Source organism: Kitasatospora sp. NPDC001175, from assembly GCF_053598215.1.
The window spans coordinates 111,483-192,832 of the sequence record NZ_JBSFJU010000007.1 but is presented as its reverse complement, the minus strand read 5'-3'; the positions used below and the strand labels follow the sequence as shown (position 1 = coordinate 192,832).

General features: G+C 72.2%; 79 protein-coding genes and 2 pseudogenes (1 of these 81 only partly in view). 27 read left to right on the top strand and 54 right to left on the bottom strand.

Going from position 1 to position 81,350, the window contains the following annotated elements; genetic code table 11:
- Positions 1-745: pseudogene (locus ACWDAK_RS08210) on the top strand (hypothetical protein); the annotation flags it as partial.
- A gap of 448 nt (positions 746-1,193) precedes the next feature.
- On the opposite strand, the gene ACWDAK_RS08205 reads toward ACWDAK_RS08210, so the two are convergent.
- On the bottom strand, positions 1,194-1,433 hold the full coding sequence (locus tag ACWDAK_RS08205; protein ID WP_427396088.1) for a hypothetical protein: 240 nt from the start codon (positions 1,431-1,433) through the stop codon (positions 1,194-1,196).
- On the opposite strand from ACWDAK_RS08205, the gene ACWDAK_RS08200 reads away from it, so the two are divergent.
- A complete protein-coding gene (locus tag ACWDAK_RS08200) occupies positions 1,351-1,872 on the top strand; it encodes a DUF4232 domain-containing protein (protein ID WP_427396087.1) in 522 nt (173 codons plus the stop codon). The genes ACWDAK_RS08205 and ACWDAK_RS08200 overlap by 83 nt on opposite strands.
- Before the next feature lie 89 nt (positions 1,873-1,961).
- Here the strand turns inward: ACWDAK_RS08200 and ACWDAK_RS08195 are convergent.
- From ACWDAK_RS08195 to ACWDAK_RS08180, 4 genes and pseudogenes are all read right to left on the bottom strand, one after another.
- Positions 1,962-2,327: pseudogene (locus tag ACWDAK_RS08195) on the bottom strand (GNAT family N-acetyltransferase); the annotation flags it as partial.
- Between the two features lie 71 nt (positions 2,328-2,398).
- On the bottom strand, positions 2,399-4,717 hold the full coding sequence (locus ACWDAK_RS08190; RefSeq protein WP_427396083.1) for a heavy metal translocating P-type ATPase: 2,319 nt from the start codon (positions 4,715-4,717) through the stop codon (positions 2,399-2,401).
- A gap of 71 nt (positions 4,718-4,788) precedes the next feature.
- Positions 4,789-5,748, bottom strand: coding sequence for a hypothetical protein (locus tag ACWDAK_RS08185; protein WP_427396082.1), 960 nt, complete (start codon positions 5,746-5,748; stop codon positions 4,789-4,791).
- 51 nt (positions 5,749-5,799) lie between these two features.
- Positions 5,800-6,081, bottom strand: a complete 282-nt coding sequence (locus ACWDAK_RS08180) for a metal-sensitive transcriptional regulator (protein WP_425557632.1) — start codon at positions 6,079-6,081, stop codon at positions 5,800-5,802.
- Between the two features lie 194 nt (positions 6,082-6,275).
- Here ACWDAK_RS08180 and ACWDAK_RS08175 point away from each other — a divergent pair, with 194 nt between their 5' ends.
- Both ACWDAK_RS08175 and ACWDAK_RS08170 read left to right on the top strand, forming a co-directional pair.
- The gene (locus ACWDAK_RS08175; protein ID WP_427396081.1) at positions 6,276-6,449 is read left to right on the top strand and encodes a hypothetical protein; all 174 of its coding nucleotides are present in this window, start codon (positions 6,276-6,278) and stop codon (positions 6,447-6,449) included.
- 530 nt (positions 6,450-6,979) lie between these two features.
- Positions 6,980-8,632, top strand: a complete 1,653-nt coding sequence (locus ACWDAK_RS08170) for an APC family permease (protein WP_344637104.1) — start codon at positions 6,980-6,982, stop codon at positions 8,630-8,632.
- Between the two features lie 183 nt (positions 8,633-8,815).
- Here ACWDAK_RS08170 and ACWDAK_RS08165 read toward each other — a convergent pair whose 3' ends face one another.
- Complete coding sequence (locus ACWDAK_RS08165; protein ID WP_344637103.1) at positions 8,816-9,769, bottom strand: TetR/AcrR family transcriptional regulator; 954 nt, start codon at positions 9,767-9,769, stop codon at positions 8,816-8,818.
- A gap of 94 nt (positions 9,770-9,863) precedes the next feature.
- Here ACWDAK_RS08165 and ACWDAK_RS08160 point away from each other — a divergent pair, with 94 nt between their 5' ends.
- Positions 9,864-11,699 (top strand): right-handed parallel beta-helix repeat-containing protein, encoded by a 1,836-nt coding sequence (locus tag ACWDAK_RS08160; protein WP_427393212.1) that lies wholly within the window; start codon positions 9,864-9,866, stop codon positions 11,697-11,699.
- Between the two features lie 61 nt (positions 11,700-11,760).
- On the opposite strand, the gene ACWDAK_RS08155 is transcribed toward ACWDAK_RS08160, so the two are convergent.
- The 5 genes from ACWDAK_RS08155 to ACWDAK_RS08135 all read right to left on the bottom strand — a co-directional run bounded on the left by ACWDAK_RS08155 (position 11,761) and on the right by ACWDAK_RS08135 (position 17,039).
- Positions 11,761-13,107, bottom strand: coding sequence for a lytic transglycosylase domain-containing protein (locus ACWDAK_RS08155; protein WP_427393213.1), 1,347 nt, complete (start codon positions 13,105-13,107; stop codon positions 11,761-11,763).
- A 137-nt stretch (positions 13,108-13,244) separates the two neighbouring features.
- Positions 13,245-14,345 (bottom strand): C40 family peptidase, encoded by a 1,101-nt coding sequence (locus ACWDAK_RS08150; RefSeq protein WP_344637100.1) that lies wholly within the window; start codon positions 14,343-14,345, stop codon positions 13,245-13,247.
- Between the two features lie 123 nt (positions 14,346-14,468).
- Positions 14,469-15,629 (bottom strand): permease, encoded by a 1,161-nt coding sequence (locus tag ACWDAK_RS08145; RefSeq protein WP_344637124.1) that lies wholly within the window; start codon positions 15,627-15,629, stop codon positions 14,469-14,471.
- A gap of 124 nt (positions 15,630-15,753) precedes the next feature.
- A complete protein-coding gene (locus ACWDAK_RS08140) occupies positions 15,754-16,470 on the bottom strand; it encodes a DUF305 domain-containing protein (RefSeq protein ID WP_427393214.1) in 717 nt (238 codons plus the stop codon).
- Positions 16,471-16,544: 74 nt separating this feature from the next.
- Positions 16,545-17,039 carry a DUF6153 family protein gene (locus tag ACWDAK_RS08135; RefSeq protein WP_344637098.1) on the bottom strand — a complete coding sequence of 165 codons (495 nt, stop codon included), beginning with the start codon at positions 17,037-17,039 and terminating at the stop codon, positions 16,545-16,547.
- A gap of 212 nt (positions 17,040-17,251) precedes the next feature.
- Here ACWDAK_RS08135 and ACWDAK_RS08130 point away from each other — a divergent pair, with 212 nt between their 5' ends.
- Positions 17,252-17,455: a hypothetical protein gene (locus tag ACWDAK_RS08130; protein WP_344637097.1), complete on the top strand. Its 204-nt coding sequence runs from the start codon at positions 17,252-17,254 to the stop codon at positions 17,453-17,455.
- 89 nt (positions 17,456-17,544) lie between these two features.
- Here the strand turns inward: ACWDAK_RS08130 and ACWDAK_RS08125 are convergent, their stop codons facing one another.
- Positions 17,545-18,039, bottom strand: a complete 495-nt coding sequence (locus tag ACWDAK_RS08125) for a MarR family winged helix-turn-helix transcriptional regulator (RefSeq protein ID WP_344637096.1) — start codon at positions 18,037-18,039, stop codon at positions 17,545-17,547.
- Between the two features lie 143 nt (positions 18,040-18,182).
- Between ACWDAK_RS08125 and ACWDAK_RS08120 the strand changes: the two genes are divergently transcribed.
- The 4 genes from ACWDAK_RS08120 (at position 18,183) to ACWDAK_RS08105 (ending at position 23,653) form a co-directional block, all read left to right on the top strand.
- Positions 18,183-18,593 carry an organic hydroperoxide resistance protein gene (locus ACWDAK_RS08120; protein ID WP_344637095.1) on the top strand — a complete coding sequence of 137 codons (411 nt, stop codon included), beginning with the start codon at positions 18,183-18,185 and terminating at the stop codon, positions 18,591-18,593.
- A 296-nt stretch (positions 18,594-18,889) separates the two neighbouring features.
- Positions 18,890-20,308, top strand: coding sequence for an aldehyde dehydrogenase family protein (locus tag ACWDAK_RS08115; protein ID WP_344637094.1), 1,419 nt, complete (start codon positions 18,890-18,892; stop codon positions 20,306-20,308).
- A 68-nt stretch (positions 20,309-20,376) separates the two neighbouring features.
- Positions 20,377-21,459: a Zn-dependent alcohol dehydrogenase gene (locus ACWDAK_RS08110; RefSeq protein WP_344637093.1), complete on the top strand. Its 1,083-nt coding sequence runs from the start codon at positions 20,377-20,379 to the stop codon at positions 21,457-21,459.
- A gap of 346 nt (positions 21,460-21,805) precedes the next feature.
- A complete protein-coding gene (locus ACWDAK_RS08105) occupies positions 21,806-23,653 on the top strand; it encodes a cholesterol oxidase substrate-binding domain-containing protein (protein ID WP_427393215.1) in 1,848 nt (615 codons plus the stop codon).
- Here the strand turns inward: ACWDAK_RS08105 and ACWDAK_RS08100 are convergent.
- The 3 genes from ACWDAK_RS08100 to ACWDAK_RS08090 form a co-directional block, all read right to left on the bottom strand.
- Positions 23,646-24,065 carry an MFS transporter gene (locus tag ACWDAK_RS08100; protein WP_427393216.1) on the bottom strand — a complete coding sequence of 140 codons (420 nt, stop codon included), beginning with the start codon at positions 24,063-24,065 and terminating at the stop codon, positions 23,646-23,648. The two genes, ACWDAK_RS08105 and ACWDAK_RS08100, sit on opposite strands and share 8 nt — an antisense overlap.
- Before the next feature lie 144 nt (positions 24,066-24,209).
- On the bottom strand, positions 24,210-24,665 hold the full coding sequence (locus tag ACWDAK_RS08095) for an MFS transporter (protein WP_427393217.1): 456 nt from the start codon (positions 24,663-24,665) through the stop codon (positions 24,210-24,212).
- Positions 24,666-24,909: 244 nt separating this feature from the next.
- Positions 24,910-25,572 (bottom strand): sigma-70 family RNA polymerase sigma factor, encoded by a 663-nt coding sequence (locus ACWDAK_RS08090; RefSeq protein WP_344637090.1) that lies wholly within the window; start codon positions 25,570-25,572, stop codon positions 24,910-24,912.
- Between the two features lie 100 nt (positions 25,573-25,672).
- Between ACWDAK_RS08090 and ACWDAK_RS08085 the strand changes: the two genes are divergently transcribed.
- Positions 25,673-25,930, top strand: coding sequence for a zf-HC2 domain-containing protein (locus tag ACWDAK_RS08085; RefSeq protein ID WP_427393218.1), 258 nt, complete (start codon positions 25,673-25,675; stop codon positions 25,928-25,930).
- 346 nt (positions 25,931-26,276) lie between these two features.
- Here the strand turns inward: ACWDAK_RS08085 and ACWDAK_RS08080 are convergent, their stop codons facing one another.
- The 4 genes from ACWDAK_RS08080 to ACWDAK_RS08065 all read right to left on the bottom strand — a co-directional run bounded on the left by ACWDAK_RS08080 (position 26,277) and on the right by ACWDAK_RS08065 (position 29,310).
- Positions 26,277-27,080 carry a hypothetical protein gene (locus ACWDAK_RS08080; protein WP_344637088.1) on the bottom strand — a complete coding sequence of 268 codons (804 nt, stop codon included), beginning with the start codon at positions 27,078-27,080 and terminating at the stop codon, positions 26,277-26,279.
- Positions 27,081-27,327: 247 nt separating this feature from the next.
- On the bottom strand, positions 27,328-27,723 hold the full coding sequence (locus ACWDAK_RS08075) for a hypothetical protein (RefSeq protein WP_344637087.1): 396 nt from the start codon (positions 27,721-27,723) through the stop codon (positions 27,328-27,330).
- Between the two features lie 62 nt (positions 27,724-27,785).
- Positions 27,786-28,283 (bottom strand): anti-sigma factor antagonist, encoded by a 498-nt coding sequence (locus ACWDAK_RS08070; protein ID WP_344637086.1) that lies wholly within the window; start codon positions 28,281-28,283, stop codon positions 27,786-27,788.
- A gap of 517 nt (positions 28,284-28,800) precedes the next feature.
- On the bottom strand, positions 28,801-29,310 hold the full coding sequence (locus ACWDAK_RS08065; RefSeq protein ID WP_427393269.1) for a GbsR/MarR family transcriptional regulator: 510 nt from the start codon (positions 29,308-29,310) through the stop codon (positions 28,801-28,803).
- Positions 29,311-29,453: 143 nt separating this feature from the next.
- On the opposite strand from ACWDAK_RS08065, the gene ACWDAK_RS08060 reads away from it, so the two are divergent.
- The 3 genes from ACWDAK_RS08060 (at position 29,454) to ACWDAK_RS08050 (ending at position 32,778) form a co-directional block, all read left to right on the top strand.
- Positions 29,454-30,377, top strand: a complete 924-nt coding sequence (locus ACWDAK_RS08060; RefSeq protein WP_344637085.1) for an ABC transporter ATP-binding protein — start codon at positions 29,454-29,456, stop codon at positions 30,375-30,377.
- Positions 30,374-31,966, top strand: a complete 1,593-nt coding sequence (locus ACWDAK_RS08055) for an ABC transporter permease (RefSeq protein WP_427393219.1) — start codon at positions 30,374-30,376, stop codon at positions 31,964-31,966. Before ACWDAK_RS08060 ends, ACWDAK_RS08055 begins: the two co-directional genes overlap by 4 nt.
- 101 nt (positions 31,967-32,067) lie before the next feature.
- Positions 32,068-32,778, top strand: coding sequence for a transglycosylase SLT domain-containing protein (locus tag ACWDAK_RS08050; RefSeq protein WP_344637083.1), 711 nt, complete (start codon positions 32,068-32,070; stop codon positions 32,776-32,778).
- A gap of 110 nt (positions 32,779-32,888) precedes the next feature.
- On the opposite strand, the gene ACWDAK_RS08045 is transcribed toward ACWDAK_RS08050, so the two are convergent.
- From ACWDAK_RS08045 to ACWDAK_RS08025, 5 genes are all read right to left on the bottom strand, one after another.
- A complete protein-coding gene (locus ACWDAK_RS08045) occupies positions 32,889-33,788 on the bottom strand; it encodes a zinc-binding dehydrogenase (RefSeq protein ID WP_427393220.1) in 900 nt (299 codons plus the stop codon).
- A gap of 207 nt (positions 33,789-33,995) precedes the next feature.
- Entirely contained in the window at positions 33,996-34,316 is a 321-nt protein-coding gene (locus tag ACWDAK_RS08040; protein WP_427393221.1) for a hypothetical protein, read from the bottom strand.
- A gap of 321 nt (positions 34,317-34,637) precedes the next feature.
- Positions 34,638-35,720 (bottom strand): sugar ABC transporter substrate-binding protein, encoded by a 1,083-nt coding sequence (locus ACWDAK_RS08035; protein ID WP_427393222.1) that lies wholly within the window; start codon positions 35,718-35,720, stop codon positions 34,638-34,640.
- A 207-nt stretch (positions 35,721-35,927) separates the two neighbouring features.
- Positions 35,928-36,341: a cupin domain-containing protein gene (locus tag ACWDAK_RS08030; RefSeq protein ID WP_344637079.1), complete on the bottom strand. Its 414-nt coding sequence runs from the start codon at positions 36,339-36,341 to the stop codon at positions 35,928-35,930.
- A 121-nt stretch (positions 36,342-36,462) separates the two neighbouring features.
- Positions 36,463-37,428, bottom strand: a complete 966-nt coding sequence (locus ACWDAK_RS08025) for an EamA family transporter (protein WP_344637078.1) — start codon at positions 37,426-37,428, stop codon at positions 36,463-36,465.
- A gap of 258 nt (positions 37,429-37,686) precedes the next feature.
- On the opposite strand from ACWDAK_RS08025, the gene ACWDAK_RS08020 reads away from it, so the two are divergent.
- Together ACWDAK_RS08020 and ACWDAK_RS08015 are read left to right on the top strand one after the other, a co-directional pair.
- On the top strand, positions 37,687-39,177 hold the full coding sequence (locus ACWDAK_RS08020; protein ID WP_427393223.1) for a lipase maturation factor family protein: 1,491 nt from the start codon (positions 37,687-37,689) through the stop codon (positions 39,175-39,177).
- 248 nt (positions 39,178-39,425) lie between these two features.
- Entirely contained in the window at positions 39,426-41,324 is a 1,899-nt protein-coding gene (locus ACWDAK_RS08015; RefSeq protein ID WP_427393224.1) for a hypothetical protein, read from the top strand.
- Positions 41,325-41,395: 71 nt separating this feature from the next.
- Here ACWDAK_RS08015 and ACWDAK_RS08010 read toward each other — a convergent pair whose 3' ends face one another.
- The 4 genes from ACWDAK_RS08010 to ACWDAK_RS07995 form a co-directional block, all read right to left on the bottom strand.
- Positions 41,396-41,950, bottom strand: coding sequence for an AAA family ATPase (locus tag ACWDAK_RS08010; protein ID WP_427393225.1), 555 nt, complete (start codon positions 41,948-41,950; stop codon positions 41,396-41,398).
- A 61-nt stretch (positions 41,951-42,011) separates the two neighbouring features.
- On the bottom strand, positions 42,012-43,940 hold the full coding sequence (locus ACWDAK_RS08005) for a putative Ig domain-containing protein (RefSeq protein WP_427393270.1): 1,929 nt from the start codon (positions 43,938-43,940) through the stop codon (positions 42,012-42,014).
- Positions 43,941-44,412: 472 nt separating this feature from the next.
- Positions 44,413-44,847 (bottom strand): nucleoside deaminase, encoded by a 435-nt coding sequence (locus tag ACWDAK_RS08000; protein WP_344637121.1) that lies wholly within the window; start codon positions 44,845-44,847, stop codon positions 44,413-44,415.
- 346 nt (positions 44,848-45,193) lie between these two features.
- Complete coding sequence (locus tag ACWDAK_RS07995; RefSeq protein WP_427393226.1) at positions 45,194-45,910, bottom strand: maleylpyruvate isomerase family mycothiol-dependent enzyme; 717 nt, start codon at positions 45,908-45,910, stop codon at positions 45,194-45,196.
- 126 nt (positions 45,911-46,036) lie between these two features.
- On the opposite strand from ACWDAK_RS07995, the gene ACWDAK_RS07990 reads away from it, so the two are divergent.
- Positions 46,037-46,903: a cytochrome P450 gene (locus ACWDAK_RS07990; RefSeq protein WP_427393227.1), complete on the top strand. Its 867-nt coding sequence runs from the start codon at positions 46,037-46,039 to the stop codon at positions 46,901-46,903.
- 160 nt (positions 46,904-47,063) lie between these two features.
- Here the strand turns inward: ACWDAK_RS07990 and ACWDAK_RS07985 are convergent, their stop codons facing one another.
- Positions 47,064-47,321: a Prokaryotic metallothionein gene (locus ACWDAK_RS07985; protein ID WP_344637072.1), complete on the bottom strand. Its 258-nt coding sequence runs from the start codon at positions 47,319-47,321 to the stop codon at positions 47,064-47,066.
- A gap of 168 nt (positions 47,322-47,489) precedes the next feature.
- Between ACWDAK_RS07985 and ACWDAK_RS07980 the strand changes: the two genes are divergently transcribed.
- Positions 47,490-47,795, top strand: a complete 306-nt coding sequence (locus tag ACWDAK_RS07980) for an antibiotic biosynthesis monooxygenase family protein (RefSeq protein WP_344637071.1) — start codon at positions 47,490-47,492, stop codon at positions 47,793-47,795.
- 133 nt (positions 47,796-47,928) lie between these two features.
- Positions 47,929-49,755 (top strand): NAD-binding protein, encoded by a 1,827-nt coding sequence (locus ACWDAK_RS07975; protein ID WP_344637070.1) that lies wholly within the window; start codon positions 47,929-47,931, stop codon positions 49,753-49,755.
- Between the two features lie 119 nt (positions 49,756-49,874).
- Here the strand turns inward: ACWDAK_RS07975 and ACWDAK_RS07970 are convergent, their stop codons facing one another.
- The 7 genes from ACWDAK_RS07970 to hppD form a co-directional block, all read right to left on the bottom strand.
- Positions 49,875-50,651, bottom strand: a complete 777-nt coding sequence (locus tag ACWDAK_RS07970) for an enoyl-CoA hydratase (protein WP_344637069.1) — start codon at positions 50,649-50,651, stop codon at positions 49,875-49,877.
- A 100-nt stretch (positions 50,652-50,751) separates the two neighbouring features.
- On the bottom strand, positions 50,752-51,807 hold the full coding sequence (locus ACWDAK_RS07965; RefSeq protein WP_427393228.1) for an enoyl-CoA hydratase/isomerase family protein: 1,056 nt from the start codon (positions 51,805-51,807) through the stop codon (positions 50,752-50,754).
- Between the two features lie 204 nt (positions 51,808-52,011).
- Positions 52,012-52,866 carry a polysaccharide deacetylase family protein gene (locus ACWDAK_RS07960; protein WP_344637067.1) on the bottom strand — a complete coding sequence of 285 codons (855 nt, stop codon included), beginning with the start codon at positions 52,864-52,866 and terminating at the stop codon, positions 52,012-52,014.
- A gap of 164 nt (positions 52,867-53,030) precedes the next feature.
- The gene (gene fahA / locus ACWDAK_RS07955; protein WP_344637066.1) at positions 53,031-54,245 is read right to left on the bottom strand and encodes a fumarylacetoacetase; all 1,215 of its coding nucleotides are present in this window, start codon (positions 54,243-54,245) and stop codon (positions 53,031-53,033) included.
- Positions 54,242-55,060 (bottom strand): hypothetical protein, encoded by an 819-nt coding sequence (locus ACWDAK_RS07950; RefSeq protein ID WP_344637065.1) that lies wholly within the window; start codon positions 55,058-55,060, stop codon positions 54,242-54,244. Before ACWDAK_RS07950 ends, fahA begins: the two co-directional genes overlap by 4 nt.
- Positions 55,057-56,259, bottom strand: a complete 1,203-nt coding sequence (locus ACWDAK_RS07945) for a homogentisate 1,2-dioxygenase (RefSeq protein WP_344637064.1) — start codon at positions 56,257-56,259, stop codon at positions 55,057-55,059. Before ACWDAK_RS07945 ends, ACWDAK_RS07950 begins: the two co-directional genes overlap by 4 nt.
- Before the next feature lie 27 nt (positions 56,260-56,286).
- Positions 56,287-57,423 (bottom strand): 4-hydroxyphenylpyruvate dioxygenase, encoded by a 1,137-nt coding sequence (gene hppD, locus ACWDAK_RS07940; RefSeq protein WP_427393271.1) that lies wholly within the window; start codon positions 57,421-57,423, stop codon positions 56,287-56,289.
- A 582-nt stretch (positions 57,424-58,005) separates the two neighbouring features.
- Between hppD and ACWDAK_RS07935 the strand changes: the two genes are divergently transcribed.
- Positions 58,006-58,452: a DoxX family protein gene (locus ACWDAK_RS07935; RefSeq protein WP_427393229.1), complete on the top strand. Its 447-nt coding sequence runs from the start codon at positions 58,006-58,008 to the stop codon at positions 58,450-58,452.
- An 88-nt stretch (positions 58,453-58,540) separates the two neighbouring features.
- On the opposite strand, the gene ACWDAK_RS07930 is transcribed toward ACWDAK_RS07935, so the two are convergent.
- Complete coding sequence (locus tag ACWDAK_RS07930) at positions 58,541-60,241, bottom strand: acyl-CoA dehydrogenase (RefSeq protein WP_344637061.1); 1,701 nt, start codon at positions 60,239-60,241, stop codon at positions 58,541-58,543.
- 26 nt (positions 60,242-60,267) lie between these two features.
- Positions 60,268-60,819 (bottom strand): PadR family transcriptional regulator, encoded by a 552-nt coding sequence (locus ACWDAK_RS07925; protein ID WP_344637060.1) that lies wholly within the window; start codon positions 60,817-60,819, stop codon positions 60,268-60,270.
- A gap of 279 nt (positions 60,820-61,098) precedes the next feature.
- Here ACWDAK_RS07925 and ACWDAK_RS07920 point away from each other — a divergent pair, with 279 nt between their 5' ends.
- Entirely contained in the window at positions 61,099-61,590 is a 492-nt protein-coding gene (locus ACWDAK_RS07920; protein WP_344637059.1) for an SPW repeat protein, read from the top strand.
- 85 nt (positions 61,591-61,675) lie between these two features.
- Here the strand turns inward: ACWDAK_RS07920 and ACWDAK_RS07915 are convergent, their stop codons facing one another.
- Together ACWDAK_RS07915 and ACWDAK_RS07910 are read right to left on the bottom strand one after the other, a co-directional pair.
- The gene (locus ACWDAK_RS07915) at positions 61,676-63,070 is read right to left on the bottom strand and encodes a class II fumarate hydratase (protein WP_344637058.1); all 1,395 of its coding nucleotides are present in this window, start codon (positions 63,068-63,070) and stop codon (positions 61,676-61,678) included.
- A 118-nt stretch (positions 63,071-63,188) separates the two neighbouring features.
- Positions 63,189-64,016, bottom strand: a complete 828-nt coding sequence (locus tag ACWDAK_RS07910; RefSeq protein ID WP_344637057.1) for a helix-turn-helix transcriptional regulator — start codon at positions 64,014-64,016, stop codon at positions 63,189-63,191.
- 60 nt (positions 64,017-64,076) lie between these two features.
- Here ACWDAK_RS07910 and ACWDAK_RS07905 point away from each other — a divergent pair, with 60 nt between their 5' ends.
- Positions 64,077-65,063, top strand: a complete 987-nt coding sequence (locus ACWDAK_RS07905) for an aldo/keto reductase (protein ID WP_344637056.1) — start codon at positions 64,077-64,079, stop codon at positions 65,061-65,063.
- A 94-nt stretch (positions 65,064-65,157) separates the two neighbouring features.
- Entirely contained in the window at positions 65,158-65,481 is a 324-nt protein-coding gene (locus ACWDAK_RS07900; RefSeq protein ID WP_344637055.1) for a hypothetical protein, read from the top strand.
- A 49-nt stretch (positions 65,482-65,530) separates the two neighbouring features.
- On the opposite strand, the gene ACWDAK_RS07895 is transcribed toward ACWDAK_RS07900, so the two are convergent.
- Complete coding sequence (locus tag ACWDAK_RS07895; RefSeq protein ID WP_344637054.1) at positions 65,531-66,535, bottom strand: chitinase; 1,005 nt, start codon at positions 66,533-66,535, stop codon at positions 65,531-65,533.
- 232 nt (positions 66,536-66,767) lie between these two features.
- Between ACWDAK_RS07895 and ACWDAK_RS07890 the strand changes: the two genes are divergently transcribed.
- Both ACWDAK_RS07890 and ACWDAK_RS07885 read left to right on the top strand, forming a co-directional pair.
- Positions 66,768-67,949 carry an acyl-CoA dehydrogenase family protein gene (locus tag ACWDAK_RS07890; RefSeq protein ID WP_344637053.1) on the top strand — a complete coding sequence of 394 codons (1,182 nt, stop codon included), beginning with the start codon at positions 66,768-66,770 and terminating at the stop codon, positions 67,947-67,949.
- Positions 67,950-68,060: 111 nt separating this feature from the next.
- The gene (locus ACWDAK_RS07885) at positions 68,061-68,420 is read left to right on the top strand and encodes a hypothetical protein (protein WP_344637052.1); all 360 of its coding nucleotides are present in this window, start codon (positions 68,061-68,063) and stop codon (positions 68,418-68,420) included.
- A 144-nt stretch (positions 68,421-68,564) separates the two neighbouring features.
- Here the strand turns inward: ACWDAK_RS07885 and ACWDAK_RS07880 are convergent, their stop codons facing one another.
- The gene (locus ACWDAK_RS07880; RefSeq protein ID WP_427393230.1) at positions 68,565-68,831 is read right to left on the bottom strand and encodes a hypothetical protein; all 267 of its coding nucleotides are present in this window, start codon (positions 68,829-68,831) and stop codon (positions 68,565-68,567) included.
- Positions 68,832-69,721: 890 nt separating this feature from the next.
- On the opposite strand from ACWDAK_RS07880, the gene ACWDAK_RS07875 reads away from it, so the two are divergent.
- Positions 69,722-70,180: a hypothetical protein gene (locus ACWDAK_RS07875; RefSeq protein WP_344637050.1), complete on the top strand. Its 459-nt coding sequence runs from the start codon at positions 69,722-69,724 to the stop codon at positions 70,178-70,180.
- Positions 70,181-70,283: 103 nt separating this feature from the next.
- A complete protein-coding gene (locus ACWDAK_RS07870; RefSeq protein WP_427393231.1) occupies positions 70,284-71,573 on the top strand; it encodes a multidrug effflux MFS transporter in 1,290 nt (429 codons plus the stop codon).
- Positions 71,574-71,575: 2 nt separating this feature from the next.
- On the opposite strand, the gene ACWDAK_RS07865 is transcribed toward ACWDAK_RS07870, so the two are convergent.
- The 12 genes from ACWDAK_RS07865 to ACWDAK_RS07810 all read right to left on the bottom strand — a co-directional run.
- Positions 71,576-71,734 (bottom strand): hypothetical protein, encoded by a 159-nt coding sequence (locus ACWDAK_RS07865; protein ID WP_344637048.1) that lies wholly within the window; start codon positions 71,732-71,734, stop codon positions 71,576-71,578.
- A gap of 152 nt (positions 71,735-71,886) precedes the next feature.
- The gene (locus ACWDAK_RS07860; RefSeq protein ID WP_427393232.1) at positions 71,887-73,650 is read right to left on the bottom strand and encodes a glycosyl hydrolase family 18 protein; all 1,764 of its coding nucleotides are present in this window, start codon (positions 73,648-73,650) and stop codon (positions 71,887-71,889) included.
- 276 nt (positions 73,651-73,926) lie between these two features.
- Positions 73,927-74,844, bottom strand: coding sequence for an ABC transporter substrate-binding protein (locus ACWDAK_RS07855; protein ID WP_344637046.1), 918 nt, complete (start codon positions 74,842-74,844; stop codon positions 73,927-73,929).
- 76 nt (positions 74,845-74,920) lie between these two features.
- Positions 74,921-75,619, bottom strand: coding sequence for an ABC transporter permease (locus ACWDAK_RS07850; RefSeq protein ID WP_344637045.1), 699 nt, complete (start codon positions 75,617-75,619; stop codon positions 74,921-74,923).
- Positions 75,616-76,281, bottom strand: coding sequence for an ABC transporter permease (locus ACWDAK_RS07845; RefSeq protein ID WP_344637044.1), 666 nt, complete (start codon positions 76,279-76,281; stop codon positions 75,616-75,618). Before ACWDAK_RS07845 ends, ACWDAK_RS07850 begins: the two co-directional genes overlap by 4 nt.
- On the bottom strand, positions 76,271-77,359 hold the full coding sequence (locus tag ACWDAK_RS07840) for an ABC transporter ATP-binding protein (RefSeq protein WP_344637043.1): 1,089 nt from the start codon (positions 77,357-77,359) through the stop codon (positions 76,271-76,273). Before ACWDAK_RS07840 ends, ACWDAK_RS07845 begins: the two co-directional genes overlap by 11 nt.
- Positions 77,360-77,503: 144 nt before the next feature.
- Entirely contained in the window at positions 77,504-77,944 is a 441-nt protein-coding gene (locus ACWDAK_RS07835) for a rhodanese-like domain-containing protein (protein WP_344637042.1), read from the bottom strand.
- A complete protein-coding gene (locus ACWDAK_RS07830; RefSeq protein WP_344637041.1) occupies positions 77,938-78,480 on the bottom strand; it encodes a cysteine dioxygenase in 543 nt (180 codons plus the stop codon). The genes ACWDAK_RS07835 and ACWDAK_RS07830 overlap by 7 nt, the downstream gene beginning before the upstream one ends.
- 459 nt (positions 78,481-78,939) lie before the next feature.
- Positions 78,940-79,182 (bottom strand): hypothetical protein, encoded by a 243-nt coding sequence (locus ACWDAK_RS07825; RefSeq protein WP_427393234.1) that lies wholly within the window; start codon positions 79,180-79,182, stop codon positions 78,940-78,942.
- Positions 79,179-79,577, bottom strand: a complete 399-nt coding sequence (locus ACWDAK_RS07820; RefSeq protein WP_344637039.1) for a hypothetical protein — start codon at positions 79,575-79,577, stop codon at positions 79,179-79,181. Before ACWDAK_RS07820 ends, ACWDAK_RS07825 begins: the two co-directional genes overlap by 4 nt.
- A 188-nt stretch (positions 79,578-79,765) precedes the next feature.
- Positions 79,766-81,238 carry a sensor histidine kinase gene (locus ACWDAK_RS07815; protein ID WP_427393235.1) on the bottom strand — a complete coding sequence of 491 codons (1,473 nt, stop codon included), beginning with the start codon at positions 81,236-81,238 and terminating at the stop codon, positions 79,766-79,768.
- A protein-coding gene (locus tag ACWDAK_RS07810; RefSeq protein WP_344637037.1) for a response regulator transcription factor crosses the window boundary here: on the bottom strand, positions 81,235-81,350 show its 3' portion. The gene runs 691 nt beyond the window's last position; 116 of the gene's 807 nt are visible here — the last part of the coding sequence; the start codon falls outside the window, past its right edge; the stop codon is at positions 81,235-81,237. Before ACWDAK_RS07810 ends, ACWDAK_RS07815 begins: the two co-directional genes overlap by 4 nt.

The following is an 81,350-nucleotide window of genomic DNA, read 5'->3' as shown; positions in this document are numbered from 1 at the left end:
TGGCAATGGTGGGGAGCGCGACGAGGACCATGGCAATGGTGGGGAGCGCGACGAGGACCATGGCAATGGTGGGGAGCGCGACGAGGACCATGGCAATGGTGGGGAGCGCCACGAGGACCATGGCAAGGGTGGGGAGCGCAGCAAGGGTCGCGAGCGCGGCAAGGAGCACGGCAAGGCGCACGGCAAGGGTCGCGAGCACGGCAAGGACCAAGGGCAGGACCAGCAGCAGCAACAACAGCAGCAGCAGGACCAGTCGACGAACGCTGACCAGACGTCCGACCAGACGGCCAACCCCATCCAGGACGGCACCGGCAGTGCCACCTCGAACCCCACCCAGGACGGCACCGGCAGTGCCACCTCGAACCCCACCCAGGACGGCACCGGCAGTGCCACCTCCAGCCCCACCCAGGCCAACAACCCCATTCAGACGTCCAGTCAGACCCAGGGCAACCAGACCATCAAGGTCTCGATCACGAACGACAACACGGTCAAGCAGGAACAGGAGCAGGAGGGCGCCAAGGCCCTGGTCGTGGAGCACGGCAAGGAGGGCCACAAGCCCAGCCGGGGCGGCCACCACCACGAGGAAGGTGAGGAGGGCCACCACCACGAGGGGGGCAAGGAGCACCACCACCACGGTGAGCTGGCCCACTCGGGTTCGGTGCAGACCCCGATGATGCTGCTCTCCGCGCTGCTCGCGACGGTCGGCGCGATGCTGCTGGTACTTCGCCGGGCCACCCGGGACTGACCGGGGCTGTCCCCGGGGAGGCGGGGCCGGACCGGAACGGAGCGAGTGGAGGCAGCGGGCACAGGCGCCGGAAGGAAGCAGGTAGAGAAGCGGACGCGGAGAGCAGAAGGCGAGTACCGCGTGCGCCAGGTCGGGCGGATCCCGGCCCGGCGCACGCGGTGCTGTCATGCGAGTTCCGGTTCGCTCGGCCTGCCTCCCGCAGGAGACGGAGGTATCCCGGTGTAGTGTCCGTCGGGTCCTCTAGGCTCACAGAACTCACGGTCCGGAGGGTGAGGGCGGTGGCGAAGGCGAGGTCATCACCCGATACGACTATGGGGGAGGCTTGGATGAACAGACGGCTGATGGCCGGTGCGGCGGTCGCGGCGGGACTGGTCCTGTCGGTGAGTGCCTGTGGGCCGGAGGGGGACGGCGAGGCGGCGGGGGCCACGTCGACCGCCTCGGCGGCCGGTCATACCTCCTCCCCGGGTGCCCGGGCCTCCGGCTCCGGCGTGCCGTCGGCCTCCGACACGGTGAGCGCGGCGCCGAACGCCTCCGCGAGTACGGCTGCGCCCTCGGGCAGCGCCGTACCGGCGAGCCCGCTGGCGGCGTCCGACTCGGCGTCACCGGTGACCTCGCTCTCCGCGACGGCGAACGGACCGGTCCCGTCGGGGACGGCCGCGCTGCCGGCGTCGGACAAGGCGGCGGGCAACTGCCAGTCCAGGCAACTGCGTTGGACCCTGGTGCACCTGGAACACGCACAGGCGGCATCCGGGGACCCGGCCGTGGCGCGGCTGACCGCGCAGAACGGCGGCGGTGCGGCGTGTGCCTTCGACGGATATCCGTGGTTCCGGGTGCACGTCGGCAAGGGGCTCGAGGTGGTTGCGGTCGCGGCCAGGACGGCGCCTGCCCGGCTGGTGCTGGCGCCGGGGCATTCCGCGGTCGTCGACCTGCACTACAGCGAGGTGCCGGGCACCGGCGGCATCTGCTACTTCCCGTCGGACGACCTCGCCCAGGGGCAGGTGCTTGCGCCGCACGCCGCACCGCACGAGGTCGGTCTCGGGCTCAGGATGACGGACGCGCACGGTAAGCGGATGGCGATCGCCGTCTGCGAGAACCACATGTGGATGAGCGCACCCGTCATGAAGTGACGCTCCACCAGGGCGCCCGGCCGGTCGCGTACGCGGTCGATCTGGCAGAGCCTCGCGCCCCGGGTGCTGCCCGCTGCGGATGCGCGCGGTCAGGTTGCCGTTGGTGCAGAGCCCCACGCTTCGGGCGCTGCCCGGCGAGCGTCGCGGTTCTCAGAGGGCGCGGCGGATGCGGAGCGAGGCGGGGAGCGGCCGTGGTCGGCGGGGTGCCGGCCGGGGGTGGCAGGGGTGAAGCCGTGCCTGGTGAAGAACTCGAAGGCCGGGTCCTCAGGGCCGTACACCCCGACCCACTGTTCGGCGGCGACGCGAGCCCGCTGCTGCGCCGTCGCGGCACCGATCAGTGCGGTGGCGATGCCCTTCCCGCTGTGTCCGGGGGCGGTGCGGAGGGTGTAGATCTCGCCGGATCCGACGGTGGTGATTCCGCCGGCGGCGACACCGACGATTTCGCCGCCGGCCCGGGCGAATGCCGTGAGGCCGCCGGACCGGGCGGTCGGGCGGCCTCACGGGGGCGGTCGACGGTGGCGGTCCGTCAGGCGGTCGGCTCGGCGGTGCGGTTGTCGGGCAGGGCGTCGAAGCGGCGCAGCCGGAGGCTGTTGGAGACCACGAAGACCGAGGAGAAGGCCATCGCCGCGCCGGCGATCATCGGGTTGAGCAGTCCGGCGGCGGCCAGCGGCAGCGCGGCCACGTTGTAGGCGAAGGCCCAGAACAGGTTGCTCTTGATGGTGGCCAGGGTGCGCCGGGCGAGGCGGATGGCGTCCGCCGCGATCCGCAGGTCACCGCGGACCAGGGTCAGGTCGGCCGCCTCGATCGCGGCGTCCGTGCCGGTGCCCATGGCCAGCCCGAGGTCGGCCTGGGCGAGCGCGGCCGCGTCGTTGACGCCGTCTCCGACCATGGCCACCTTGCGGCCCTCGCCCTGGAGACGCTTGACCACGTCCACCTTGTCGGCGGGCATCACCTCGGCGATGACCTCCTCGATGCCGACCTCGTCGGCCACCGCGCGGGCAGCCGAGGCGTTGTCGCCGGTGAGCAGCACCGGGCGCAGTCCCAGCGCGCGCAGTTGGCGGACGGCGGCGGCCGAGGTCGGCTTGACCGCGTCGGCCACCACCACGATCCCGCGTGCCTTGCCGTCCCAGCCGACCGCGACGGCTGTGCGGCCCTTGGCCTCGGCCTCCGTCCTGGCCCGCTCCAGCTCGGGAGCCAGGTGCTGGCTCCACTCCTCCAGCAGGCGGGTGCGGCCGACCAGGACGGCGTGGCTGGTGCCGTCACCGGCCACCACACCCTGCACGCCCAGGCCCTCGATGTTGGCGAAGTCCTCGACCCGCGGCAGGGTGCCGACCCGCTGGACGGCGCCCTTGGCGATCGCCTGGGCGATCGGGTGCTCGGAGGCGTCCTCCAGGGCGCCGGCCAGGCGCAGGATCCGCTCGCTGTCCTCACCCTCGGCCGGGACGACCTCGACCAGGGTCATCTGACCGGTGGTCACCGTGCCGGTCTTGTCCAGCACCACGGTGTCCACGCCGGTGGTGGACTCCAGCACCTCGGGGCCCTTGATCAGGATGCCGAGCTGGGCGCCGCGCCCGGTACCGACCATCAGAGCGGTCGGAGTGGCCAGGCCCAGGGCGCAGGGGCAGGCGATGATCAGCACCGCGACGGCCGCCGTGAACGCCGAGCTGATGCCCGCGCCGGTGCCCAGCCAGAAGCCGAGGGTGGCGACGGCCAGGGTGATGACCACGGGTACGAAGATCCCGGAGACCTTGTCGGCCAACCGCTGCACCTCGGCCTTGCCGTTCTGCGCGTCCTCCACCAGCCTTGCCATCTGGGCGAGTTGGGTGTCCGCGCCGACTCTGGTGGCACGGACCGTCAGCCGTCCGCCGGCGTTGACCGTCGCACCCACCACGGCGTCGCCGGGGGAGACCTCGACCGGGACGGACTCGCCGGTCAGCATGCTGGCGTCGATCGCCGAGGTGCCCTCGACGATCACACCGTCGGTGGCCACCTTCTCACCGGGACGGACCACGAAGACGTCACCGACGGCCAGCTGTCCGATCGGGACGCGCTGCTCACGGCCGTCCCGGACCACCGCGACGTCCTTGGAGCCGAGCTCCAGCAGCGCCTTCAGCGCCGATCCGGCCCGTCGCTTGGAACGGACCTCGAAGTAGCGGCCGGCCAGGATGAAAGTGGTGACGCCGGCGGCGGCCTCCAGGTAGATGTTGCCCGAGCCGTCGCTGCGCCCGATGGTGAGCTCGAACGGGTGCGTCATGCCCGGTGTGCCGGCGGTGCCCCAGAACAGTGCGTACAGCGACCAGCCCAGGGCGGCCAGCGTGCCGACCGAGATCAGGGTGTCCATGGTCGCCGCGCCGTGCCGCAGGTTGGTCCAGGCGGCGCGGTGGAAGGGCCAGGCCCCGTACGCGACGACCGGGGCGGCCAGGGTGAGCGAGAGCCACTGCCAGAAGGTGAACTGGATCGCCGGGACCATTGCCATCGCGATCACCGGGACGGTCAGTGCGGCCGAGATCAGCAGCCGCTGCCGCAGCGCCCGTACCCGCTCGTCTGCTGCCGAGGGCGCGCTCTCGTCCGCTTCCTGCGGCTGCTCGGCGGCCGGGGGCGCGGGAAGTGCGGCGGTGTAGCCGGCCTTCTCCACCTCGGCGACCAGGGCCAGCGGCTCGATCGACTCCAGGAAGGTGACCTTGGCCTTCTCGGTGGCGTAGTTGACGGTGGCGGTGACGCCCGCCATCTTGTTCAGCCGCTTCTCGATCCGGGCGGCGCAGGAGGCGCAGGTCATGCCGCCGATCTCAAGCTCGATCTGCGCACTGCCGGCGGGCAGGGTCCTGTCTTGGGTTGCGGAGCTCATCACCCCTCCTCGGGGGTACTGCGGTCGGGCGCGTTCTGGGTACGGGCGGGGGGTGTCGGCCGGGAGCGCGGTCAGTGCTGGTGGCCGTCGTGGCCGCCGTGCTCGTCGCCGGCCTCGGCCGGGCCGGTGCCGGGTTCGGCGTGCGCGGTGAAGGCGGCGGTGTGCACGGTGTCGCCGTGCTTGAAGTCCAGGAAGAGCCGGTAGTCGCCGGCGCTCGGCACGGTGGCGTAGAAGGTGATGCCGGGGCCTGCGGGGGTGCGGCCGTCACCGGGCATGCCGTCCGGGTGCACGTGCAGGTAGGCGAGGTCGCCCGCGCGCAGCGCCACCAGGTGCCCGTAGGCGGCGAGGTAGGGCTGCAGATCGGTGACCGGCTTGCCGTCCTTGCTGACGGTGAGGGTCAGCCTGGAGGTCTTCCCGGCCTCCAGCCTGCCCTCCAGGTTGACGGAGTATCCGTCGGTCTCGACGGAGGCGACGGGGGCCGGGAGCGGCTGCGGGGTGAACTCGCCGGCGGCGAAGAGGTCGGTGCCGAGGGTCAGGCCCTGGCCGCCGGCCGGGGCGAAGTCGGTGAACATCCGGTACTCGCCGGCGCTCGGCAGGGTCAGCGGGATGCTCCAGGTACCGGCCGCGTCCCGGGTCGGGTGCAGGTGCTGGAAGGAAGCCAGGTCGCGGCGGACCACGATGAGGTGGAGGTCCTTCTCGTGGGTGGCGGTGTAGTCGGTGACCGGCTTGCCGTCGGGGCCGCGGACGACGAACGAGAGCGTCTGTGGCTGCCCGGCGGTCAGGGTGTCTGTGGCGGCCTCCAGGGTGTAGCCGTGCTGCGTGACCATCAGTCCTCCAGGGGTCTCCTCGGTCGCGGTGTTCGAGTCGGTGGTGTGGTCTCCGTGCCCGGCACCGGAGGCGGCGGTGCCGTGGTGCATCCGGGCCGGGGCCGGGGCGCCGATCGGGCCGACGGCGTGGCCGATGCCGGCCGCTCCGCCCAGGGCGACCGCCAGGACCAGGGCGAAGCCGGCGAGCTTGGTCGGGGTGTTCAACGGATCTCTCCTTCGGGGCGGACGGTGGAGCGGCGTACCGGTGGCGGAAGCTCAGGAGTGCAGCAGTCGTGCGATGGCGGCGGAGGCCTCCTGGAGCTTGGCGTCCGCCTCCGCGCCGCCCACCCCGGCCGCCGTCACCAGGCAGTGGCTCATGTGCTCGTCGAGCAGCCCCGGGGCGATCGCCTGCAGTGCCTTGGTGCGCGCCGAGACCTGGGTCAGGATGTCGATGCAGTAGGTGTCGGACTCGACCATCCGCTGGAGGCCGCGTACCTGGCCCTCGATGCGGCGCGGCCGCTTGGTGATCTCGCTCTTGGAGTCGATGTACCCGGCCATGCCATGACCTCCCGTCTGTTCGTCTTGGTGGTGTAGACGGTACCCCCCCAGGGTATCCACGGGCAAGTACCCCCCGGGGGTTTGCTCCGACCTCAAGCCCCGCTCGATCAATCACCGTTCCCGGCCATGTCCCTCTCGGTTGGGCGGCGCCATGTTCCTCTCGCCGATATACCCCCGACCGGTACGTAGACCTGGTGCTCGCATCCGGTAACTCGCCCAACCGGAGCCGCGGGAAGGTCCTCTGGCTGATCGCGGCGGCCCAGCTCATGGTCATCATGGACACGTCGATCACTGGTGTCGCGCTGCCCAAGATGCAGGGCGACCTCGGCTTCACCCAGGAGAACCCGTCCTGGGTCTTCAATGCCTAGGTGGTCGCCTTCGACGGCTCACTGCTGCTCGGCGGCCGCCTCTCCGACTTCTTCGGAGCCCGCGGGCTGTTCGGCATCGGCTGGGCCGCGCTGGCCGTCGGCTCGCTGGCTGCGGGACTGGCGGGCAACGTCACTGTCGAGCTAGTCGGCCGATTGCGAGCGCCCCACCCACGACCGCGATCGCGGCCGGGCGCTACCAATGGCAACAGCTGCGCTACGCATGGTGGTTGTCCGGACTGTGGGGGCCCCCGGTGGATCATCGACTGGTCCGCAGCGCCCACGGCTGTCATGGTTCACTGGGCAGATGCCTGCGACCTACGCAGATTTCGCGTGAACCAGGCAACCGGCTATCGGACACAAGATGGCAACGATCGAACGATTTGAGCTTTGTATGAGCATTTCGTCCGAGTTGGTCGCTTAGTCTGCGACGCATTGCCTGGCCGTGGTTTTGAAGTCACTTCGTGGCCGGTGCCGATCAGGACAGGAGCCTCATCCGGAGGCCCTGGCGACCAACCCGAAGGGGCGACACATTGAGCGCGCCTGAGCCAACAAAGCGGTCAGACCAGAACTACCGCCGCTCACTCGGAACCATCAGCCTGACCGCGGTCGGCCTCGGCTCGATCATCGGTTCCGGGTGGCTGTTCGGTGCCGCGCGAGCCGCCAAGCTGGCCGGTCCGGCCGCGACGCTGGCCTGGGTGATCGGTGCGGCGGTCGCACTTGTGATCGCTCTCACCTACAGCGAGCTCGGATCGATGTTCCCGAAGGCCGGCGGCATGGTCCGCTACGGCCAGTACTCGCACGGTTCGCTGGCCGGTTACCTGGCCGCCTGGGCGAACTGGATCGCCATCGTCTCGGTCATCCCGGGTGAGGCGACCGCCTCCGTGCAGTACATGAGTTCCTGGAGCTTCGGCTGGGCCAAGGCCCTGTACGACGGGCAGGAGCTCACCGGCAGCGGCGTGGCCCTGGCCAGCGTGCTGCTGATCGTGTACTTCGTCCTGAACTGGTTCGCGATCTCGCTCTTCGCCAAGACCAACACGGCGATCACCGTCTTCAAGGTGGTCGTGCCCGCCCTCACCGCGGGCGCCCTGCTGATGTCGCACTTCGACACCCACAACCTCCAGGACCACGGCGGCTTCGCCCCCAACGGCTGGAGCGCGGTGTTCACGGCGGTCGCCACCTCCGGCATCGTCTGGGCCTACAACGGCTTCCAGTCCCCGCTGAACCTGGCCGGCGAGGCCCGCAACCCGGGCAAGTCGCTGCCCAAGGCCGTGATCACCTCGATCCTGATCGCCCTGGTGATCTACATCGCCCTGCAGCTCGCCTTCCTGCTGGCCGTTCCCTCCGGAGACCTCGCGCACGGTTGGGGCAGCATCAACTACAAGTCCCCGCTCGCCGACCTGGCGCTGGCCTGGGGCCTGAACTGGCTGGCCATGGTGCTGTACGCGGACGCCTTCATCTCGCCGAGCGGTACCGGCATGATCTACGCCGCCACCACCTCGCGCATGATCCACGGTGTCCAGGAGAACGGCCACCTGCCGTCGATCTTCGGCCGGGTCGACCCCAAGACCGGAATCCCGCGCCCGGCGCTGCTGCTCAACCTGTTCATCGCCTTCCTGTTCCTCGCGGTCTTCCGCGGCTGGGGCTCGCTCGCCTCGATCGTCTCGGTGGCCACCGTGATCTCGTACATCACCGGCCCGGTCGCCGTGATGTCGCTGCGCCGCCTGGCGCCGGAGCTGCCGCGTCCGGTCAAGCTGAAGGCCATGCCGATCATCGCGCCGGTGGCCATGGTCTTCGGTTCGCTGGTGCTGTACTGGGCCAAGTGGCCGCTCACCGGCAAGGTCATCGTGCTGATGGCCGCCGGCCTGCCGATCTGGGCCTGGTACGAGCTGCGCAAGCCGTGGGCCGTGCTCAAGCCGCACCTGCTGGCAGGCTGCTGGATGGTCGGCTACCTGCTGGTGATGGCGGGTGTCTCCTGGGCGGGCAGCGCGGACTACGGTGGCCACGGCTACCTGCCCGAGGGCTGGGACCTGCTGATCGTCGCCGCGATCGGTCTGGCCTTCTACTACTGGGGCGTCCGCAGCTCCTGGCAGAACCCGTCGCTCGCCGAGGTGCGCGAGGAGATGGCCGCCGAGTCGGCCGCTGCCCCGGCCACGGCCGACGAGGCCGCGCCGGTCGCCGGCTGACAACCGAGTAGCACCAGGGGCGCGGGGACCCGCGCGCGAGACCAAGGACCTCCGGGGAGGGCCGGTCCGCGCGGGTCCCCGCGCCCCTGTGGTGTTTCTCCAGCCACCGGGCGACCCCCCCGCCACGACGGTGCTCCGCTCGTGCATACGGCGGCAGCAGGTCTGCGCGCCCCCCGGGCGGCCCTAGCTGGTCGCCTGTCGGCGGCGGTAGGCACGTTGACGGCAGGCCCGGGAGCAGTAGTCGCGCGGGCGGCCCCGGGTGGTCCCTTCGAGTGGGGTGCCGCAGACCGTGCAGTGACCGGCGGGCGGGCGGTCCGGTGCCGGAGCACCGTTTTCGTCACTCTTTTCGCTACGGCGGCCCTGGACCAGCAGCTCGACGCCGTCGAGGGTCCGGGCGAGCCCGAAGTCGAACGGGTCCTCGGGCCGGTCGAAGCCGCCGGCCTGCCAGAGCCTGCCGAGGGTGGGGTATGCCGCCAGGTGCTCGATCAGGCCGTCCTGGCCGCGCCACCACTGCTCGTGCGAGACGCCGGAGTTTTGCTCCTCGCGGAGGAACTCGTGCAACTGCCGGGCGGAGGTCTGCACGAAGCCCGCGACCAGCGCGACCACCGAGATCACCTCGGAGGCGCGCAGCCCCGTCCGCTCGGCGATCCGCAGGCCGTGCTCGTAGTCGGCCATGATGTTCGGCCCCGGCAGCCGTCGGCTGCCCGAGGTGTGGACGAGCCAGGGGTGTCGCAGGTGGATCGCCCAGTGCGCCCGGGCCCAGGCCTCCAGAGCGGCCCGCCAGTCGCCGTCGTCCTCGCCATCGCCGGCCTCGCCCTGCCGGACAGCCGACTCGGCGATCACCGCGTCCCGCATGAGCTCGACCAGCTCCGCCTTGCCGGGGACATGTCGATACAGCGACATCGTGGTGTAGCCCAGCCGCTCGGCGACGCTGCGCATGGACAGTGCCGCGAGCCCTTCGGCGTCGGCGATCTCCACGGCGGCCCGCACGATCCGGTCCAGGCTGAGCCCCGCCCGGTCCCGGCTCTCGCCGGCACTCCAGAGCAACTCGACGGTGCGGTCCGGATCCGCCGCGGCGTTCTCGGCGGCCGGAGTCTTTGGTGCTGGATTCTCCGGGGCCGGATTCTGGCCAGTCATGCTCATCCCTCCTCGTCCTTGACAGCCACCTTAGCCGGATGTTTATGGTGTACACGCTGTGTATGCCATAAACACCTCTGGGGAAGGCTGTCCCATGGTTGAGAACCAGCTCTACGTCGCGCCCTGGGGTCGGGATTCCTGGCCCGGTACCTTCGATCGGCCGTTCGCCACGTTGCCCGCCGCGCAGCGGGCCGTGCGGGCCCGCACCGGAGCCATGGGGTCGGATCTCGTGGTCTCCCTACGGGCCGGGACCCATGTGCTGACCGAGCCGTTCGTGCTGAGTGCCGAGGAGGGCGACTCGGGGGAGAACGGCTACCGGGTCGTCTACCAGGCCCACGGCCATGGGACGGACGAGCGGGAGGAGGCCGTCATCAGCGGCGGCCGGCGGATCACCGGCTGGCGGCCCGGCGAGGCGGGCGTCTGGCGGGCCGAAGTCGGTGAGCTGGAGACCAGGCAGCTCCAGGTCGACGGCCGCCCGGCTCCGCGAGCCTCGGTCAGCCCTGGTATTCCCGGGGCCGTGACGATAACCGAGGCAGGTTTCGTCACGGACAGCGAGATTCCGCAGAGCTGGCGGGATCCGGGAAGCATCGAGTTCGCCTTCACCGGTGTCTATCCGTGGTCCGAGGCCCGCTGCCGGGTGGCGGAGATCAGCGGTGACGCGGACTCCAGCACGATCACCATGGCTCAGCCCGGGTTCGGGTGGGCCAGGGAGCTCTACCGGGCGCAGTGGACCGGTGAGCTCCCGCCCGGGGCGGGCTCCTCGGGGGTGTGGGCGACCATCGGCGCGCCGAGTTCCGCCGAGAACAGCGTGAGCTTCCTCACCGAGCCGGGCAGCTTCGCCCTCGACCGGTCGGTGCCCGGCCGCCACGTCCTCCACTACCTGCCGCTGCCCGGGGAGGACCCGGCGCGGGCGGAGATCGTGGCGCCGGTGCTGGAGCGGCTGGTCGTCGGCCGGGGCACCGAGGAGAGGCCGCTGCACGACGTGACCCTGCGCGGACTCACCTTCACGGACGCGGGCTGGACCGGGCCTAGCGGACCCGGCGGGTTCCTGCACTTCCACGGCAACGGCTACTACGACGGCGGCCCGTTGCGGCAGGTCGAGCTCGCCGAGGGCAACGCCCGGCTGGCGGTACCGGAGCGTCCGGCGATGCTGCCGGCCAACGTCGAGTTCACGGGCGGGGTGCGGATCACCCTGGCGGACAACAGGTTCACCCGGCTCGGTGCCGGAGCGGTCGGCTTCTCGGGACCGGGGCAGGACAACGCGATCCTCGGCAACGTCATCGAGGACGTCTCGGGCAGCGGCGTGGCCGTGGCCGCCGGCACCGGCACCCGGGTGGAGCGGAACCTGATCCGCCGGATCGGCCGCGAGTACCACGGCTCGCCCGCCGTGTGGGTGGCGGACGCCCGCGACACGACCGTGGCGCACAACGAGATCCACGACGTCCCCTACTGCGGCATCATCCTCGTCGGCGGTGACCGGGCGGCCCGGGTGCAGATCGTCGGGAACCTGATCCACCGCACCATGACGGTGCTCGCCGACGGTGGCGGCATCTACCTCAACGGGCGCCAGGGCTCCTCGTACGCCGGCGGCACCCTGGTGCGCGGCAATGTGATCCGCGACACCGTCACTTCGTACAACTTCGGCCTGTACACCGACTTCGGCGCCGCCTGGGTGACCGTGCTGGGCAATGTCGTCTACCGGGGGGACACGCCGATCGTGCTCAGGGTGACGCCGCCGCTGGAGAACGTGGCCTTCCTCGGCAACTTCTGGGATGACCGGCCGGAGGGCTACGGCGACCCGCCGGCCGGCGTGGTCGTCGCCGGGAACACCGTGCTGCCGAAGGACGGCTTCGAACAGGCACTGACCGCCGACCCCGCCGGGGCGGACATCCTGGCGACGGCCGGCCGGGGCGCTGCCGCAGACGGCTGATCAGAGGGAACAGCACTGAGCCCCCGGGAGGACTCCCGGGGGCTCAGACGGGGCGCGAGTCTCAGTGGTGCTTCGACGCCGGGGACGGTGCGGGCGTCAGCGACGGCGAGGCGCTGCCGCTCGGGCCGGGTGACGCGCTCGGGCTGGGTGACCCGCTCGGGCTCGGGCAGGTGGAGCCCGAAGGCGACGGCGACGCGGACGGCGAGGCGGATCCGCTTGCCGACGGACTCGGCGAGGTCGACGGGCTCGGGCTGGCCGAAGGCGACGGCGAGGTGCTGCCGCTCGGGCTCGGCGACGCGCTCGGGCTGGGTGACCCGCTCGGGCTCGGGCAGGTGGAGCCCGAAGGCGACGGCGACGGGGACGGCGAGGTGCTGCCGCTCGGGCTGGCCGAAGGCGACGGCGAGGTGCTGCCGCTCGGGTTCGGCGACGGCGAGGTGCTACCGCTCGGGCTTGCCGAAGGTGAGCCGCTGCCGCTCGGGCTTGCCGACGGGCTCGGCGTGCCGGACGGGCTGTTGCTCGGACTCGGGCTGGCCGACGGGCTCGAGGTCGGGCGCGCCGGGTACCAGCCGCCGGTGGTGGGCGGCACCGGGATCGGCTTCGGCATGCTCCACGGATCGCCGGGCCGGTCGGGGGTGACGGTGGCGCCGTTCTCGAAGTGGAGCATCCAGTTCTTGACGGTGTTGAGGTAGTCCGTCGAGTAGTTGTAGCTGAGGATGGCCCGGTCGAGCTGCCCGGAGTCCGACAGGTCGCGGCCGTCCGCGCACAGGTAGCGGCCGGCCGTCAGTGCGGCGTCGAAGACGTTGTTGGGGTCGGCCTTGCCGTCGCCGTTGCCGTCCGTGCCCCAGACCGACCAGGTGGAGGGGATGAACTGCATCGGCCCGATGGCCCGGTCCCAGCCGGAGCGGCCGTCGCTGGACGGAATCGCGGCGAAGCCGTTGTTGCCGTCCAGGGCCGGGCCGAGGATCGGCGTCAGAGTGGTGCCGTTGGCGTCCACCTGGCCGCCGTCGGCCTGCCCGGACTCCACCTGGCCGATGCCTGCGAGCAGTTGCCACTTGAGGTGGCAACCGGGCGAGCTGATGGCCAGGGCGTCCTCCGCCTTGCGGTAGGCGGTGTAGACCGTGTCGGGCAGCGAAGCGCCGTTCGGGAGGATGGCGGTGCTCTTCGAGCCCGCTCCCGGAGCGGTGCTCCCGGGCGGGGTGGCCGGCTTGACCGGCGGCTGCTGCAGGACCCGCGGACCGCCGCCGTCGGCCGACTGGCCGGCCGCGGCGTCCGTGCCGGAGGCCGACGCCGAGGACAGATGGAGCGTCTGAGATCCCGTCAGCGCGGCGGCCGCGGTGAGGGCGGCCAGCGCCCAGGTTGCCCTTTTCTGTGCTCTTGTTCGGTTTATGACCTGTTTGAAAACAGTCATCCGATTCCCCCCTTGATGTTCGAAAAAAACCGGTATGCGGGCGGGACGATGTGTCAACGCCGCGCCAGCTTAGCTCGGTTGTCCGAACGTTCGATGAGCACCGATCGAAGCCCGGGCAGCGATTGCCGGATGCCGCGTCAGGGGCGGATCGCGCCCATGTACGGCATGACGTTCATGGGGACGATCTGGACGTTCTTCCCGAGCCGCGGGGCGTGCAGCACCTTGCCGTCGCCCACGTAGATCCCGACGTGGTGCAGGTCCTGGAAGTAGAAGACCAGGTCGCCGGGTTGCAGGTCGGACTGCGAGACATGGTGGCCGGCGTTCCACTGGTCCCAGGTGGTCCGGGGCAGGGACACTCCCGCCGTACGCCAGGCGGACTGGGTGAGCCCGGAGCAGTCGAAGGAGCTCGGGCCCACACCGCCCGGCTGGTACGGCTTGCCGATCTGTGCGTACGCGAAGTCGAGCGCGCTCTTGGCCCGGCCGCTCGCCGGACCGGTGTACGAGCCGCCGACGGAACCCGACGGGCCGCCACCGACGGACGAACCGCCACCGGTGGAACCGGACGGATCACCGGGGGAGGTGCGGCCCGAACCGCGGGAGGCGGCCTGGTCGTTCCCGTCGGCGAGGACCTTGGCCCGGTCGGCGGCCTCGAGGCCGCCGAGTATGGACTGGGCCTCGGCCAGCTTCGCCTTCGCCTCCTGCTTCCGCTCGGCCAGATCCTGCCGGGCACGGTCGAGTTCGGCCAGCTTGGCGGCGGTCTCGTTGCGGGTCTGGTCCATCGAGAGCTGCAGCTGCCGGGCCAGGCGCAGCGCGGCCACCTGCTGGTCGTTCGCCTGGTCCTGGAGCCCGGCACGCTGCAGGTACTCGTCGGGGGAGGCGCTGAGTATCAGCTGGACCGAGGGGTCCACCCCGCCCGAGCGGTACTGGTCGGCGGCCACCGCACCGAGGGTGGACTGCAGTTCGTTGATCCTCGCCTGCTGTGCGGCGAGCCGGTCCTGAAGCTTGGACGTCTCGGCCTGGAGCTGTTGCTGCTGCTCGCCCGCCTTGTTGAACTTCTCGGTCGCGACCTCGGCTTCCTCGTAGAGCTTGTCCACCTGGGCCTTGACCTGCTCGATGTTCCCGCTCGGCGCGGCATGGGCGGCCGAGGCCACGGGAAGGACGGTGGCGGCTCCCGCCGTCGCCGCCAGCATGGTCATCCGGGCGCGGCCGGCGGGCTTAGGGCGGCGATGGTTCCCCAACAGAGCGTCACTCCTCTTTCGCGGTCAAGACATCGGCGGGCAGCGGTGGGTGTCACGGACCGCGCATAGAAAATTAGTATTTACCGAGTCTTGGTGCAACTATTGCTTGATCGGGATCGTGCTCTACCGGTGCTGCTCGTGGTCGCGGGCGTCGGCCGGCGCGCCGCCCATCATCCGCAGCATGGCGAGGCCCCCGGTGCGGACGAAGCGGACCGTCAACAGGGCGGCGAGCAAAAGGAAGACGAGGTTCAGCCAGGTCGTGTAGTTCCACCGGACCCCGCCCATGGGAACGCTGGCCGCCGTGTGGTCCGGGATGATGCCCAGTGCGCCGAACAGGAGCTCCACGGTGTAACCCGCCAGCACCATCGCGGCGTAGAAGGTGCCGAGCAGGAAGAGCGCCATCCGCACGCCGTAGTACTTCCGGTAGATGTTCAGGATCGGCAGGATCAGCAGGTCGGCGAAGATGAAGGAGACCACCCCGCCGAAGCTGATGCCGCCCTTCCAGAGCACCACCGCCAGCGGCACGTTGCCGATCGAGCAGACGAACGAGGCCATCGCGACCAGCGGGCCGACCAGCGGTCCCCAGAACCTCGCCGCGAGCGGGTGGCTGTCCAGGAAGAGTGCCTGCCAGAAGGAGTCAGGCACCCAGGCGGCGATGGCGCCGGCGACCAGGAGCCCGCCGGCCAGGTCCTTCCAGATCGCGGCCCACTCCATCGCGAAGACGTGGGCGGTGGCGGTCACGCCCTCCCGGGAGAGCAGCCGGCGCCAGAACGGGCCCTGGCCGGACACCGACATGTCCATCGCGGCGTGGCCCTCCATCGATCCGGCGAGGCCCCGGTCGGCCTGCGCCCTGGCACGGTCGAGCAGCCTGGTGTGCAGGAAGAGCCGGAACAGCAGCGCCAGCAGCACGATCATGGCCGGCCCGCCGATGAACTCGGCCAGCGTGAACTGCCATCCCATCAGCAGGACGAGCAGTACGCCGAGTTCGACGACCAGATTGGTCGAGGCGATCTCGAAGGCCATCGCGGCCGTGAAGTCGGCCCCCTTGCGGAAGAGCGAACGGGCCAGCGCCACGGCCGCGTACGAGCAGGAGGACGAGGCCGTGCCGAGCAGCGCGGAGACGGCCAGCGTACGCGGCCGGTCGTCGCCCATCAGCCCGGAGACGGTGGACTTGCGCACCACGGCCTGAACCACGGCGGACAGCAGGAAGCCGAGGATCAACGCCCAGGTGATCTCCCAGGTCATCGACCCGGTGATCGACAGGGCGTGCAGTACTGCGGTCACGGCGGACACGGCAGAACTCCTCCGGGCGAGGCGGCGCCTGATAGGGGGATGCCCGCGGTGGGGCACCGGTCAACCGGGCCGGTGCCCCACCGCGTCACGCTGCTGCTCCTGCTGCCGTTGCCGCTCAGCCCGCCGAGAGGAGCTTCTCCATCTCGGCGATCTCGGCCGTCTGTGCGGTGCTGATCGATCCGGCCAGCGTCCTGGCGGGAGGGTAGGCGCCCTTGGCGAGCTCGTCCGCGGCCATCGTCACGGCGCCCTGGTGGTGGGTCACCATCATGGTGAGGAACGCCTTGTCGAAGTCCGCGCCGGACGCCGACCTCAGTTTCGCCATCTCGTCGTCGGCCATCATGCCGGGCATCGGGTGGCCGGAACCGGCGGAGTGGTCCATACCCGGCATCGCGGCCGACACGCCGGCGTCCGGCACCGGGTTGCCCCAGCCGGTCAGCCAGCCGCTCATCATGGTGATCTCCGGGTCCTGGGCGCCCTTGATCTTCGCGGCCAACTCCTTGACCTGTGCGGACGAGGCACGCTCCGCGGCCAGTTCGGCCATCGCGACCGCCTGGCGGTGGTGCGGGATCATCCCCTGCGCGAAGGAGACGTCGGTGGCGTTGTGGTCACCGGCCGACGCCGAGGCCGAAGCCGCCGGAGGGGCAGCCGGCGCGGTCGCGGAGACGGGCGCGGACGGTGCGGTGGACGAACCGGCCTGGTGCGAGCCGGACCTGACACCGGAACAGGCGGCGAGGGCGAGCGTCGCGAGACCGGCCGCACCGGTCACGGCGATCCGGCGGGCGAACGCGCGGGAGGGGAACATGCGGGTGGAAACGTGGGTGGAAACGGACATGCCGAAAGGCTCCTGCGTACTGGAGGAATGAGGACGTGGGCGTGGCCGCACCCGGGGTGCGGCGAGGGCTCGGCCTATATGCGCAGGAGTTGGAGGGCGGCGAGGGAGGGCGGACCGCGCCCGGTGGTGAGGCCGACGGACGCGTCGGCCGGGGACTGGGACGGGCCGTGGGCGGAGGTGCCGAGGCACGGTCGGAGCGGCGGCAGCACCGGCGTTGAACCGAGGCCGGACGCCTGGCAGACACTCCCGGCGTGCGCCTGATGACGGCCGTCGCAGTCGCACCGGCCGTCACCGTTGCCGGTGAGCTGCGCCGTGGTTCGTTGCGCCACGACGGGCTGAGTCGTGGCCCGATGTGTCATGGCCCGATCTGTCATGGCCCGCCGTGCCGCGGTGACGAACTGGGCCGCTGACCGCCGTTCGTGCGCCTGCGGATGCGCCACGGCGTCAACGGGATCGGCCAGCGCGTGCATTGCGAGCAGCCCGAACAGCAACGCCAGTACGGTCAACGCCCGCACTCCGGCCGACCGGCGGCGACCGGCCACCGGGTGCCGGGGCGTGAGCGTGTCCATCGCGCACACTCTAGGGCAGCCCGGTGCCCGTTCGTGTGCCCGACTCCCCGCCGAGGCTCCCGGGCCGGAGGCGTCAAGGTGTCGTCAAGGTGGGCGGGATCCGCGTAGTCCACACGTCAATGCCGGATGCGGACCGGCCAGAGTGGGGCTGCACTGGAGGGGCGGGCAGCAGGTCCGTTGGAACCGGTACCTCCGGAAGGAAGCGAAGCGCCATGATCGAGGGCAATCGACTCGCCGTCGTCGTCAACGGATCGCCGAGGGGGAGTGTGCTCGGCCGTCCGACGGCGGTACCCGCGCCGGCGCGGCTCGAACTGCGGCCGGTCGGGATCGCGGTGGCGGCACCGGAGGCCGAGGAGGAGGAGCGGGTCCCGGCCGCGGGCGCGCGCTGCCGCCTGGCCATGGCGTACCTCGACTGACCGGTGGGGCGGCGAGTGGTGCGGCTCCGGACAGCTCCGCCGGGGCCGCGCACTCGACGGTGTCGCCCGCCGGGCCTGGCAGCTGACCGCTACGGCGCGGCGGTGTCGAGGTCCGCGGCGTCGAGAGCGGCCGTCGCGCGGCGCAGCATCGCCTGGAGGGCGGCGATCTCGGTGAGCGGCAGACCGGTGGCGGCCGCGATCCGGCGTGGCACGTGCAGTGCCTGCGCGCGCAGCCCGACTCCGGCGTCCGTGAGGTGGACGGTGACCGACCGCTCGTCCTCGCTGCTGCGCTCGCGGCGGACCAGTCCGGCCGTCTCGAGCCGCTTGAGCAGCGGGGAGAGCGTGCCGGAGTCCAGTCGCAGGTACTCGCCGATCTGCTTGACCGGCAGTTCGCCGTGCTCCCAGAGCACCAGCATGACCAGGTACTGCGGATAGGTGAGCCCGAGGTCCTTGAGGACCACCCGGTAGACGCCGCCGAAGGCGCGCGAGGCGGCATGCAGTGAGAAGCAGACCTGGCTGTCCAGGCGGAGCAACTGGTCGTCGGAAGGCTGCGGCGGGTCCGCGGGCAGGTCGATGGCGGTCATGTTCCCAGGGTATCCGTACCGCGCCCGTTTTAGTTGTGCGCAATTTAATTGTGTGCTCTACTTGTCCTGTCGGGCGATCCGGAAGTCGGGTTGCCGATCGGATGAGCCCGGACGGGTTCGGACAAGGGAGAGGAGCGAGTCCCATGGACGCGCTGTACACCGCTGTTGCCACCGCCAACGGCCGCGAGGGCCGGGCCGTGAGCTCCGACGGGCGGCTCGACCTGGCGCTGGCCATGCCGACCGCGCTCGGTGGCAGCGGCGAGGGCAGCAACCCGGAGCAGCTGTTCGCGGCGGGCTACGCCGCCTGCTTCGCCAGCGCCCTCGGCCTGGTCGGCCGGCAGGCGAAGGTGGACACCGGCGACGTCTCGGTGACCGCCGAGGTCGGCATCGGCAAGGACGAGACCGGCTTCGCCCTCGCCGTCACCCTGCGGGTCGAGCTGCCGGAGGCCCTGCAGGGCGAGACCGGCGAGCTGCTGGTGAAGAAGGCGCACGAGGTCTGCCCGTACTCCAAGGCCACCCGCGGCAACATCCCGGTCGAGCTGGTCGTCGAGTAATCGGGCAGTCGGCCGGTCGGTGCGGCCGGTCGGCGCAGCACCGGTGAACCGATGCGGCCGGCCGGTGCCGGCGAGCCCAGAAGCCGGTGTCGGCCGGCACCGTGACCGGCACGGTCGCCGCTCGGCCCGGAGCAGGGTTCGGGTACCCGGAACCGCGGTGGCGCCCCCTTGCGCAGCTGCCCTCAACCGCCTTGACTGGCACCGCCGGTCAAGGCGGTCGGCCGTTCCGGGCGACCGGGGCGGACCTGGCGGGCCGGTCCGGGGTGCGGGCCGGCGGTGGAGGAGAGGGCAGAGCCGTGCAGGAGTACTCGGATCAGTACATCGGCGGTGAGTGGCGGCCCGCCCTCACCTCGGAGACCGTCGCCGTGCTGAACCCGGCGACCGAGGAGGTCATCGCGACCGTTCCGGCCGGTGGGGCCGAGGACGTCGACGCCGCCGTGCGCGCCGCCCGGGCCGCGGCCCGGGCCTGGGGTGCGACCGGCCGCGCGGAGCGCCTGGCGCCGCTCACCCGGCTTCGCGACGGCCTGGCCGCCCGGCAGCAGGAGATCGCCGAGACGATCGTCGCCGAGCTGGGGGCGCCGATCGGGTTCGCGGCCTCGGTGCAGGCCGCGTTGCCGCTCGCAGTCGCCGGCTCGTACCTGGAGGTCCTGGCCGGGTACGAGTTCGAGGAGCAGGTCGGCAACTCCACGGTGTACGCCGAGCCCGCCGGGGTCGTCGCCGCGATCACGCCGTGGAACTACCCGCTGCACCAGATCGTCGCCAAGGTCTTCCCGGCGCTCGCCGCCGGCTGCCCGGTGGTGCTCAAGCCCGCCGAGGACACGCCCCTGGTGGCCCGGCTGTTCGCCGAGCTGGTCCACGAAGCAGGCTTTCCTGCCGGGGTGTTCAACCTGGTGACCGGCCGTGGACCGGAGGCCGGTGCCGCCCTGGCCGAGCATCCCGGCGTGGACCTGGTCTCCTTCACCGGGTCCACCGCCGTCGGCCGGTGGATCGCCGAGGTGGCCGGGCGGGGTGTGAAGCGGGTCGCGCTGGAGCTCGGCGGCAAGTCCGCCAACGTGGTGCTGCCCGGCGCCGACCTGGAGCGCGCCGTGAACGTCAACCTGGCCAACGTCTTCGCCAACTCCGGCCAGACGTGCAGTGCCTGGACCAGGCTGCTGGTGCACGAGGACCAGTACGAGGAGGCCGTGGCGATCGCCGCCAAGGCCGCCGAGGCCTACCTCCCCGGGGATCCCGCCGACCCCGCCACCCGGCTCGGACCGGTCGTCAGCGCCAAGCAGCGGGAGCGCGTCCGGAGTTACATCACCGGCGCACTCGCGGAGGGCGCGCGCCTGGTGGCCGGTGGCGCCGAGGCGCCCGAGGGGCTCGCCAAGGGCTACTACGTGCGCCCGACCGTGCTCGCGGACGTCACCCCGAAGATGACGGTGGCTCAGGAGGAGGTCTTCGGCCCGGTGCTCGCGATCCTCGCCTACCGTGACGAGGAGCACGCCCTGGAGATCGCCAACGGCACCGACTACGGCCTGGCCGGCTCGGTCTGGGCGGCCGACGACCAGAGCGCCGCCGCCTTCGCCCGCCGGATGGACACCGGCCAGGTCCACATCAACGGCGGCCGTTTCAACCCGCTCGCGCCCTTCGGCGGGTACAAGAGCTCCGGAGTCGGGCGGGAGCTCGGACGGCACGGGCTGGCGGAGTTCCTGCAGACCAAGTCGCTGCAGTACTGAGGCTCCTGCGATACTCACGCGGTTCCGGCCGGCCGACCGGCCGCCAATCGCCGTAAGGAAGGAACTCCATGGTCCGCGCCGTCCTGCTCAGTGCCGTCGGAGCCCCGCTGGAGCTCACCGAGATCGACCTGCCCGAGCCCGGCCCCGGGCGCGTCCGGGTCAAGCTGGCCGCCGCCGGCGTCTGCCACTCCGACCTGTCGCTCTCCAACGGGACCCTGCGCACCGAGACGCCGACCGTCCTCGGACACGAGGGCGCAGGGACCGTGACCGCAGTCGGCGAAGGCGTGACCGCCGTCCGTCCCGGCGACCAGGTCGTGCTCAACTGGGCGCCCGCCTGCGGCGGCTGCCACCTGTGCGGGATCGGCGAACCGTGGCTGTGCGAGCGCTCCGGCGAAGGCGCCACGTCCGTCTACGGCTCGCTCGCGGACGGCACCGGTGTCTACCCGGGGCTCGGGGTGGCGGCGTTCGCGGAGGAGACCGTGGTCGCCGAACGCGCCGTGGTCCCGTTGCCCGAGGGAATCCCGCTGACCTCGGCGGCCCTGCTCGGCTGCGCCGTGCTGACCGGCTACGGCGCGGTGCACAACGCCGCCCGGGTCAGGGAAGGCGAGTCGGTGGTGGTCTACGGACTGGGCGGCGTGGGTCTCGCCACCCTCCAGGCGGCCAGGATCGCGGGGGCCGGTCCGATCGTCGCCGTCGACGTCAGCCCGGAGAAGGAGGAGCTCGCCCGACGCCACGGGGCGACCGAGTTCCTGCTAGCCGACGACCGGACCACCGCGAAGGCGGTGCGGAAGCTCACCGGTGGCCATGGCACCGATCACGCCTTCGAGTGCGTCGGGCGGGCGGACACCATCCGCGCCGCCTGGTCGGCGACCCGCCGGGGAGGGCGGACCACGGTGGTCGGCATCGGGGGCAAGGAGGAGCTGGTCTCCTTCTCCGCCCTGGAGATCTTCTACTTCGCGCGCACCCTGACGGCGTCCGTGTACGGCAATAGCGACCCGGCGAAGGACATCCCGGTGCTGGCGGAGCACGTCCGGTCCGGGCGGCTGGACCTGGAGGCGCTGATCACCGACCGGATCTCGCCGGAGGAGATCCCGGAGGCCTTCGAGCGGATGGCGCAGGGGCGCGGCGGACGCTCACTGGTCGTCTTCTGACGGGCGGCCGCTGACGGGCTGCCGCGCGGACTGGACCAGGTGCCCGGCGAGGCCGCGGGAGTCGGAGTGCGCGTGTGCGGTGGTGTGTCCGCCGCCTGGGTGCGGTCGCTCTGCCCGGGGTGGGCGGATGATGGTGCCCGCAGACCGCCCCGGACCGGGACCCCGCGTGAAGCAGGCGGGCTGACGCATCATCCGATCCTCTGATCACTTCCAGCCTGCATTGCCGGCCAACGGGGGATGTTTCGCTCGAACGAGTGATCGTTGATCTGTTCGATGGCCGTACCCGGGTGCGCTGTCCTAGCGTCTGGGCCGGACCTGAACACTGCCGTGGGAAGTGGGGGCGATCATGACCGGCGAGCTGCACGAAGGTGGTCGGCGGGGCGGAGCGAGTGGTGGCGGGCTGACGAGACGCGGGATGCTCGCCGCCTCCGCCGCACTCGGCGGGGCCGGCTGGTTGCTGCGCGGCACGGTGGGGGTGGAGAGCGCCCAGGCGGTCGGCAGTGCACCGCCCGGCCTCCCGGCCGGGATCACGCCCTACCAGCGGGTCTTCGAGAACTGGGCCGGGGAGATCCGCACCGACCAGCTCTGGACGTGCGCCCCGAGCACGCCGGAGCAGATCGCCCAACTCGCCGACTGGGCCCGGTCGGCGGGCTGGCGGCTGCGGGCCCAGGGCCACCGGCACGGCTGGGCACCGCTCACCGTCGCCGACGGCACACCGGCCTCCGCCCAGGTGCTGCTCGTCGACACCAGCCAGTACCTCACCGGAATGTCCCTGGTGGACTCCTCGACGGTCCGCGTGCAGACGGGCGCCGGGATGGAGGAGCTGCTGGGCTTCCTCGGGCAGCGCGGTCTCGGGGTCGCCGCCTGCCCCGCGCCCGGCGATCTGACCGTCGGCGGGGTGCTCGCCATCGGCGGCCACGGCACCGCCGTCCCGGCCACCGGGGAGACTCCCCGACCTGGCCACGGCTACGGCACGCTGAGCAACCAGGTCACCTCGCTCACCGCCGTCGTCCACGACCCCGCCACCGACCGCTACGTGCTGCGCACCTTCGACCGCTCGGAGGCCGACAGCGCGGCCTTCCTGGTCAACCTCGGCCGGGCGTTCCTCACCGAGGTGCAGCTGCGCGTCGGCGCCGACCAGCAGCTGCGCTGCCTCAGCCGGCTGGACATCCCCGCGGCCGAACTCTTCGCCGCGCCCGGCAGCGCCGCCGCATCCGGCGGCCGGACCTGGGCCGACTTCGTCAACCGGGACGGCGGGGCCGAGGCGATCTGGTTCGCCTACACCGCCAACCCCTGGCTCAAGACCTGGCACGTCACTCCGAGCCGGCCGTTCGCCGCCCGCGCGGTCAGCGAGCCCTACAACTACCCCTTCTCGGACAACGTCCCGAAGCCCGTCGCCGAACTGGCCGGCCAACTGGTCGGCGGTTCCTGGAGCCTGGCACCGCTGTTCGGACAGCTCCAGTACCTGGTCGCGACGATCGGCCTCACCGGCGACCTGACCGACGTGCTGCTCTCCGGCGGCCTGCTGCGCGACCTGCTCACCGGCGACATCCTCACCCACCTGCTGGCCGACGGCCTGCGCTCGGACCTCTGGGGAGCCTCCCGCCACCTGCTCCAGTACGTCCGGCCCACCACCCTACGGGTCACCGCCAACGGCTATGCGGTGCTCGTCCGCCGGGCCGATCTGCAGTGGGCGGTCAGCGAGTTCACCCGGTACTACCAGCAGCTGGTCGCGGAGTACCAGGCCCGTGGCGAGTACCCGGTCAACGGCGCGGTCGAGGTCCGGACGACCGGCCTGGACGACCCGGCGAGTTCCGGGGTGCCGGGCGCCCGTCCGCCGCTGCTCTCGCCGCTGCGGCCCCGGCAGGACCGGCCGGAGTGGGACACCGCGCTCTGGCTGGACATCCTCAGCTTCCCGAACACGCCCGGACTGCACCGGTTCTGCCGGGACTTGGAGGGCTTCCTGCAGCGCACCTTCGACGGCAGCCGGGCCGGGCTGCGGGTGGAGTGGTCCAAGGGCTGGGCCTACACCGCCGATGCCGCCTGGGCCGACCCGGACATGCTGGGCCGGGTCATCCCCGACAGCCTGCGGGCGGGTGGCGGCCCAGGCTGGGACGAGGCCGTCGCCACCCTCGACCGCCACGACCCGTACCGGGTGTTCGGCAACCCGTTCCTCGACGGGCTGCTCAGGTGACCGCCCCCCGGTGTCCAGCCGTCCCGAGCGGTACCAGCAGCAGGCCGGCAGCGGTCAGCGCGGCCCCGCCGGCGGCCGGGGCGCGCGGGCCGAAGCGGTCGGCCAGCCGTCCGCCCAGCGGCCCGGCCAGGCCCATGGCGGCCGGGAAGCAGAGCAGGGTCAGTCCCGTCGTGGTGGCGCCGGCCGCGTCGTCCCGTTGGAGGTGCAGCGCGACCAGGTAGTGCATCGCCGCGAAGCCCGCCGCCAGCGCCAGTACCGCGGCGTGGATCCCGTACGTACCCGCGTCGCGCAGCACGCCGGCGACCCGCCGGCCGGCGGCTCCGCGCAGCCAGCGGACGGCGTGCGGTACGGCGAGCAGCGCCGGCAGCAGCCGGAGCGGCGAGCCGGGGGAGAGGCTGAGCGCTAGCAGCACCGCGGCCACGGCACCGCCGGCCAGCCCGGCGTCGGCGAGGGTACGCCGGTCGGGCGGGCGCAGCGTGCCGCCCGCCGGAGCGCTGCGACGGGCGATCAGCAGTGCGGCCAGACAGACCGGGAGCTTGACCAGGAAGATCGCCCGTCAGCCGAAGTGGTCCAGCAGCAGCCCGCCCAGTGCCGGCCCGGTGACCGCGCCGAGCGGACCGAGGGTGGCGGGCACGCTCATCGCGCGGCCGCGCAGCTCGGGGCGGACCGACCGCGCGGCCAGCACCGGCATCAGGACGAACAGCACCGCGCCGAAGGCCCCCTGCACCATCCGGGCCGCGATCAGCCAGAGCGCCGAGGGCGCGGCCGCCGAGGCCGCGCTGCCCAGCGCGAAGCCGCAGGTCGCACAGAGCAGCGCGGGCCGCAGCCCGGTCCGGTCCAGCCACTGGCCGGCCGGCAGCAGCAGGGCGACCACGGGCAGCTGGTACCCGAGCACGGCCCACTGGGCGGTCTCGACGGCGACCCGGAAGCCGTGGGAGAGCGAGGAGACGGCGAGGTTGACGATGTTCATGTCGGGCATCGCCACGAAGGACAGCAGACCGGCGACGACCACCAGGCTCCACCGGTGCGCCGCCGGCGCCGCGACAGCTGAGCCCGGCGCCGGGCCGCCGCCGGGGCCTCGACGGTGACGGACGCCGTCGGGTGACGGCGTCCGTCACAGCAGTCGGGCGGTGACCGCCGCGATTTCCCGAACAGATTCCTGATTTTCGGGGTGACGCGGACAGCCGCCTTCGCCGTGGTCGGAGCCGGATCCGGAGCCGGGCTCGAGGCCGAGGCCGACGGAACCGGACCGGCCGTCAGCCCGCCAGCGCCGCGGGGTGCTCCCGCCCGGCCCACAGCGTCCGCCCGCCGCCACGCCGGGTCCCCGCTCTGCCGAGCCCGGCCGTCCCTGCCGCCGGTCCGCCCGTGGCCCGGTCGCTCTCGGCCGAACGCAGCAGCGCCACCAGCTCGTCCCGCGCCCGGGCGACCCGGGACCGTACGGTGCCCACCGGGCAGCCGGACACCGCCGCCGCCTCCGCGTAGCTGAGCCCGACGACCTGGGTGAGGACGAAGGCCTCGCGCCGCTGTGCGGGCACCCGGTCCAGCAGGTCGCTCAGCACCACCTCGTTCTCGAACCGCGGTACCTCGTCGGGCCGTTGCTGCTGCTCGGCGGCGGCCTGCCAGTCCGGTACCGCCGCGCACTGGGGCCGGGCCGCCGCGCTGCGGTAGCGGTCCACCACCACCCGGCGGGCGATGGACAGCAGCCAGGTCCGGGCGGAGGAGCGCCCGGCGAAACCGGGCAGGCTGCGCAGCGCCCGCAGGAAGGTCTCCTGGGCGAGGTCGTCCGCCGACTGGACGTCGGTGAGATGCGCGACGAACCGCCAGACGTCCCGCTGGGTCGCCCGGACGAAGGCCTCGATGTCGGCGGGCCGGCCGCTGCGCGCGCGCAGCGCCACGGTGGTCAGCTGCTCGTCATCCACGGCGCACCCCCGGCTTCCCGGGCAGAGCGGCCGCGCTGGCCGGTGCGGCCACCGTCCTGGGCGCTACCGCACACAAGGTCGAGTAGGAGAGCATGGCGGCATGATCTGCGCCGAGTACCGAACCGCGGTGTCCGCCCGCCTCGACGGCGAGCGTACGGACGTCGTGGCCGGCGGCGCTGGCCTCGACGAGCACGAGGAGCGGTGCGCCGACTGCCGGGACTGGCTGGCGGTGGCCCGTCGGCTCCGGGCGCTGACCGCCGGGGCGCAGGGCCCGTCGCCAGAGTGGTCCGCGGGACTGGTGGACCGGCTGCTGGGCCGGCTGGCCGCCGACGAGGGCGACCAGGCCAGGACGGCGTGAGGAGGTAGCCGCCGTCCCGGCGGCCCGGGCGTCGAGGGTTTCGGCGCACCGTCCGCCGTACGCGGGGTGTCCTGAGGTCATGGCATGTCCTGAGGGCAGGGAGTGGCCGTGGTACCGCTCGGCGGTACCACGAGGTGGGCGCCCGTCACCACGGCACGCCGAGGACCCGCCTCAGCCGCCCGGAGGGGCGGAGCCCGAGGGGTGCCCGGAGCAGCTGCCCGGGCCCGGTCGTGGTCCGTCGTGGTGGTGCGGGCCGGCCCTCGCGTCCGCCCCGGGGCGGGGCGGGGCACGCGGGGGCGACCTGCCCGCCACTGCCGAGCGGACGTCGGTTCGGACGTCCCCGGGCTCAGGCGAGGCGGGCGCTGGGCACGACAGGGACGGCCGGCGGCCCGCGCCGGACGACGGCATGGGTGAGCAGTACCGACCTGAGCCGCCCGGCCCGACGGAGCGTCAGAACTCCGGGAGCGGACGGCTCCGGACTGCGCGGTACGAACAGCAGGAGCAGCGGCACCAGGACGGTCGCCAGCGTCCACACCAGCTCGAAGAGGCCGGCCACCGCCGCTTCGCCGCGCCAGAGCAGCAGCGCGCAGGCGAGGCCCGCGAGCAGGTGGGCGAGGAACATGCCGGTCGAGAGCCCGTGCGCCATCGGAATGCCGGACAGCGGCGTGTCGGACAGCGGCATGTCAGGCGTCGGCGTGCCGGTCATCGACATCCCGGGCATCGACATCCCCGGCATGGACTGCGGCAGGCCGGCGGTCGACATGGTGTCAGGATCCAGGCCCGCCGACCGCGCCAGCTCCAGGGGCTGGACGCCCGCCGGGACGCCGTCCGAGGTGCAGAGCAGCAGCCGGGTCCAGTCGACCGCTGTGTGCGCCCGCCCGGCCGAGGTGCCGGTGCTCATCGGTGAGCCGCGCTCGAAGAGCAGGTGCAGGCAGGTCTGAGCGGCCATCATCCACAGACTGATCACCGCCGGCCCGCGGCGCTGCCCGGCCAGCAGCCAGGTGACCGCGGCCGTTCCGGCGAAGGCGGCGAGCAGGGCCCAGCCGGAGATCCCGGCCGCGGACATGCTCAAGTGCGCGGTGGCGGACATCGCCACGCACAGGGTGGCGAAGACCACGGCGCGGATGGTGCGGAGCTGCCAGGTCGTCACGATGCCGACCATCGTCGCATCCGCCGCCGCCGGCCGTGGGACCGCCCTCGGGTTGTCGGCCGTCCTCGGCCGGTACCCGACCGTAGGCGGTGGTGCGGACAGTCCGCCGGGCCGCCCGACGAAAACCCCTGTTCCGGGCAGTCCGGTGACACCGCGCTTCCGAGCGGACTCGGACGCGTTCAGTACTCGGACGTACTCAGTACTTCAACAGATTCGGTACCTGGACCTGCTCGATGTCAGGACGGTGTCAGAGCCCGAGGGGCTCGTGCCGCACCGCCGCCGGGTGCTGATGGGCCGGCAGCTGGTGCGAGGCCACGGGGATCGGTGGCGCGAAGTGGCGTTCGGGCCGGTGCAGTGCCGGGTCGCCGGTGACGCCGGTGCGCGGCCTGACGGGCTCGTCGCTCGGGAGCGGGATGAGCCGGCGGGCGGCGAGGTGGCCGACCCAGTGGCGGTGGCACTCGGGGCAGGCGGGCGCGCCGTCGGCCGAGTAGGGAGAGGCGACCGGAATGCCGTCGTGGGAGAAGTACTCCCAGTCGGCGCCGTCGTCGTCCCGGTAGTGCTGCACGTCGTAGTCGGCGCTCCAGGCGTGCCAGCAGTGCCCGCAGGTGAATTCGACTCGTTCCACGGCCAGTTCGGTGATCATGGCGCCTGCCTTTCCCTGGGTGGTTCGGCGGTGGCGGCTCGGGGTCGTGGCTCGCTGGGCCGCTACGCGAGCTGGGCGGTGTGCATCGGGGGTGCCGTCAGCGGTGGCTCGGTGGCGGCCGCGGGTGCCGCGGCGGGGCCCGGTGACGGGGCGGGAGCGGGTCCGCCAGCGGGCAGCGGCAGGAGGGAACCGGGCAGCGGCACCAGGTCGGCTACGGTCGCCCGGAAGAGGGCTTCGCGGACCGTCGGGAACACCGGCAGCAGCCGGTCGAGGCCGGTCAGCCGCAGCAGGCGCAGCACCCGGCCCTCGGGCACCACCAGGCAGAACCGGCCGCCGTGGCGCCGCGCGGTGTGGTAAGCGTCGATGAGCGCGGACGCGCCACAGGCGTCACAGAACTCGAGTTCGGAAAGGTCGGCGATCACCCGGGCCCGCGGGCCGCGACGGGCGAGGGCTCCGCTGACCTGCAGACGCAGCTGCTCAGCGGTGGCGATGTCGAGTTCACCCGCCACGCGTACGACCGACCAGCCGTCCTCCCGGTGCGATGACAGCTGCAGATACATGACCTGCCCTCCCGGCTCGAGGGTCCACCGACTCGCCGGCGAGCACGTGGATGCTGCTGGGTGCGGGGCCTTTCTCCGCTGTGTGCGGTCTCCCCCAAAAAAACCGTATATATCGGCCATATAACCCAAATGGGGCAAGGTTGACAAGTGGCTGGGCGCACCGGGCTCGACTGCCCTCCGTAACCGTCCTGCTCCTGCCGTCGCCGTTCCCGCTTCCGCCGCCGTTCTTCGCTGCCGGGATCGTCGGCAGTGCTCCGCTGTTCACGGCGGAGGTGTGGCCGACTCGCCCGCGTCAGCGGGGCAGGAACAGCCGATTCGCCGTCAAGGCGAACCGGCGCCCGCTACGCGAGTCAGGTGCCGCCGGACGGGCGGGAACGGAGCCTTCGGGCTCGAAAGCCTGTGGAGACTCCGTAAGACCGGCGGGAACGTCGGTACAGGTCGTCGAAGCAGGAAGCCACGGTCGTGCCGCTTCCGGCGGTACGGGCCGGAATCTCCCGGCTTCAGCCGGGAGAGCGCGTCAATCCTCCTGCCCGCGCTCCGCGCGGAGCGCGGCGCGGCGGGCGTGCCAGCGGCCCAGCATGGCGGGCAGCTCACCGCGGATGAACTCGAAGAACTCCAGCGACTCCGCCATCCGCGTCCCCGCCGGGCTCTTCGGGCCGAGCGCGGCGATGCCCTCCCGCAGGCTGCTCTCCCAGCGCACCAGCATCTGGTCGCGGCGCACGGAGGCCTCGTACCAGACGTCGTCGTGCACCCGGTAGCGGTCGCGGCGCGAGCCGGGGTCGCGCTCGCGGCTGACCAGGTTGAGCTGGATCAGGTAGCGGACGCCGCCGGAGACCGCCGCCGGGCTGACCTGGAGGAGCTCGGCCAGTTCGGCCGCCGTCAGCCGGCCGGAGTCGGTGGCCAGCAGGGCGGTGAAGATCCGCGCGGGCATCCGGGGGAAGCCCGCGTCGCTGAGCACGCTGGCGAACCGCTCGATGAAGGCGGCGACGGCCTGCTCGTCCCGTCCCTGCCCGTCCCGCGCCTGCATGGCATCTCCCGCCGACTCCGTGATCACCGCCGCATCATCCCAAACCGCCGGCGCGGTCGTGACGGCCGCGGTCGTGGAAGTCTTCCCAATCCATGGACTTCAGAACGTTCACGATTTTGTGAAACAAGAGTACCGTGGGCGGCATGACAACCGCCATCACGGCGTCCGGCCTGGTGAAGACCTACGGCCGGACGCGCGCCCTGGACGGACTCGACCTCACGGTCGCCCAGGGCGAGGTGCACGGCTTCCTCGGGCCCAACGGCGCCGGGAAGTCCACGACCATCAGGGTCCTGCTCGGCCTGTTGCGGGCCGACTCCGGTACCGCCCGCCTGCTCGGCGGTGACCCCTGGCGCGACGCCGTCGAGCTGCACCGCCGGCTCGCCTACGTCCCCGGGGACGTCACGCTCTGGCGCAACCTCACCGGCGGCGAGACCATCGACCTGCTCGGCCGGCTGCGCGGCCGACCGGACCCGGCCCGCCGTACCGAACTGCTGGAACGCTTCGAGCTCGACCCCACCAAGAAGGGCCGCAGCTACTCCAAGGGCAACCGGCAGAAGGTCGCCCTGATCGCGGCCTTCTGCTCCGAGGCCGAGCTGCTCATCCTGGACGAGCCGACCTCGGGCCTCGACCCGTTGATGGAGGAGGTCTTCCGCTCCTGCGTGATCGAGGAGCGCGAACGCGGACGCACCGTCCTGCTCTCCAGCCACATCCTGTCCGAGGTCGAGGCGCTCTGCGACCGGGTGAGCATCATCCGCGCGGGCCGCACGGTGGAGAGCGGCACACTGGCCGAGCTGCGCCACCTCACCCGTACCTCCGTCGAGGCCGAACTGGCCACCGCACCGGCCGAGCTGGCTGACCTGCCCGGGGTGCACGGCCTGGAGATCCACGGCAGCCGGGTGCGCTGCCAGGTGGACACCGGGCAACTGGACCTGCTGCTGCGCCGGTTGACGGAGGTCGGGGTGCGCTCACTGGTCAGCCGCCCGCCGACGCTGGAGGAACTGTTCCTGCGCCACTACCGGACGGACGACACCACCGGGGCGGACGAGAACGCACGGATGGCGTCATGAACGGCCTCGCGGGCACCGGCACCCTGCTCCGGCTCGCGCTGCGCCGGGACCGGATCATGCTCCCCGCCTGGGTCTACGCCATCACCGCCATGACGATCTCCACCGGCTACAGCTTCGGCACGCTCTACGGCACGGCCTCGGCCCGGGAGCAGTTCGCGCGCGGCATGAATACCAACGGCTCGCTGCGCGCGCTCTACGGCACGGTGTACGACGCCGGTGTCGGCGGTCTGACGGCCTGGCGGATGGGCGCGTTCGGGGCGGCGCTCGCCGGACTGATGAGCATCCTGCTGGTGGTCCGGCACACCAGGGCCGACGAGGAGGACGGGCGGCTCGAACTGGTCGGCGCCGGGGCGGTCGGACGCCGGGCCCCGCTCACCGCCGCGCTGCTGACCGTACTGCTCGCGGACCTGCTGCTGGCCGCCCTGGTCGCCGCGGGCCTCGCAGCGCTCGGTCAACCCGCGGGCGGCGCGCTGGCGTTCGGGTCCGCGCTCGCCGTCACCGGGCTGGTCTTCGCCGCCCTCGCCGGCGTGGCCGCCCAGGCCGTCGAGACCGGACGGGCCGCCAGCGGCACCGCGTCCGCCGCTCTCGGCCTCGGCTTCGTGCTGCGCGCGGCCGGTGACTCCGACTCCCGTACGCACTGGCTGAGTTGGCTCTCTCCGCTCGGCTGGTCCGAGCAGGTTCGGCCGTTCGCGGACAACCGCTGGTGGGCCGTCGCACTCGGGCTGCTCGCGGCCTGCGCCCTGGCCGCATCGGCGTACGTGCTGGTCGGCCGGCGCGACCTGGGTGCCGGACTGCTGCCCAGGCGCCCGGGGCCGGCGAGCGCCGCACCCGCGCTCCGCAGCCAACTCGCCCTCGCCCGGCGGCTGCAGAGCGCGACCCTGTACGGCTGGTGTGCCGGTTTCGCCGTGGCGGGCGCGGTCTTCGGCTCGGTGGCGAAGGGGGCGGCCACCCTGGTCGGCGACAACCAGCAGGTGGGTGACATCCTGCACCGGATCGGCGGCCAGGGTTCCTTCGCGGACGCCTACCTGGCGACCATCCTGGGCCTGTTCGGCATGGTCGCCGCGGTCTACGCGGTCCAGTGCGTACAGCGGTTGCGCGGCGAGGAGACCGCAGGACGCGCGGAACCGGTGCTGGCGAGCGCGGTCTCCCGGTCGGCCTGGGCAGGCGGGCACCTGCTGTTCGCGCTGCTCGGCTCGGCCGTCCTGCTCGCCACCGGCGGACTGGCCGCCGGGCTGACGGCGGGCGCGACCCTGGGCGACCTTCCCCGACGGCTCGGTGCCCTGGTCGGCGGCGCCCTGGTCCAACTGCCCGCGGTGTGGCTGACGGCGGCCGCCGTGCTGGCGGTCTTCGGGCTGCGTCCCCGGTGGACCTCGGCGGGCTGGGGGATGCCGGCGGCCTTCCTGGTGATCGGCTGGCTCGGCCCGGTGCTCAGGCTCGGCCGTCCGATCCTCGACCTCTCGCCCTTCACCCACCTGCCGCACCTGCCCGGCGGCACCGTCTCGGCGCGGCCGCTGCTCTGGCTCACCGCGGTCGCCGCTGGCCTCGCCGCCGCCGGCCTGGCCGGTCTGAACCGCCGCGACCTCGGCTGACCCGCTGCCGCCGTCCGGTATCGCCAACGCCTCGGTCGCCCGTTCGGGCCGGGTCCGGCACCATGACGATCGGTGACGCGTTGGCAGCGGGGAGGCATTTGATGAGTGGGCGCACCGGGTTCACCCGGGTACTGGTCGTGGCGGCCGCCGCGGTGGTGATCGGGCTGCTGGTCCGCGGCGGGCACGACCCGGGGCGACCCGGGCCAGCCTCCGCGTCCCAGCGGCCGGTGGCGGGAGCGAGTGCGCCCCCGCCACCGACGGCGGAGCCGAGCGAGGCCGGGACGCCCGCCGACGGGCCGTCCACCCCGGGGAGGGGCAGCTCCTACGACCCGGCGGACTACGCCGAGCTGGTCCGCGCCTCTGCGGCCCGGGCCGGTGTCAACCCGCAGCTGCTGATGGCGATCCTCTACAACGAGTCGTACAAACCGCACGATCCCGCGCTGGAACGTGCCTGGCAGCGGCTCAAGCCGGACTCCGCCTTCGGGATCGCCAACATGCACCGGGCCGCCTTCGACGACACCAAGCAGGGCCGGGACTTCGCCGGCCGCAGCTGGGAGGAGCTGCCCGACCACCCGGATCTCGCCGTGGAGGCCGCCGCCTGGTACCTGCACGACCTGGCCGAACAGCTTCCGTCCCACTGGTCCGCCTCGTACACCAAGGACGAGCTGCTGGCGTTCGGGTACAACGCCGGGGCCGGGAACATGCTGGCCTTCGCCCGGGGCACGACCCCGGGCTCGCTGGCCCAGTCCTACCTGGACCGGCTGCGCGGCAACTGGGCCAAGGCGGGCCAGGCCGCGGGCTCTCGGCAGTAGTCCGACCGGCGCGACGCCCGTACGACCGGCCCGGGACGCGCCCCCACCCGCCGGCCGTAGGGCGCACGAGCGCACGAGCACCCGAGGCGCCCTCCAGCCGGCCAGGCGGATCAGCCGATCGTCAGGACCGCCTTGCCGCGGATACGGCGGTCGAGCAGGGCCACCGCGGCCTCGCCCGCCTCGGACCAGTCGCTCTCCCAGTCGACGGGGGTCTGCAGGCGGCCGGCCGCGACCAGCCGGGTCAGCTCGGTGAGGTCGGGGCCGGCGTTGCCGCCGTGGCGGAAGCCGAGCAGCGAGATCTCACCGGCGATCAGCTGGTACGACGTGAACTGGCTCGGCTCGCCCGAGGCCGCGCCGACCGAGACCACCACCGCGTGCTCGGCGAGCCGGTCGAGCAGACCGGTGAGCACCGGGCCGCCGACGTTGTCGAGCACCAGGTCGATGGGCCGGTCGATCTCCTCGGGGTCGGTGATCACATGGTCGGCGCCGAGCTCGGCCAGGCCTTCACCCCGGGCCTTGCTGCCGACCAGCGCGTACACCTCGGCCCCGGCCAGGTGGGCGAGCTGGACCGCGAAGTTGCCGACCCCGCCGGAGGCACCGGTGACCGCGACCCGCTTCCCGGCCGTGAGCCCGCCCTTGTGCAGGGCGCGCAGCGCGGTCACCGCCGCGGTGGGCAGAGTGGCGGCCTGGCTGAACGTCACGTCGTCCGGCAGCACGGCCACGTCGTCGATGTGGGCGGTCCGGAACTCGGCCCAGCCGGCTCCCGACAGCCCGAAGGCGGCGACCCGCTCGCCGGCCTTGGGGCCACGCCCGGAGGCGGCGGCCCGCTCGACCACCCCGGCGGCGTCCCAGCCGGGGATCGTTCCGTCCGGGGTGCGGCCGTCGGCCTTCGGGAGCTCGCCGAAGTTGAGCGAGAAGGCCGCGACCCGGACCAGCACCTCGTCCGGGCCCGGCACCGGGTCGGGCACCTCGGTGAGCCTCAGTCGGCCGACGGCGGAGTGATCTGCCACGAGTGCACGCATGGAACTGACTGCCCTTCAGCTGGATCGGCACGGAGCGATGCCGGTCCGAACGAGGGGCGCGGCCCGGGCATTCCCACGGACCTGACGTAGTGCCGCGCAGGACCGGCCGGTGCCGAGCACCCGGTGAGGCACGACCCGCGACCCGCCACCGGAGCCGTTCCGTCCAGGAGCGGCCCCACCGGCACGCCCAGTACGTCAGTCGGCCGGCTCCTCGCTCAGGCGCTGCCGCTGGATCTCCGGACGCTCGCTGTCCCAGAGCACCTCCCAGACCCTGAACACGGTGTGGAAGGTGCGGGTGACACCCCGGGAGACCAGCAGATAGGTGTCGCCGTCCCGGTAGAGGGTGCGCTGCTTGGCCATCATCGGATGGTTGGGCGTGTAACCGGGCGCGAGCTTCTTCAGCTCCGCCATCGCCTGCTCGCGCGTTCCCTCGACCTCGGTGAGCACCCGCGGAGCCCAGATCATGTTCTCCCCGCTCCCGGTGTTCTCCTCGACCACCAGCGCCCAACGAGCCATCTCACGCCCTCCGTTCCGCCCCGCCGCCGCTCTCGGCTGACCGGCGGCGCCAGCCTACGGGGCGGGTGCGACGCCCGGTCGCGCGGCCCGGCCGGATCTCCGGCAGGCGCCCGCCGGGCGCGACGACGGTCAGGTGGAGGACGCGCCGAGCGGGTCGGCGCCGAGCCGGCTGATGCCGGGGACGAGGAGCGGGTCGGTGACGGCATGGGCGGCGAGCCGTCGGGTCCGCTGCTCTGCCCGGTGCCGCGACGCCGTCCCTGGAGGGCCTGCGGACGGCCGTTCCCGGCCCGCCGGGTCGCTGCCCTGCGGGCCGGGGAGCGGCTACTTGATTCCGGCCGAGCTGCAGGCGTCCGCGTACTTGTCGACGCAGATGTCGGTGGCCTTGTAGAGACCACCGGCGACCACGCTGTCCTCGACGTTCTGCTTGGTCACGATCAGCGGGGTGAGCAGGGTCGAGGGGATCCGGTTGCCGTCGCTGACGGTCACCGTGGTGGCCACCGAGGTGACGTCAAGGCCCTTGAGCAGGTAGACGGCGAGGTTGGCGACGGCGTCCGTCTCCGGCCGGAACGGCTTGTAGATGGTGTACGCCTGCTCGCCCGCGACCACCCGGCGGATGGCGTCGAGCGAGGCGTCCTGCCCGCCGACCGGGACCTTGATCCCGGCGGACTGGAGCGCGCCGATGATCGAGGCGGCCATACCGTCGTTCGCGGCGTATACGGCCTGGAAGCCGTCCTTGCCGAGGCGCTGGATCGCCTCGTTCATCTTCTGCGCGGCCAGGTCGGGCTTCCATTCGCCGGACTGCTCGTAGGCGATCTTCTTGACCTTGCCGTCGAGCATCTTGTGTGCGCCGGCCTTGAACTGGGCCGCGTTCGGGTCGGCCTCGGCGCCGTTGATCATGACGATGTTGGCGTTGGACGCCTTGGAGCCGAGTGCGTCCAGCAGGGCCTGCCCCTGGAGCTCGCCGGCCCGCTCGGAGTCGTAGGCCACGTATGCAGTGACGTTTCCGCTGGCCAGCCGGTCATACGAGATGACCTTGGTGCCCTTGGCGTTCGCCTCCTGGACCCAGGAAGCCGTGCCCTTGCCGTTCACCGGGTCGAGGATGATGACCTTGGTGCCCTTGCTCAGCATGTCGTCGAACTGCTGCTTCTGGGTCTGCTCGTTGCCCTCGGCATTGGCGTAGTCGACCTGGCACTTGGTGCACAGGCCGGCGATCGATGCCTCGATGAGCGGCTTGTCGAAGGCCTCGTACCGGGTGGACGAGGCCCGCTCGGGCAGCAGCAGACCCACGGTCTGGTTGCCCGAGGCCGAGCTCGCGCTGCTCCCGTTCTGGCCGCAGGCGGTCAGCGACAGCGCCATCGACGCAACGGCGGTGCCGACGATGATCCGACGCGTCAAAGCGTTCATTGGGGTGGTGCCTCCCTGAGTGCGCCGCACCGTCGCGGCTGAGGGGGGAGTCAAACGTCCGCGCCGAGTTGGCGTCAAGAATTAAACCACCAGGCTGAGGGTGCTCGAACAACGGATCACTTTGTGAAGAATCTATGCGGATAGCCGGGATGAGTTGGACACGCAGCCATTAAGCGTTCAACCGGTGACCGGGGGGCGACGACCGGCTCAGTGGGCGAGGTTCGCCGTCCAGGGGCCCTGCTCCGGCCGGGCCTCGGCGTCGTCGTCCGGCCAGGGCGGCATGGTGACGGCGGTGATCTGCAGCGGCGGGGAGTCCGGATCGGCCCGGAACTGGAAGGCGGTGCCGAGAGGGACCGTCAGCACCGTCCCCGGCCGCAGCTCGGTCACCTCCTCGCGGCCGTCCTGGCGCCGCCAGATCCGCCCGGTGCCCTGGGTGACCTGCCAGATCTCCTGGACGGTGGCGTGCGAGACCGCCGCCGATACCCCGCCGGGCGGCAGCTCGAACTGGGCCAGACTGCCCTGGCCCGCCAGGGCGGCCAGCGGCCGGACGGTCGCGCCGTCGGGGGCGCGGACCACCGCCGCCCGCTCGACGCTGCAGGTCTCGAATGCGGGGTGGTCCACCGGGCTTCTCCTCTGGTTCTCGGAACGATTCCTGGAACGGCCCTCGAAACGACGCCTGATCCGGCGTCCGAACGGAGTGCAATGACTACCCGTCAACCTGGCCGCTCATTTCGGGGCTGATTCACCGTTCGCTGCGGACCACCAGGAAAACCCCGCCCACCACGATCGCCCCGCCCAGCACGATCGGCAGGCTCAGCGGCTCGGAGAGGATCAGCCAGCCGAGGAAGACGGCCACCACCGGGTTCACATACGCATAGGTCGCGACCAGTGGCAGCGGGGCCGACTGGAGCAGCCAGGCGTACGCGCTGAAGGCGACCAGCGAGCCGAAGACGACCAGATAGCCGAGTGCCAGCCAGGAGCCCGTCGAGACCGCCGACAGGTCCAGCCGGTGCAGCTCGCCCTTGGCCGCGGCCACTGGCAGACAGGCCAGCCCGCCGGCCAGCATCTCGTACACGCTGGCGGTGAACGGGTTGCCGGGCAGCGGCAGCCGGCTCGCCAGGAAGGAGCCGCTCGACCAGGACAGGGTGGCGCCGATGACCATGAGGAGCCCGCTCAGTCCCACCTCGCCGCTCAGCCCCGGCACCGTCAGCACCACGAGCCCGAGCAGGCCGACCAGCACACCCGCGACGGTGGCCCCCGAGGTGTGCCCGCCGGTCGCGCGGCGCAGCAGCACCACCCAGAGCGGCACGGCCGCCACCAGCAGTGCGGCGAGTCCGGACGGCACCCCGGACTGCTCCGCCAGCACCACCAGGCCGTTGCCGCCGAGCAGCAGCATCACTCCCACCAGTGCCGCCGAACCGAGCTGAGGGGCGTTCACCCGCAGTACGGCGGGGCCCTGTCGCCAGGCCAGCAGGAGGGCCAGCAGCAGGGCGGCCACGACGAACCGGGCGCTCGCCGAGAGGAACGGCGGGACGGTTTCGACGGTTATTCGGATCGCCAGATAGGTGGAACCCCAGACGACGTAGACGACGGCGAGTGCGGCCCAGGCGGCACCACTGATCCTCGGTCGGGCGGGGTCTGAGTCGTGTGCGAGCAGTTGAGGAGCGGTGGAGTCGGAGGGACGGGACTGCCCTGGCGCAGCGGTCATGAGTATCTCCCGGTATTGGTGCTGTACGGGGTATGGCATCACAGCCGGGGCGGCGGACGCGAGGGGGTATGCCGTCCCGTCCAGGCCCCCACCCTCATCGGGAGGGGCATCCGGCGCTCGGCCCGGGAGTTCGGAGAGGGCCGTGCGCCGGGTGCGCCGACTGGTTGAACCCGGCGCCGCCGGCCGCTCGCCGCAGCCCGCCCCGCCACCGCCGGGTGGTAGGCATGACCCCCGGAAGGCGTGGGAGGAGCAGCCGGCGTGGAGTGGTTCGCGGCACCCGAGTACTGGCTCGGGCGGCTGGTCTTCCAACGGCTGGTCGCCGCCCTCTTCCTGATCGGCTTCCTGGCCGCCGTCAGCCAGTTCCGCGCGCTGATCGGCGAGCGGGGCATGCTGCCGGTACCGCGCTTCACCGCCCGGATCCCGATGGACCGTTCACCCAGCCTGTTCCATCTCCACTACTCCGACCGCACGTTCGCCGCCGTCTGCTGGAGCGGTGCCGCGCTCGCCGCGGCCGTCCTGGCCGGCGCCGCCGATATGGTCCCGCTCGGCGCGGCGATGGCCGGCTGGCTGCTGCTCTGGGTGCTCTACCTGTCGATCGTCAACGTCGGGCAGACCTGGTACGCCTTCGGCTGGGAGTCGCTGCTGCTGGAGTCCGGCTTCCTGGCGGCCTTCCTCGGCAACGCCCGCGTCGCGTCCCCGGTGCCCGTCCTGTGGCTGCTGCGCTGGCTGCTGTTCCGGGTCGAGTTCGGGGCCGGGCTGATCAAGGTGCGCGGCGACCAGTGCTGGCGCGACCTGACCTGCCTGAACTACCACCACGAGACGCAGCCGATGCCGGGACCGCTCAGCTGGTTCTTCCACCATCTGCCCGGGCCGCTGCACAAGGCCGAGGTGGCGGCCAACCACTTCGTCCAACTCGTCGTCCCCGTCTGCCTCTTCCTGCCCCAGCCGATCGCCAGCGCCGCGGCACTGCTGATCACGGTCACCCAGCTGTGGCTGATCGCCTCCGGCAACTTCGCCTGGCTCAACTGGCTGACCATCGCCCTCGCGCTCTCCGCCGTCGACACCTCCACGATCGCCCGGCTGCTGCCGGTGCCCGCGCCGCCCGTGCCGCACCCCGCCCCGCTCTGGTTCCAACTCCTGGTGCTCGCCGTGACGGTGCTCTTCGCCGCCCTCAGTTACTGGCCGGCCCGCAATCTGGTGTCCCGCCGCCAGCTGATGAACCGCTCATACAACCGGTTCCATCTCGTCAACGCCTACGGGGCCTTCGGCTCGATCAACCGGATCCGCTTCGAGGTGGTGGTCCAGGGCACCAGTGCATCGGAGCTAGGACCCGGCGTGAAGTGGAGCGAGTACGCCTTCAAGGGCAAACCGGGTGAGCTGCGGCGCCTGCCACACCAGTTCGCGCCGTACCATCTTCGGCTGGACTGGCTGATGTGGTTCGCCGCGATCTCGCCCGTGTACGGGCGGCCCTGGTTCGGCGCCTTCATCGCCCGGCTGCTGGTCAACGACCCCGACACCCTCCGGCTGCTGCGGCGCAACCCGTTCCCGGACGAACCCCCGCACTACGTACGCGCGCTGCTCTACCGCTACCGGTTCACCGACTGGCGCACACTGCGCACCACCGGCGCGTGGTGGGAGCGCACGCCAGTCCGCGAGTACTTTCCTCCCGTGACCTACCGTGATCTGGCATTCCTGGTTCCGCACACGACGGACCCGACCCGGCGCCGGCCGGCGCCGGGGGAGCCGTGAGCCCACGAGGCCCCGCGGGCCCTATTGCCGGTCGGCCTGAGCCTGCGGGAGCCCGAACCGGCGGCCGCGGCCGACTCGGTGCGCCAACGGGGTGTGTCGCCTCAGGTCCCAGCGGGCCGGGTGCGTGCATGCCTCGAACGCCCACCCGTATCCTGGTCGCCCGCGCCGGGCACCGCACTCCCACCGCCCGCGCCGCCGGACGATGCCCGTCCCGTCCCTGACTGCCCTGCCACGAACCGGACATCACCATGACTGTGCGTTACGAGAGCGACACCGAGCCCGCGCCGGCGGACGAACCGGCGGCCACCACCGACACCGAGGCCCAGCCGGGGCCGCGCGAGGCCATCGGCAGGTACGCCGAACTCGGCGGCTTCACCCTGAACGCCGACACCCACCCCTGGTACGCGGCCGGCGATGCCATCGGCAGCCCCGAGGACGCCCGCGCCGCCTCCACCGTCCTCGCCGAGCTGCGCAGCCGGGACGTGCCGGCCGTCCGAGCCGCCGTCACCGAGCTGGTCGCCCCCGGCGGCCTGGGCGAGCCCGACAGCGTCATCGCCCTCGGCCTGGTCGTCGACATCCTGCGGCGGGTACAGGGCACCTCGGCCAAGCTCCGGCCCGAGGCGTACGCCGCCGACCTGGCGGCGCTCACGGCCGCGACCGCGGGCTCCCGCTGGCGCAAGGAACAGGGCGTCAAGCTCTCCTGGGGCCGGCGTCGGGCCCTGCGCGCCGAGGCCAGGCAGCTGGCCGCGGGCGGCCGCACCCGGCGGGCCGACCTGCACGAGGCGCTGGCCGCGGCGGCGGCCGAGCGCGCCGATTGGACGGCCCTTGCGGGCGCCGCGCCCGCCGCCGGCAAGGTGCGTCCGGTCGTGCCGGCCGACGCGACCCGCTGCACCGAGGCCGCGCAGGCGGTGGAGGCGCTCACCGACGCGGTCCGCGCGCTCGGCCGGCTGCTGCCCGGACGCGATCTGGAGAAGGCCCCGCTGGGCGAGCTGGCCGACCTCATCGACCGCCTGGCCGCCGACGAGGGCACCCTCTACCGGCTGCCGACGCTGCGCGCGCTCCGTGCTGAGCTGGACGAGGCCGGGCTCGCGGACCTCCTCGAGGAGCTGGCGGAACGCCAGGCCGACCGCGAGGCCGCCATCGCCGCCTACGACCGCCGCAGCGACGCGGCCGACACCGCCGACGGTGGCGTCGAGGCGGCCCGTCAGGTGCTCGCGGCCGGTCCGCGCACGGAGGTCGACCCCGGCGCGGAGCTGACGCCGGCCGCTCCGGAGGCGCCGGTTGCCGAGCTGGTGGAGATTCCGGCGGCGCGGCCGGAGACCGTGATCGAGGCGGAAGCGGTCGAGGCTGCGCCCGAGACCCAGGCCGAGCCCGTGCCCGTGCCCGTGCCCGTGGCCGCGGCTGAGGTCGAGGCGGCGGCAGAGGCTCGGACGGAGACCGAACGGATTGAGGTCGTGGCCGAGGAGGCCGCGGAGACCGAGGCCGTGGTCGAGGTCGCAGCCGCTGCGGAGCCGGCCGAGGCCGCGACCGAGCCCGGGACCGAAACCGAGGGGGCGGCGGAGGCCGTGGCGCCCGAACCCGAACCCGAGCCCGTGGCCGAGGTTGAGGGCGAGTGTGGGGCCGAGGCCGTCGCGGAGGCCGGGACTGAGTCCGAGACCGAGCCGGTCGCGGAGGTCGAGGTCGAGGCAGAGCACCGGCCCGAGGCCGTGGTCGAGCCCGAGGCGGAGCCGGCCGTCGAGGCCGAAGCGATGGTGGAGCCCGAGGCCACCTCGGAGCCGGTGGCCGAGGCCAAGGCCGCGCCCACGCCCGAGCCCGCGCCGGAACCGTCGGCTGTGTCCGCCTCCGCTCCCGTCGCCGAGGCCGGGGAGCCCGTGACCGAGGCCGCAGCCAAGCCCGAGCCCGCCCCCGAGTCGGACCGCCCCAAGCGGGTCCGTCGCCCGAGGAAGCCCTCGCTCACCGCGGGGCAGCCGATCACCGCCTACTCGTCCACCGAACTGCGTTCCCTGGTCCGCTGGATCGACAGCGACGGTGTCGAGCGCACCGACGACGATCTTCTCCGCGCGGCCATGAAGGAGCTCGGTTTCACCCGCCTCGGCCCCCGGATCAAGGAGGCGCTCGGCGCGGCCGTCGCCGAAGTCCGCGGCTGACGCCCGGACAACCGCCGAAGGGGCGGCCGGTTCCACCGCTCACCGAGCGCCGGAACCGGCCGCCCCTCGTGCTACGCCCGTGCGACGGCCCTGAGCCGCGCGGCGAGGGCCGGGACGTCGACCGGCCCGGTGGTGTCCACCCGGTGGACGGGTCCGAGGGCGAGCGGTTCGGCGCCGCGCACCCACAGGTCCCAGTCGCCGTCCTGGCCGCCGGCCTCGGGGTGGATGGGATGCCGTTCGGGGGTGCGTTCGGCGAACCGGCGCCGGGCGACCGCCGGCGGCACGTCGCACCACACCTCGTGCACCCGGTCCGGCTCGCTCACCCCGGCGCGCCGCAGCCCGGCGCGGACGAACGGCCGCAGGTGCGCCAGGAACGGGCTCTCCAGCACGGCCTGCCCCCGGGCGTCCGCCAGTAGCGTCCACAGGGTGTCGGCCGAGGCCGCACCGAGGGCCCGGCTCCACTCGCGGGCATCGCAGCCCGCGGGGCGCACCGGGGCCAGCGCGTCGGCCAGGGTCTCCTTGACGGAGTCCTTGCTGAACAGCGGAAGTCCCAACTCCCGTGCCAGCGACCGGGCGAGCGTGGTCTTGCCCGCGCCGGGCAGTCCGTTCACCAGTACCGTGAGCATGATCGGACCATAGCGCAAGAGGCCGCGGCCCTCTGGCCGCGGCCCCTCAACCGGCTTCGGGTCAGGAGACGTTGAGCGCGGTGTCGTCGATGACGAAGCTGGTCTGCAGCGAGGAGTCCTCGGTGCCGGTGAACTTGACGGTCACCGACTTTCCGGCGAACGAGGACAGGTCGAAGGTCTTCTGGACGTAGCCGGCGGACGCGTTGGTGTTGGAGTAGCTGGCCAGCGTGGTCGAGTTGGCCTGGACGGTCAGCTTGTCGTACGCGGTGCTGCCGGTCTCGGCGGTGTCGATGTGCAGCCAGAAGCTGAGGGTGGCCTTGCAGCCCGCCGGGATGTTCACGGTCTGCGCGAGGGTGTCGGTGTGGGTGGAGCCGTAGCCGTCCAGCCAGGCCTTCCAGCTGCCGGAGTGGGCGGGCTCACTGCCGGAGTTGTCGATGACGCCGGCGGTGGCGGTCCAGGGCGAGGCGCTGCCGGTCTCGAAGCCGGAGTTGCCGAGCAGCTGGGCGCCGGTGCAGCCGCCGGAGGAGCCGGTGACCGTCCAGGTGAAGCTCGCCGAGCCGCTGGCGTTGGTGGAGTCGGTCGCGGTGACGGTCACGTTGTAGCTGCCCGCCGTGCTCGCGGTACCGGTGATCAGGCCGGTGGCGGAGTCGATGGACAGTCCGGCGGGCAGCCCGCTCGCGCTGTAGCCGAGGGTCTGGCCGGGGGCCGAGTCATGCGCCGACACCTGCAGGCTGACCGAACCGCCCTGCGCGGTGGTCTGGTTGCCGGGGTTGCCGACCGTCACGGTGTTGCCACCGGTGCTGCCGCCGGAGGTGAAGGCGGCGGTGCCGTTCGGGGTGCCGAGGCCGGTCGGGCCGTCGTAGCCGGTGCCCGCCGTGCAGAGGTAGGACGGGGAGCAGCTGCCGTTGGCGCCGCTGGTCACGTCGTTGAGCGAGCCGGTGTGCGAGTACGGGTACGAGGCCGGGGAGCTGCCGGCGGCGGGGGTGCCGGCCAGCGCGTACACGCTCGCGATGATCGGGGAGGAGGCGCTGGTGCCGCCGTAGACCGCCCAGCCGCTGCCGCCGTAGGTCTGGTAGACCGCCAGGCCGGTGGCCGGGTCGGCGACCGCGGAGACGTCCGCGACGGTGCGCATCGAGCAGCCGCTGTCGCTCTGCCAGGAAGGCTTGGGGTCGTAGGCCGAGCAGCCGGAGCCCGCGCCCTCGCCGCCGGAGCTGCTGCCCCAGACGCTCTCGCTCCAGCCGCGGGCGTTGGAGGCGCGGCTGAGGCTGGTGCCGCCGACCGAGGTCACGTACTGCGAGGCCGCCGGGTACTCCACGCCGTACCCGGAGTCGCCGGAGGAGACGGTGATGGCGACGCCGGGGTGGTTGAAGTAGCTGCTGTCGGAGCTCGGGTCGGTGGAGTCCTCCGAGCCGCCGTAGCTGTTGGAGACGTACTTCGCGCCGAGCGCGACCGCCTCGTTGACCGCCGCGCCGAGGTCGCTCATGTTCGCGCTGTTGGCCTCGACCAGCAGGATGTGGCAGTTGGGGCAGATCGCGCTGACCATGTCGACGTCGAGCGAGATCTCGCCGGCCCAGCCGGAGTCGGCGGTCGGGTAGTTGCTGCCGCCGTTCTGGTCGACCTTCTTGAAGCAGCCGTTGGCGGTGGTGCAGGCGGGCAGGTTGTACTGCGAGCGGTAGGCCGCCAGGTCCGACTCGGCGTTGGGGTCGTCCTGGGCGTCGACGATGGCGACCGTGGCACCCGATCCCGCGGAGGACGGGAGGTTGTAGGCGGAGGCGAGGTCGCTCGGGCCGTAGCCGGAGGGCGTCGCGTTCGGCGCCAGGCTCCGCACGGACTTGATGTCGGTGCGGGCCAGGGCGAGACAGGCCATCTCGCCGGGGTGGCTCGGGGCCGCGCACAGCCGCTTGGTGTGGACGGCCGAGGCCGGTGTGCTCGTGGTCGCGGTCGCACTCGGGGCGGCGAGCCCGAGCAGCCCGGTGGCGGCCATCGCCATGGCCGGCAGGGCGGCGAGAAGTCTGCGCGGTCGCGGCAGGCGCGGACCGGTGGGGGAGTGGAAGCGCAAGGGTGGACCCTCCGTGGGGGCGAGGGCGCGGCCGGCCTGGGTCGCAGCCGGGGCTCGTGCCCGTGTTGACGGTGCTCGGCATGTGCTGAGCGGCCGCGGCTGATGGCCGCGTGCCGACGTCTTCGCGCGGTACGGGAGTTGCGCTGTACGAATGCTGCGCGGTACGGGAGTTTGGAACTCCGGTGCCGAGGGCAGCCGTTGGACACACCATCCGGCGGGCCGGCGGGCGGATCGCGCACGGCTGCACCAGGATGGCGCGGCCATGACGTTACTGACGGGTTGCGGTCGGGGACAAGGCCGGGCGCGCAGCCTTTACCGCCGCTTGTCCATCAATTGCCCTGCGGCATAGCGGAGCTGGCGCATGCCTGCGGCACGTGCCGTCGCCCGTCGGTGAAGTCGCTGGTCAGGCGGGTGGCTCGCCGATGTCCTCGGCCCAGAGCTCGGGACGGGCGGCGATGAAGTCGGTCATCAGACGGACGCAGTCCGGGTCGTCCAGGAGGGTGATCCGTACGCCGTGCCGGGCCAGCCAGTCGTGGCCGCCGGTGAAGGTGCGGGACTCGCCGATCACCACCCGGCCGATCCCGAACTGCCTCACCAGGCCGGAGCAGTACCAGCACGGCGAGAGCGTGGTGACCATCGTGGTGCGGCCGTAGTCGCGCAGCCGGCCCGCCGCGCGGAAGGCCGCGGTCTCGGCGTGCATGGACGGATCGCCGTCCTGGACCCGGCGGTTGCGGCCGCGGCCGAGCAACTCCCCGTCCGGCCCGAACAGTGCCGCCCCGATCGGGATGCCGCCCTCGGCGAGCCCGGCCCTGGCCTCCTCGACCGCGACCGCCAGCATCTGCTGTGGATCCACTGCCGCACCTCGCCCGTGTCCGCCGCCGGTTGTGGGGTCGTCCGCTTGGACGGTATCCCAAGCGGACGGCCCGGTGGGGCGGATCGGGCGTCGAAACGGAGCGGGGGCAGGCGTTCGGGGCCCACCATCCTGCTCCGCGGCGACAGCCGCGCCACCGGAGGTGCGCGGCGAAGTCGCGGACGGCCGGCCAGGAGCGCGGGGCGTCACTCCCGGGACGGATCCCGGTCCCCCTCGAGTCGGCCCGTTGCTGGCGGACGACCGTGAGGTCACCCGGTCATCCGTCAGTCCGAAGGGTGAGCGGACCGCCGTGTCGCCCGACCGGGCCCTGGGGTCAGCCCCGGCGGAAGGCGCCCAGGAACAGCTTCAGCGCATCCGGGTCACCGAAGGTCTCCAACTGCTCGGGAGCGCGGCGCTGCCAGAGCAGGAGCAGCAGGTCGGAGGCGGTGCCCCGGACGGCGGCGGCGCCCGTGCCGTGCTCCTCACGCACCTGCCAGGCGCCGTCCACCGCGCGGACGGACCACTCACCGGGTCCGTCCGTGGCGTGCAGGTGCAGCCCCTCCTCGGGGAGGCCGGCCGGCGGGGTGGAGCCGAAGTGGGCCAGGAACTCGGCCACGCCGTCCACCGCCAGCTCGCGCTCGACCGGCTCGTCGCGGCCGACGGCGGCCAGCGCGTCCCAGGCGTGGACGGCGGTCTCCTGGGCCATCCGGCGCTGGATGAATCCGGCGTCCTGACGGTCGGACCAGGTCCAGCGGGGCAGCTCGGGGTCGAGCCGCTCCAGGACTGCCGCGCACCGCTCGAGGGTCCCGGCGAACCAGGCGAGCAGTTCGTCCTCGGCCGGGCGCTCGGGCTCGACGTAGTCGTCGAAGCCGGCGATCTCGCCGTCGGCGATCATGGTCCAGAAGATGTACACCTCGCCGGTGTGCCAGACCAGATCGGCGACCGTCCACTCCGGGCAGCTGGGGACGGCCGAGCGGAGGTTGCCGGCGGCGGCCTCGGCCAGGCGGGCGCCGTCGCGGCGGAGTGCGTGGATGTAGTCGGTTCGGTTCACGGGACCAGACGCTATCGAACCGGTCGAAGAGGGGGCCACACCATCCCTCGGAATGTGATCCGATATCAAAAATCACAAATAAACGGGCAGTTTGACATTCAGTGATAACTGAACGATAACTGCCGCATGAGCGCACTGGCGGGCAATGCCTCGGACACCGGCCGCCCACCCGTCGGCGGCAACCCCGCCCATCCGGAGTTCTGGAGTCTGCCCGCCCAGGAGCGGGCCGCCGCCTTCACCCGGCTGCGCGCCCTGGAGCGGCCGCCTTTCTGCACCGACCCGCGGACCGGTCGGGGTTTCCACGCCCTGGTCAGGCACGCCGACGTGGTCACCGCCAGCCGTACGCCCGAGATCTTCGTCAGCGCCCCCGGGGTCACCACCCCCGAACCGGCGCGCTGGGTCCGCGCGCTGTTCGGCGACTCCATGGTCAACCTGGACGACCCCCGCCACGCGGACCTGCGTCGGATCGTCTCCCGGGCCTTCACGCCCCGCCTGATCATCGAGACCACCCGCAACGCGCTCGCCCACGGGCTGCACCTGCTGACCGTTCACCCCGATCAGCGCGAACTGCTGCTCTCCGACCTCGACCGCCACCTCGGCGGCGCGGTCGAGGAGATCGTCCGGTACGCGACGCCGATCATCCAGTTCCGCCGCACCCTGGCGGCCGACCACCGGCTCGGCGGCGCGGAGCTGGCCAGGGATGAGAAGGTGGTGCTCTTCTTCGGCTCGGCCAACCGCGACGAGGCGGTCTTCACCGATCCGGACACCTTCGACGTCACCCGCTCGCCCAACCCGCACCTCGGATTCGGCGGCGGCGGTCCGCACTTCTGTCTCGGCGCCTATCTGGCGCGCCAGGAGATGAAGGTGCTGCTGCGCGAGCTCTACACCCGCCTGCCCGGCCTCCGCTCGGTCGGCGAACCCGAGCTGATCCCCTCCAGCTTCGACAACCGGGTCAGGTCACTGGGCTTCACCTTCACCCCGCCCGCCCGCTGACCCGGCTCGGTGCGGCCGGCCCGGGCCGGGGGCGGGTCCGAAGCGGCCGGGGCGCGAGCCCGTCCGGCCCGGCGGCGGGTGCCGAGGACCGGACGGCGCGGCCGCGGGCTCCCCGGTGAGGAACGCGGTGGACCCGCTCAGCGCGGCCGGCTCGTGCGGCTCAGGCGGGGTGGGTGCCGACCGCGTCCCGGACCTGCTCGCCCAGGCCGCCGTCGCGGCGGGCGCAGTTGGCGCAGCAGAAGAACTTGCCCGAGACCTCGACCCCGTGCCCGATGATCCGCACCTGGCAGTACTCGCAGCGGGGCGCCAGCTTCTCCATGGCGCACTCGAAGCTGTCGAACGTGTAGCTGTCGCCGGTGACCGTCCGGATCTCGAAGGCCAGCCAGTAGTCGTTGTTGCACGTGTCGCAGACCGCCATGGGGGAGTGTCCCCTTCCCTGTCTTGGTTCGGTTCCCGGGCCGGGCCCGGCCGGGCGTCTTTGAGTCTCTGGCGGGTCCGGGGAACCGGCAATCGGCGCGCGGCCGAACGGATATCCGAACCGGTCCGCGCGCGGATAATTGGGAGCACCCCTCGCGAGGAGGCAGCCATGATCGTCAGAATCTGGGAGGCGCAGGTCACGCCGGAGCGAGCCGACGAGTTCTGCGCCAAGCTCGTCACCGAGGTGCTCTCGGGGCTGGACCGGGCCGACGGCTTCGGGGGTGCCGAGCTGATGCGGTCCGCGACCGACACCGACCACCGGATCCTGGTGATCACCCGCTGGCGGGACGAGGCGGCGGTCCGCGCCTACGCTGGGCCGATGTGGCGGATCCGCCCGGTCTGGGCCGAAGGCGAGTTCGGCTTCCTGCGGCACCCGCCGACCGTCTCCCACTTCATCCCGGTCGGACCCGACTGAGACCGCCCGGAGGACGGTGCTGTACGGGGACACGGAGGACACGGGAGGAGAGGAGCGCGCCGCCCGCCCGGAGGAGCCCGGCCGGTCATCCGCCGCTCACCCGGATGTCGGCACGGATCAGTACACTCCGACGATGACTCAAGAAGTACGGGGGAACCCTCCGGTCGAGCCGGCGGGCGAGTCGTTCACGGGCCACTACGTGGTCTGCGGCGGGAACGCGCTCGCACACCGGCTGATCCGTGAACTCATCGAGCAGTACGACGTCCCGGTGGTGGCTGTGGTCCCGGACCTCACCCGGGATCACGGCCCGAACATCCTGCAACTGCCGGGCGTCGCGGCCGTACTGGAGCACGCCACCATCACCGGTGAGGCGCTGCGCGCGGCCCAGTTGGAGACCGCCCGCGGGATCGCCCTGGTGGACGCCTCGGACCAGGAGAACATCCACGCCGCGCTGAACGCGCAGGGCCGGAACCCCGGAATCCGGGTGGTCTTACGGATGTTCAACCAGCGGCTCGGCGAACACATCGAGCACCTTCTGGACAACGGCTCGGCGCTCTCCGGTTCGGCCACCGCGGCACCAGCCTTCGCCGCCGGCGCGCTCGGGCGGCCCAACTCGGTGCGGGTGGGCGACCGTTACCTGTACGTCGCGTACGACGACGACATCCGCGCCAACCAGATCTGCGTGGTGGCGGACCGGATCGACCGGCAGGACCTGGAGCGGCTGCGGCTGCTGCCGGACGCCGGCGGCCGGGCGGCCGAGTTCATCGCGCTGGCCCGGAGGTTCGGCGAGGAGGGCCCGATCGAACTGGGGTCGAGCGCGGGCCCCGGCGCGCGGCCGGACGCCGGCGGGATCGCCGCACTGCAGGCGCTCACCAGCGAACCGCCGCTGGCCATCGGGTGGTTCACCAGGCTGCGCTGGGGGGTGTTGGACACTCTGCGGTTCTTCACCAGTGCCCGGCTGCGCCTGGTACTGATCACCGCCATGGTGGCGGTGCTGGTCGGCGCGATGGTGATCTGGTACTTCAACGGAAGCCTGGCCTGGGCGTTCTACTTCACCCTGCTGGACATGGCGGGCGCCGCGCAGCCGGACCAGCCGGGCACGGTGGAGCAGGGGGCGCTCTGGCAGCGGGCGGCCCAGGTGGTCATCACCTTCTGCGGGATCACCTTCGTCCCGGTGCTCACCGCGATCGTGGTGGACGCCCTCTCCACCGGACGGCGCGGCCTGCCGAGGGCGCCCGGCGCGGGCACCCGGGACCACGTCATCGTGGTCGGCCTCGGCAACGTCGGCACCCGGGTGGCGACCCTGGTCCGGGAGGCGGGGGTGCCGGTGGTCGGCATCGAGCGGGATCCGCAGGCCAGGGGTATCGCGGCGGCCCGGGCGCTGGGCATCCCGGTGGTGGTCGGCGAAGGCCCGTTGGAGAGCCAACTGCGGCGCGCCCGGGTCAGGTTCAGTCGGGCGGTGGTCGCGGTGACCAGCGACGACGCGACCAACCTGGAGGCGGCACTGGAGGCCCGGGCGGTCCGCCACGAGGTGCGGATCGTGGTCCGGCTCTTCGACGACGACTTCGCCCGCCACGTCTACGCGACCCTGGGCAACGTGGCCTCCCGCTCGGTCTCCTACCTCTCCGCGCCGGCCTTCGCCGCCTCGCTGATGGGCCGGGACGTACTGGGAACCCTCTCGGTCTACCGGCATGTGCTGCTGATAGCCGAGCTCGCCGCCGAGGAGGGCAACGCGCTGGCCGGCCGGAACCTGCACGACATCGAGGACCCGGGCGGGGTCCGGGTGATCGCCGTACGACTGGCCAGGCGCCCCGAGGACTACCAGTGGAACTTCGCAGACCGGGCGAGGAAGCTGCTCCCCGGTGACCACATCGTGGTCGCCGCCACCCGGGCCGGCCTGGCCCGGATCAACGCCCTGGTCCCGTCGGAGACGCCCCAGGAGCAGGCGGCGAACCCGTAGGGCCTGTCCGGCGGTCCTTTCCGGACACGCGACGCCGGGGCGCGGGGAACCGCCCGGCCGCACACCACGGCGGTGCAGGGTTCCCCGCGCCCGGTCTCCCGTCGCTGCCCGCGGCGGGACTACCGGTTCTGGAAGGACGGCTTGCGCTTCTCGGCGAAGGCGGCCATGCCCTCCTTCTGGTCGGCGGTGGCGAAGGCGGCGTGGAAGAGGCGGCGCTCGAAGCGGACACCCTCGGCGAGGGTGGTCTCGAAGGCCCGGTTCACGCTCTCCTTCATCATCACGGCCGCCGGGGCCGACATCGCGGCGACCTTCTCGGCGGTGGCCAGCGCCTCGGTGAGCAGGTCGGCGGCCGGGACGATCCGGGAGACCAGGCCGGCCCGCTCGGCCTCCTCGGCGCCCATCATCCGCCCGGTGAGGCAGAGTTCCATCGCCTTGGCCTTGCCGATCGCCCTGGTGAGCCGCTGCGAGCCGCCGATACCGGGGATGACGCCCAGCTTGATCTCCGGCTGGCCGAACTGCGCGGTGTCGGCGGCGAGCAGGATGTCGCAGAGCATCGCCAGCTCGCAGCCGCCGCCCAGCGCGTAGCCGGCCACGGCGGCCACCACCGGCTTGCGCAGCCGGCCGAGCTCGTCCCAGGGGCCGAGCCAGTCGTCCAGGTAGACTTCGGGGAAGCGGTTGTCCTGCATCTCCTTGATGTCGGCACCGGCCGCGAAGGCCTTCTCCGAGCCGGTGATCACCAGACAGCCGATCTCCGGATCGCGGTCGAAGTCCTTGGCGGCCGCGACCACCTCGGTCATCAGCCGGGTGTTCAGCGCGTTCAGCGCCTTCGGCCGGTTGAGCGTGATCAGCCCGACCCGGCCCCTGCGCTCCACCAGGATCGTCTCGTACTCGGTCATCGACTCTGACTCCCACTGCTGTTCGGCGGCGTACGCCCTGACGAGGCAACAATCCCGGACCGAGGCCGTCCGGCGCCAGTCTCGCCAGGCGAGACGATGGTCACCCGAGCCCGGCGGCCAGGCCCAGACCGCCGTCCGGCTGCGGCGCGAAGAACCGGGCGACCTCGTCCGGGGTGACCTGGGAGAGCGCGGCGGGGGACCAACGCGGGTTGCGGTCCTTGTCGACCACCTGGGCGCGGATGCCCTCGACCAGGTCATGGGTGTCGAGGGCGGCGCAGGAGACCCGGTACTCCTGCTCCAGGGTCTGGGCCAGCGTGGTGTGCGTACGGGCCCGGCGCAGCGCCGCCAGCGTCACCTTGAGCGCGGTCGGGGACTTGGCCCGGATCTGCTCGGCGGCCTCCTTGGCCTCCACCACGCCGCAGCCGAGCAGCCGGTCCAGGATCTCCTCCACGGTGTCGGCCGCGTAGCAGGTGTCGATCCACTCCCGCTGGGCGGCGATCTCGGCGGCCGGGGCCTCGGTGGCGAACTCGCGGACCGTCTCGGCGGCGTCGCCCGTGGCCAGCGCGCCGGTGAAGGCGGTCAGTGAGCGGGCGGGGACGAAGGTGTCCGCGAAGCCGAGCAGGATCGCGTCGCCGGGGCCCATGGAGGCGGCGGTCAGGGCGAAGTGGGTGCCGAGCTCGCCGGGGGCGTGGGCGAGCAGGTGGCTCCCGCCGACATCCGGGACCAGCCCGATCCTGGTCTCCGGCATGGCCACCTGGGAGCGTTCGGTGACCACCCGCACGGCGCCGTGCGCGGAGAGGCCGACGCCGCCGCCCATGGTGATGCCGTCCATCACCGCGACATAGGGCTTGGCGTAGCGGGCTATGGCGAGGTTCAGCAGGTACTCGTCCCGGAAGAACCGTCGGGCGCGGGCGCCGCCGAGCTTGGCGTCATCGTGCAGGGCGCGGATGTCCGCGCCGGCGCACAGACCGCGCTCACCCGTGCCGGTCAGCACGACGGTGGCGACGCCCTCGTCCGCGGCCCAGGCGTCCAGGGCCTCGTGGATCCGCAGCAGCATCCCGTGGGTGAGCGCGTTGAGGGCGCGCGGCCGGTTGAGCACGATTCGGGCGGCGCGGCCGTCGGTGTGCAGGGTCAGGTCGCTTGCGTCCGTCGTCATGGCTCGTCCGTCTCCTCGCTGTCCGGGCAGGATCACTGAGTTGGCAGGATCACTGTGCGGGGTGGCTGTGCAGTGCAAGATCCACGGACACGGTACTCGGGCGTGCGTCCCGGTGCGGCCGCTTCCCGCGGTCGCCTGGCCCGCCGGCATCGCGGGCATGACGGTGCGCCCCGTCCGGCCGGAGCCGGGCGCCGTGCGGGGCCGTCAGCGGGCCGGGTCGGGGACGGTGAACTCGTACCCGGCGTCGATCAGGCGGGGGAGGTAGGTGCGGAGGGCGGCGACGGTCTCCGAGCGGTCGGCGGGGCCGCCGACCTCGGTCTGGCCCGGATCGAGCAGCGCACCGTCGTGGTTGAGCACGATCGCCTCGGTCCTGACCGCGCCGAGCACCCCGTCGACGATGGCCTGGGCGCCCGGCCTGGACCAGTCCCTGGGGTCGACCGACCAGGCCACCGGGTGCATCCCGAGGGACGCGCTGACGGCCATCGCGGTGCCGGTGAAGTTGCCGTAGGGCGCCCGGAACAGGATCGGGGGAGCGCCTCGGCCGACCCGGGTGATGATGTCGCCGGTGCGTTCGATCTCCTCCCGGACCTTGGCCGGGTCCAGGGCCCGGAGGTCGGGATGGGACCAGGTGTGGTTACCCACCAGGTGCCCGGCCGCGAGCACCTGGCGCAGCACCTCCGGGTGCCGCTCGATATTGGTGCCGATCATGAAGAACGTCGCGGTGACGTTGTACTGGTGCAGGATGGAGAGCACCTGCGGGGTGTAGGTGGGGCTCGGTCCGTCGTCGAAGGTCAGGGCCACCGCCATGTCGCCGGCGTGGACGTGGTGCTCGGGCTCCTTCGCCGTGGCGACCGGGTGGACGGCGGGGGCCGAGGGATCCGGCGTGGCCCTGGTGCTCGGACCGCTCTTCGCCACCGGGCCGGCCGAGGCGGCACCCGTGGCCGGAGCGGGGGTCTGGGAACCGGCGCGGTCCTCGGCCGCTCCGCAGGCGGCGAGCAGGGTCATTCCACCGGCCACCAGCAGCAGGCGTCTTGGCACGTGATCCTGACGATCGTTCATCGCCGCAGTATCAAGCGCCCCGTCACGGAAGTCCGTTCGACCCGCCCCGGCCGTCCGTGCCGTCAACCACCTGGCGCAGCACCGCCACAGGGCGGAGACCACCTGCGACCTCGGCGCGGTCACCGGGATCCGGGCACGGTCCCCCGTGCCCGGATCCCGCCGTGCTACGGGACGACCCGGCCGGTGACCTCGCCGAAGCCGATGCGGGTGCCGTCGGGGCCCGGAGCGGTGGCCGTGATGGTGACCTCGTCACCGTCCTCCAGGAAGGTGCGGGTGGTGCCGTCCGGGAGCTTGACCGGGTTCTCGCCGTTCCAGGTGAGCTCGATCAGGGCGCCCCGGCTGTCGACCTCGGGGCCACTGACGGTGCCGGAGGCGAACAGGTCGCCGGGCCGCAGCGAGGCGCCGTTGACCGTCAGGTGGGCGAGCTGCTGCGCCGCCGTCCAGTACATCGTGGCGAACGGCGGCCGGGAGATCAGGTGCCCGTTCAGCCGTACCTCCAGGGCGAGGTCCAGGCCCCAGGGCTCGGCCTCCCGGTCGTCCAGGTACGGGAGCGGTTCGACGTCGCGGGCCGGCGGCGCCACCCTGGCGTGCTCCAGGGCGTCGAGCGGTACCACCCACGGCGAGAGCGAAGTGGCGAAGGACTTGCCGAGGAACGGGCCGAGCGGCACGTACTCCCAGGCCTGGATGTCCCGCGCGGACCAGTCGTTCACCAGCACCACGCCGAAGACGTGCTCGCGGAACGCCTCCAGCGGGACGGACCGGCCCAGTTCGGTGCCGGCGCCGACCACGAAGCCGACCTCGGCCTCGATGTCCAGCCGCCGGGACGGCCCGAACGACGGCAGCGGGTCGGCGGGCGCCTTGCGCTGGCCGTGCGGCCGGACCACCGGCGTGCCGGAGACCACCACCGTGCCCGCACGGCCGTGGTAACCGATCGGCAGGTGCTTCCAGTTGGGGGTGAGCGGCTCGGAACCCGGGCGGAAGATCCGGCCGAGGTTGCTCGCGTGGTGCTCGGAGGCGTAGAAGTCGACGTAGTCGGCGACCTCGAACGGCAGGTGCAGTTCGACCCCGTCGCGCTCCAGCAGGCAGGGGCTTAGCGCGGAGCGGTAGGACTCGTCGCCGAGCCAGCGGGTCAGTGCGGCACGGACCTGGGTCCAGACCGGACGGCCCGCCGCCAGCAGCGGGTTGAGCGAGTCGGCGTCCAGCAGCACCGACGGCTCGCCCACGGCGCGGGCGGCGGCACCCAGGTCCAGTACGAACTCGCCGATGGCGACGCCGATCCGGCGCCGGCCCGGCTGGTCGGGCGCCGTGAAGACGCCGTACGGCAGGTTGGCCGGGCCGAACGGCGAGTCCTGCGGCACGGCGAGCCAGGTGGTGGTCAACGGTTCTCCAAAGGGGTTTCCAGCAGGCCGAGTTCGGCCAGGTCCGCGAGCGGCTCGACGATACTGCAGGTGCCGAAGGCGGTGAACGAACCGCGGATCCGGGCGATCTGAACAGCCGTCAGATCAGTGGCGGCGGAGGCGAGTGCCTTGCCCGAACGTTCCGCGAGCAGCTCGCCGGCCCGCTCCGGCTCCCCGGCCGCCAGCAGCACGTTCAGGAAGCCGTGGTGCTCGAAGCCGGTGGCCGGATCGGTGTGCCGGACGGCGTTGTGCAGCCCCGCCGTGCACTTGTACGGCAGCCCTCGCTCGGCGCAGCCGGTGACGAAGGCCGCCAGCTCGGCCTCGGTGGGGAACGCCTCGGAGCTCAGCCCGCCGGTGCGGAACTTCGCCCGGTACGGCGTCCCGGCCAGCGCGTCCAGCGACCGCGCCAGGCCGCCGCCGTCGCGCGGGATCTCGACCGCCGCCGTGACCCCCTCGGGCAGTTGCCCGTCGAGAGCGGCCACCACCTCCCGGACGGGTGTGGTCGCCGCCACCTCGACCGACACCAGGTCCACCTCCGAGGGGCGGGCCGCCAGGGCCGGCCCGAGCTGGGCGACCCCGCTGGGCAGCACCAGTACGACCGGTACCCCGGACAGGTCCAGCGCGGTCAACTCGGCCAGCCGGCCCGCTCCGCAGAGGAACGGGCCGACCGCCTCGGCGTACCACGCGGCCCGGTGCGCCCGGTGGGCGGGCACCGCCTCGGGCAGCGGCATGTCCCCCGGCGGGAAGACCGCCGCGTCGTCGAACAGCCCCCGGAACAGCGCGGGAACGGCGGTCACCGGGCCGGCCCCCGTCCGCCCGACCAGGTCCAGGCGTAGCCCGGGTCCTCGCTCGCGGTGGCGCCCTCGCCGAGCTCCAGCGGGCGGAAGGTGTCCACCATCACCGCGAGTTCGTCGAAGAACTCCGCGCCGATGCTGCGCTCGTACGCGCCCGGCTGCGGTCCGTGGGTGTGCCCGCCGGGGTGCAGCGAGATCGAGCCCTGCCCTATCCCCGAGCCCTTGCGGGCCTCGTAGTCGCCGCCGCAGTAGAACATGACCTCGTCGCTGTCCACGTTGGAGTGGTAGTACGGCACCGGGATGGACAACGGGTGGTAGTCCACCTTGCGCGGTACGAAGTTGCAGATCACGAAGTTGTTGCCCTCGAAGACCTGGTGGGCCGGCGGCGGCTGGTGGATCCGCCCGGTGATCGGCTCGTAGTCGCCGATGTTGAACGCGTACGGGTAGAGGCAGCCGTCCCAGCCCACCACGTCGAACGGGTGGTGCGGCAGCACGTACCGGGTGCCGCCCACCCCGTTCGGGCCGCGGTGCTTGACCAGCACCTCCACGTCCGTCCCCTCGACCAGCAGCGGGCCGACGGGACCGCGCAGGTCGCGCTCGCAGTACGGCGCGTGCTCGAGGAGCTGGCCGTACTTGGAGAGGAAGCGCCGGGCCGGGGTGATGTGGCTGTTGGCCTCGATGCAGTACGCCCGCAGCGGGCCGTCGCCCGTCGGCACCCAGCGGTGGGTGGTGGCCCGAGGGATGATCACGTAGTCGCCCTGGCCGACCTTCAGCGAGCCGAAGACCGTCTCCACCGTGGCCGTGCCCGACTCCACGTAGACGCACTCGTCGCCCAGCCCGTTGCGGTAGAGCGCGCTCGGCGCACCGGCGGCCACGTACCCGATCCGCACGTCGCCGTTGCCGAGGACCAGGCGGCGCCCGGTGACGGCGTCGGTGTTCTTCCACTCCTCGCCCGGGAACAGTTCGTGCAGCTTCAGGTGCCGGGGTTTGAGCGGCAGGTTCGGGGTGGTGGCGAGGTCGGGCAGCTCCCACGGGACGGCGTCCACCATCGCCGAGGGGATGCCCTTGTGGTAGAGCAGCGAGGAGTCCGAGAAGAACCCCTCCTCGCCCATCAGCTCCTCGTAGTACAGCCCGCCGTCGGGGGTGCGGTGCTGGGTGTGCCGCTTGCGCGGGATGTTGCCCAGCTGCCGGTAGTGCGCCATGGTCGGATCTCCCTCGGGTGCCGCGGCTCAGAGGTTGCCGCGCTTGTCCTGCTCACGCTCCAGGGACTCGAAGAGCGCCTTGAAGTTGCCCTTCCCGAAGCCCAACGATCCATGCCGCTCGATGAACTCGAAGAACACCGTCGGCCGGTCGCCCTGCGGCTTGGTGAAGATCTGCAGCAGGTAGCCGTCCTCGTCGCGGTCGACCAGGATGTGGCGCTTCTTGAGCTCCTCGACCGGGACCCGCACCTTGCCGATCCGGGTGCGCAGCTCCGGGTCGTCGTAGTAGGAGTCGGGGGTGGCGAGGAACTCCACGCCGTTGGCGCGCAGCACGTCCACCGTGGTCAGGATGTCGTTGGTGGCGAGCGCCAGGTGCTGGCAGCCGGGGCCGCCGTAGAACTCCAGGTACTCGTCGATCTGCGACTTCTTCTTGGCGATGGCGGGCTCGTTCAGCGGGAACTTCACCCGGTGGTTGCCGCTGGCGACCACCTTGCTCATCAGGGCGGAGTACTCGGTGGCGATGTCGTCGCCGACGAACTCGGCCATGTTCACGAAGCCCATGACCCGGTTGTAGAAGGCGACCCACTCGTCCATCCTGCCGAGTTCGACGTTGCCGACCGCGTGGTCCAGCGCCTGGAACAGCCGACGGGGGGCGCCCTCGGGACGGGTCACCTTGGTCTCGGCGGCGACGTAGCCCGGCAGGTAGGGGCCGTGGTACTGGGAGCGGTCGACCAGGGTGTGCCGGGTCTCGCCGTAGGTGGCGATGGCGGCGCGCCGGACGGTGCCGTGCTCGTCGGAGACGTTGTTCGGCTCCTCCAGGATCTTCGCGCCCTGGGCCCGGGCGTGCTCGATGCACTTGTCGACGTCCGGCACCTCCAGCGCCAGGTCGACCACGCCGTCGCCGTGCCGGCGGTGGTGGTCCAGCAGCGGGCTGTCCGGGGCGACGCCGCCCTCGATCACGAAGCGGCACGAGCCGGAGCGCAGCACGAACGACTTGCGGTCCCGGCGGCCGGTCTCCGGGCCCGAGTAGGCGACCAGGTCCATGCCGAAGACGGCCTGGTAGTAGTGGGCCGTCTGGGTGGCGTTGCCGACCACGAAGACGATCGCGTCCTGCGCGATGACCGGGAACGGGTCGCCGGCCGAGTCGTGCTCGACCAGCCCCACCAGGCGGCGCAGCTGCTCCGCGTCGAGGCCTGCGTCCAGTTCCTCGGGAGTGAGTTCAACGGCGTTGGCGGTCATCGGTGTTCCTCCACGTTGAGGCTTCCGCAGGTCAGGGGGAGTGGGTGCCTGCGGTTGTGCGCAGAGCTTGCTCCCGCCCGGGCCGGTGGGCAACAGTGGGATTTCCGGCTGATCAATCTGTGCAAGATGAGTAGGGGATCGCGGTTCTCACTGGGCAGATTGCCTAGTGAATCGGCTGAGCCTTGCCCTCCGCTACCGGCGTGCGATATCGGCTCCCCGGCCCGTTTCCACGGTACGGCGGCGGGCGGGGGAGTGCTCTCGGTCATCGGGGCCGGGACTGGAGCCGGCGGGGTCGCCGGGATTCTGAGGAACCTCATAGGGTGCGGGCCTGGCTCGATGTGGTGAGGCACCGTCAGAATTGAGCGCAGCACGTCAAGCGATGCCGCTGGCTGCAGGCGAGCGGTACGTCACGCAGTGCGTTCATACGCGCCGGTACCGGAGTGGGCCGCTGCCGGGTCCGTCCGATGCCCGTGCCGGTCGTCCGGTCGGCCGCCGACCGAGGAGAACTCGATGTCCTTCGATCCCCGCGCCCTGGCCGACCGTGCCAGGCCGTACACCCTGGCGCTGTTCCGCGTCGTCATCGCCCTGCTCTTCACCTGCCACGGCGCCGCGAGCCTTTTCGGAGTGCTGGGCGGTGCGCACGGCAGGGCCGTCCCGGTCGGCCAGTGGCCGGGTTGGTGGGCCGCGTTGATCCAGCTGGTCGGCGGGGTGCTGGTGCTGCTGGGGCTGGGTACCCGGTCCGCGGCGCTGCTCTGCTCGGGTTCCATGGCGTACGCCTACTTCAGCGTGCACCAGGAGCATGCGTTGTGGCCGATCGAGAACGGCGGTGAACCGGCGGCGCTGTTCTGCTGGGCCTTCCTGGCCATCGCCGTGACCGGCCCCGGCAGCCTCGCCGTGGACCACCTCCGCCCGCACCCGGCCGGGCGCCCGGCGGGAGCCGCCGTGCCGGTGGACTGAGCGGGCAACGAGCGCGGCCGGTCCCCGGGGCCTGCGGTGATTCGGGGACCGGCCGTGGGCCTCCGGGCGCGGTTACGACCGCGTCCGGCTACGGCTGCATCTCGTAGGTGCCGCTGAGCGCGGCGACCGTCTGCCAGATCCGCTCGGCGCGCTCGGGGTCCGCGACCGGACGGCGGACGTGGGCGAGCGCCCAGGCGGCCTGCGCCTCGGTGGTGGAGCTCTTGCCGTGCAGCTCGGTGGCGTGGGCGGAGAAGTCGCGGACCAGGAAGTCGAAGATGCCGTCGAGCAGGTCGTCGTCGACCCCGGTCAACTCGGCCTGCTCCAGCACCAGGTGGCCGTAGACCACCAGTGCGAACAGCTGGCCGATCTCCAGCAGGAAGTCCAGGTCCTGCTGCTGGGCGGCGTCCGGCGCGTGGGTGGCGAGCAGCGTGCACAGGCCGTCCGCCTGCTCGCGGAAGCGGGCGACGTTCGGGATGTGCGCGTGCGCGTCGTAGGCGGTGCGCCAGTCGTGGAAGCGGATCGCGCCCAGGCCGCGGGCCGGGCCCTGCTGGAACAGGAAGGTGTCGTCGGCGGCGTCCAGCCGGGTCGGCACCGCCGGGTACTCGGCCGGGTTGAACAGGTAGTTGGCCATGAACTTGAGGATCAGGGCCAGGTTGACGTGGACGGTGCCCTCGAGCTTCGGCAGGCCCCGGATGTCGCGGGCGGCCTTGTCGAAGTAGGTGTCCGCCTCGAAGCCCTTGGCCGCGATGACGTCCCACATCAGGTCGATGACCTTCTCGCCCTCGGTGGTGACCTTCATCTTGGTCATCGGGTTGAACAGCAGGTACCTGCGGTCCTCGGCCGAGGCGGAACGGAAGTAGTCCACCGCGCGGTCGCTGAACAGCTTCATCGCCACCAGGCGGGTGTACGCGTCGGTCAACTCCCGGCGCACGTGCGGGAACTCGGTGACCTTCCGGCCGTACAGCACGCGGTTGTGGGCGTGGGTCACGGCCTCGTACATCGCGTGCTCGCAGATGCCGATGGAGGCCGTGCACAGGTTGAACTTGCCGACGTTGACGGTGTTCAGGGCGGCGTCGAAGGCGGCCTTGCCGGTGTGCAGGACGTCCTCGGCCCGCACCGGGTAGTTCTCCAGGCGGAACTCGCTGACGTACATCTGCGCGTTCACCACGTTCTTGACCAGGTGGTACGCCTCGTGCCGGCTGTCGGCGGCGAAGAAGACGTACCCCTGGGGTCCCTCCACGTCCGAGCGGCGGCCGAAGACCGAGACCAGGCCGGCCACGTTGCCGTTGCCGATGTAGTACTTGGAACCGGTCGCGGTGAAGCCGCCCTCGCCGTCCGGGGTGAGGATCATGTCGGTCGAGTAGATGTCGGCGCCGTGGGTGCGCTCGGAGAGACCGAAGGCCATCACGTGACCCTCCGACAGAAGCTTCGCCGCACGCGCGCGGACGGCCTCGTTCTCGCTCTGCCAGACCGGTCCCAGGCCCAGGATGGTGACCTGCCAGGTGTACCAGTAGCCCAGGCCGTAGAAGCCCAGGATCTCGTTCAGCTCCGCGATCCGAGCAGTGTCCCAGCGCTTGGTGCCGTCCGCCGAGGACGGCGTCAGGAACTCCGCGAACAGCCCCTCCTTGGCGGCGAACTCGAGGAAGTCCCCGTACCAGGCGCGGTCGATGTAGGTGTCGATCAGCGCCTTCTTGCCGCGCGACTCGAACCAGTCCACGGTCGCGCGCAGCAGGCGGCGGGTGGTGTCGTCGAACTGCGCGGGGTCGTACGTGCGCGGGTTGAACAGCATGGTGTGAGTCCCTGGGAGTCGAGGGTTCAGTCGGTGTGGCGGTGCAGGCGGTGCAGGGTGGCGAGGACGTCGTCCAGCCAGGCGAGGGTCATCCGCTCGTACTCGATGCCGCCGCGCAGCACCACGTGCTGGAGCTGCTGCTGGGCGTCGAGCGCGGACGGGTCGGGGAAGTCCCGCTGCTCGCCGGTCAGATAGCGGGCCAGCAGGGCCGCATGGCTCTCCCGGTGCCGCTCGACCTCGGGGATCAGTTCCCCCGGGTCCTCGAAGGCGGCCGCACGGATCTTCACGGCCAGCTCGTGGCGGACGGTCTCCGGCTCCACCGGCTCGCGCAGCCAGGCGCCGAGCGCCGAGCGGCCGGGAGCGGCGACCGAGTAGACCTTCTTGTCCGGCCGGGCGTCCTGGGCCACCGCCTCCACGGCGACCCAGCCGTCCGTCTCCATCCGCCGCAGTACCCGGTAGATCTGCTGATGGGTGGCGGTCCAGAAGCGCCCGATCGAGCGGTCGAAGCGCCTGGCCAGCTCATAGCCCGAGCCGGGCTGCTCCAGCAGCGAGACGAGGATCGCGTGCTCCAGTGCCATGCCCGCATCCTTCTATGCAACGAGTTGCATAGGCAATGGTGCCCAGCCCCGGTGAGACGCAGCTCACGAATCACGCCGTTGTCGGGCCGCTCGGACCTTCGCTCGGAAAGGCGGGTCAGGAGGCGCGTGGGGGCGCCGATCCTTGATGGCCAGGGCGCTGCGGGTGGCCCCGAAGATGGATCCGGTCGGGTGGTAAATCGGGACAAACTGTTATTCCTGCCACAAAATGGATAGTGGCCAGGCGGATCGGCCGTGGCCCAGAGCTAGGAGGTGGTCCCGGTGTCAACTCAGCTGCCGATGGGGATGGAGCACCATCCGGACATCCTGGAGTTGCATGAGCAGTCCGAAAGAGTCGTGGCAACACCGAAAGCGCAGAGCATCGAGGCGCTGGCGACTCTGGCCGGTCTGTTCCTGGCGGTGTCACCGTGGGTGGTCGGGTTCACCCCCCTGCACGCACTCACCATCAACAACCTGGTGCTCGGTCTCGCCTTCGCGGTGCTGATTTCGGGCTTCGGCTCGGCCTACGAGCGGACCCACGCCCGGGCCTGGGCCGCCGCGGTGATCGGTGTCTGGACGATCATCGCTCCCTGGTCGATGGCTGGCCACGAAGCGATCATGCGGTCGATTCTCGCCAACGTGATCACTGGCGCAGTGATGCTCTGCCTCGCGCTCGCGGCCATCGCCGGCGCGCGGGCCCTGGGCGGCTTGAAGGCCGGACGTCAGCACGGCCGCACGGCCGCTCCGCGGGTGCCCAGGAGCGAGAGCCGGTGACGGCACCGGGGCAGCGCAACGCGCAAGTGCGGGCCGGTCGCCTCGGTGGCCGGCCCGCACGCCGTTCACACCCCGGGCGCGCCGGTCAAGGGCGGGTCATCCGCAGCACGTCCAGCGCCTCGTCCAGTTGAGCCTCGGTCAGTCGGCCGTCCGCCAGGTAGCCGCGTTCCACCACCACCTGCCGGATGGTCTTGCGCTCGGCCAGTGCCTGCTTGGCCACCTTGGCGGCCTCCTCGTAGCCGATGTAGCGGTTCAGCGGGGTCACCACGGAGGGTGAGGACTCGGCGTACTCGCGGGCCCGTTCGACGTTGGCGGTGATGCCGTCCACCGCCCGGTCGGCCAGCAGCCGGGCGCTGTTGGCCAGCAGCCGGATCGACTCCAGCAGGTTGCGGGCGATCACCGGGAGCATCACGTTCAGCTCGAAGTTGCCGCTGGCGCCCGCGACGGTGACCGTCCCGTCGTTGCCGATCACCTGGGCCGCGACCATCAGCACCACCTCGGGCAGCACGGGGTTGACCTTCCCCGGCATGATCGAGGAACCCGGCTGGAGATCCGGCAGGTTGATCTCGCCCAGGCCCGTCCGCGGGCCGGAACCCATCCAGCGCAGATCGTTGGCGATCTTCGTGAAGCCGACCGCGATGGTGCGCAGCTGGCCGCTCAGCTCCACCAGGCCGTCCCGGGCGCCCTGGGCCTCGAAGTGGTTGCGCGCCTCGGTCAGCGGCAGCCCGGTGGCCCGGGCGACCTCGGCGATCACGGCGGCGGAGAACCCGGGCGGGGTGTTGATGCCGGTGCCGACGGCCGTCCCGCCCAGTGGCAGCTCGGCCACCCGGGGCAGGGTCGCGGCCAGCCGTTCGATCCCGTACCGCACCTGCGCCGCGTAGCCGCCGAACTCCTGGCCCAGGGTGACCGGGGTGGCGTCCATCAGGTGGGTGCGGCCCGACTTGACCACCTCGGCGAACTCGGCGGACTTGCGCTCCAGCGCCGCCGCGAGCTGCTCCAGGGCCGGGATCAGGTCGCCGGCGACGGCCGCCGTCGCGGCGATGTGGATCGAGGAGGGGAAGACGTCGTTGGAGGACTGGCTGGCGTTGACGTGGTCGTTGGGGTGCACCGGGTGGCCCAGGCGATCGCCGGCCAGGGTGGCGATCACCTCGTTGGCGTTCATGTTGGAGGACGTACCGGAACCGGTCTGGAACACGTCGACCGGGAACTGGTCGTCCCACCGCCCCGCGGCGACCTCGCAGGCCGCCTCCTGGATCGCCTTCGCCGTCGGCAGGTCCAGCACACCGAGCTCGGCGTTGACCTTGGCGGCGGCCGCCTTGATCAGCGCCAGGGCCTCGATATGGGCGCGCTCCAGGCGCTGGCCGGACACCGGGAAGTTCTCCACCGCCCGCTGTGTCTGCGCCTGCCACTTCGCCGCGGCCGGGACCCGGACCTCGCCCATCGAGTCGTGCTCGACGCGGTACTCCTGCTCGCCACCCATGGTGGGACACCTCCCTGATTGCCGGCTCTGATCATGAGAGCCTCCGGGCGGGCCGAGGTATTTCCGCATGGCCGGTCGTGCCGCGGCGGACCCCCGCCGCGGGCCGCCACGGGGCCGACTACCGCCCGGCCAGCTCGGCGATCCGGGCCTGGTCCGCCTCGTCGGCCTCGTAGGTGACGAGCTTGTGCTCCGGATCGTCGGCGAGCTGGAGCACCACATGGCGGAACTCGATCTCGCCGAGAACGGGGTGGCGCAGCCGCTTGGTGCCGGAACCCAGCGGTACCACCCGGTGCTGCGGCCACCACTCCCGCACCTCGGGGCTGGCCGCCCGCAGCCGCTCCAGCAGCCCGGTGAAGCCGGGATCGCCCGGATGCCGGGCCGAGGCCGTGCGGAACCGGCCCAGCAGTGCGGAGGCCACGGCCTCCCAGTCGACCAGGATCTCCCGGGCGGCGGGGTCGGTGAACATCCACCAGAGCATGTTGCGCTCCTGCGGCGGCCGGGTGGGCCAGTCGGTCCACAGCGCCCGGGCGGCCCGGTTGGACGCCAGCACGTCCCAGTACCGTCCGGTCACATAGGCCGGACAGGGGTCGAGCCGGTCGACCAGCGAGACGACGGCGGGTGAGAGCGCCTCGACCACGCCGGCCGGGCCGGCCGGTGGGGCACCGTGGATGAGCTCGTGGGCGTGGGCGCGCTCGGCCGGGTTCAGTCGCAGCGCCCGGGCGAGCGCGTCGAGGACCTGGCGCGACGGACGCAGCTCGCGGCCCTGCTCAAGGAAGGTGTAGTAGGTCGCCGAGATCGCCGCGAGCTGGGCGACCTCCTCCCGGCGCAGGCCCCGGGTGCGGCGCCGGGACCCGGCCGGCAGGCCGACGTCGGCGGGTTGGAGCCGCTCGCGCCGGGATCGGAGCAGATCCCCCAACTCCCGCGCCCGGATAGCGGAATAGGACATCCTGGCACTTCCGTTACTAGGAAAAACACCATCTGGATACCAGTCTAGGCAGTGCCTACCGTGGTGTTCATGAACACACGAAGCCTCGGGCCGGAAGGCCTCACCGTCTCCGCGATCGGCCTCGGATGCATGGGCCTGTCCCAGGGCTACGGCGCGGCCGATGACGCGGAGTCGATCGCCGCGGTGCACCACGCCATCGATCTCGGTGTCAACTTCCTCGACACCGCACAGAGTTACGGCAGCGGGCACAACGAGCAGCTGCTGGGCCGGGCGCTCGCCGGGCGGCGGGAGAAGGTGGTGCTGGCCACCAAGTTCGGGATCGTCCGCGGCGAGGACGGCGTACGGGTCGACGCCCGGCCGGAGAACGTCCGCGGGTACTGCGAGGCGTCGCTGGCCCGGCTCGGGGTCGACCACATCGACCTGTACTACCAGCACCGGATCGATCCGCAGGTGCCGATCGAGGAGACCGTCGGCGCCATGGCGGAGCTGGTCGCGGAGGGCAAGGTCCGCCACCTGGGGCTGTCCGAGGCGAGCCCCGAGGAGCTGGAGCGGGCGGCGGCCACCCACCCGATCAGCGCGGCCCAGTACGAGTGGTCGGTGTGGTGGCGCGACATCGAGGACGACGTGCTGCCCACCGCGCGCCGGCTGGGCATCGGCCTGGTCCCGTACAGTCCGCTCGGCCGGGGCTTCCTGGCGGGGGCCGTCAGCCCCGACTCCCTTCAACCCGGCGACTTCCGGCTCGCCGACCCGCGCTTCCAGGGCGGCAGCCTGGAGCACAACCGGGCGATGTCCGTCGAGGTCGGCCGGCTCGCCGCGGAGCGCGAGGTGACGCCCGCTCAGCTCGTCCTCGCCTGGCTGTTGGCGCAGGGCAGCGACGTGGTGCCGATCCCCGGGACGAGGCGGGCCGCCCGGATCACCGAGAACGCCGCCGCCGCGGACCTCGTGCTGTCCGCCTCCGACCTGGACCGCCTGGAGAAGGCCGTCCCCCGGTCGGCCTGGTCGGGCGACCGCCAGTCCTTCGCGGCCTACCGCACCACCCGGAGCTGAGACCCGGCCTGCTCCCCCGGTCGCCCGGACCCGCTCCGGGCCCGCATGGCCGTGACGTGAGGCGGAGCGGGCCCCCGGGGTGCAGCATGGCGGCATGACCGAGACAACCGATCCGGCGGCCCGCTACGAGGAGATCGCCGAGGAACTGGCGTCGCTCGGAGCCACCCGCTCCCAGATGTTCGGCATGCCCTGCCTGAAGGACGCCGACGGCAAGGCCTTCGCCGGTCTCCACCGGAGTGAGCTGGTCTGCCGCTTGGGCCACGGCACTCCCGCGCAGGCCGAGGCGCTGCACCTGCCGGGGGCGCATTTCTTCGATCCGACGGGTGGCCGGCCGATGCGGGACTGGGTGTGCATCCCGGTCGCCTTGGCCGGCCACTGGGACAACTTCGCCGAAGCGGCCCTCGGCGCCCGGCGTTGAGCGCGCCGGGAGCGCCGTCGGCCGTCCGGGTGCCCGAACATCCTCACTGTCAGCCGTGGTACTTGGCGACGATCTTCGTGAACGCGTACGGCGACTGACCGATCCCGCTGCACGAGTCCCCGGCGGAGCCGCCCGGGGCACAGGCGCGGTCGCGGTTGACCGCCCAGAAGGTGAACCGGGCCAGGTGGTGGGCGGTCGCGTAGTTGTAGATGGTGGTGAAGTCCCCGGTGGAGACGGTCTCGTCGGCCTCGTCCGTCCTCCCGTTCATCGACGAGATCCCGATGTGCCGGTAGGCGGTCGCGGAGTCGTACCCGTACGCGCTCGCCACGGCCTTCTGCAGTCCGTCGGCCGCCGTCGTGGTGACCGCGCCCATCGAGCCGCTGTGGTGGCCGAAGTCGAAGGGCATGATGGTCCAGCCGTCCACCGCGAGCTTGGCGGCTGCGCCCTTCCGGATCAGGTCGAGCCCGGCGGGGTCCGGGCCGGTCGGGGTGGTGCCGAAGGTGACGTACTCCTTGATGCCGGCGTTCTTCGCCTTGACCGTCTTCAGCGCGTCGATCACCCGCTGGCGGACGGTGGCGTTCGCGACCTCGGTGTTCTCGATGTCGATGTCGATCGCCTTGAGCCGGTAGGCGTCGATGACCTTCTGGTAGGCGGCCGCCAGGGCGCCCGCCGAACCGCACTTCTCGCCCAGCTTGTTGCCGTTCCAGCCGCCGAAGGAGGCCACCACGTCGCCCCCGGCGGAGCGGATGCCGTTGATGGCGCTCTGGTCGCCGCCGCCGGTGAGCGCGCGGGTGCCGTCCCACTTGGGGTTGCAGCCGCCGTCGCTGAGCATGAAGGCCAGCGTGAACTGCTTGGCGCCGGTCGCCGCCATCACGTCGGCCGGCTTCTGCGGGCTGCCCCAACCCAGGTACTCGTAAGGGGCGTTGAGGCCGATCGGGTCGGTGGCCGCAGGGGTCGCCGCCTGGCCGGTCGGGGCGAGGGCGAGGGTGCCGCCGGCCAGTGCGGCCGCGATCGCCAGGGTGAGGAGCGGGCGGAGTGGAGTGCGCGAGCGCATGGGTCACCATCCGGGAGTCCGTCGAGCCTGTCGGTTGCGCATTAGGAAGGTTTCCTAACAGTGCAAGGAAGCGAAGCAGTTGGCCGTGACCGCGTCAAGAGCCCGTACCGGAACGGGTGGTGGCGGGATCGGGGGTGTGGGCAGCGTCTCGTACCCTCCTCGCGCGCCCGTGCGCGATACTCGTCGCCGTGGCCCACCCAGCCGCGCCCCCGCACCGTCCCGAGGAGCCCGAATGGCAACGACCCCTGCCCGCCTGGACCCGGCCGACCTGCTCTCCGTCGGCGAGCTGCTGACCGACGAGGAGCGGCTGGTCCGGGACACGGTACGGAAGTTCGCCGACGAGCGGATCCGGCCGTACGTGGGCGACTGGTTCGAGCGCGGCGTCTTCCCTGCGCGCGAACTCGCCCCGGAACTGGGCGAGCTGGGCGTGCTCGGAATGCACCTGGACGGCTACGGCTGCACCGGCTCCTCCGCGGTCGCCTACGGCGTCGCCTGCATGGAACTGGAAGCCGCCGATTCGGGGCTGCGCAGCTTCGTCTCCGTCCAGGGCTCGCTCGCCATGCGTTCCATCCACGCCTTCGGCTCCGAGGAGCAGAAGCAGCAGTGGCTGCCGGAACTGGCCGCCGGACGCGCGATCGGCTGCTTCGCCCTCACCGAACCGGACTTCGGCTCCGACCCGGTCAACATGCGGACCAGGGCCCGCCGCAAGGGCGGTGACTGGGTGCTCTCGGGCAGCAAGATGTGGATCACCAACGGCAGCATCTCGGACATCGCCGTGGTCTGGGCACAGACCGAGGAGGGCGTCCGGGGCTTCCTGGTCCCGAAGGGCACCCCCGGGTTCACGGCCCGCGATGTGCACGGCAAGCTCTCGCTGCGCGCCTCGGTGACCAGCGAACTGGTGCTGGACGAGGTCGTGTTGCCCGCCGACGCGGTGCTCCCGGGCGTGCAGGGGCTGCGCGGCCCGCTCTCTTCGCTGAACGAGGCCCGGTACGGCATCCTCTGGGGCACCGTCGGCGCGGCCCGCGACTGCTACACCACCGCACTGGACTACGCGAAGAGCCGGATCCAGTTCGAGCGCCCGATCGCGGCCTTCCAACTCACCCAGCAGAAGCTGGTGGAGATGATGCTGGAGGTCGAGAAGGCGTACCTGGTCGCGGTCCGGATCGGACGCCTCAAGGACGCCGGGCAGTGCCGGCCCGCACACATCAGCTTCGGCAAGCTCAACAACGTCCGCACCGCCCTGGAGATCGCCCGCAGCGCCCGCACCATCCTGGGCGCCAACGGCATCACAGTGGAGTACCCGGTGCTCCGGCACGCCAACAACCTGGAGTCCGTACTCACCTACGAGGGCACCTCCGAGATCCACACCCTGGTGCTCGGCGAGGCGATCACCGGCGAGGCGGCCTACCGCTGACGCGGGTCAGCATCAAAACCGCTGGGCACGGTCGAGTTCCTGCCGGTACGGTCGGCGCCTTGCCGAAGCCGTACCGGCGGTCGGCGCCGCAACCGAACGGAGCACCCGACCATGACCGCGCCGAAGACCACCACGCTCTGGCGGCCCACCGGCCCCGAGGAACTGGCGCTCGTCGCGGCCTCCGGGTGGCGCGCCTGGCCGCCCAGGCTGCCGGACCAGCCCATCTTCTACCCGGTACTCAACGAGGACTACGCCGTTCGCATCGCACGCGACTGGAACGTCCCGGCGTCGGGCGTCGGTTACGTCACCAGGTTCAACGTCGAGAGCGACTTCCTCGCCCGCTACCCCGTCCAGCAGGCGGGCGGGCGGACCATCCTGGAGCTCTGGGTGCCGGCGGAGGAACTCGCCGAGTTCAACCGCCACATCGTCGGCCCGATCGAGGTCGTCCACGAGTTCCGGCCCGCCGACTGAGAACGCAGTGCCGGTCGGTCTAACTTCGTTGCGACTGGTCAGCCGGTTCGCCCCGGTCTCACCGCAGCCGCTCTCTGCGCGTTCGGACCGGTTCGGGCCGGGTGTTGCGTCCGGCCCGAACCGGTCGTGGACCCGATGGGGGTGTCAGCCCACGCGGCGCGCGTTCCAGGTCAGTTCACGCTGGAAGCCGTGGCGCCAGCCACGCGTGTGGACCGCGTCGGTGCGGGGGATGCTCCACCCGTCCGGGGACTTGGCGTCGACGTTCTGTCCGCTGTCCCAGAAGGACCGCAGTGCGGAAGCCCCCCAGTCCTTCTGTCCACCCCAGGACCACAGCTGGCCGTTCGGGCCGATGGGCGAGGCGTCCTGGTCTTCCATCACCACGGCGCCCTCGTTGCCACCGGTGTAGGACATGTACTGATCCTTGGCGGCGTTGTACAGGGAAAACTGGGAGGAGGGGCCCAGCCTCTTCCACAAGCAGTAGGGGCTGTTCGGTCGCTGGGCTTGAGCCAGACCGATTCGTCGGTGGCACTGGCGCACAGCACATAGCCGGGGAACGCGCCGCTTTCGATCACCACGCTGGACCCGGCGGCCGAGGCCGAGGTCGCCGGCATCGCGGCGAGGAGGACCGTGGCGATGCCGGCCGTGGCGAGAGCGCCCCGGAGACCGCGTCGGCCGCAAGCAGCCTATTTGGATCGTGCCATGCGGAGATCACCCTTCCTCAAGATGGTTGACGGTCTGTCACATACGCTCACCGCGGACGTGGCTCCGCTGGGGAAGCCGCGGCCCCTGCGCGGCAAGCGACGAGAACCGCAGCGGAATCCCATCGCTTGACCGCGTACATCGGAACATCGAGCCGGACGCGGACACCAGGAAGAAGAACGGGACGGATTACCGGAAGACCGACCGGAAGAACTGCACGGCGGGCTTGACCGCAGTCGGCCCGATCCCAAGGGGGAGTCACATATCTCGAGGGGGCGGCAGATGCGCGTTCGGGCAACCATCCGGCGAACGCTTTCCCGAACTTCTCTTTTCGGGCGGCCGCCGGTTGACCTGCCGTTGCGATGTTCAGTCGCAGGCATTGAACCGTCCGCGGAGTGCGGGAACGGAGTGCCGTCGGCGGTCCGTCATCCCTTGGTCAGGGACGGAGTCGGTGATCGGCGGCCGATCGGGGGGTTGTCCCAGCGGTGGGTACGCCCAAAGGTGGAGGGCGGTCGGTACCTGATGCCGATCGTCGCGGGCGTCGGCGGCGGTCAGGATGGAGTGGTAGGGGCAGACGGGAACGAGAACCGAGGTTCGTCATCATGGGTTTCGCGGGGAAGGCCTTCGTGGGCGTCATCGCCGCCGGAGGTGTGGCGGTCGGGGCCGTCATGCTGGTGCCCAAGACCGGTGAACTGCGGGAGAGCATGCATCGCCAGGAGGCCGCGTACCCCACCGGAAGTGCGGCGAAGGCCGACCGCAAGTCGATGCCCGCCTGGCTGCCGGACGGCGCGACCAGGGTCTCCTACCTGATGTCCACCACCGGCGGGGACCGCCTGCTGAAGGCCTCGCTGCCCGACGGGAAGCTGCCCGCGGGCTGCAGTGAGGGAACCCCCCAGGGGGCGGTGCACCTCAAGGCGTCCTGGTTCCCCGGCGACATACCCGCCAGGGCGACGGCTCGTTGCGGTCTCTACAACGTGGCCCTGGTCGGCCATGAGCTGTACGGCTGGCAGGACGACGAGGTCGTCATCGCGGCCCGCAAGGCGGGACAGACCGCCGACTGACCCTTGAATTATGTGACGTTCACTCAAGTAGACTGGAGTACGAACAGTCCGACATCTCATTGCTGCGGTTAGGGGCGTACCCGTCCCACCGCAGAGGAGCCCCATGCCAGGCCCGACCTTGGGCGCCACCGGTGACCAGTCGTCCGACGCCTCCGGGGCCGCCACCAGCGAGACCGCGCCCACCGACCCGCTGGGTGGGGCGCCGAGCCGGGGTGCCGTGGTCGTCCTCGGTGGGCTGGCCGCGTTGGGGCCGCTCACCACCGACCTCTATCTGCCCGCGCTGCCCGCGCTCACCTCCGACCTCGGTTCCACCGCGGCCACCGCGCAACTCACCCTCACCGGCTCGATGTTCGGTATGGCAGCGGGCCAGCTGCTGTTCGGGCCGCTCAGCGACCGGCTCGGCCGGCGGCCTCCGCTGTTGGTCGGCATGGCCATCTACACCCTGGCCACCGTGGTCTGTGCACTGGCCGGTTCGGTACCGCTGCTGATCGCCGGACGGGCCCTGCAGGGACTCGGCGGGGCCGCCGGTCTGGTGATCGCCAGGGCCGTCGCCCGCGACCGGTACGAGGGGGTGGCGATGATCCGCTTCATGGCCACCCTCGGAGTGGTATCCGGTCTCGCCCCGATCCTGGCTCCCGTCCTCGGCGCCCAGCTGCTGCACCTCACCAACTGGCGCGGCACCTTCGTCGCCCTCGCCCTGGTCGGCGCGCTGCTCACCCTCGGTTCCGCGCTGGCGCTGCGCGAGTCGCTGCCGCCCGAGCGCCGCCACACCGACGGCATCGGCAGCACTGTCCGTGCCATCGGCGGACTGCTGGGCGACCGGCACTTCCTCGGCTACCTGCTCACCAGCACCTTCGCCTTCGGCGCGCTCTTCGTCTACGTCAGCGGTTCCTCCTCGGTGCTGCAGGGCGAGTACGCCATCTCGCCGCAGATGTACAGCCTGGTCTTCGCCACCAACTCCGTTGCGGTGGTGGGCTCCACCCAGCTGAACGGCCGACTGCTGGTACGGAAGCTGCCGGCGCCCACCCTGATGCTGCTCGGGCTCTGCGGTGCCGGGACGGCGGGCGCGGCGATCGTCCTCACCACCGGCGTCTGGAACCTGGGCCTGCCCGGGGTGTGGCCCGCGCTCTTCCTGTTGATGGCCAGCATGGGCATCCTGGTGCCCAACTCCAACGCCCAGGCGCTGACCATGGCCCCGCACGCGGCGGGCTCGGCCTCCGCGCTGATCGGCACCGGCACCTTCCTGTGTGCCGCCGTCGTCGCTCCGCTCAGCAGCGCCGGCGGCCGGCCCTCGGCGCTGCTGCTCGGCGTGGTGGTCCTGGGCTGCGCGGTGCTCGCCACCGTCTGCTACGTCACGCTCTGCAGTCCGTGGCGGAAGAAGGAACCGGCGTAGCGTCAGCGGGACTTCCCGCGCGCCGGCAGCTGCCTGCGCCGCCGGGTCTCCTGCTCGTGCCGGTCGGCGAGCGCCGCCCAGTTCGGTTCGCCGCCGTGCCCGACGAGTTGCTCACCCGCCGGCTGCCCCCACCGGTACGGGCCCTGCGTCCCCTGGTCCATACCGCGGGATCCTAGAGCACTCGTCCAGTTGTGCGACCGGAGGTGGAGCGGTCCCGGAGTTGCGGGGAGCCGCGCGACTCCCCGGCTCCGAGAGACTGTTTCCCGGCGCGCTTGTGCGATCGAGAACTCGAAGGGCTGCTCCAGTAGGGCCCTTACGCGATCGAGAAGTCGTCTCCGTAGACGCTGCCCTGGCCGTACCAGCCGTGCAGGTAGACGGTGACCGTACCGGTGGAGCCGGTGGTGAACGGGACGGTCAGCCTGGTCCAGCCGCTCGCCGAGGCCCAGGTGCCGGCGGTGGCGTCGCCGCTGACGCCGAGGTAGGCGTAGTCGCCCTGGACCCAACCGGTCAGCGTGTACTTGGTGTTGGGGGACAGCGTGACGGTCTGGTCGCACTCGCCGGTCTGGTTCGGGCCGGCCGCCGCCGAGAGCGCGTAGCTGCCGGAGTGCACCGGGGCGGTGACCGCCGCGCCGCCGCTCTGGCAGGTCCACGGGCTGAGGCTGCCACTCTCCAGGTCGCCGTTGGCCAGGGCCTTGGCCCCGCCGCTGGAGCCGGTCACGGTCAGCGTGTAGGTGACGCTGTGGGTGCTGGAGGCCTCGCTGCCGGTGACGGTGAGCGGATAGGTCCCGGGCGCCACCGCCGAGGTGGTGGCGATGTCGAGTGTGGCGCCGTCCCCGGCGTTCACCGGGCTCGGGCTGACGCTGGCGGTGACCCCGGCGGGCGCGCCGCTCACGCCGAGGGTGACGGACTGCGCCGAGCCGGCCGTGACGGCGGTGGTGACGCTGCTGCGCAGGCTGCCGCCCGGCGTGACCGAACCGGCGGCGGGGGACAGCCCCACCGAGAAGTCGTCGGTCACCGGGCCGGTGCCGCCACCGCTGAACGGCGCGAAGACATGGGTGAAGTCCCAGGTGTTCTGGCTGATCCCGGAGCAGCTGTCGCTGCCGGCGGTGCCGACGCAGCCGCCGTTGTCGCGCTGCAGCGCCCAGAACGAGAGGGTGTTGATGCCCTTGGCGGTGGCCCAGTCGTAGACGTTGGCGGCGTCGGCGGTGGTGAAGGTCTCGGCCGCGCCGAAGTCGTCGATGCCCGGCATGGCGGTGACCCCGATCGACCCCCACAGCTGTGCGGCCGTCCGACCCGGGTAGAGCTTGGCCAGCTGGTTGTAGAGTCCGGTCGCCGCGCTCCGGGTGTCGTTGCCCATGTCGTGCGAGGCGTTGTCGTAGTAGTCGAACGTCATGATGTTGACGACGTCGATCCGCGCGTTGTTCTGCACCGCGTTGCGCAGCACGTTCAGCCCGCTGGCGGCCAGTCCACCGGTGGTGGTCGGCACGGTGTAGGAGAACTGGATGCTGCGGCCGTTGGAGGCGGCCCAGTCCTCGACCAGTTTGACCGCCTTGTTGCGGCGGTCGATCCCGGCGGTGTCGGTCAGCGAGTTGTCCTCGATGTCGAGGTCGATCCGGCTGACGCCGTAGGCGGTGATGACGGACTCGAAGGCGCCGGCGACGGCGTTCACGTCGGTGCAGCTGTCAGCGATCTCGGTGCCGGTGTTGTCGGCCGTGTAGCCGCCGAAGGACGGGATCACGTCTCCGCCGGCCGCCCTGATGGCGGCGATGTCGGCGCCGAACTGAGCCGAGGCGATGGGCATCGAGGTGTCGCCGTTCCAGTACGGGATGCAACTGCCCTTGCCGGCGGCCTGGATGAACGCCATGGTCAGGTACTTGGCGCCGGACTGGCTCGCCAGCTTCGCCGGGCTGTCCCCGGTCCACGCCTCGAAGTACGGGGCGAAGACGTGCTGCGGCAGCGGGGTGGCGGCCGGGGTGGCCGCGTGGGCGGCGGTACCGCCCGCGACGGTCAGCCCGACCGCGGCGGCCAGGCCGGCACAGGCGGCCACCAGTGCACGGATGGATCTGTTCAGGCGCATGGATGCTCCAACAGACGTGAAGGTGATGACCGTTCGCCCGGATGTGGGCACGACGGTGCCTGACGCGGGTGCAGGGGTGGTGCGGCGTGCGGAAGGAGCGCACGGCCGGCCGGTGTTCACACCCCCACAGTGCATCCCGGTCGGAACTACATCGCCTATGTTTGGTCTGGACCACTCGGCTGTCAAGGCACCTGACACCCGGTCGACACCTGGTCCCGGAGAACGGCGAGGCCCCGCACCTCGGGAATCGGAGGTGCGGGGCCCGGCCGGGTGCGGTCAGCCGAGGCCGTTGGACTTCAGCCAGTCCTTGGCCACCGTCGAGGGATCCTCCTTGTCGACGGAGACCCGCTTCATCATCGCGGTCAGGCCCGGGGTGTCGAGCTTGGCCGAGACGGCGTTCAGGGCGCCGGTGGCGGTGGCGTCCAGACCGGCCTTGTTGACCAGCGGGGTGACGTTCTGCGAGCTGAAGAGGTTCTTCGGGTCGGTCAGCGAGACCAGCTTGAACTGGATGATCTTCGGGTCGGTGGTGAAGACGTTGCCGATCTGGACCGAGCCGTCCTTGAGCGCGTTGGCGGTGGTGTCCCCGGTGGGCTTCCACTCCTTGAAGGTGAGCCCGTAGACGTCCTTGAACTGCTGCTCGCGGCGGGACTTGAACTCCGGTGGCCCGCCGATGGTGAACTCGCCGGCCTTACCGGCCAGGTCGGCGATGCTCTTCAACTGGTACTTGTCGGCGGTCTCCTGGGTGACGTTCAGCGAGTCCTTGTCCTCGGCCGCGGCCGAGTCGAGGATCCCCAGCGTGTTCGGCAGCACCTGCTGCAGCGCGGCGTTGACCGCCGCGGTGCCGGTGGCGGTGTTCTTGGCGTCCAGGTAGCCGAGGAGCGCGCCGTTGTACTCGGGCAGGACGGTCAGGCTGCCGTTCTTCAGCTGGCCGTAGAGCACCTCGCGGCTGCCGATGTTGAACTTCTCCTCGACCTTGACGCCCTTGGCCTTGAGCGCCTGCGAGTAGATCGAGGCCAGCAGGACGTTCTCCGGGAAGTTCGCCGAGCCGACCACCACGGTTCTCCCGCCACCACCTGACGAGCCCGATGAATTGGCCGAGGAGTCCAGCGGGTTGCCGCTGCCGGAGGAGGAGCAGGCCGCCGCACCGAGCAGCAGGCAGGCGGCGGTGACGGTCCTGAGTAGACGGGTGGTCATGGGGTCCCTTTCGTGGTCCCGCGGCCGGGCGCGGTGCGGGAGATGGTCCGGTGGGCGAGCAGACCGCCGGGCGGTCTCACGAGCTGTGCGCGACGGTGGCACCGGCCGCACGCTGGGCACGCACGCCGCGCGGCAGCGCGTACCGGATCAGGCCGGCGAACAGCAGTTGGGTGGCGACGGCGAGCAGTACGACCAGCAGTGCGCCGCCCAGGGTGGCTGGGAAGTCGCGGGTGGCCAGGCCGTCGATGACGTACCGGCCGAGTCCGCCGAGGCCGACGTACGCGGCGACGGTGGCGGTGGCGATCACCTGGACGGCCGCCGTGCGCAGGCCGGCGAGGACGGCGGGCAGCGCGTTGGGCAGGCAGACCTGCCAGAGCACCTGGCGGCCCGTCATGCCGATGCCGAGCGCGGCGTCCCGCAGTTCGGGGTCGGTGCCCCGGATGCCCTCGACCGTGGCGACCAGCACCGGCGGTGCGGCCAGCGCGACCAGCGGCAGCAGGATGGCGGTGTCGCCGACGCCGCCGACCAGTACGGTGAGTGTGACCAGGCCGAGAGTGGGCAGGGCGCGGGCGATGCCGGTGAACGCGGTCACGGCGACGGCGCCGCGCCCGGTGTAGCCGATCAGCAGGCCGAGCGGGATCGCCAGCAGCGCCGCGTACAGCAGGGCCTCGCCGGAGAAGGCGAGGTGCTCGGCGACCCGGTGGGTGATCGCGTTGGGCCCGCTCTGCCGGTCGGGTGCGGTGAAGAAGGTGTGCAGCCAGTCGATCCAGTTCACCGGGCGGCCCCCGTCCGGAGGGCCCAGGGGGCCAGCAGCCGCCGGGCCAGGACCAGCAGCAGGTCGGTGACCAGGGCGAGCGCGGCGATCAGCACGATGCCGGCCACGATCGGGGTGGGGAAGGTGCGCTGGAAACCGTCGATGAACAGGTAGCCGAGGCCGCCCCGGCCGATCAGCGCGCCGACCGCCGCCAGCGAGATGCTGGACACCGCGGCGACCCGCAGCCCGGCCATCAGATACGGGACGGCGGCCGGGAGTTCGACGGCGGACAGCCGGTGCCAGGGGCCGTAGCCCATGGCGGTCGCCGCCTGCCGCACGGAGTCCGGCACCGAGCGCAGTCCGTCCACGGCTGTGGGCAGCAGTACGGCGAGCGCGTAGAAGGTGAGCGGCACCATCACGGTGGCCCGGGTGGCCAGCCCGGTGTACGGGATCAGCACCACGAAGACCGCGAGCGAGGGCAGCGCGTACACCACGTTGAAGACGGCGGAGAGCGGCTGGTAGATGCGGGGGAAGCGAGCACAGGCGAGGCTCAGCGGAACGGCGATCAGCAGCGCGATCAGCACCGGGACCAGGGAGATCACCGCATGGTCGAGGGTGAGGTCGCGCAGGTAGCCGAGGTGGTCCCCGATCCAGTACCAGCGGACCAGGGGTTCACCGTCCATCGGTGCTCACCGGCCCTCGGCTGCTTCCGGGCTCCGGAGCCGGAGGGGCGCCGGTCAGTGCGGCGAGGACCGCCGCCCGGTCGGCGGTGCCGACCGCCCGGCCGTTCGCGTCGACGGCGACGACCGCGCCGGCGGGGGAGAGGACGGCGGCGTCCAGCGCGCTGCGCAGGGTGTCGGTTCCGGGGTGGAAGACCGGCGCGGGGTGAGGGTCCTCATCCGGACGGTCGAGGTCGATCCAGCCGGTCGGCCGCCCGTCCGCGTCCAGCCGCAGCTCCCAGCCGGCCTGCCGGGTGCCCTCGCCGAGTGGACGGACGGCGACGGTGCGGGCCGGGAGCAGCCCGAGGCCGCGCAGCCCGCGGTCGCGGCCCAGGAAGGCGGCCACGCCCTCGTCGGCCGGTTCGGTCAACAGGGTGTGCGGATCGGCGAGTTGGGCGATCCGGCCCCGCTCGCGCAGTACCGCCACCTGGTCGCCGAGCCGGACGGCCTCCTCGATGTCGTGTGTGACGAACAGTACGGTCTTGTTCAATTCGCCCTGCAGACGGAGCAGTTCGTCCTGCAGTCCGGCGCGGACCACCGGGTCGACCGCGCTGAACGGCTCGTCCATCAGTAGCACCGGAGGGTCGGCCGCCAGCGCTCGGGCCACGCCGACCCGCTGCTGCTGGCCGCCGGACAGCTGGAAGGGGTAGCGCTTGGCCAGTTCGGGCGCCAGGCCCACGAGCTCGAGCAGCTCGGCGGCGCGGGCGCGGGCCTTCTTGCGGTCCCAGCCGAGCAGATAGGGGACGGTGGCGATGTTGTCGATGACGCGGCGGTGCGGGAAGAGCCCGGCCTGCTGGATCACATAGCCGATGCCCCGGCGCAGCTTGGCGGCGGGCAGCTGGGAGACGTCGGTGCCGTCCAGCAGCACCCGTCCCGCGGTCGGCTCGACCATGCGGTTGACCATCCGCAGGATCGTGGTCTTGCCGCAGCCGGAGGGTCCGACCAGTACCGTGGTGCGGCCGGCAGGTATGTCCAGGTCGAGGCCCTCGACGGCGATCGTGCCGTCGGGATGGCGCTTGGCGGCGCCGTCGAATCTGATCACGAAAGGATCCTAGCTTCGGCGCCTGGGCGCCGTTCGGTTCTTGGAGCGGATATCGGAACACGGCAGAGCGCGTCCGACTCGAACTGATCTTCGGATCGTCACGGCTTTCCCTGTCGTGCGCGGGTGCAAACCTTCCTGTCCCTGTTACGAATTCCCGCCGGTCCGGTGCGCAGGAGCACTCCGGTGCTCCGGGCCCTCGACCGTCCCGGCCACGGTCGGCAGGCCCGCGGCGGCCCAGGCGAGGAAACCGCCGTCCAGGTCGGTCGCCCGGTACAGCCCCAGCTCGCGCAGGCCGGCGGCGGCCAGGCTGGACGCGTAGCCCTCCGAGCAGAGCACGATCACCGCCAGCCCGTGCCCGGTTGCCTCCGGCACGCGGTGACCGCTCGTCGGATCCAGCCGCCACTCCAGTACGTTCCGCTCGATCACCAGCGCACCGGGGATGCCGCCCTCACGCGCGCGCTGCGCCGCGGGGCGGATGTCCACCAGCAGTGCGCCCGCGGCCGCCGCGCGGTACGCCTCCAGCGGGCCCGGCCGGTGCACCCCGGCCCGCGCGCGCTCGACCAGCTCGTCAACCGTGGTCACCACTGCTCCGGCCCCTCCTGCGCGGTGCGCGCCAGGCCCTCGGCGCGCAGTTCGTACCGGGACATCGACGCCAGCGGCGGCGAGTACGCGTGGATGGTCACCGCCGGTCCGCCGCCGGTGTTCCGGACGTCGTGCAGGTACTCGGGACCGAAGGACCGGGCGGTGCCCGGGGCCAGCCGCCGGACCAGCAGTCCCTGCCCGGGCCCGCCCAGTGACAGCTCCTCCAACTCGCCCAGCGTCACCACGAAGGCGCCGCGCGAACCGCCGTGGTCGTGGAAGCCGGTGGACTGGCCCGGCAGCCAGCTGATCAGCCAGACCTCGTGATCCTCGGTGAGCGCCAGCCGTTCGTACCAGCGGTCCTCGGCGGACAGCCGGACCCGGGGCAGCCAGCGGTCGGGCTGCCCGGCGAGCTCTCGGACGATCTCGCGCAGGGCGGTCGGGGAGAGCGGGGCGGGTGAGGAGGGCTGGGTGCTCTGGGGGAGCTGGGCGTTCGGGGCGGGCGGCGCCACGGCGGGCGCAGGGGCGAGGTCAAGGCTCATGGGGCATCCTCGGGTAGGCCGAAGGAGCCTGCCGGACACGGGCGCACGGGGAAGCGCGGACCCGAACGGCAGGCGGGAGGAGAGCGAAGAGAGGGTGAGGCGAGAGCGCGGCTCAGGCCCTGGCAGACGTCACAGGGCGGGGAGACGGGTCAGCGGGCACACATGTCGCTCGCCTGGCGTCGCAGATCGACGTGCAGGCGGCAGACCAGGGTGGTGCCGGTGTCCATGGGCTGATCGTCGCGGAGCCGGGCCCGGCGCGTCAAGCGCGGACCGCCTGGCGGTCACCCTGCCGCGCTCGCCACCGACGGTGCTCCTCGTGGCCTGCTCGGCCGAGTCGGGGCCGGTATCCGAACGCGGTCGGGCATCCGCAAGCGGCCGGCCTGCCCCGGGGGAGACGGGGCAGGCCGGCCGGAAGAGGCGCTGACGCGGTGCCGGGGCGGACCTCGGCGCCGCGCAGGCTCAGTTGTCCTTGGTCGCGTCCGCGTCCGCCTGGGCGGCGGCGCTATCGGCGGCGTCCACCTTCTGTTGCATGTCCTTCAGCTGGGGGTCCGCGCTGCCGTCCGACGCCCCGTCCGCCGGCGCCGGCGTCACCGAGGCCGTCGGCGCGGGTGCGGCGCTGGTCGGTCCGCAGGCCGTGAGCAGCGGCGTCGAGCCGAGCGCCAGCACGGCCAGCAGGGTGGCGGCGGAGCGGCGTACGGTCACTGGCCCGCCGCCGTACCGTGGCCGTGCGCCCCGCACCAGGTCGCCACGGACTTGAGGTCCGTCTGGCGGCTCTGCAGGTTCGGCAGCAGGCTCTTGCGGTAGGCGAGCCGGTCGCTCAGGTACTTCTCGATCTCGGTGTGGCCGGCCGACTTGGCGTTGTCCACCCGCTGCTCCATCCGGGCGATCGAACCGGGCACGGTGGCGTCACCGTTCAGCCGGGTGATCGCGGCGCTGAGCCGCTTCTCGGTCTGCGGCAGGCGCTTGCAGATGGCCACCGCACCGTCCCCCTTCGGGGCCGGCTTGGTCGCCGCCTGGGCGGGAGCGGCAGCGGCGAACAGGGCGCCGGCCAGGGTGAGCGCGCCGAGTGCGGCGGTGGCCTTGCGGTTCGGGAACATGGCTGAATCTCCTCCAGTGCCACGAGACGCCGGCCCTTCGCGGACCGGCCGGGCTGGAAGGTAGCGACGGTTCTTGTGGATTCCTTGTGAGTCGGATCCGTGCGGCGGCCGGTACCGGGAACGCCCTGGCAGGCTCTCGGCGCGCTGGTCGGGCTGGGCTGCGGCCGGTACCGGGAACGAAGGCCCGGTCAGACCCCGGTGCGTGGATCCGAGCCGCGGTCCTGACCCGAGAGCCAGTCGCGGCGGACGGGGAGACGCGGTGGCGGGGCGTCGGTGGCGGGCAGCGGCAGACGGACCTCGAACCGGCAGCCCGCGCCCCGGGGCGGTGTCCCGACCGAAACCGCGCCCCGGTGCAGTGCCACCTGCTGCGCGACCAGGGTCAGCCCGAGTCCCGAACCCGGGCTGCCCGGCCTGCGGTGGAACCGGGCGAAGACCCGGTCCCGCCCGTCGGGCGGGATACCCGGCCCGCCGTCGTCCACCGTGAGCACCGCGAACGCGCCCTCGGTGCGCAGCCGTACCGCGATCCGTACCGTGGAATCGGCCGAACGTCCGTGCACCACCGCGTTGTTGAGCAGGTTGACCAGCAGGATGCGCAGCCCCGCCTCCCAGCCGAAGATCCGGAGCTCGGCCGGCAGCTCGCAGCAGAGTTCGGCCTGCGGGCTGCGCCGCGCCGTCTCGCCCGCCACCGCGTCCGTCAACTCGGCCAGGTCCAGCGGGCCGAACGCGGTCAGCTCGACCAGGTCGCCCTGGGCCAGGGCGCGCAGCGCGGTCAGCAGATCCAGCAGTCGGGCGTGCTCGCTCCGCAGGTCCCCCAGCACCTCGTCGCGTTCCTCGGCCGGCAGGTCGGGGTGCGCGGCCAGCACGTCCAGGTTGGTGCGCATGCTCATCAGCGGGGTGCGCAGCTCGTGCGAGGCCGCGGAGGAGAACGACCGCGCGGTGTCCAACGCCTGGGCCGTACGCCCCGCCTGTTCCTCGTAGCGGGTGAGCAACCCGGCGATGGAGAGCGCGAGTTCGTCCACCTCGGCGACGCCGGAGTGCTGGGCGGCGAAGCCGGCCGCACCCGCTCCGGGGTCCAACTCGCCCGCCCGGCGGCTGAGCCGGCGCAGCGAGGCGGTGGTCCGGTCGGCGACGGCGTAGGCCAGCAGGCCGGAGACCGGTGCGGTGACCAGGGCAACCAGCAGCACCCGCCGGCGTACCGCCGCGAGTTCGGGCTCGGTGGCCGAGGCCGGGGTCAGCAGCCAGAGCGTCCCGGAAGCCGGGCCGTCCACCGGGACGGCCAGGACCCGCCAGGCACGTGCCTTGTCCCGGATGGTGACCGGACCGCCCGCGGTCGCCGGAGGCAGCCGCACCGGGGCTGCGGGCTGCGGGCCGCCGGTCAGGAGCACCGTGCCGTCCGCCGCCGCCACCCGGATCCCCGCGTCGAGGGTGTCGGCGAGCACCTTGTGGTGCCGGTTCTGCTCGGCCTGGGGTCGGCCGCCCTGGTCGGCGGCGAGCAGCGCCCGCACGTCCGGCTTCACCAGCGAGGCCCGGTCCTGGAGCCGGGTGTCCTGCTGGTGCCGCAGGTCGCGGCCGACCAGCCCCAGCACCAGCAGCCCGGCGGCCAGCACCAGCAGCGGCACCAGGGCGGTCACCGAGAGCGCGATCCGGGTCGAGAGTCTCATCGGCCGACCGCCTGCCCGGTGCCTTCGGCCTGCCCGGTGCCGTCCGGCGCTGGTGCGGCCGGACGGCCGGGTTCTTCCCGAACGCTCGGCGGGCGCAGGACGAAACCGACGC

What these genes read in the sequence shown, in the direction of transcription:
- ACWDAK_RS08190 (WP_427396083.1), bottom strand. Translation starts at nt 4,717, where the DNA reads ATGAGCTCCGCAACCCAAGACAGGACCCTGCCCGCCGGCAGTGCGCAG.
- ACWDAK_RS08180 (WP_425557632.1), bottom strand. Translation starts at nt 6,081, where the DNA reads ATGGCCGGGTACATCGACTCCAAGAGCGAGATCACCAAGCGGCCGCGC.
- ACWDAK_RS08165 (WP_344637103.1), bottom strand. Translation starts at nt 9,769, where the DNA reads ATGACTGGCCAGAATCCGGCCCCGGAGAATCCAGCACCAAAGACTCCG.
- ACWDAK_RS08160 (WP_427393212.1), top strand. Translation starts at nt 9,864, where the DNA reads ATGGTTGAGAACCAGCTCTACGTCGCGCCCTGGGGTCGGGATTCCTGG.
- ACWDAK_RS08155 (WP_427393213.1), bottom strand. Translation starts at nt 13,107, where the DNA reads ATGACTGTTTTCAAACAGGTCATAAACCGAACAAGAGCACAGAAAAGG.
- ACWDAK_RS08140 (WP_427393214.1), bottom strand. Translation starts at nt 16,470, where the DNA reads ATGTCCGTTTCCACCCACGTTTCCACCCGCATGTTCCCCTCCCGCGCG.
- ACWDAK_RS08135 (WP_344637098.1), bottom strand. Translation starts at nt 17,039, where the DNA reads ATGGACACGCTCACGCCCCGGCACCCGGTGGCCGGTCGCCGCCGGTCG.
- ACWDAK_RS08130 (WP_344637097.1), top strand. Translation starts at nt 17,252, where the DNA reads ATGATCGAGGGCAATCGACTCGCCGTCGTCGTCAACGGATCGCCGAGG.
- ACWDAK_RS08125 (WP_344637096.1), bottom strand. Translation starts at nt 18,039, where the DNA reads ATGACCGCCATCGACCTGCCCGCGGACCCGCCGCAGCCTTCCGACGAC.
- ACWDAK_RS08120 (WP_344637095.1), top strand. Translation starts at nt 18,183, where the DNA reads ATGGACGCGCTGTACACCGCTGTTGCCACCGCCAACGGCCGCGAGGGC.
- ACWDAK_RS08110 (WP_344637093.1), top strand. Translation starts at nt 20,377, where the DNA reads ATGGTCCGCGCCGTCCTGCTCAGTGCCGTCGGAGCCCCGCTGGAGCTC.
- ACWDAK_RS08105 (WP_427393215.1), top strand. Translation starts at nt 21,806, where the DNA reads ATGACCGGCGAGCTGCACGAAGGTGGTCGGCGGGGCGGAGCGAGTGGT.
- ACWDAK_RS08085 (WP_427393218.1), top strand. Translation starts at nt 25,673, where the DNA reads ATGATCTGCGCCGAGTACCGAACCGCGGTGTCCGCCCGCCTCGACGGC.
- ACWDAK_RS08075 (WP_344637087.1), bottom strand. Translation starts at nt 27,723, where the DNA reads ATGATCACCGAACTGGCCGTGGAACGAGTCGAATTCACCTGCGGGCAC.
- ACWDAK_RS08070 (WP_344637086.1), bottom strand. Translation starts at nt 28,283, where the DNA reads ATGTATCTGCAGCTGTCATCGCACCGGGAGGACGGCTGGTCGGTCGTA.
- ACWDAK_RS08065 (WP_427393269.1), bottom strand. Translation starts at nt 29,310, where the DNA reads ATGCAGGCGCGGGACGGGCAGGGACGGGACGAGCAGGCCGTCGCCGCC.
- ACWDAK_RS08060 (WP_344637085.1), top strand. Translation starts at nt 29,454, where the DNA reads ATGACAACCGCCATCACGGCGTCCGGCCTGGTGAAGACCTACGGCCGG.
- ACWDAK_RS08055 (WP_427393219.1), top strand. Translation starts at nt 30,374, where the DNA reads ATGAACGGCCTCGCGGGCACCGGCACCCTGCTCCGGCTCGCGCTGCGC.
- ACWDAK_RS08050 (WP_344637083.1), top strand. Translation starts at nt 32,068, where the DNA reads ATGAGTGGGCGCACCGGGTTCACCCGGGTACTGGTCGTGGCGGCCGCC.
- ACWDAK_RS08040 (WP_427393221.1), bottom strand. Translation starts at nt 34,316, where the DNA reads ATGGCTCGTTGGGCGCTGGTGGTCGAGGAGAACACCGGGAGCGGGGAG.
- ACWDAK_RS08035 (WP_427393222.1), bottom strand. Translation starts at nt 35,720, where the DNA reads ATGAACGCTTTGACGCGTCGGATCATCGTCGGCACCGCCGTTGCGTCG.
- ACWDAK_RS08025 (WP_344637078.1), bottom strand. Translation starts at nt 37,428, where the DNA reads ATGACCGCTGCGCCAGGGCAGTCCCGTCCCTCCGACTCCACCGCTCCT.
- ACWDAK_RS08015 (WP_427393224.1), top strand. Translation starts at nt 39,426, where the DNA reads ATGACTGTGCGTTACGAGAGCGACACCGAGCCCGCGCCGGCGGACGAA.
- ACWDAK_RS08010 (WP_427393225.1), bottom strand. Translation starts at nt 41,950, where the DNA reads ATGCTCACGGTACTGGTGAACGGACTGCCCGGCGCGGGCAAGACCACG.
- ACWDAK_RS08005 (WP_427393270.1), bottom strand. Translation starts at nt 43,940, where the DNA reads ATGGCGATGGCCGCCACCGGGCTGCTCGGGCTCGCCGCCCCGAGTGCG.
- ACWDAK_RS08000 (WP_344637121.1), bottom strand. Translation starts at nt 44,847, where the DNA reads ATGCTGGCGGTCGCGGTCGAGGAGGCCAGGGCCGGGCTCGCCGAGGGC.
- ACWDAK_RS07990 (WP_427393227.1), top strand. Translation starts at nt 46,037, where the DNA reads ATGAGCGCACTGGCGGGCAATGCCTCGGACACCGGCCGCCCACCCGTC.
- ACWDAK_RS07985 (WP_344637072.1), bottom strand. Translation starts at nt 47,321, where the DNA reads ATGGCGGTCTGCGACACGTGCAACAACGACTACTGGCTGGCCTTCGAG.
- ACWDAK_RS07980 (WP_344637071.1), top strand. Translation starts at nt 47,490, where the DNA reads ATGATCGTCAGAATCTGGGAGGCGCAGGTCACGCCGGAGCGAGCCGAC.
- ACWDAK_RS07975 (WP_344637070.1), top strand. Translation starts at nt 47,929, where the DNA reads ATGACTCAAGAAGTACGGGGGAACCCTCCGGTCGAGCCGGCGGGCGAG.
- ACWDAK_RS07970 (WP_344637069.1), bottom strand. Translation starts at nt 50,651, where the DNA reads ATGACCGAGTACGAGACGATCCTGGTGGAGCGCAGGGGCCGGGTCGGG.
- ACWDAK_RS07965 (WP_427393228.1), bottom strand. Translation starts at nt 51,807, where the DNA reads ATGACGACGGACGCAAGCGACCTGACCCTGCACACCGACGGCCGCGCC.
- ACWDAK_RS07960 (WP_344637067.1), bottom strand. Translation starts at nt 52,866, where the DNA reads ATGAACGATCGTCAGGATCACGTGCCAAGACGCCTGCTGCTGGTGGCC.
- ACWDAK_RS07945 (WP_344637064.1), bottom strand. Translation starts at nt 56,259, where the DNA reads ATGGCGCACTACCGGCAGCTGGGCAACATCCCGCGCAAGCGGCACACC.
- ACWDAK_RS07935 (WP_427393229.1), top strand. Translation starts at nt 58,006, where the DNA reads ATGTCCTTCGATCCCCGCGCCCTGGCCGACCGTGCCAGGCCGTACACC.
- ACWDAK_RS07930 (WP_344637061.1), bottom strand. Translation starts at nt 60,241, where the DNA reads ATGCTGTTCAACCCGCGCACGTACGACCCCGCGCAGTTCGACGACACC.
- ACWDAK_RS07925 (WP_344637060.1), bottom strand. Translation starts at nt 60,819, where the DNA reads ATGGCACTGGAGCACGCGATCCTCGTCTCGCTGCTGGAGCAGCCCGGC.
- ACWDAK_RS07915 (WP_344637058.1), bottom strand. Translation starts at nt 63,070, where the DNA reads ATGGGTGGCGAGCAGGAGTACCGCGTCGAGCACGACTCGATGGGCGAG.
- ACWDAK_RS07910 (WP_344637057.1), bottom strand. Translation starts at nt 64,016, where the DNA reads ATGTCCTATTCCGCTATCCGGGCGCGGGAGTTGGGGGATCTGCTCCGA.
- ACWDAK_RS07900 (WP_344637055.1), top strand. Translation starts at nt 65,158, where the DNA reads ATGACCGAGACAACCGATCCGGCGGCCCGCTACGAGGAGATCGCCGAG.
- ACWDAK_RS07895 (WP_344637054.1), bottom strand. Translation starts at nt 66,535, where the DNA reads ATGCGCTCGCGCACTCCACTCCGCCCGCTCCTCACCCTGGCGATCGCG.
- ACWDAK_RS07890 (WP_344637053.1), top strand. Translation starts at nt 66,768, where the DNA reads ATGGCAACGACCCCTGCCCGCCTGGACCCGGCCGACCTGCTCTCCGTC.
- ACWDAK_RS07885 (WP_344637052.1), top strand. Translation starts at nt 68,061, where the DNA reads ATGACCGCGCCGAAGACCACCACGCTCTGGCGGCCCACCGGCCCCGAG.
- ACWDAK_RS07880 (WP_427393230.1), bottom strand. Translation starts at nt 68,831, where the DNA reads ATGTCCTACACCGGTGGCAACGAGGGCGCCGTGGTGATGGAAGACCAG.
- ACWDAK_RS07875 (WP_344637050.1), top strand. Translation starts at nt 69,722, where the DNA reads ATGGGTTTCGCGGGGAAGGCCTTCGTGGGCGTCATCGCCGCCGGAGGT.
- ACWDAK_RS07870 (WP_427393231.1), top strand. Translation starts at nt 70,284, where the DNA reads ATGCCAGGCCCGACCTTGGGCGCCACCGGTGACCAGTCGTCCGACGCC.
- ACWDAK_RS07865 (WP_344637048.1), bottom strand. Translation starts at nt 71,734, where the DNA reads ATGGACCAGGGGACGCAGGGCCCGTACCGGTGGGGGCAGCCGGCGGGT.
- ACWDAK_RS07860 (WP_427393232.1), bottom strand. Translation starts at nt 73,650, where the DNA reads ATGCGCCTGAACAGATCCATCCGTGCACTGGTGGCCGCCTGTGCCGGC.
- ACWDAK_RS07855 (WP_344637046.1), bottom strand. Translation starts at nt 74,844, where the DNA reads ATGACCACCCGTCTACTCAGGACCGTCACCGCCGCCTGCCTGCTGCTC.
- ACWDAK_RS07845 (WP_344637044.1), bottom strand. Translation starts at nt 76,281, where the DNA reads ATGGACGGTGAACCCCTGGTCCGCTGGTACTGGATCGGGGACCACCTC.
- ACWDAK_RS07830 (WP_344637041.1), bottom strand. Translation starts at nt 78,480, where the DNA reads ATGAGCCTTGACCTCGCCCCTGCGCCCGCCGTGGCGCCGCCCGCCCCG.
- ACWDAK_RS07820 (WP_344637039.1), bottom strand. Translation starts at nt 79,577, where the DNA reads ATGTTCCCGAACCGCAAGGCCACCGCCGCACTCGGCGCGCTCACCCTG.
- ACWDAK_RS07815 (WP_427393235.1), bottom strand. Translation starts at nt 81,238, where the DNA reads ATGAGACTCTCGACCCGGATCGCGCTCTCGGTGACCGCCCTGGTGCCG.